Raw genomic sequence first — 115,343 nt, 5'->3', positions numbered from 1 at the left:
CCCGGTGCTGCGCTCGTCGGAAACGGCGTCGTAGAGGAGATCGGGATTGTCCGCCCACCCTTGGAGGCGCTCCAATTCACCCTCTTCCAAGAGATCGAGCTTCGAGAGGATGTTGATCATCGGGACCTGGAAACGGAACTGCGTCGTGGCCGCAAGCATCAATTGGGAGACGAAACCGCCCGCCGTCTTTCCAAGGAACGGATCGATGACGAACGCGATCATGCTGTTGCCCGGCGAGAAGTTCTCGACGATGAACTTCCCCGCTTCGCGAAAGACGAAGAGCTCCGTCTGGCCCGGAGTGTCGACGAACACGTAATCGCTCTTGAAAGTCTCGATCGTCTTCAACACGTCGCCCGCCTGCGCCACCAACAGGTCGGCGGCGACCACCTGGGCGCCGTTCGGACCCAAGCCATACTCGTCCATCACGTCGGAAAGACGGATCCAATCCCGGATGTCGACATCGGGCTCGTACGGAAGCGACTCGGCGCCCGGGTCGAGGTTGACCGTGATGCCGTCGAGCGCGTGTTCCGTCATGTAGCGGCTCGCCGCGTGCGTCAATCGGGATTTGCCGGAGCCGGCCGTGCCGATGAAGTAGACGAAGACGTTCTCCGGCACCTATGCCCCCACCCGTGGCCCTTTCTCCGGCTCAAACTGCAGATCCATGGGAAGAAGTCCGGCCCCTCGCTCCTCGGCGATCAAATGCGGGCCACGCCCCTTAATTCCCTCATGTGTGCCACGCGCCTGTCGACGAGGCTCGTCGTCCCGATGTCGCGCCTTCGCCACAACCCCTCGCCGACGACGCATTGCAGCCCCGCCTCGCACCGCATGTCGGCCTCCTCGATGGAATCCCCGAAGCCGACCATGCCTACTGCACGCGACGTCGTCGTGAACACCTTGCCGCCCGCCTCGTTCACGGCGGCGTAGTAGAGATGTGACCGGGTGGAACGCACGGCCGCCTCGTCGACACGTATCTCCGTGCCGGACGTGACCTTCTCCCCGTACCCCTTCGGGACGAGGTACTTGCAGACCGTGGCAAGGGGCGCATGCCCCACGTGCCTGGTCGTGAGCGAACCGTGGGCGACGGCCTCGAGCGCCTCCAGGTAGCTTCCTCGCATCACGGTCAGGACATTCATCGCCTCGGGGTCGCCGAAGCGCGCGTTCACTTCGATGACCTTGGGGCCGTCGCGAGTCAGCATGAACTGCCCGTATATTGCGCCCTTGTAGGTGCGTCCTTCGTCGCGTAGCGCCGCCACGATGAGCCTCAATGTCTCGAGCGACTCCTCGTATTCCGTGCGCGTCATGAAAGGCAGGAGCCCGTTCACGTCGGAGTACGATCCCATCCCGCCGGTGTTAGGCCCCTTGTCGCCCTCGTAGGCGCGCTTGTGGTCCTGTACGGCAGGATACGGCGCGACGGTCTTTCCATCCGTGAGCGCCATGAGCGTGAACTCCTCGCCTTCGAGCTTCTCCTCGACGACGACCCGCGCCCCACCGATCCTCTGGTCGAGGACCTCCTTCGCGTACGCCGTCGCCTCGTCCGTCGACTGGAAATGGTCCCCGCTCACCCTCACGCCCTTGCCCCCGGTGAGACCGATGGGCTTCACGGCGACCGCGCCGAGGGCGCCAATGAAATCGGCAAGCCCGTCCGCATTCACGAACTCGCGGAACCTCACCGCACCCGGGACACCGTGTTTTTCAAGGAGACGACGACAGAATCCCTTGTCGGTCTCGATCTCGGCCGCGGCCTTGCTCGGCGAGGCGACCCGTATGCCGGCATCTTCCAAGGCGTCCGTGACACCCGACGCAAGAGGGGCCTCGGGACCGGCGACGGCAAGACCCACGTGGTTTCGCTGCGCGACCTCCACGACGAGTTTCGCGTCGCTCTCCTCGCCTTGGTGGAACGTTTCGGCTATCCGGACGATCCCCGGGTTCCGGTTCTTCCCGATGGCGACGAGGTCGGCGCCTGAGCGCACAAGGGCTGCGGCCATCGCGTGTTCCCTACCACCCGCACCTAGAAGCAGGACCTTCATTTGCGCGCCTCCAGAAGTTCACTCACGCGGACCAATGCTGACAATTCGACTCCCTCCTTGGAGAGGTTGGCGACCGCGCCGCTTTCACGGTCGACCACGACGACGCATCTTGAGACCTCGAGGCCAGCGCCCCGTAGGACGTTTGCAGCCTCAAGCGTCGACCCGCCAGTGGTCGTCACGTCCTCCACCAGGAGGACCTTCTTTCCCGGCGAGAAAGGCCCCTCGATGCGGCTTCCGGTGCCGTGCTCCTTCGCCTTCTTCCTGATTATGAGCGATGGAAGCCCGGTGGCAAGGGACACGGCCGTTACTATCGGCACGGCGCCGAGTTCCATCCCCGCGACGTAATCGAAACCGTGCGCCTCGCCAGCGATCTCTACCCCGATCTCGTGGAGTATCTCCGGGTCGCTTGTCGCGAACTTGACGTCGATGTAATACTCACTTTGCTTGCCCGAGGTCAACGTGAATTTCCCGAACTTGACGGCCCCGCATTTGACAAGAAGCGATTTGATGTCCGCCATTACCACGGCACCTCCTTTGACAAGCACCTTTTTTGAGCAAAGCACAAAAAAGTTGCACCAAAAAACCCCGGCTCGCATCTTGATGTCGGGCGCCGGTCGAGCGCACTCCAAGCGGACAGGGCCTGAATCACCACGGCACCTCCTTCCAGCCGAGTTTGTGCCCCAGAGCATTGGTTGCTAGGTGGAACATGGGGGTGAGTATGAGAACGGCGACGACTCCGACTAGGGACAGGTTGCTATTCACCCAATTGAAATCCAGGGCTCCCGCAAAGAGCATCGCCTCGCTTCCAACGTAAAGGAAGACCAATGCACCGAAGACGAAATCGAGTTGATCGGGTCCGAACCACATCGCCCCTCGGTTGATGTTGAGGCGACGCTTCACGAAGGACTTCACGGAATCGCCGAACAAAGCGCCCGTCGAAAGAAGCATGGCCACGAGGATGTAGACGGGTTCGGATCCAAGGTTGGAAAGCCCCCAAGATCCCGGAAACGCCGGCGCGAGGAAGTGCATCACGATGCCTGTGAGTGTTCCCGCCAGGACGCCTATGGCAAGGCCCCGCCAGGTCTTTCCATCCCCAAGGAGGCGCCGCCCATCGGTCCAGCTCCTACCGCCGTCGAGGGGGGGCCCCCCGCCGGCCACGGTGGGCACCATGTTCGCAACGTAAGCGGGGATCATGAGCCAGAGGGCTTGTAGTACAAGAAGTTCCTCACCGGCCACGAAAAGCGAGAACCCCACGGTACTCCTTAAAGTCTTTCTTGGCAAGGGCGTTCAAGGGGCGGTCACGATGACGAGCGACGAGCCGACTTTCAAGGACACGGGCGCGAGGATCAGGCAGTTCGTGGTCGAAAGAGACTGGGCGAAATTCCACTCGCCCCGGGACCTTGCCGTCGGGATCTCCGTCGAAGCCGGCGAATTGTTGGAACATTTCCAGTGGACGCAAGACGCCGGCGAGACCGCGGTCATGGACCCCGAGGTCCGGCGGGCCGTCGCCGAGGAGATCGCAGACGTCGCGATGTACTGTTTCCTCCTTTGCGACCGGCTGGGGCTGAGCCTGCCGCGCATCATCGACGAGAAACTCGAGGTAAACAGGCGCAAGTACCCCGTGGAGAAGGCCCGGGGAAACGCAACAAAACACGACAAGTTGTAAGGCGCAGACGACGAACCGCGCCACCCCCTTCGGCGTGACAACGCATCAGAGCCTTGCTCCTGCCGCGATCGCCGGATGTGACGCCCGGACCTCCTCGAGCCTCGCAAGATCGAGGTCGGCGACGAGCACCTCCGCGCGGCGCTCGCTTTCGTAATGCGAGACGACGCCCCACGGGCCGACCATGAGGGACCGTCCAGCGACGACGAGTCTACGCTCCCGGAGCGCGAAACCTGCCGCTTTGAGGACGAACGCCGCATTGTCGTAGGCCCGCGCGACGTACATCGACTCCCTCGCGCTCCGCGTATGGTCGCGAGGCCGGTTAGGGGACATCACTGGGTTGAGAAGGATGCGAGCGCCCGCCTCGGCGGCCGCGCCGGCGATCGCGGGGAACAGGATGTCAGCGCAGATGACGAAGGCCACGTCTACGCCGCGAAACCGTGCCACGCGCACACTTTTTCCGCCGGTCACACCCCACGCGCGCTCCCGTGGCATAGGCCGGAGTTTTTCCTGGGACAGGACGAGGCGGCCTCGGTCGAAAAGAAGGGCTACGTTTCGAAACCCACGCCCGCTGCGTCGGATCGAGTTCCCTCCTATCCCAACGCCCATTTCCCTCGATAGATCGCGAAGAAAATCGGGGGCCTGCGCGAGACTTTCGAAGTCCGGCCTTCGAGTCGACGCCGCCACCGGCATGAAGAAGTATTCGGGGAAGAGAAGGAGTTCGGCCCCCGACCGCCGGGCCTTGAGTGCGAGCTCCGCGGCCCCTGCAAGACAGAGCTCGGGTGTCGCGGCGTGCTTGGACTGCACGCAAGCTGCTCTCAGGAAGCGACGGGAGGGCGGCACGAAGGTATCAACACGGAAATGGCCGCTCTCGTATGAAAGGAACGTGAGATGGGAGGAACAATAATTGACTGGGTACTAGAGGGGGCGAAAGTGTCCCTCCCATCTACAGCCAAGAGAGGCCTTGACCATAGAAATAGATTCTCGCGAATCCGTAGTTGCAAAACGGAAAATTTCCACCCGCACCCATGTCCGAACGCCTACCCTATGCGTTTTAGCCCCGCTGGATACCTCTTCGAAGCGAGTTCCGCATATTTCTCCTTGTAGAAATCCCAAGTCTTCTTCATCTCGTCCGTGACGTCGGTCAAAACCTTCGCCGGGACACCCACGGCGACTTTCCCGTCCGGGACCTCGCCTCGAACGACGGCACCTTCGCCCACGATCGCCCAATTCCCGACCACCGCGAAGTCCGTGATGATGGCACCCACGCCGATGACCGCGTTGTCCTTGACCATCGCGTTGTGGAGAATCGAGCCATGACCGAGCTGGACACGACTGCCAACGACGGTTTCGCCCCCGTCGCGAGCGTGGATGACGACGTTCTCCTGCACACTCGTCGCATCGCCGATCCGGATCCTCCCGTAATCGGCACGTAACCGCGCACCTACGCCCACGAAACAACGCTCGCCGATAACGACGTCCCCGATGAGGTCGGCGCTTTCAGGAACAAAACTTCCCTTACCTACCTGCGGCCGCTTACCCTCGAACTCGTAGATCGCCATTACAGGCCGTCCGACGCCGATAACCGTTAGAGCGGTTTAACGCTCTCGCTCGAAAAAACGGCAGCCGCGCGTCGAAAGGGTTAAAATAGGGCCCGGGATTGGCCCGGTGCCGGGCGCCTTCTTGGAGACCAAGACGAGAGCCCGAAGCAACGCTCCCGTAGTCTAGTCCGGTCAAGGATCGAGCCCTCTCGAGGCTCTGGCCCGGGTTCAAATCCCGGCGGGAGCACTTAGATACGCCTTCTATCGCCAAAACTATGGAGAAGCAGGCATTATCCCATTTTCAAATTAAATAAACGTGGGAACACGGATTTGCCCGTAGCGGAGGGACGCGGCATGTGGCGGTCATGGCGCCTACGACGCCGGTCGCCTCAGCGTTTCAGACCGCGGCACCGTGATTAGGGGAAACGGCCAAGGAATACCGCCCGTAGGTCCGCCGCGACCCGCGGAGGGAGTCCAGACGGGAACTTCCCGTTTCGGCCCAATCCTAGTAACGTATCCGCGATGATCATGCCCCGCGGTGTGGGACTCAGCGAACTCTGGTAACGAGCACCGGCGGGTTCAAGCTTGCGAGCAACTGTGGCAGACCGGGCCAGCCGTTCGATCGCGCGTTTGAAGGTTTCTGGGCTGGTTTCCCCGGCCGCTTTTCGAAGTTCTTCGTAGCGAACAGGCCGCTTGGCCTGGCGCAGAATGATAAGGATGGTCTTCTCCAGATCGCGGCCCAAGACATCTTCAAAGGCTTGGGCAAGACGTTCAGAGTGAGAAGGCATGGTTTTCACGTTTAGTCACATAGTGTGACTACAGGCAAATGAATGTTTCGCCTTTCCCGCAGGAAGGTTTGACAAGGCATCAAACTGAAGCGCCGTACCCAAGCCGACGGGACGCCGTTGGATCGGGGCCGTAGGCCAACATGGATGGACAGAAAGCCTTTAATACGTCCCTGAATTAAAGGAAAACACTGGATTTAAGAGAATGACTCAGTCCATCTTGTCGGTGACCACACCCGCTGCCTACCGCACGCTTCGCGCAGCGTTGACCACCAGGGAGCCCTTCCGTCAATCCGACTTGGCACAACTGGCCGGTGTCAGCGTGTCACAGGCACACCGCGTCGTGAGATGGCTGGCTGCGCGCCAGCACGTGGAGCGCCTGCCGGACGGGCGCTATCATGTCCGAGGTGCGGCTGCCGTTGTGAACGCGGTCTTTCCCTATCAGCGGACCATGTCCCAGAACCTGGCCGCGAGCGTCACGGTGAGAGCGGGCAAGAAGGACGCCCTCGACGGCCTGGTCCGTGCCGGCGCAATCCTCTGCATGGAGAGCGCTCTCGAGGAATACAGCCAATTCTTCCGGGCTGACCGAGTCTGCGTCTACCATTCGGATCCCGAGCGACTGGTGCTCGATCTCGCGCCCAGCCAAGGCGGAATCCTCCCGGTGCAGATCTATGTCCCCGACATTCCACTCAACGGCGACCTCGATGAGAACCGCCGGACCACCAAGTTCCGCACGATCGTGGACCTCGCGTGCGACGGCCGAGTCTACGCAGCGAAAGAATTGCTCGAAGAACTTTGGGGTGTTGTCATTGACTGACGCACCGCCGCCCGGCTTCGACGCCGAGTACGTGGCAGAAGTCACGACAGAGAGCTACAAGGAACTCAAGAATCTGGCGTTGTGGGCAAAATCGATGGGCCCGGAGTTCTGCGTCATTGGCGGTTGGGCCGCTTGGCAATATCACCGAGGCTTGGGAAGCCGCGACATCGACGTGATCTTCCTCGACTGGCGCATGCTCGACGCCATGCTCCGCGTCTACTACGAGAGGAACGCATACGAGACCTACGGTGGACTGCTGAGTAAGCGTCGCCGCAAACGCGTCGTGGTCGGCGGGAAGACCGTTTTCATCGAGATCGATGCCGCAAGCGTGACCGACAGAGTCCCGTTCAAAGAGGACCGGAACCGCTCGATCCCCTATGCGGAGGTCCAGAAGCACTCGGTCGAATGGGACGTTGGTCCCGCCTCGGTCCGGATACCGGTGCCGGAACTGCTCATCCTCCAAAAGACGAAGGCGTGGAGAGACCGCACGTGGGACCTCGAACACACCGCAGTTGAAGCGATCGACGTCCAGCATCTACGCGGAAAGATCTGGAAGGACGAGTACGACATCCGCGCAATCGCCAAACGGGTCACGGACCCGGGGCGAATGTGGGAAATCGCCGAGCGAAACAAGTGCCGCGACCTCATCGAGGACGCATTCGTGCGAATCGGCATCAGAATCGAGTGACATTTTACTCTCGGCTCCCGAAGTCACACCGGACCGCACCGACCTGTCGTCTCGACCGGACCTCAATCAGTTCTCACAGGCCCAATTCTCGACAAGACCGGCTCACACCGCTTGCGGAAACCGTAGACGTGGTCCAACACATGAGTTACGGGCAAAAAGCATGCTCCAATCCCGGCGGGAGCATAGAGATACGCCTTCTATCGGCAAAATTATGGAGAAACAAGCATTATAGATTTTCTAAATTAAATTAAAGTGGGAACACGGATTTGCCCGCAATGCCGTTGCGAGTCGACGTTCGTCGTTCCACTCGGCTGATCGGCAAGCGCCCGCGGGCTCTGGTGCGCGTTGTGCGTCGGACTCGGGGTCGTGCCATTCGCCAACACGTTGACCATGCACGCGCAGTTGCATTGGTTTCTTTCGGGCGCGCCACCAAGGCAAGGAGAATCGACCACCAGAAGGTGTCGAAAACGTTTGGTGTCGCAAGATGTGGTGCGACCAGGGACGGCACATAGGATGAACCCATCTGGGGCGCCACGTACAACGCAGACGTACTGCGGAGGCGTACTTCGTACAACGTGAGTCGTATATCGTACGTTTATGTCCATTTGACGACTTTAAAATACAAAAGGCTTTATCCGACCGCAATTTACAATCTAATTGGTTGCAAAATGATAGCACCTCGAAGCCTCTCCGTTTCACCCGCACTCCTTCGAAGCGCCTCGCAAGGCACAATCACGTCACTCTCCGTAATCGAGCGCCAGGGTGGGCGATCACGAAACTGGACACGTGTCCTTGCGGACCAACTGGCGCAGCGTGGATTCCTGCAGCGCGTAACCCTTCGCCGGGTCGGCCGCGGGCGCCCGACCATTGGCTACAAGCTCACAAAGCCAGGAATCAAACTCCTCGACGCCCTCGTCGATGCCGAGGTCGCGGATTTCGCACCTGGCAAGGCCGTAGCAGGCCCAATCTGGTCTCTTGCGACGTACGGCTTCCCGTTCGTCGGAAGCAAGGACGCTTTCGTGTTGACCCCCGGCCGTTTCCAGGCGTTAGTCGAAACCGTCGCGCCCCTCTATCTCATGCGTGAGCCCGCACGCGACGCAGACATTCTTTTCCCTCGCCCGGAAGCCCTCGTGATTTGGCTCCTGGAATCCGGCGAAGAGCGATTCGTCCTAATGGCGCCCCTCTTGGCGAGAAAGCAAATCCGAGCCTGGGAGGATTTGTGGAGCCTTGCCGAGGAACGCGGAGTAACGGGCCGACTCGCCTACGTTCTCACGGTCACCGGACAAGCTTCAAAGATCCCCAAAGGCTTTGTTCCAACAGTAGCGCGCGAAACGCTACTCCAGTTTGGGGGAAACACCGAGGACGACGTCGCCACGACACTCAACGTCGCCCAGCCACCCCAACGAAAGCGTTTTGACGAAATGATCGCGCTCTACGGAGACAGCTGAGATTGGTCGACCTCAAATCGGCAACCATGTTGGCGGAATGGCTAAACCGCGTCATCGGTACGCGGGTCCCAGCTCGTACCAGGGGGGTGGCGCACGGCGGCACGTCCCTTACGCTCCAAGGAATAAAGGATTCGACGAAAGACGTGGACTTCGCGTTCCTGGAAAAAGCAGGCTTCGAAGCGGTCCGCGAGGCACTTCGCGACGCTCGTTACAAAATGAAGTTTGACATGCGTCCGATCCCGGAGGAGATCTTCCAAAGATTCGAGAACCCGGGCGAAACAATCGATATCGCAGACATTCGATATCCCACATGGAATTCCTGGAGCATGAAAGGACTGGCGCTGTCGGGCTGCGTCCTCGAAAACCACGGGAATCTAGAACTCCTCCATCCCGACATTCACACGGCCGCCGTCTTCAAGATGTACCCCTGTCGCCCCTCCGACCTCGACGATCTCCGCGATATCATCCGCAAAGGACGACCGTCGTGGGACCGCGTGAAACGAATTGCGCAGGAACAAGACAGATTCGCAGCCGAAAACGAAACCTACTCCGGCGCACTCGTCATTGCCAAGAGACGCGCCAGAGCATTCGCAAGCATTTCCGCTCTGGCAAAAGTCGGCATCCCGGAGGCGGAAGACCTTCTGCCGTGGGTCCGCGACCGATGGACCGCTCTCGGCGTAGGCAAGGCGGCACCGGCCGAACTTCTCGACCTCATCCGAGATGAAGACATGAGCTGGGAAAAAGGTCTGAGCGAGCAAGAAGGTCGCATTGCAGAGGCTCTGGGGATCTCCGTGTCCGAGTAGCTACAGATTGGCAAAAGGAATGCGGTGGTTCGCGCTCCGGGCGATGATCGACCCTCCCGGCGGGGACACGGGCGGTGCTGGCCGTTGAATTTCCGCCCACTTTCCATAAGATGAGTTACGGGCAAGAGTTACGGGCAAGAAGCATGCTACAATCCCGGCGGGAGCACTTAGATACGCCTTCTGTCGCCAAATCTATGGAGGAGCAGGCATTATCTCTTTTTCAAATCAAATTCAGGTGGGAACATGGATTTTGCCCGCAGTGGATGGAGGCAGGTGCTGGGGCACGCGAGATCCGCCACAAGTTCCAAGTACTGGCGAATCCATATAGATATATCGGAACTATCTACCCATGACAGATATTTTTAATATATCTGCACCCACGATCCCTCCCGGTCTTCCGCCCCTTGTCACCCACAGGCTCACGCGCCTGGGACCCGGCTCCGAGGTTGACCGCGAACGGATAAAGGACGTCTGCGGAACGGCTACTTCCGCCAACCAATTCATCCACATGGCGACCCGTCGCGGTCTCTTGGTTCCCACCGCTCACTCCTCCTACCGGGTACCCGGAGAATCAACGGTGAAGCTCTTGGCCCGTCTGGCCAATCCCCTACATCAAAGGTTCGTGTCTTGGGCAACGGAGCTCGAGGAGATCATAGGGCGCGATACCGTTTTCTTGACGCCGCGCATCTGGCGGGACACGGAAATCAACGAGCCCAGGCCGATGCCGATCCTGAAGCTCGGCCCCCGGGTCACCGTGGTGGAAGGTACGCCGCGCCAATGGGAAGCGTTCCAAATGGACTTCGAAGACGCAGAGACCTGGGCTCTCGCCATCAACGGCGTGGAAGAGCGGACGTTCAAGGTCCCCACGGCGAAGGACTCGGCTTTGATCATTCGAGCCGGAATAGGTCTAGGGGAGCCGAAGCTCGCCGCCTTCGGGCAAACCCTCGAAGCGACATTAACCAGAAAACAGTTCGCCGGCCTGCGGCACGAACTCGCATCACTACAACTCCAGATCACGCCAACCGGGACTACGAAGGCCCGGTTAGGACTCGGGCCACCTCATCGACGCCGTCTCCTCGTCCCACGCTGGTATGAGGAACTCACGAGGATACATCTGCCTCACGTGGGTGCACGCCGCATGGATACGCTCGCCGGAGGGACATCGCTTGGCACGTGACACCGCGCCCGTAAGCGCCGCGGGCGCAGAAAAGATCCTCGCGAAGATCGTTGGAGTTCTCCCGGATGGCTGGACACTTATGCCGATCGGGGGGACGCTCATGCCACGGCTGGGTCTCACGACACGCACGGTCACTAAAGATGTTGACCTCGTGGTCCTGGCACTAAGAGACGGAGTCTACGTCGTACCGGAGGTCGAAGCACTCGTGGCCGTGGCGCGACGAGTCGCTCTCTCAGACGATATCCACGTGCGCAAGGACCACGACGTGGTTGAATTCGTCGTGGAGGTCGAGGGCGCACCCGCAAAGGTCGAATTCGTCCGAGGCCGTGGTCCCAAAGGCGGTTATTTCGTACGCAGAAACATCTTGGAAACCGCCGCGAAGCTCGCCAAACGGCATGACCGCATCCTCGACCTTCCACCGGAGGCGTTGGCCTTCCTCAAAGCCTGGGCCGCCCACGACAAGGAAAAACTAGTGCTCAAGGAGAAGGACAAACGCGGATATCATGCCCAGAGGGCCACGCAATTCAGAGCCGACGTCGGCGCAATACTTCACGGGACCTTGGACGCGGGCCACCGGCCCCACGCGGAGATCATTCGGCGACTCTTGGACGCCTGCGGGGCCGAGAGGAGGAAGGCGATCGAGACCATCTTGCAAGACTCTGGATGGCCCGTCTAAGCCTCAACGACTGGTTGATCACTGGACACGCGGCGAACAGCCGACGGGGGACGCCCGTCAAATTTCCATGTTCTCGCCATAAGATGGTTTACGGGCAAAATCGATGCCCCAATCCCGGCGGGAGCATTTTGCTCCGCAAAATGCTCCCGCCTAGCCCCGGCCGAGAGACCGTTGGGGACCGGCCATCGGCCCGGCGGGAGAAATCATTTCGTCCTCCGTCCCCTTATTTCGTACATCTCAACCACTCGGTGGACGAAAACGTTGTAACGAATGCGGGCCAAGACAATGTGCATGGCCCGACCCACGAGGCCGCGCCGCAGATGAGGGGTACTCATGTTGGAACTCGAAAAGGCGATCGTCGAATTGCAGGCCAAATCCATGGAGGAGATTGAGCGGGAGACCGCGATGAAATGGGGTAGCCGGGCCGCGGCGAGTTACACCCTCGTCGGTCGGGAGGTGACCCCTGGAGCGCGCTTCAAGCGTTTCTACGAGGCGGAGAACTTCCGCCAGGAGGCGTTCGAGCATGCGAGCATGGTGGAGGACGATGGGGCGCTACTCCAATCGATCCGCAAGGAGGTCGAGGAGCATAGGTCCGCTGCCTTGACCCGCCTTGGGTCGCACGAGATGGCGGCCACCCGGTGAGGCAAGAGAAAAGAATCGGCGTCGCCAAGAGTGGGCCTTTGGGGCGAAGCGTTTTTTCGCCCTGGCCGCGTTCGTGAGAACGTGAAGAACGAACCCGACGCCCCCCAAGATGTTTCCACGACCCCGCTAGATGCGGATGAGGCGTGGCTTTCTTCCCTCGATTCCGAACGACGCTGGCGCGAACGCGGCTACCTCGGGAATGAGACGCCTCTCTCTAAGGAGGCGCTAGGGCGATTCACCGGGTTGCTGTGGTTTCCGCCGAATCCCTTGCTGCGCTTTCAAGGCGTGAGACTGGCCCGGCGCGGCTCGCCGCCTCACGCGGAGCTTTCTGCCACCGGGGACGATAAAGTGGACTTCCTTGCTATCGGGTCGCTGGGGTTCTCCGTCGCGGGGCGGGCGTATTCGCTCGAGGCCTTCGAACCAGCCCCCGGCGAAGTAGATGAGACTTACATCCTCGTGCCTTTCAGGGATGCAACTAGCGGGACGGAGACCTATGGGGGCGGGCGATACCTCGACCTCGATCCCCGCGCTGATGACCTGTACGAACTCGACTTCAACCGCGCGTACCACCCGTACTGCGTGCACGACGAAGCGTGGTCTTGCACGGTGCCGCCGCCGCAGAACCGCCTGCCTTTCCGCGTCGACGCCGGCGAGAGGCTTTGAGAGGGTTCGCGGGGACTCCGCCGCCTACCAACATTTTTCCCAATGGTCGCCGATAGGGGCCCATGGATCTTCAGCTCGACGGCAAGGTGGCGGCCGTCATGGCCGGGTCGGATGGCATGGGCCGGGCCTGCGCCATCACGTTTGCGCGAGAAGGCGCCCGTGTCGCCTTTTGCGCGCGGGGGAAGGACAAGTTGGCGCTCACGGCAAAGGAGGTCTCGAAGGAACGCGGCGGGGCCCCCTACGCGGTGCAGGCCGACGTCTCGATGGTCGGAGAGCCGGAAAGGTTCGTCAATGAGACCGCCGTCCACTTCGGAGGCCTCGACATCCTTGTCACCAACAAGGGAGGCCCGCCACCAGCTCGATTCGAGACCCTTTCTGACGATGATTGGTCAAAGCACGTGGACCTGCTCCTCATGAGCACCGTCAGGGCGATCCGGGCCGCGGTCCCGGCCATGCGAAAACGCGGCGGCGGATCGATAGTGCTTCTTGAAAGCACGAGCGTCCGGGCGCCCATCGAGAACCTGGTCCTCTCGAATTCCCTTCGCGCGGCGACCGTGAACGTCATGCGGACCCTCGCTTCCGAGCTCGCGCCAGACAACATCCGGTTGAACGCCGTCCTCCCGGGGTATGTCTCCACCGACCGCTCGCTCGAACTGGCCGAAGAGAGATCGAAGCGCCTCGGGATCACGGTCGAGGCGGCGGTCGCCGAGAGGACGCGCCAGATCCCATTGGGCCGCAGCGGCACGCCGGAGGAGATCGCTCATGCGATAGTTTTCCTCGCTTCCCCCCGGGCAAGTTACGTGACGGGGACCACGCTCTTGGTCGACGGCGGTTATTCCCGAGCTCTCTAGGCCGGGGTCATCGGCCGGTTGCGGCGCGGGCCCCAATCAGGCTTAAGAATCTCACATCCATATCCGGGGACGTGGCGACGCCGCTCGCAGTCTACGGTCCCGTGGCGCCCACGTTGCAGACGCAAAAACCGTTGAAGTTCCTCTTCATCGGCGATTGGGGGCTTTCGCTCGACGTGGCGTGGCAGTGCATCCGTGAAGGGCACCAGGCCAAGATGTACATCCACGACGCGGACTGCAAGGACATCGGCGACAACATCGTCGAAAAGAGCGCGAACTGGGAGGAGGACGTCGCGTGGGCGGACGTCATCGTCTTCGAGGACACGGGCTACGGAAAACACCAGGATCGGTTGAGAAAGGAAGGCAAACCCATCGTCGGCGGCTCGGAACTCGGGGACCGCCTGGAGGACGACCGTGACTTCGGCCAACAGACACTGAAGGACCTCGAAGTACCGACGCTCGACTTCCGCGACTTCACGGATTTCGACGAGGCGCGAAAATGGGTCACCGATACACCGGGACGCTACGTCCTCAAACCGAACGGGCCGGCCGCGGACTTCAAGGGCCTCGCATTCGTTTCGAAGCGTCGGGATTCGAGCGACCTCGTGGAGATGATGGACAACCTCCAGGCCAAGTGGCCGAAGAACCTGAAGCCAACTTTCCAACTCCAGAAATTCGCGGCGGGCATCGAGATGGCCGTCGGCGCGTTCTTCAACGGCACCGATTGGGTGCTTCCCTTGGCCGTGAACTTCGAGCATAAGAAGTTCCTCACGGGCGGCCTGGGACCGAACACGGGCGAGATGGGAACGAGCATCATGTGGGAACAGGACCTTGGGAACCGCCTCTTCCAGGCGACACTCGCCAAGGTGAAGCCGCTTCTTGCGGCGGATAATTACCACGGCTTCGTCGACATCAATTGCATCGTGAACGAGCAAGGCGCATGGCCGCTCGAATTCACGTGCCGGCTCGGCTATCCCATCACCCAGATAACCATCGACGCGTTCAGAAGCCCAGTCGGGACGTTTCTCGAGGGGCTGGCCCGAGGCGACGTGACGGGTTTTCGCGTCGGGGGACGGTTCAGCGTCGGGGTCGTCGTCACCGTCCCGCCGTTCCCTTTCGTGAGCAAGCCCGAGTTCGACCGGTACTCGCGCGATCTGCCCGTTTTCGGCGTGACGAAGGACCGGATCGACCACGTGCGCCTCGCGGAAGTGAAGTGGGACGTGAAGAACGACCGCTTCCTCACCGCCAACGAATCCGGATACACGCTCGTCGTCACGGGGACCGGGGACTCCGTGGAGGAGGCGAAGAGGCGCGCGTACGCGGTCCTCGGCGAGCGTTCGGCCGGAGGCATCTACCTTCCGAACATGATGTACCGGACCGACATCGGGGACCGTTGGGTGAACGACGAGCCGAAGCTGCAAGAATGGGGCTATCTGGTCCCCTCAAAGTGACGACATGGCCGCCGACCAGGAGACTTGGAACGCCCGTGTCGCGATGCTCGTCGTCATCGGCCTCTGTTGGAGCGGCGCTTTCACCGCCATCAAGGTGGCTCTTCGCTACGTGGATCCTTTCGACCTCACCGTGCTTCGGTTCTTGGTCGCCGCGCCGGCTCTTCTTGGCGTGCTTTGGTTACGCGGGCTTCCGAAAGTCGAGCGCATCGAATACTACCCGTTCGTCGCCGTGGCGCTCGTCACCGTGCCTGTCTACCATTTCTGCCTCAACTGGGGAGAGACGACGGTCACGGCAGGCGTTGCCGCCCTCATCGTCGCGACGGGTCCCATGTGGACCGCGCTGTTTTCGACCCTGATCCTTCGGGAGGCTTTGACGCCTATCAAAGTCGGTGGCATATTCCTGTCCCTCTTCGGCGTCGTGATGATCGTCGTGGGAAGCGGGGCTGAACTGACAATCACCTACACGCTGGGGGCGTTCGTGGTCTTACTCGCCCCGATGTCGTGGGCATACGCGACGGTCTTGTCGAAACCGCTCGTGATGCGGCACGGCGCGGAACGCGTCACGGCCGCCGCTACATTGGGCGGGACCGTGGTCATCCTTCCCATCCTCCTGACGGGGACGACCGGACGCCTAGGCGGCTTGCAACCTGACGGGGTGGGTGCGATACTGTTTCTCGGGATATTCGCGACCATCGTCGGTTACCTTGGCTTCAACTACGCGTTGAGGCGCCTCACGTCCAGTGAGACGATGAGCTTCGTCTACCTCAACCCGGTGTTCGGGCTCGTGTGGAGCTACCTGCTTCTTTCCGAGGTCCCGACGCCGGTGACCGTGTTGGGCGGGAGCGTCGTCATCTTGGGCATAATCCTCGCGCAACAACGGCTTAAGGTCGGCCCGTCCCGGGTCCTCCCCGCTGAAAGGTGAGAGCCCCCACCGCCTCCCCATCAATCGTCGCGCATCCCGAGGACGGCGGGAAGGCCCGTCAAGTCCCCTTGTGGGAGCCACGCGTCGCCGCGCTCTCGCACCCCAGGGCGCTCCCCCACGACCACGCCGAAACCGGCCTTCCTGAATCCGCAGACGTCTTGCGGTCCGTCGCCCACGAAGGCCGTCTTATCGGGGGTGAATCCGTGGCGGGCGGCAAGTGTCGCCAGGGCGTTCCCCTTGCACATCGAGAACGCCGTGCATCCCGCGTCGCATGGCGGGGGCGCGGGGTTCGTGAAGTCCCCGGTGGCCCGCCCGTCCTTGATCGTCAGCCCCAACGAGATCCAGCCGTCGACGCCAAGGATCGACGCCCACGCGCTCGCGGTCACGTCGTACCCATCGGTGGCGATGAAGCTCCTGACGCCGCGGGACCGTAGAAACGCAATGGCCTCACGCGCCCCGTTGGAGGCTGGGACGGTCCTCACCACCGCCTCGACCTCGTGCCTAGTCCGTCCTTTGAGGAACCTTGCGATCTGGCCCGTGGCCTCGTCCGCTTGCATGTGGTCGGCCCTTCTTGCCTGGAACACCCGTTCGAGTTCGTCGGCGAACCCGAATTCGCGGCCGAGAAAACGTATCGTCCGCCCGCGAAGAAGCGTGTCGTCGAGGTCGAAGACGACCGCCTCGAGAGGCACCGGAAGCGGCCTCAACGGGAAACGCCTCCTTCCGACGGTTCAACGTCTCGCGCCGTTCGCGGGCTTGGCGAGTGCCGACATGCGCTCCGAGAAGTCCGGGACCGCCGAGTAGACGCGAAGGAAATCCGGGAGCTGCTCCCGGTACGGGTCTCGCAGGTACCGTTCGGCGGCGCCTCCGATGATCTTCGAGAACTTCTCGACGAGGAGCTCCTCCGAATGCCTGTCATAGTCGAGTCCGTTAGCGCGCGAATCCACGAAGTACTTTCGCACTGAATCCTGGGCGAGCCTCGTGTAGACGACGGTCACCGTATGTATCGTCGCCTCGGAGATCTCCGCGCCCTCGGTCTCGACGAGGCCGCGAAGGATGGTGGTCGCGACATCGCTCACCATGCGTTGGAGGCCTTCTTCGCGACCCGCTCCCACCGGCTGGTGCTTATGCGAATAGACGCCGAGGTCGACCTGGGAGACCCGTTTTCCGGAGGCGTTCCTGAAGACCTCGGTAAGCAGCGACACCTCGAGTCCCCAGTTGAGGGCGACCCTCAGGTTCTCGGCCAGGTCCGACGTGATGGCGACTTCGCCCGAAAACGGGTACCGGAATCCCCGTAGGTACCCGAGGAACCTCGATCCCGGCGACACCACCTGCGTCAATTCGCCGAGGAACGGCCCCCGCAAGCGACGTCGTGCGCTCGGTTCGTGCTTTGAGGCTGGCGAACCGGAAGTCCGGGGGGCTCCTTTACCTCGGAAAAGTGAAGGCGACGAGTGATCCAAGCGTCGAGGCGATCCTCGAGCACGTGGCCGACATCGTCCTGGAGTTCAACGTGAAGCAGTTGGGGCAGGGGTTCGAGTTCTTCATGACGGTGGAGAAGATCCGCAACGAGCCGCACAAGAGCACGACGCTCTATTACAAGCCGACCAAGTGGGGCCTCCAAAAGGACCCGCGTGGCCGCGTCTAGGCCCGCCGTGAGCCCCGGGGGCCGCTACGACGCGTCCTCGGAGGGCCGGTTCCTCCGCCACCTCGACTCGACGCGTCTAGACCGTGCCGCCCCAAGTGTAGACGATGACACGGATCTCGACCGTGGGCGCGTCGCTGGACGTGTCCTGTTTGATAAGCGCTATCCGCTGCGCCGAGCCCACGACCTGGTCCCGAGGAACGGAAGGCCCGTAGTCGAGGTAGAGGCTGCGGAAACGCCCGTACATCAGCGCGTTGATGAGGAAGTTCTTCGCCTCCGCGGTGCCCATCGTGTGGGGGAAGTATGATCCGAGTAAGACCGTCCCGTTCGAGACCGCGCCGCTGTTGCTCACGGCAAGAAGCGGAGGCGTCCCTGCATCGGTCGTCACGATGACCTTTGTGAAAGTGGTTCCCGGGACGCTGTAGGTCTGGTTGCTGCGACTGTAGTCCCTGTACGATAGCTCGTTCGGAACGATTAGGAGGGGGTGAGAAAGGTCGCTCTGGTCGAAGAACAAAGCGCCGCTGGCGGTCACGATGCTTCCCGTGTAGATGGGATCCAACCATTGTTGGCTCATCGAAGAGCCGCCGAACCCGTAGATCTGGCGCCCCTTGAAGACCCAATCCTTGATGGATTGGCGAAGGAGGCCCTCGGTCGAGGACGCGTTGATGTTCGCCTGCGCGACTTCAGACCCGATGACCAACGCGTCGTAGGCCGTGATGTTGTATTCGAAGTCGTTGTAGTAGTAGGACCGGTAGCCACTTTGCCAGCCAGAGATATTCACGTTGTCGACGAACCAGCCGTTCTTGTCGTTCGCGGCCAAGGCGTCGGAGGTCCAGTGGAACGCGAAGAAGATCTTCTTTCCGGCGAACGGTGTCACGTTGACGCTCGTCGCTTCCCAATTCGTCTTGCTGCCGTTCCGGTACAGCTTGTCGAGAACGACGCTCCATTCTGTCGTGGTGGCCATGCTGCAGGCGGAATCGTCCTTCGTCGAGATATCGCAGGCGAGTAACTGCCCATAGTCGAGCGGGATCCCCGCGACGGCGGGGGCGTCCGACCAATGGACGAACGAGAGGTTCGCGGACGTCGCGTTCGTAAGGTCCACTTGGGGCAGCACCAACCAATCGTTCTCACTTACACCGTAGACCCATTTCGTCGAACCTCCGACCCAATTGCTCGACGTGACGTAGTGTTCGCCCGACGGCACGGTCAACTCGCCCGGCGTGTCCCCGTACACGCTGTTGTTCACGAAGTGCCAGTAGCCGTTGGCCGAACCGGCGACGGACAGGTTGAGGTCGTACGAGTAATAGAGTCCGCCAAGGCGGGGAAGCAAGACGCTACGGAGGTATGTCGCGCTGTCGTTCATCTTGTCGCCGATCGAATCGTAGAGTTCCGTGAGCAGCGTCTTGTTGTGCCTAGTGTTCGTGAACGTGATGGTGAGATTGTCGAGGATACCGCTTTCGTTCTGGGAGGGAGTGCCTTCTGTGTCGCCCGGGAGAACGGTCGTGAGATACTGTCCCACGTAGGCGAGCCTGTAACCGGACATGTTGACGACGTCCGTGACGGATCCGGAGGCGAAACTCGGTTCGGTGCGAAGGTGGAAGTCGCCCGTCTCGAGCCCGAGCCCGGTTCGCGCGTCGGGGTAATCGAGAGCCTCGTTCGAGAGCGACGTGCTGAGGTTGCCATAGACGGTGGAATTGAACTTGTTCAAGTCGAGTAGGTTCAATTCGCCCTGCTCCAGCAGCCCGAGACGTGTCGTGGAATCGGGGGCGAGGTGCCAATCTGCGGGTGTCCCCGGTTCGGTCACGAGTGTATCCACGAGCCGCGTCGCCCGGGCGTTCAAAGCCGTGTTGCTCGTGTCGGTCTGGGCCGTGAGACTCGCGAAGAAGAACGTCAGGATCGTGAAGGCGAGCATGAATATGCCGACCGCTATGAGGAAGCTTACGAGTGTCGACGCCGCCTGCTCGCGGTCGCTGCCTTTCACCATCTGCCTTCTCCTACGACACGGTCACCGGGCAGCGCGCCTCCGCAGCCACGAAGGCCCGCATCTAGCGGTCTTGCCCCCAGCCACCACACACCCGAACCGCGACCGTTTATATTTGTCCTATTGGTGGCGAAATAACCGGCCACCGTATATATCCTAGGCGGTTTGGGGGGCGCCAAGATTCGGACGGCATTGCTATCGCTTGGCTCGAACGGTGCCAGGCGCGCGGATGCTTGGTTCCGGTCGGGACCTAGTTGAAGACCTTGAAGAGGTAAAGCGTCAAACGCGCCTCTATCGTGGCCGCATTCAACGACGGAAGATAGACCGTCACGAGACGCGTCGTGGACCTCACCGTCGCATCGGACGGGATCGGGGGACCGTAATCGATGAAGGCACCGCCGTATGCCTGTACTAGGACATTGTAGACGAGTTTCTTGCCCTCCAGATCGTCCTGAGGCTGCGTGATGATGGCCGGCCTGTAGGTCGTAAGCACGATGGTGCCGTTTCCGAACGAGCCGGGCTCCGAGACCGCGAGGGCATCGTAGGAATCGCTCCCACCGACCGATTGCTGGCGCGTGATCACGTGCGTGAAACGATCCGAGGCCTTAAGCCGCCACGCAGTCCCTTGATCTAGGTACGCGAGGTAGTTCAACTCCTCCGGCCCATGCAAGATCGGGTGCGTGGGATCGGGCACGCTCAAACCGCCGCTCGCCGTCTCGATGGACGTCTCGAAGAGCGGTTGCAGCCATTGCACCGCCTGCGCATCCGAGCCCATTACGGAAAGCGCCCCGCCGGAAAGCACCCAATCGCGGATCGAGAGCTTCGCAGAGGCGGACGTCATCGCGTTCTGGTCGATGTTGCTTCCCACGATGACGAGATTGTACCGCGAGATATTGTTCGCGAAATCGTTGTTCATCACCTCCTTGATGTCCGGGTAGAGGTCGCCGCCATCCACGTAGGACGAATTCTTGAATTCTTCAAGGAGGTCTCTTAGGAGCGACCTTTCGAAGGCCGAGACGGACGTCTCCTCGTACTGCGACGTGTCGCCGGCCGGCTTGAACTCGCCAACGCTCACGTCCGTGACTTCGAGCCTTTCGCTTGCGTTGACCTGCCCGTACTTTATCGTCATGTTGTACCGGCCCGTGACGCCGTCCGGCGTATCCCAGTCGACGCGGTTCTGGCCGTTCTTCTCGACTTCCTCAGAGTAGTGGACCAGCTCCGAGCCGGCCGCGTCGTAGACGTAGATGTCGACGCCCTGGTCGTCGATGAGCACCCCGGTGCCGTTCAACGCGTTATAGGAAAGCCGTGCCTTGTCGTCACTCGACGACCCGTTCTTGTAGTAGGACTTGTCGCTGTCGACCACGAGTGCCGCGATGGAATTGCCGGAGATGCCGCCGCTTGTCATGGTCGAAGTTATCGAGACCGTGAATTGGGCAACGGTCTTCGTCGTGTCGGTGATAGTGACATTCACTATCCTTTGGTTGTCGTCCGACCATTTCCAACCTGTCGTCTTGTAAAGACGCAAGGCCATGCTCTCCGATGCCCCTGCCGAAAGCACCTTCGTGTTCTGGACGTCGACGATGCTGCCTTGTTTCAAGGGCACGTCAAACGTGGTTTGGAAGACCGTGTCCTCGGTGCCGTTGTTCGTGACGGTGACGTTGACGTCGACGAACGTCCCGTGGTCGACCACGGCCGTCGAGTACTGGACGAGATAACCCGTCCCAGCGCTCCCGCCGACTTTTTCGAAGTCGCCGACGTACGCGGCCTTGATGAACGGCAACTTGGCGAAGCGCCCGTCCTTGAGGTTCGTGAAGATCGGGTAGCTTCTAAGATGGAAGTCCTCGTCGACGAGTCCCATCGCGCCGCGCGCCTCCTCGTAGTCGAGAAGGCGGTTCGACGAGTCTTTCGTCAGGTTCGCCTGCCGCAGGTTGTCGAGCTTCCTGTAGTCGAGCTCGGCGGGGGAGCCGCTGCTAGCGAGGCCGAACCGCATCGCGTTATCGGGATCTGAAAGCCAATCGATCGAGCCCGATTGCCCCGAGCCGCCGCTTGAGATGATGAGGTCAAGCGCCCTGTCGGCCTCCGCCTCCAAACGGGTGGCGTCGGCGCCGAGTCCCGGACTCGACGACAGGAAGACCATCATCCCCGCCGTGAGCAGGATGAAGATCGACATCCCTACCATGAAACTCACGACCGACGAGGCGGCGCCTTCGCCGACTCGCCGCGTGCTCAAGCTCCGGTTTCCTTGGCCCGTATTACGCAACACCCCTCGTTCTCTTCGCGCCAAGCTCCCCAGCGAAGCGCACCTCGGCGTCTGTGAAAAGTGCCTTAAAAGGCTATTGCAAAGTGTGCCACCCTGAAACCTCGTGGTTGAGGGCTCCCCGCCATGGGTCTCCCGGGGGCTAACCCTTCTCCCGACAACTTGGGAAACGTGACGGGTCTCGCTCCCCTTTTCCACGACGCAAGGATGAGGCGATCGCTTCGGGAAACGAGTTCGTCGGTCCAAGACGCCCGGGGCTGCGAAAACCCCTGCCCTTCAACGCCCTACCTGGAAGAGGTAGAGGACCAACCTGACCTCGACGAGGGTCCGCGGAAGGCGGATCGGCGTTATCGTCACAAGTCGCGTCGACGCCGATACGGTAGCGTCCGACGGGATCACGGGCCCGTAGTCGATGAAGATGCTCCCACCCGCCCCGTACGCCTGCGCGAGGAAATTGTAGAGGAGTTTCTTCGCCTCAAGGAACTCCTGCGGCGTCATGAGGATGTGCGGCCTCCAACTCGTGAGGATGATGGTCCCGTTCCCAAAAGCCCCCGGTTGCGAAATCGTCAGCGAATCGAACGCGTCGGATCCCCCGACCGATTGTTCCTTCGCGACCACGTGGGTGAAACGATCGGCCGCCTTAAGACGCCACGCGGTCTGGTTGTCGACGTAATTCAGGTAGTTGAGCTCCTCCGGCACATGGAGGATTGGGTTCGTCGGATCTGGAACCCCTATGCCGCCGCTTGCCGTCGCGATGGAGCTGTGGAAAAGCGGTTGGAGCCATTGCACGGCCTGCGCATCACTGCCGAGGACCACGAGGGTGCCACCCCCTAGGACCCAATCGCGGACCGAGTACTTGGCGGCGGCGGACGTCATCGCGTTCTGGTCGACGTTCGACCCCACGACCAAGACGTCATACGTCGACAGGTTGTTCGCAAGATCATTGTTCATGACGTCCTTGATGTCCGGGTAGGCGTCCCCACGATCGACGTACGAATAGTTCTTGAAAGTCTCGACGAGCTCGTAGACGATCACCCGCTCATACACCGATCCACCCGTCTCCTCGTACACGGAATCGTCGCCCGCCGGCCTGAACTCCCCGACGGTAAGGTCCGTGACCTCCATCCGTTCGGACGAGTTCACAGAGTTGTACCGTATCGTCATGTTGTAGCGGTCCTCCACCCCGTCCGGCGTGTCCCAATCCACCTGGTTCTGACCGTTCTTACGTACCTTCTCGTTGAACGTGACGAGCTTCGAACCCGTCGAATTGTAGACTTCGATCGTGACGTCCTGGCCGTCGATGAGGGCACCCGTGCCGCTTTGCGCCGTGAACGCGAGCCGCGCCTTGTCGTCGCTCTGGCTTGCGTCGGTGTAGTAGGACTTGTGCGTGTCAACGACGAGGCTCGCGATTGGATTCCCGGACAGCCCGCCGCTCGCCATGTCGCTGGTGATATTGACGGTGAATTGGGCGACCGTCTTTTGAGTGTCCGTGACCGTCACGTTCACGACCTTTTTCGAGGTGTCTGCCCACGTCCAGCCCGTCGTCTTGAACAAGCGGAGTGTCATCGTCTCCGAGAGGCCGATGGCGACCCGCCCCGTGTTCTGTACGTCCACGATGCTTCCGTCCTTGAGATGGACATCGAACGTGGCTTGGAAGACCGTGGCTTCCGTCCCGTCGTTGGCGACGAGCACGCCGACGTCCACGAACGTGCCGCGGTCCTGGACGGTCGCCACGTAGGGGACGCTGTATGACACCGGACCGCTTCCCACCTTCGCGTAATCGCCGACATACGCGACCTTCAGGTCAGCGATCTTTGTGAACGTCGGATCCCCGAGGCCAGGAAAGACAGGGTAGCTTCTCAAGTGGAAATCCTGCAAGTCAAGGCCTAGTGCGGCCTTCGCCTCCGGGTAGTCGAGGTACTGGTTCGTCGAATTGGCTTGAAGCGCGCCCTTCGACATCGATGAGGCCTTCTTCCCGTCAAGCACACTTGGCCGACCCTCGACCGTGAGCCCGAACCTTGTGACGTTGTCCGGGTCCGATTGCCAGTCCGTAAGGCCGCCCGCGGTGTTCCCGGCCCCGCTCACTATGAGGTCCATGGCGGAAAGCGTCTGGGAATTGAGACCGCTTTTTTCGAGCCGTTCCTCGTTCGGGGACTGCGGGTAGAAGGCGAAGAGGGCGACTATCGCGCCCACGAAGACGAATAGCGCTATCAAGAACCCGATGAGTTGCGACGACCCCGCGTCCCCAAGACGGCGACTTGGCGGCGCCCGAACGCCGCCCAGCTGTCTTGTTGCCCTCGACCCTGACCCTTCCACGGAAGCCGCATGTGCGTTTACCACCTTAAACCCCTTTCGCGCCCCGAGGGTCGGCAGGCCATTGGAGGCCGCACTTACCTCAAGAAGCCCTATCGATACGCCACGCGGCGCGGACACGGGATCAGACAAGGCTCACGACCAGGGTCTCGTCGACACGGGCCGAACGCGACGACATGCTTAGGAAAAGGACCGCGCCCTTGATCCTGCCCCCGAAGTACATGATCCCGTCGTTGACGCCGTCGTACGGCCCTGTGATGTAGGTCCCATTGTAGGCGAACACCTCATACCCCGTCTGCGTCGAGTTGGTGACGTTGAGCTCGCTTTTCGGAGCGATGCTCGAGCCCGTTGCAAGAAGCGCCACGAAATCAAACCCACGTCCTATCTCGACTTTCGCTATCGAATTCGCCGACGAGGACACGGTGCTCTTCAACGTGTCGTTGGTCGTCGTCGAGGTCACGGCGTTGTAGACGACGGCGACGAAGCGTTCCCGGATCTCCCGGTACTCCTTCGAGAGTTGCGAGCTTGCCGAAGGGTTCTGCGCCCGTTTCTCGAGGGCGTTTATCTCCGCGAAGACCATGGCCGCGCCGATGAAGGCGACGACCAAGAGTATCCCCGCAAGGAGCAGGAGCTGCCCGGACTCCGAGTCGCGGCCCCTCATGCTGTCAGACCTACGAAGAACCTGAAAGCCACGTACGCGACCACGACCATGATGAAGGCGTGCTTCATGCCGGCGACGGCCCGGCCTTCGCTCATGACGCCCGCCACAAGGCCTCCACCGAAACCTTGTATGAGCCCCGCGTGGAAGAAGAGCTGGCGGAAGGCGGTCTCGTCGAAGTCCCTGAACGTGATGCTCCCCACCGTCACGCCGGCGGCGCCCTTCACGGCCTTGTGGACTTGCGGGATGAACTGGCTCGTGAGCACAGCCACGACGCCCAGGAAGACGAAGAAGGCGATGTAGATGATCATCACGTAGATCTGCATGCTGTTCGTGCGCTCCTTCACGATGAGTTGGATCTCCCTCGAATCGTTCGCGGCGGCAGTGAGGACGTCGACCACGTTCCCGCCGGCCTTGCTCGCTTGCACGATGAGGGACACGCTTCGCTCGATGAGCGGGGTCTTCACGCGTTTTGCGAACCGTTCGAGTGCCTCCGTGAACGGGACGCCCCATTCGACCTGCGCTGCCATGACGCGGATGTCCGCCGTCAGGGCCCCGTAGTTTCCACGCGCTGCGGTCCGGACGGCCTCGACGAGCGTCATGCCGCTACGTTCGGATTCGGCGAGGTCGCGAAGGAACTCGGGGAACCTCCCGTCGATCGCCCGGATCCGCGCCGCCTCGCGGTTCACGAAAAGCGAGTAGGGCCCGAGGCCGATGAGAAGGGCTGCCACGATGAAGTCGTTCGCGAAGACCGGGGCGAATTGGATCGGCCCTAGGTTACGAAGCACGCCGAATTGGATCAAGAGACCGACGACAAACAGGAGGAACGCCATGACGCCGGAGCCGCCGAGGACGAACAGGCGCTTCGCCTCGTCGGGGGTCAGGCGTTTCTTGCCGATATCCTCCTCCTTCTTCGCTTGTGCGAAGCGAGGATCGACGCGCTTGATCTGGAAGTAGCGCATGAGGGCGAATAGTCCGGCAAACGCTGCCCCTACGAGCGAGACGAGTATGAGGACGTCGTTTCCCACGCCTCCGCCCGGTGCTTTCACCACCCCAAGCCCCGAGAGGACGGTCACGGAGATGAGGAGCATCACCGCGAGGAGAGAGCCTACGTACGTGACCATGAGGTTGCGCTTGATCTCCTCGCGTTTCTCCTCCTTCTCCCGCTCCACGCCTTTGAGGGCGTCTCGCACCATCGAAAGGATTGTCGGCAGGAGCCCCCGGGTCTTCACAAAGAGGGACAGGGCCACGGCGCCGACGCCAAGCACGATCGAGGCGGTGACGACGTTGATCTCGGCGCCGACGGCGATCCCGGAGCCGATGAAGAGGGCGAAGAAGATGAAGGCGAAGGTCGCAATCGAAAGGAGCCACGCGGTCGCCCGGATCCCGGGCGTGTACTCGACGTGTGTCGGGACGCGCGCCCGCACCACACTCACGTATGGAAGGGGAAGGATCGCAAGGCCAATGAAGAGGATGAAGTTGGCCTCGAAAAACCCGAGGAGCTCCCCTATCGGCGTCGGGATCCCGATGCGCTTCAGTATCGAGAAAAGGAGCACGAGGCCGAGCATCGACGACGTGGAGGAGATCACGACCGACGTGATCCCAAGGATGAACCGTCGCATCTTGCGAGCGTCGGCGACGGCCTGCAGTTCGAGGCCCGGGACCTCCCGGGAGACGCCGATCGCGTAGGTCGCAAGCATGATGACGACCATCCCCCCGCCAAGTAGGTAGAGGCCCAGTGCCGTTATGCCGAAGCTGAAATTCGTAGCGACCGCGGCGACGACCAGGATGAAGGCGACGACCGAGAGCCCGAGGATGACCGAGGGGGGGAACCCGGTCTTCTTGATCCTGGGTTCGTGCTCGAACCAGTCGCCGATCTCCCCGACGGTGGGAAGAAGCGCCTTCGCCCGTACGGCGAGGAAGCCTACGATGAGCGCTATCGCCAGGACGAAACCCGCCCGTTCCGGAGGGATGGATTCACCGAGGACGCCCGGCAGGAGCCCGAAACCGGCGACGACCCCGACTAGGGCGAGGAGGATCGCAACGATGCTCGCAACGAGGCCAGTCCTGTCGCGTGCGGCCGTGGCCTCGACGTGGCTCTTGTTGAGTATCCTCACAAGCAGGGCAAGTGCCAGGACGACGGTGAAGGCCGAAAGGATCGCCGTGAAGCGGAGGACGTAGTCTTCGACACCGACACCGGCGAAGAAGCCGAGGCGTGCGAACACCGCGAGCGATTCGATGAGCGCGAGGAAGATGAAGAGGACGTTGAGGGCGAGAGAGATCGCGTTGAGGAGGAATTCGCGCCTGAACCGGTCGCCAAGCGTCTCCGTCCCGTCATCGTCGGGGTCGCGAAGCAGGAACGCGCCCGCTATGAGCATCACCATCGCGGCCGCGAAAAGGGCCGCCGGTGGGCCCTGCGCGTCGCCTACGAGGTTCAGGCCCGCCGCCGCGAACGCTGCGAGTATCGCGAATAGCGTAAGGCCCAGAGTGGCCCCGTTCTTGGTCACTTCACACCTCGGGCGTCATGGTCGAAAGACCGAAGACGAAGCCTGCGTTGACGACCGGGAGCATGAGGTAGACGGCGAGGCTCAACTGGGCCGTGCCCTGGCCCGACAAAGTACCCATGATAGCCATCATGATGATGAGGAACAGGGGGCCGGCGACGGCGGCCGTGACGTACGTCTCCGCCATGAGGCCCATCGTCTCGACGAAAGCCTTCTGCTCCTGGCGGTTCTCCCAAGAATAGCGCTCCGCCTTGGCCGCGAAGTAGGTCTGCAAGTCTCCGCCCGACCCGAAAGTCGTCACGGCACCCTGGAGAACGTCGTTCCAACGGTCGGAGGGGCTTCGTTCGATCCCGCGTTTCATCGCCGTCACGGCGTCTTTGCCGAAAAGAACGAGGTCCGCGTAGATGGAGCCGGCCTCGTCGCAGACCGCCCCGTAGACCTTCTGTTGGGAAAGCGACGCGAAGATCACGTCCACGTTGACGCCCGCAGAGGCCATCGCGCTGATGTAGCTCAGCGCGTAGGGCAGCCTCTGGTCCAGGTTCTTTCCCCGGGTCTTCGCCTTCGAGGATGGCTCACCCACGATGACGACGTACGCGATGAACCCGAAGAGGATGGGTAACACGAGCGCGGCGGCGAGGACCGGCGGGGGAAGCGCGATGCGGATGAGCGGAAGCAGGACGAGCAGCGTGATGAGCGTGAATATCAGGAAGAAGAACGCGACGACGGCGGCAACGACCAACGCGTAAGAGACCAAGACCTCGGCCCTCATCGGGACCCGCCCCTGCTTCATCTGGGTCTGCAGTTTCGCCAGGCGGAAATTCTGGCTCACGTAACCGCCAAGGATCTTGTAGCTTACGCGCTGCACCTCGGTGAGGGACACTTCTTCACCCCTTCTTCTCTGGGGCGCTTGCAGGCCCCGTGGCGGCTTCCGGTGGTGTTGCCTGCGGGGCGGTCTTCGCCTCGACCGCCGGGGCGGCGACGCCTTTCAACGAATCGGGCGAGATCAACGTGACGACCTTGGGTTTGAATGCCGACAGTTCCGCGTCCTCCCGGACGAGCTTCATCGTCTTCTCGGGGTCGCGGTAGTACGACTGGACGATGTACGCGACCTCCTTGTAGTCTTTCAGGTTCTTCCCGACCATCCAATTGATTATCTCCTTGCGCCGAGCGAGTTCCTCGCGCATCTCCTCGGTGCTCATGTTCTTCTCAAGTTGGATCCGTTCCAACACGTACGAGACGCCGGAGTACTCGAACTCGTCCTTCGTTGGGTTCCACTGGAAGACGCCGTTCGTGAGGATCTCACGCGTGTGGGGATCAAGGCCCACGATCTCGACTATCTCCTTCGAGCGGCGCACGCGTTTTCCACCTATCCTCGTCTGGATCTGCACGGAGACGATGTCGAGCGATTCAAGAAGCGAACGGGGGACGTTGATGGGATCGCTTTCCAACCTGTGGATCGCACTTTCGACGCTGTCGGCATGCATCGTGCCGTACGCCGTGTGGCCAGTAGCCATGGCCTGGAAGAGGGCGTACGCCTCTTGGCCACGCACTTCGCCGACGAGGATGTACTCGGGCCTTTGACGTAACGCCGCCTTGAGCAGCGTGAACATGTCGATCTCGCCGATCTGGCGCCCCTTGTCGTCGCGCGGCCCGAAACCGCTTCGCGTCGTACCGGCTATCCAGTTGGGGTGCGGGAGGTTCAACTCCCGCGTGTCCTCGATCGTGACTATCTTCATCTGGGGCGGGATGAAGAGGAGGATCGCGTTCAAAGACGTGGTCTTTCCCGAGGCCGTGCCCCCCGCGTAGATGGCGGACGAGCCGTACTGCACGGCGAGCCACCAGTAGGCGAGGATCTCCGCGCTCATCGTCTTGAACCTGACGAGGTCCGGCGGCGTGAACGGGACGTCGCGGAATTTCCTGATCGTGAAAGTGGACCCGCCAGCCGTGACCTCGTCCGAGAGCGTCGCATTGAGGCGCGATCCGTCGGGTAGCGTCGCATCCAGAAGCGGGTCGGCGATGGAGATGTGCTTGCCGCTACGCTGCGCGAGGCGGATCACGAAGCTGTCGAGCGCTTCCTCCTGGAAGACGACGCTCGTCATGATGCTCTCGTACTTCCGATGGTAGATGAAGAAAGGCACCTTGGGGCCGTCGCAAGAGATGTCCTCGATCTGGGTGTCCCGCATCAAGGGGTCCATCTTGTCGTACCCTTGGAAGTCGCGTATGATGTAGTAGAATATCTTCTCCTTGGAATCGGGCGAGAGCGTGATGGAGTAGTCGTACATTATCTCCTCCACGTTCTTGCGAAGGTACTCCGTGGCGCTCTTCGTGTCGAACTGTGTGTAACCGACCGTTATCATGTCGACGAGGGTCTCGGAGATGAAAGCGAGGATCCGCTTCTCACGCTCGTCGAGCGGCGGTTCGAGGACCTCGTACACCGTCTCGTGCGCCGCGTCGTTGGCCGACACGCGGATGAAGGCGTGCGGGTCGTTCACGGGGTAGACCTCGATGAGGCGAAGGCCCGGCGCCAGGGGGATCTGGTCCGGAAGAGGCACACGCTCGACCACGCTTGCCGGCTCCACGGCCTCTATCTTGGCCTTTTTCTTGGGGGCCTGGGGCTTCGGCTCGGGCATCTTCTTGGCGCCGCCGAAGACGCTTTTCTTCTTCTTTTCCGCCGGGATCGCTTTGTCGGCCATCGTCATCCGCTCTTGACGGTGATTGTCTTCTTGTTCGCACCAGCGTCGAATGCGTACACGACCTTCACGAGTCCGCCTGTCGGCGTCACCTCGCCGCTCACGAAAAGGTTCGATATAGCCTCAAGCCGGAACGTGGTCGAATTCACGCGGATCTTGCCGTCGGTGGTGTTCGCGAAGATCGTCTTGTTGGTGGCGCGGACGTAGTAGTCGCGGCCTTGCACCTCGGGGGCGCGAATCACGGATTCAAACGTGGCGTTCGGGAAATCATTGGAGACCTTCCCGAAAAGCGCGGCCTCCGAGGCCACTTGAACGGCGAATAGGCGTAACTCGCTTGCGTCCGAGAGGTCGCGGCTGGAATCGCGGATCACGTTGAAGGCCTGCATGGAGACGACCAGGATGACGACCGAAAGGGCGAACATCAGGATGAACCCGACCACCTCCGAAACCGCCGCATCCCCCAGCCTCATCAGCCCCTCAACGCCGTTACCACCGAATAAACCACGCGGAAGCGCATTTCGCCCGAGAACTGGTAATACAGGTTCTCATGGTTCATCGTGATCCCATTGACCGGGGCCGTCGCGGCAAGGTCGAGGCGCGTCATCGTGTAGTTGTTGGCCGTGTCGCTCAGGTAATCGTACCACGTCTCCCGGAACGTGGCGTCGCGAAGCACATAGATGCGCACGGACGACACGTTCGACTCGTCGACGAGCGACGTGGTCGAGTAGAGGTTCATCAAGAGCTCCGCCTGGCGGGCCCCGCCGAACGAGGCCGACCCGTTTATCTGGATCAAACGGATGAATGCGCTCTTGGAGGTTCCTCCCGTGCTGTTCGTGTAAGTCCTTACAGGCGGGATGGGCGGCTCGTTGGCTACGACAAGAGAACTGTAGGGGCCGTAGATCACGGCTCCGTTGGTGCTGAAGACGTGGCGCTTCTCCACACCCGATTCCGTCTCATAGTGCGTCGAGCCCACGTCCGTGAGCCACAAGCGGGCGACGGCACCGTCGTCGGAGGCCGTGACGAGCGAATTGTTGTAGAGGTAGATGCGGATGTTCAAGGCGTTCAGCGTGATGGCCGAGCCCGTGGAATTGTAGAGTTGGAGCGTGACGTTCTCACCGTTTGCGAGGGTGAGCGCCGTTGCCGCGCCGCCGCTCGTCGTGTTCACCGTGAGCTCCGTGAACGTGGACCCGATGAAGGTCCACGCCCGGACCTTGAGGGCCGAGGTGAGCGTGTAGCCGTTGTTGTGGAGCGCAAAATACCGGTCTGTGTCGTTGAGGCCGAAGTACGTGAAATTGTAGCCGTTACGAAGATCCGTCGCCACCACCCACCGTCCACCCTGCGTCTGGTCTATGGCGAGCGAGCCCTCGTTCAAGGTGGGCTGCCACTTGAAGGTCGTTTTCCCGGCGGATCCCGCCACGAGTGACTGGAGGCCATCGTCGAGGTCGCGGAACTGGTCCAAAACCGCCCTCGATTCGGCGTTCGCCTTCAATTCTTCGATGGCGGGAAGCCCCCAGGCGATGATCGCCGATATGGCGACGATCGAGATCGCGAGGATGAGGATCGTTCCAACGACGGGGCTCACACCGGAATCCGCGGCGGCGCGCAACGTGCGCTGGTACGACCTGCCCATCATGCTACCGGATCCGCCTGCCTGTCTCCGCTCCTCCAACACCAATCGCCAGGCACTCGCTTCTTAAAAAGTGATATTATAAAAACGCTCCGCAATGCCCGTTTTTTTCCACGGGAAACAACGGAAGCCCGACGCCCGCCTTTTTGACGGCGACCAGGGGAATGACCAGAAAGCGAAAATCACGCTTCCGGCCGCCGCCTGATGGAAAGCTCTGGCCAGCCGGCACGCGTTTTGATCGGGGGCTCGGCGGCCCCAGGAGGCGGATGTATGCTTTTGGAGTTGAGGCCTGCCCTAAAACACGCGTTTAGTGCTTTCGAGCCAGAGCCCCTTGTCGGTCTCTTTGAAGAGGAGAAGCCGCACGGGATCCTTCACGTTGAGCATCTTTGAGATCATGAGGTAAGAGTAGATCCCGAAGCCCTTCTGCTCTATCCCCAATTCGAGAACACCCGACGCGTAGTGCTTGAGTTTGCTCATGAACTGGGGAGAATGGATGCCCTTGATGACGGAAACGAGTTGGATGCCGTCGTTCTCGGTGCCGACGTGGACGAGTTGGCGGAAGAACGCCGCGGCCTCGGCCTCGTTCGAGTCCGTGATGAGGCTGGAGATGGATTCCACGCACAGCCTGTAGGGCGCGCCCTGGCCCGCTCCAAGCGCGTGTTCCAAGATGTGGGAGAACGCTTCTTCGCGGCCGATCGGCTGGGCCTGCAAGGATTCCGGAGACGGGGAACCCTGGGTCTTCGCGTGGGCCCCACCCCCTTTCAAGCCCGCGTACCCGTCGAAAACCTCGACTTTTCCGGGTTCTGTGGCGCCGGCGTCGCGCGCCGCCGTGAGGAGTCGCTCGCTGAAGCCGCGCGCTGGCCTATCGAATTGGTAGAAAATGAGGTGTTCCCCTTCGGCGAGCCCACCGCCAGCGAACTGCTCCGAGAAAAGGCCGACCGCGTTACTGGGGTCGCTTATTAGAAGGATCGTGGTGCCGCGCGGAACGCCGCCGCCGAATTGCGCGTCAAGGCCCGATATGCCGGTAGTAGCTAGTCCCATGCGCCGCCACGAAAACGTGGTCGGACCAAGCTCTTAAAGACTATCGAAAAGGCCCATGTACCCGATGGGAATCGGGAAAAACCGGCTCCTGCGGCAAAGCCCCCTTGGCACGTGCCCTGTCGGCCGGGGGGCGGGTGCCTTGCGGGGACCATGCCAAGGCCGACGCCGTTGGCAAACTCTATTCCCGGCCCCGGGTTGCCCCCATTGTGGAACCGGCGCTCACCAGTCTGGCGATCCTAGTGGGCGTCCTCGCCGGCGTATTATCTGGACTTTTCGGAATCGGCGGTGGCCTCGTGGTCGTTCCGGCGGCCATTTTCCTCTTCGGCACTGGTTTCCACGATGCCAAGGCGGCGAGCCTGATCGTGATCGTCGTCTCCGCTGCGACGAGCCTTTGGAAGCACCGGGGCGCGGGAAACGTCGACCTAAGATTGGGGGCGACCCTCGGCGCGGCCGGCGCCGTCGCCGGACTCGTCGGCGTCTACATAGCCGAGGTCACGCCCGAGTTCTACCTACGCCTCCTGTTTGCTGCTCTCCTGGTGGTGGCGGCGGCCCGGATGAGGGTCCGCATCGAACCTCGACACAACCCGCCGGATGTCCCGCTGACCGTGAGCCTCCCCGTAGGTTTCGTAGCCGGGCTCATGCCTGGGCTTCTTGGCGTCGGTGGCGGGATCGTCGTCGTCCCGGCGTTAGTCTATTACGGCGTCGGGATACATGCGGCCGTCGGAGCGTCCTTGGCGGCGGTCCTCGTGAACGGCGCCACGGCAGGTATCGGACAATTGGCCGTGGGTTTCGACGCCGTGGCCCTCGAGGTCGGCATCCCGATGGCGTTGGGAGCGTTCACGGGAGGCATGCTCGGTGCGAAGACGGGACTCAAGACCGGGTCCAAGAGTCTGTCGGATGCATTCTCAATCCTGCTTCTCCTGGTGGCGGCATCGGTCGCGTACTCGGCCTTCCGGGCGGGCTAGGCCCTGAAGCCGCCGCCACACTTGGACCCTCCACGTCCTTGGCTAACGTTCCCGACGGAAAACTTATTCCCTGTTAGAGAACCTCGCCGCCAGCATACACATGCACCCGTGGCTCAGCCCGGATAGAGCGCTGGCCTTCTAAGCCAGGGGTCGCGGGTTCGAATCCCGCCGGGTGCGTCCGCTATCGGGACTGTTGTGGAGCGAACGCACCCGTCTTGCCGTGGGCAGGACCTGTTGAGACTTCTGCCCACGGCCCGCCGGGTGCGCCCGATGCTGCCGGTGTTGAAAAAGCAAAACGCGCGAAAACCTTGCCGCGGCGCACAAAACTTGATAGGTGGCGCCCCTTTTCCCGCTTGGTAAGATGGACTTCCACCTGACGCCGGAGCAGGAGCTCATCCGCAAGACGGTGCGCGAATTCGCCGAGAAGGAGGTCGCCCCGAAGGCCGCGGCCATCGACCGCGAGAAGCGTTTCCCGACGGAGACGGTGAAGCGCATGGGCGAACTCGGCCTCATGGGCGTCACCGTTGCCGCGGAGTGGGGCGGCGCGGGCCTCGATTCCATTTCCTACGCCATCACAATCGAGGAGCTGTCGCGCGCATGCGCGGCTACCGGGGTCATCTGCTCGGTAAACAACTCGCTCTCCGGTTATCCGCTTGAGGCGTACGGCACACCGGAGCAGAAGCGCAAGTTCCTGACCCCGATGGCGAAAGGGGAGGCTCTCGGCGCTTTTGGTCTTTCGGAGCCGAACGCAGGAAGCGACCCGGCGGCGATGTCGACGACGGCCGTCAAGAAGGGCGACGGGTACGTCCTCAATGGCCAGAAGAACTTCATCACGAACGGCGGGCACGCCGACACCTACATCGTGTTCGCCAAGACCGATGCGGCCGCCAAGCACAAGGGCATCACCGCATTCATCGTGGAGAAGGGTCGTCCCGGCTTCACCTGGTCGAAGCCGGAGGAGAAGATGGGCATCCGCGCCGCGCACTCGGTGCAGCTCTATTTTGACAACTGCGAATTGCCGGCCGATGACCGGCTCGGGGCGGAGGGCGACGGGTTCAAGATCGCGATGAGGACACTCGACGGCGGACGCATCGGGATAGCGTCGCAGGCCGTCGGGATCGCGCAAGCGGCACTGGATGCCTCGATCGCATACTCGCTGCAGCGTAGCCAATTCGGAAGACCCATTGGCAGTTTCCAAGCCGTCCAGTGGCTCATCGCAGACATGGCTGTGGCCGTCGAAGGCGCGCGCCTACTGACTTGGAAGGCGGCCCAGATGAAGGATGCGGGGGAGAAGTTCGGGCCGCTCGCTGCCATGGCGAAACTCTACGCGAGCGAGGTGGCGATGAAGGCGGCGATAAACGCTGTCCAGATACACGGGGGGAACGGTTACACGCGCGATTATCCCGTGGAGCGCCTCATGCGGGACGCGAAGATCACCGAGATCTATGAGGGGACCTCGGAAGTGCAGCGAATGGTGATCGCCGGGAACCTCCTTCGCGCATGATCAGGCCGTCGCCGGAACGCCTTTGGGCATCACGCCTCTCAAATCGACACCCCTTACGGTTCTCAAAGGAACGAAACGCCCGTCGCGATGTCCACCGTGAACGCGATGCTGAAGAACAGGAAATCGAGCATCACTATCGCGTCGTCGCGGCCAAGAAGCCCGGCGAGGGCGGAGATCACGAGCGGGGCGTAGAAGAACGGGTTGAGACCGCCTCCCGCCGCGGCCACGTGCCACCACCCGGAGAGGAAAAGGACGAGCGAGAACGCGAACAGGCCTCGGGCGATGAGTTGCGCCGTCTTGTTCGTCGCGTAGATGTTTGCCATTTCGACCGGGCGGGTATCCCCGCCCCTCTTTAAAAACGATTCTGTCGAACGCGCAGGACGCTACTCGACGCGGGGAAGGCCGCGACCGCTGCGCCGGCGTCGAGGAGGGCGAGGGCGTATTTGCGGACATTGCGTGCCCAATGGAAGGCGACGACCGGCGGGCGTGATCCTCACGACGACGCGAGCGGCAACGGCGAGGGTGGCGGAAGGTCGTCCACACCGGAGACGCGGATGGCGAAGTTCAATGCATGTCCGAAGAGCGGGTGGTCCTCGTTTCCCGCGTAAGTGTAGGCCCTCGAGGGCGGGATGTGGACGACGGCGGTCTCGCCGGGCCGCATCCCGATGAGGCGGTCGTTGAAACCCTTGATGACCGGCACGTACCCGGCGGAACCATAGGGTTCCGGCGGTGTGGTCCCACGCTGGCCGCCGACGTAGACTTTCAGTTCCGTGAAGTTACGTTCATCGCCCAGGTACCCTTTCACGAGGGCGTCGTTCTCATCGATGGCCCGGTCGTTCGTGTAGAACAGGGTGCCGTTGTCATAGAAGCCGGCGGTGTAGACGCGAGCACCTTTTCCTTCTTCGGCTGGGGACCCGGCGTGTTGCACGAGGTCCACGGCAACACTGACTTCCGTCCTGTGGCCCTCGGCGCTCGTCAGCACCAGCGTAAGGTCGTGTCGGGCCAACGCGGCATCCGATCGGGGGCGAAGGGTCATGAGGATCGCCGCGCCGCCGCCCGGACCGACGGTCACGCGCTCCGGTTCGAACGATGGGCGCCACGAGGGACCGACACCGCCGACGCTGAAAGTCTGCGTCTTGTCGAATGTGTTGTTGACGTACAGGACGAAACCTGTGGACCCGCCTGGAAACGCGACGTGGCGGTCGCCAAAAAGCGCGACGTCGGCCGTCGCATGTGGCGGGGCGCTGAGGCAGCCGGGAAGTGCTGCGGCACAGATCACCGCCGTCACGAGCAGGGCGACACGCACGCGTCGGGAGGGGAAAGGGGGTGAAAATATGTATTGGCCGGGTGCCGCGGCCGAAGAGGCCCGGAAGGACGCGGTCGCGAGGTCTCGTGGCCACGGCCTAGGGTCGCCGCGCCTTGGCAAGGTGGTCCATTATCTCGTCACAGGCGGAATGGGGATCGATCTCCCTCTTCACGACCTTTTCAACGACCGAATCGAACGTGCGCCTCACACCAGCGTCGCCGAGGATGGTCATCGCCACTTGGCGCGTCACGAGGGCCAAGAGTTCGTCGCCCATTCTCTCTTTGCGCGCCCGGGCGAGCCTTCCGCCGGTCTTGAGGTGGGCAAGATGGGAATCGATCGCGTCCGCGAGTTCTTTGGTCCCTGTCCCTTTGCTCGCGACCGTGCGGACGATCGGTGGCGTCCAATCGCGCTTCGAGGAGAACTCGAGCATCGCCTGGATCTCCGAGGCGACGCGGTCGGCCCCGTCCATGTCGCTCTTGTTCACGTCGAACACGTCGGCGATCTCCATTAACCCCGCCTTGAGGTTCTGCACATCGTCGCCGAGTCCCGGCACGCAGACTACAACGACCGAGTCGGCAGCCTTGGCGATGTCTACCTCGGCCTGCCCGACCCCGACGGTCTCGATGAGAATGATGTCCTTTCCCATCGCGTCGAGCACGCTGACGCAGTCTCTCGCGGCGCGCGATAACCCCCCAAGTTCGCCGCGGGAGGCGAGGCTCCGGATGAAAACACCGGGGTCGAGGCAGCGCTGGTTCATCCGGATGCGGTCGCCGAGGATCGCTCCGCCGGTGAAGGGGCTCGTGGGGTCGATCGCGACGACGCCGACGGTCCTGCCAGTACTGCGATAGTGCGCGATGAGCTTGTCCACGATCGTCGATTTCCCGGTGCCCGGTGGCCCCGTGACGCCTATCACGTGGGCGTTCCCGGTCCTCTTGTAAAGCATTCTCAAGGCCGCGATACCCCGCGATTCGCCCGCCTCTAGAAGAGACATCAACCGGGCGGTCTTTCGGACGTCACCAGCCTCGACCCCTTCGACGAGTTCCGTCTCTTTCACGCTAGCTCGCCCGGCGCGCGTTCACGCGGAAGAAATCGATGATGGTTTCGATGGTGGTCCCGGGCCCGAAGACCGCCTTGATGCCGCGCTTCTTGAGTTCGGCCGCGTCGTCGTCGGGGATGACGCCGCCGGCGGCCACCATGATGTCCGTGGCCGAGCGTGAGCGCAGGAGTTCGACGACTCGCGGAAGGAGCGTCATGTGCGCTCCGCTCAATATGGAAAGCGCCACCGCGTCGACGTCCTCTTGTATCGCGGCCTCCACGATCTCCTCGGGCGTTTGGCGTAGGCCCGTGTAGATGACCTCCATCCCAGCGTCGCGTAGTGCCCTGGCGATCACCTTCGCACCACGATCGTGCCCGTCGAGGCCAGGTTTTGCGACAAGGACCCGGATCTTTTTCTCCATCAGGTAACCGTTACCAGCAGCCGGAGGCCGCTACTTTAGGCTTTTGTCGCGCCGCGCGTGTGGCTCCATCGTAAGGGGGAGACTTGGGTTGCATGGAAGGCGAACGCTTCTCGACGTCACGCGTGGACCGGCCCCGCTGCTCCAAAGTCCACGCCGTGCATTTTCAAAGGAGCAGCGTCATATCCCGGCAAACCGCATCGCGCCGGTCGTCACGGCTGCGACGACCAGGCTGGCCAATGCAAAACCGGTCAACGAGAAGATGAACACGCGCCAACGGGGCCAACCGAAAAGCCATCCGAGAGCCGCGGCGACGTACGTGCCGAGGAAGAAAGCCGCGATTATCAGCGAAAGCGGCCCAAGCGCCATCACCCGGGGGTGTTCGGCGGCGCGCTTCCTTGCCTCCGTCACAAGGCGCGAGACGGTCTTGGAGGATTCACCGATCTGCAGGAGTTCCTGGACGGCAAGAAGTGCTCCGGAGCCGGCAAGCGCCATCACGACGAGGGTGGTTCGAGGCGAAAGACCCGCACCCGGGCCAAGAGGGTATGAAATGGCACCGACCAGGAATGTCGCGATGATCAGCGGGGCGGAGGCCAAGGGCCCGATGCCCTCTTGGGCCGCGGCGAGCATTGGCGCGGCCGCCCCAAGTAGCGCCAGTGCGGGGACGGCGCGAAAGACCTCGGCTCTCATGTCCCTCCCTGCGTCAGAATATCGCCGGTTCCCGGTACTCGCCGAAGACCTTCACCATGGCCGTACGGATCTCCCCGATCGTGCAGTACGCGCGCGCGGCGTCGAGGATGAACGGGACGAGGTTGGCCTGCGTCTCGCAGGCTCTCGTGAGTTTCTCGAGCGCCTCGTCGACTTTTCGCGCGTCGCGTGTGCGTCTCAATTCGTCGAGCCGCCTTATCTGCTTGGCCTCCAACGCGTCGTCGACCTTGAGCAGGTTCGCCTGCTCCTTGGCGCCCGTTTCTTCCTCCGTGAACTTGTTGACGCCGACGATGACGCGCCGCCCGTCGTCAACGTCCTTTTGGAACCGATACGATGAATCGGCGATCTCGCGCTGGAACCAACCCTTTTCGATGGCGGGGATGACGCCGCCTTGGCCCTTGATGCGTTTGAAGTATTCCCGGGTCTCCGCCTCCATTTCGTTGGTCAGCGCTTCCAAGTAATAGGAGCCGCCCAATGGATCGATGGTATTGGCGACACCGGATTCGTGTGCGAGGATCTGTTGGGTCCTTAGCGCGATCCTGACGGCCTTCTCGGTGGGGAGCGCCAGCGCCTCGTCGAAGGAGTTGGTGTGCAGCGATTGCGTGCCACCCAGTACAGCCGCAAGCGCTTGGATCGTGGTGCGGACGATGTTTATCTCCGGCTGTTGCGCCGTCGCGGAGCATCCCGCGGTCTGCGTGTGGAACCGGAGGAGCCAGGAGCGCGGGTTCGTGGCCTTCGCCTCGTTCTTCATGAAGTCTGCCCAGATGCGGCGGGCGGCGCGGTACTTCGCCACCTCCTCGAAGAGGTCGTTGTGGGCGTTGAAGAAGAACGAAAGGCGCGGCGCGAACTCGTCTACGTCGAGCCCGCGCTCTATCCCCCACCTCACGTACTCCATCCCGTTAGCAAGCGTGAAGGCGAGTTCCTGGACCGCGGTCGATCCCGCCTCCCGGATGTGATAGCCGGATATCGAGACCGTGTTCCATTTCGGGACGTGGATGGACGCGTACTCGAAGATGTCGAGGATGAGCCTCATCGAGGGCTCGGGCGGGAAGATGAACATCTTCTGCGCGATGTACTCCTTCAGGATGTCGTTTTGGATGGTGCCGCCGAGTTTCGAGAACGGGATCCCTTGCTTCTCGGCCGCGGCGAGGTAGAAGCACCATATCATCGCGGCCGGCCCGTTGATCGTCATCGATGTCGTGACCTGGTCGAGGGGGATGCCGCGGAAGAGGTCCTCCATGTCCTTGAGGCTCGATATGGCCACCCCGCATTTTCCGACCTCGCCCCGGCTCATCGGGTGGTCGCTGTCGAAACCGTGGAGCGCAGGAAAATCGAACGCGACCGATAGGCCGGTTTGTCCATGGGCGAGGAGAAACTTGTACCGCTCGTTCGTCTCCTCGGCGGTCCCGAATCCCGCGAACTGCCTCATGGTCCAGAGGCGACCGCGGTACATCGTCGGGTATATGCCGCGCGTGAACGGGTATTGGCCGGGCTGTCCAAGCGTCTTTTCGGGGTCCGATGCGTCGGCGTCGAGCGGCGTGTAGAGTCTTCTTACCGGTCGGCTGCTCGTCGTCACGAACGCTTTTTCGCGTTCAGGAGAGGCGGCGAGGGCCGCCTTGAGCGTCGTCGCTTCCCATTCTTTCAACGCGGCCGCCAATCGCCGGTCCTTAGGCGCGGCTCGCCTCATCGGCGCCTTGACGCTTGGCGGCGTCTTGACGCTCACTGTTCTTTTCGCCGCACGTCCTTTTCCCTGCCCCCTAGGACGCGGGGCGCGGGCCCGAGCGCTTCGGGTCTTGGACTTTGACGCGTGGCGTTTGGCGGTCTTTCTTGGTCGCGCCCCGGCGGCACGCCTTCGCTTCACCGACTTTCCAGGATCCGCCATGGTCTCGCACCAAAATGGGGCCATTCCCCTTATTATGGTTTGGCGCTCCCGTGGAATTGGCCCGTCAGTACAGGTACGGAACGAGGCGCTTCGTCCGCCGGCAGTAGGCGTCGAAGCGCTCGCCGAAGCGTTCTCGAAGCATCGCGTCCTCGACCTCGACGCGGAGGAGAAGCCACAGGAAAACGGGCGCCATCAACGCGAGTCCCGTGAGACTCCCGAACGCGATCGGAAGACCGGGCCAACCAAGGAGGCTTCCGAGGTACATCGGATGGCGCACGAATTTGTAAGGGCCACGCTCGACCAGGTCGTGGTCGGCAACAAGGCGCAACCGGTAGGAGAACAGGCTGCCTAGGGTGTGACGGGCGTACACCCTCACGGCGAGGCCGACCGCGAGAAGGGACGCGCCGACGACCGGCTGTGTCCCCATCGGGGCGACAAGTCCGGCCGCTGACCAATGCAGGCCCGTGGCGACGATAGACGCCGCGAGGGAAAGCAGCGCGACGGGAGTCGCGATGCGGTAGAGTCGACGCAATCGTTGGAGCCCCCCGGGCACGGTAAAGCAAAACGTTTCGAACGCATAACGATTCGGAATAGGACGGAGCGCCACCGAAGAGCCGGACTTTGCCGCGATCCGCGTGGGAGGAGCGATATCCGACCGGGACGTGGATTGAAACCGGAGCGGGTCACTGACCGAGCTTTGCTTTCAATTGGGCCTCGTCGTGGACGAGTTTCTCGATCCGGTGGACAAGGTCCTTGCGACGCGCTTCGAGTTTGTCCCAGCGCGCCTTGTGCTCCTCGGCGGTGAGTTCGCCCTTGGATTTGCGGCGGTCGAGCTCTTCGAGGTTCTTTCGAAGCTCCTTTTGGAGGCCGTGGAGTGTCCGGAGCTTGTTTTCAACGCCTTTCAAGCGAAGACGGGTAAACAGTGTCACGGCTGGTCTCCGATGGGACTACCAGCGTCGAGGGGATTAATCTTTGCGCCTGAATGGAGGCCCGGTGGCGCCTCGGCGCGCACATCGCCCTAAGGCGAAACGGGCCCGGGGGGGCGCCGACGGGGGCGGGGCGGGAATCAGCGGGATACGCCGAGATCCTCGGGGTCGGCGTCGGATTCGTCCACCTCTACCTTCTCGGCCACCAGGTTCGTGCGTTTGATGGCTGCCGAGTCCATGACCTGTTGGCGCACCTCGATGGGCGCGTTCTGTCGCACGGCGAGGGCGATACAGTCGGAGGGGCGGGCGTCGAAGCGGTGGGTCGTCGTCTTCGAGTTCCGCTCGACGTTGATGAAGAGGCTCGCGTAGAACGTGTTCTGAGCCAGTTCCTCGATGACGACGCGTGACACGATCGCGCCGAGTTCGTTCATCACGGCGGAGAAGAGGTCGTGGGTCATCGGCCGCGGCGGCGGGTCGCCGCCTTGCAGCGCTAGCTGGATGTTGAGTGCTTGGGACTGGTCGATGAAGATCGGGAGCACTTTTTCACTGGGCGTGCCGTTCTTCGGGGCAAGGATCACTACGGGTCCTTGCGGTGACATGAGGACGTTCTCTACGGTGACGGATAGCGTCTCGCCGTCCTTTCCTTGGGGCTTCGTCATGCCGCTTCTTACTGCCTTAATCGGGACATGGTATTATGCTTTCCCCAAGAGGAATGGCGAAGACGGGGGAGAGCGCGATCATCGGGAGAGCATCGACCAATCCTGAAAATGAGATAAAATGGCGATAGGCGTCATGCTGGCAATATGCGGGGTTGAAAGGCGGGCGGCGACGTCAACCGGGTAGTTTCACCGAACCGGAACAAATCATTTATAGCCGGTCCCCGCGTCATTCCATCAATGAGGGAGATAATCGAAAGTGAGCTCCGAGGAGCGTCGGTGATCAAGGACTCGGAGAAACTCAAATTCGATTACGTGCCCGAGCGGCTTCCACACAGGGAAGAGGAGATGGGGCAACTCGCCCGCTCATTCCGCTCGCTCATCACCTCGAACGCGCCACAATCAGCGCTCATCACGGGGCCCGTGGGCTCGGGAAAGACCGCTCTCGCCAAACGCTTCGCGGAGGAGTTCAAGAAGCTCGCCTCCGAGCGCGGTGTGCTCGTCGAATGGACGGATGTGAATTGTCGGCGAAGGGCCACCGAATCCGCGTCCCTTCTCAAGATCGTGAGCCACTTCTCCCCGAACTTCCCCGACCGCGGCTTCTCGACGACCGAGATGCTCGACATACTGAAGAAGAACCTCACGAAACGCGGGGCGCGCCTCATCATAATACTCGACGAGGCCGAGATACTCCTTCGAAAATCCGGCCCCGACATCATCTACAGGCTCACACGCTTCACGGAGGACGAGCCGGGAGCGAACTTCAGCGTCTCGCTCATACTCGTGAGCCAGGAGAACCCACGACTCCTCATGGACGAGGCGTCCCGCTCCACTTTCAAGGCATCGAACACGATAACGCTCACGCGCTACACCGCACAGCAGCTTGCGACTATCGTGATGCAGCGCGCCGAACTCGCCTTCCACAAGGGGACGATCGACGAGGATTGCGTCGAACTCGTCGCCGACATCGCGGCCGAGGACGGCGGAAACGCGCGTATGGCCATCGAGATACTCGGGAAAGCCGGCGAACTGGCGGACACGGAAGGCCAACGCACGGTGAGCCCGGAGCACGTGCGCGCGGCGAAGGCGGACACGTACAGCTTCGTCACGGAATCGAAGCTCCTCGAACTCGACCCCCATAAGCGGTTGGTGCTTCTTGGGATCAGCCGCTCGCTTCTTTCCGGCCAGGCGTTCGCCCGCACGAGCGAGGCGGAATCGCGCTACGCGCTCGCCTGCGAGGAGTTCGGCGACAGGGCCAGGGCGCACACGCAGTTCTGGACCTACATCAAGGAACTGGAAGGCGAGGGGCTCATCTCGGCCAAACGCAGCGGCAAAGGGATAACCGGTGCGACGACGCTCATATCGCTACCCGATATCCCTGCTAAAGCGCTCGAAGAGAAACTTCTCGCGATAATCAGGGAAGAGTCTGGGATGGGGCGATAACCTCTTGACCGAACATTAATGGCGAAAGACCGCGCAATAGTACCACAACATGATGAACCCGTTCTGGCCGTTCTCACAACCCGACCCGCGGACTCCGTGGCCCCCGGCGCCCGGCCCGTTCCCGGGAGAGCCCGACGAACCCGAAGACGACCCCGACGATGACTAGGACCTTCGCCCTTGTAAGTGCAGGTGTTTTCCGCGCCCTTCTTCAGAAAAGGTCAAATGGGACAAGACGCTGGGGGGACCCATGAGCACACTTCAGATCGCGACGTTCAGCGGCCGTGTCGGAAACAAGGACAACGCGTTGGCGATAATCGAAGTCGGCGCCGCGAACCGAGAAGCGCTTCTCGGGACGCACGTCGTCTGGACCGACCCCTCCGGCAAGACGATCAGGGGAAAAATCTACAAGGTCCATGGCACGAAAAGCGTCATGGTCCGCTTCGCCAGGGGACTTCCCGGGACGGCGATCGGCACGATGGTCGAATCCAGTACCTCGAAGAAAAACAAGAAATAAGGTGCCGTCGCACCTTACCTGGAGGCGATGCGCGCCCTACGCGGGCCGCAGGGGCATCATTGCGGCTTTCGCTGTCTCAACGCGTCGTGTCTCGACGCGACGCGATGTGATGAGTGCCCGCATTACGTCGGCGCTCTTGAGGCGCCTGCCGCACCCGTCGCAGTTCATGAAGCCGCTTCGGCTGAGCGCGATGAGCTCGACCGAGTTCGGCGCGATGCATCGCGGGCAGTGGAATGCGACGAGCACTGGGACCTTTCCGGAATTCATAGTCATACACTAGAAGGGCCAACGGACACGGTATAAAAAGGTATCTGGTCAAAACGCCATAATCGTACGTTAATGGTTGTCCATTGGGACGCTGCGGAATGCCGCGACCACATGGAAACGCCGCTCTTTGATTATGCCCCTGCCTCCTACGCGGGCGAAGAGTAGTGCCAGAACTCCCAGACATCACGGTCTACGTCGAAGCGCTCGAACGGCGCGTCGTCGGGCGACGAGTCGAAAGCGTCCGGATCGCCAGCCCGTTTCTCGTGCGCACGGTCGAGCCCGCGCCGTCGGCCATGGTCGGTAGGACCATCACGCGCGTCTTCCGACTCGGCAAGCGCATCGTGTTCGCATTCGACGATGGCGTGCACTGCATCATCCACCTGATGATCGCAGGTCGATTCCATTGGAGGAAGACGGGAGCGAAGCTAACGGGAAGGAACACGCTCGCTGGCCTGGACTTCGAGAACGGGACGCTTCTAGTCACCGAAGCGAGTTCCAAGAAAAGGGCGTCGCTCCACATGGTAACAGGCATAGACGCGGCCCTCGCTTTCGCGCCCGCCGGCGTCGAGCCGTTGGAGGCCGATAGAAGCGCCTTCACCGCGGCGCTGCGACGCGAGAACCACACGTTGAAACGCGCGCTCACGGACCCACGTATCTTGAGCGGTGTGGGAAACGCGTACTCGGACGAGATCCTGCACAGGGCGAGATTGTCGCCTGTGAAGCTCACGCAGAGGCTCGAAGACGAGGAGGCCGCCCGTCTCCACGCGGCGACCAGGGAGGTGCTCGTCGAATGGACCGGAAGGCTTCGCAAAGAGGTCGGCGAAGGTTTTCCGGAGAAGGTCACGGCGTTTCGGGACGGGATGGCCGTCCACGGGCGTTACAAGGAGCCGTGCCCGGTCTGCGGCTCGAGCGTGCAGCGAATCGTATCCGGGGAGAACGAAGCGAACTATTGTGCGACATGCCAGACGGGCGGGAAGTTGCTTGCCGACCGGGCCCTCTCACGGCTTCTTCGGGAGGATTGGCCGAAGACCCTCGACGAGATGAATAGACGTTTGAAAAAATAGTGAACGGCGGGATGCCAACGTTGATGCCAAAGGACCGCGGTCCTGGGACGTGGTCGAGGAATCGCCGGAAAGCTCCGAAGATCCGACGACCGCGAATGTTCGGCGGGCAGAGCCGGGCCTAAACGCGGCATGGATCGAGCCCGATGACACGGTGGAGGGCCTCGACGCGAGGCGCAGGGCGCGCCTCACCTCACTTTTCATAATCATGCTCATCCCGCTTGGAGCCGCATCGCTCAGCCTTATGGTCGTGTATCCGACCCATGATTCCTACGAGAGCGCGGTCCAACTCGCCGTTTCCTTTGCGACCGTGGTGCTTCTTGGCGCCCTTTACCCGATTTCTCGCAAGCACGGTTACCAATACGCAGCCTACGCGGCGATCGTGATCACGACGGTTTCGATCTGGACTCTCTGGTACGCCGGCGTGGACGAGGATCCGGCAGACACGACCCTCTACTACCTTATTCTCCCCATCTTCATGAGTGGCATCATCATCGGATCGCGAGCGACCGTGGTGTTCGGCCTCGCGAACATCTTCGCCATCCTGTTCGTGGTCCCTTGGCGCTCTCCGGCCGCCGCCGATTCAACGATGTTTGTGACGCTCTTGTTCTTCGTGGTCGTCATGGCCGCCTTGATGACGGCGGCGGCGAGGACCCGGGAAAGCGACATCCGGGAATTGGAAACCGTGAAAACGGAGCTCGAAGGCGACAAGCGCAAGCTTCGTGAAAAAGAGGAACAACAAAGGCAGATGATCAACAACATCGTCCACGACCTCGGCTCGCCGATAACGCCGATGAAGATCCAACTGGCGCTCGCGGGCCCCGACAGACCCGTCACCGCCAAGACCCTCGATATCCTGCGAAGAAACCTCGCTCAGGTGGAGCGGCTGGTCGCCGATCTGAAGGACCTGTCGCTCATGGAGAGGGGACGGCTCGGGCTCCAGCTTCAAGACGTCGAGATGAAAGCACTTCTTCGGGGCGCGGTGGAGGCGTACGCTCCCGAGGCGCAAAAGCGCGGCGTGAGATTGGAGATGCAGGATGGCGTCGAGGCGCGCGTGGTCGCCGACCCGGGACGCGTGACGCAGATGATTTACAATCTTGTGACGAACGCCCTCAAGTTCACGCCGCGGGGCGGAAACGTCACCCTGACTTTGGAATCCATGGAAGGGACGGTCTCGGTGAAGGTGCGCGATTCCGGGCGCGGATTGACGCCGGATGAGATCGCCCGCTTGTTCAAGCCCTTCAGCCAGGTCCATGACAGGGGAGAGATCCCGGAGCGCGGGACGGGCCTGGGGCTTTTCATCTGCAAAGGGATAGCGGAGGCGCACGGTGGCCGCGTGAGCGTCGAAAGTGAGGGAAGAGGACGGGGCTCCGCCTTCATCGTCACGATTCCCGCGAGTGACGGAAGACCGCCACCAAGATGACGACTTTTGACCATGCACACTTTCACCCACCCCATCGTCTCTGACTTCCCCATGGAAGCCAAGACTCGACCGTGTGGTCCCGCTTCTTCGTCGATGGACTGGTACTTCTTGACGGGCCGACGTGTCATGTGCGTCAAGTTGCGCAGGAACTCGCCCATCACACAGTCCACAACATGGATGGCCAGGTCCTCTGGTGCGACGGCGACCACGGCTTCAATCCGTACAACTTCGCCGAATTGAACCTCGTTCGAGGCCACTCGGCCGACGACGGAGCCGGGCGCGTGCTCGTGAAGCGGTGCATGACGCCTTTCCAATGGGACACCGTGCTCACGAAGCAATTGGGAGCGAGACTTGAGACGACGAAGACCTCACTCGTGCTCGCGCTTCCATACGACAGGCTGTTCTCGACCGACGAATTGAAGGATTGGGAACAGGAGGATTACGTGAAGTACAGCCTCGCACATCTGCGTGGGCTCGCCACGAAGCACAGGGTCCCGATCCTCATCGGGGTCGACATGGCGCGTTTGCGGCTCACGCACCCTGCGCTTGCTACACTTGTCGATGAGGGCGTCGAGAGGCGTTGGACCCTTGGAAAGAGAAGCGCAGGGGAGAACGTCGTCCCGATTCCGGGCGATGCCGGCGAATCGGGTTCGTCGCGGCAGATGGATCTTCTCGGCAATGGATGGTGAAAGCACGATCCTCTGCCACGTCATATCAATGTTTTGTCCCACTTTCACTCCCCCCCGTCCAAGAAGGGTATAGCCCCGTTCAACAGGAGTATATCGTGAGAACATGGGCCAATCGACCCCCACGACGACGATGGCTCTCGACACGTTCGAGGCCCGCTATGACGCGTTCCGCTCGGAGCTGCATCCGAGGGAGCAAAGATGGTTCGACGAACTCGTGGTACGCGCACGACGTCATTCGAACGCGATAAACCGCCGACCGCACCTCGACTTCGAGCGCCCAGTGATGCTCTCGATGCTCCTTGAAGGCATGCGGGAACTCGACGAGACGAGAGCGGAGATCGCAGTGATGAAGATGCAACTGGAGGAGGCCTGTCATGCACTCGCCGAAGCCGGCCTGGTTGTTCGACGCATACCCACACCCACGGCTCTCGAGCTTGGTCATCTGGGTCAAACACGGCTCGAAGACCTTGAAGAGGCTCGTACGGTACCAGCCTGAGTTCGCTGTCCGCGCCGAGGCGGAGCCGCTCGAAACGGCCGAAGACGTCCTGAAGCTGGACGAACGGGTCGAGTCGATGCGGCGCGACGAGACGGCGCTCTGGCTACGAGGCCCCAAGGAACCTGTCCTACGCGTGAGGCCACGGCGGTTCCAGGACACGTTCTCCATAGCGACGAGGCTTCGGAAGGAGACCCACACGAAGGGGTTCCTGTTCTTCGACGTGGACCACCAGGCCGAGAGCAGATGGATGCACTCGCAAGGGCTCTTCTCCATGTGCAGGCTGGACCCCGACCGGCTCATGGAGCGTGGCAGTGACGCGCGTTCGTCGAGTGCGCTTGAGCATGGCCTCGGACTTTACGACGGCGAGGACCGATGGACGTTCGATTATCCGGACCCGGGCCTAAAGACGGTGCGGCTTGAAGTGAAGACCGTGAAAGGAGGGCACGTCCACTCCTTCGAGGACGCCTTGGAGTCGGTGAGGTTCGGCGACGAGGAACTCAAGTGCGCAAAGCCCGGCGACGAGGCTGCAGAACGCGGCGTGCTCCGGGAATTGAACGCACGCATACGTACGCTCGATCCCGACGTGTTGATAACGCGCCACGGCGACCGGTGGGACATCCCGTATCTCTTGCGCCGGATACGTAAGCTCGACTTGGAGCGCGAAGTGCGGTTGGGCCGCGACGAGGATCCGCTTCCCGACAGGCCCGACCAGGAGTCGAAGAGCATCCACACGTACGGACGCTGGCTCTTCAAGACGAACGCGTACTATCTACGCGGCCGTTGGCACGTCGATCTTTCGAAAAAGACCTTGGACTCGGAGGACGACCGGAAGGACCTCCACGGGATAATCTACCTCTCGCGTGTGGCCAACCGCCGGGCGCAGGACGTGAACCGTAACGGCGCAGGCTACGCGCTTCAACAGATGCAGATAGACCTCGCGACAGACTGGGGTGTCGCTCTCCCGTGGAAGCGCAACCTCGCAGAAGACTGGAAGGACGCCGCGACCCTTTGCGCAGTGGATCGCGGCGGACAGATAGTGAACCCGGAGCCGGGAGTCTACAGCGACGTCGTCGCGTGCGATTTCTCGGGCTACTATCCGAGCCTCGTCGTCATGAACAACCTTTCAAGCGACACGATCAACTGTGACTGCTGCAGAGACGATCCGGAGGCGTTCGTCGTGCCGGAACTAGGGATGCGCGTGTGCAAGCGGCACTACGGGCATCAGGCGGAGATACTGAGGAGGTTGTGGGGGCACAGGCGTTACGTCAAGGCGATATTGAAGAGGGCGGAGAGGGAGGGGGTCGTGCCATCAACCACCGCAGACGAGGCTCACGCACCCCCTTTGTGGCCTTCATGACCGCTCACCGCTCCCCCAACTGTTGGCGTCCCCACTCGTGAAACCTCAGGGCCTTCTTCATCGTGGCCGTCGCCTCCGTCTCCTCGAATTCTCTCGCCTCGTACTCAACTACGTTCTTCACGCGGATCACCTCCAAGGCCTTGTCCGCGTGTTCTTCTATGCCCGTGACGGGGATCCGCCGCAATAATTGGGCCGCGTCCCCGTGGTCCTGGGAGCGGGACCGCTCGCCAAGATAGAAAGTCGTCAGGGCGTCCGCCGTGGATATCACGAGGTGCACCGAGAGAAGCCCGACCGAATTCCATTCTTCGCGATCCGCCGAACGCCTTAGGCCCGACGCGAAGTCTTGGGCCTTCCGGAGATAAACGCGAGCCTTACCCTTGTCCAGTCTCTCCGTTCTCAAGCCCTGCTCCCAGGACCAATACCCCCTCGCGGCGGATCGAGGCCACGAGGGGCAGGTCGCGCTTTTGGGAAAGCTCGCGTCGTGTATATACGACGGGCGTGAGGGGGTTGCCGAAAGAATCGGCGACCTCCTTCGCCAGTTCCTCGAGAGTGAGCATGAGCATATTCTTCTCCGACTTGCCATCCACGAGTATGAAGAGGTCTATATCGCTATCCGGCCGCTCCTCGCCACGCGCTACGGAGCCGAAGATAATGGCCGTTTCAACGACGCCGATTGCGCGGAGCTTCTTCGATATCAGCGCGTATAGATCCCCAATCGCCGCTCTTTCTAGACCGAGCACAGGGCCGAGCTTCTTGACGAGGTAGTGACCTTGGCGTAGTCTCCAGAGTTGACTGTGGCCGACGGTGCGGCGCTCCACCAGGCCATGATCCAGGAGCGTGTTGAGGTACTGGATCGTCTTGGAGGCATCCGCTCCCGCCGTGCGCGCAAGTTCGCGGCCGGTGAATTCCTTCGATGGAAACGTGACGAGGACGCGAAAGACGCGGATCGGGAGGCGCCCTCCGATCACCTCTTCGATGACTTTGTGGAAGCGCATTGTGTCGCTGTTTGGCAACATTTGTAGCCTTTTAGCAACATATAAATGTTTCCATGTGGGGTGCCTGGATCAAGTCCACGACCTCTCCGTCGACACCACAAACTGAAACCTCTGCGAGAGCGACCGCAGGCGAAGGTCGCTGCGGAACTCGGCATGCACGTGTGCCGACGCCACTACGGGCACCAGGCGGAGATACTGAGGCGGTTGTGGGGGCATAGGAGGTACGTGAAGGCGATGTTGAGGAGGGCGGAGAGGGAAGGAATCGAAGAACGAGATTAGCCGTAGATCGACTTCCGATGCCCGATGGCAAGCACTGTCACCCGTTCTGCTCCAAAATCCAGTAACGCTAGGATCCGATAATCGCCAACACGGAGCCGGTACTGGGGGCTATCTACGAGTTTCTGAAACGAGCGAGCAGGGTCGGAAGCCACGGACTCCAGCTTGGTCGCGATTCTCCTTTGGGTCTCGCGGTCGAGGCGTTGGAGGTCGCCCCACGCCTTCTTCGTGAGGACGATGGTCCAGGCCATCTACAGGCCCAAACGCTTCTTCGCCTCGCCGAGGGGGATCACGTCGCCTACGGCTGCCTGCATCATGGACTCAAGGACACCGGCGCGGAATCTGTCGGTGTAATGGCCTTCCTCGTCGCCCTCCGGTATGAGGCTCAAGAATTTTTGGAGGATCTCGTCATATGTCTCGCGTGGGCCGGTCTTGAGGCGCGACAGCCGTTCGCGCGTCTTGGCGTCGATTTGGATTGTGGTGATTGCCATATGCTCGCTATATGTATGTGCATAGGTTACCATATAATGGTTGCCGTTGGGCCGTCACCGAAAATGCCTGACACTTTCACCCGCCTCACCCGAAAAGGTTTGATGGACGCCGACTGCCATCTATCGTGACCGTCCCTCGCGACCTCGTCGAGAAGGCCAAGGCCGTGAAATCCGAGCACAAGGCCCTCGGAGTCGTCTGCTTCGGCTACTTCCGCTACCGCAACGCCCGCTTCGGTTGCGCCGAGGTGCACCAGGCGATACAGTGCCTCGGCAGGGCGGGGATGACCCGTAGCCGCGAGATCGCGAACGACGAAGGCTACACCGTCGTCCACACGCTCACCGATTGCGTCTTCATGCACAAGCCAGGGGTGACTCGCGCCGACGCGATGCGCCTTTCGCGGCGGATAACGAACGAGGTGGGTGTACCGATGGACGTGGAGGGAGTGTACAAGTGGCTCGTGCTCCTCCCGTCGAAGACGCACTCCCCATCATATGAAAAGCGATCCGGTGGCCTGCCATCCTACGATCGTGCCGGTGTAGTGGGCGTTCCAAACCGTTACTACGGCAAGTTCGAGGACGGCACCATCAAAGTGCGCGGTATCGAAGTGCAGCGGCACTCGACACCCGAGTGGATCTACAACGTGCAACAGGGGATGCTCGACGTCTTCGCCGAGGCAGACAACGCGGAAGACTTCCTCGCGTGCATACCGCATGCCCTACAAGTGGCCAAGAGGGCGGCCGTATCCATGCGACGGCGCGAAGTCGCCCCCGAGGAGCTCGGCCTCATGCTGCAGACCCGCATGGGGCCCGACGATTACGCAGCGAACACGAACACGAAGGCCGCGTTGAAGGCCCTCAAGGCCGCCGGTGTCGAGCGGAAACCGGGCGAGTACGTGAAATACGTCGTCACGAGAAGACGAGGCCCGTGGAGGGCCCGCGTGATGCCGGTCGAATTGACAAAGCGAGAGTCACAATGGCTTAGCGGCAAGACGCAAGAGTACGATGTGGGCTTCTACGTGAGGCTCCTCGCGCGCTCGGTAGAGACGATGCTCTCCCCGTTCGGCTACGATGAGGAAGCACTATACAGGTGGCTCATGGGCGAAACGCGACGTCCCCGCGGCCCGAAGGCCCGACGTTTCGAGGTGACGCCCGTGAAGTGGATCCGTCCAGACCGCGCCTGACGCACAGCCCTTTTCCACTATTCCAAAAGTTTCGACTGACCGCCCTGCTTTGTCCGCCCGCTCTTCGTCTTTTTGGCCCCGTCGTCGGCGTCCTTTGCCCCGCCGCCTTCCACGTCCTTCCACTCTAGCCCTTTCCCGACCGCTTCCAACGCCTTCGGATCGTCAAACCTAGCGCTTCCCACATCGGCCTTCAGCGGGTAAGCGACGAAGTCGTCGTTACGACCGGGCGACAGACATCCCCGGAGCGTCTTCGCGTCGTTTTTCTCCGGCGAAAGCCACGTGTCGAACATCCCGTCGTCGAGCTGTGCGATGACTCGGTTGTGGATCTTGCCGATGAACTCGTTCGGCTCGACCGTGATGAGTGCGAACGCTCTCTTCGTCTTGTCCTCCCAGTAGTGCCCGACGAGCGCGGGGACCGCCATCGCGGCCCCGTCGGCGCGCTCGATCCTGTACGGTTTTTTCCCATCGCCGAGATCCGCCCATTCAAGGATGTAGCTCACGGGCGCGATACCATGGCTCTTCCCGAACATGCGGCTCCACATCTTGCCCGTCTCGAGCTTGTCGGCCCTTGCGTTGAACGATGTGAATTCCTTGGAGAACCCGAAAACGTGCCGCTCCACGGTGGGCACGCCGTCCTTAAGATACAGAACGGGGCAACCCGTGTGCGGCCGTATTATCGGCCGGTCCGCGTCCTCCCATTCGACCTTGTAGCCGCGTAGCGCGTCGCGCTTGTCGATGTCGGGGCCGCGTAGTCCTATCACTCCTGCCATTGGTCCAGCCTCCTCGTGCGGGCGCCCTTTCCCCCATCCGACTTTGTCGATGGTCTGGTCGTATTGGCTCCGGCTTTGCCCGCCCATGTGACAGCGTCCCCGATCGGCTTTGTCGCGTCCGGATCGTCTCGCCGCTTCCACGCGTCGCTGGCGATGGGCACCATCTCGTACCTGTCATTTGGCGCCTGCACGAGTAACTTCGCAAGGGCCGCGACGTCGTGCTCCGCCGGGCTCATCCACATGTCGCGTTCACGCTTGGTCGAAAGCTCGCATACGAAGCGGTCGTGGATCGTGGCGACGAAGTCGTTCGCGTCGGCGGTGACCTGGACGTGGCAGAGATCGTCGTACTCGTTTCCCGTGCTCGCGAACTTGATGTGCCGACGCGCAACGAGGCCGGGAACCACCATGAGCGCTCCATCGCGGCGCTGTACGCGGTAGGTGGTCTTCGTCTTCTTGTCGGTCTCGACGACGTAGCTTATCGCCGTGAGGCAGTGCGACTTTCCAAAGAGCGACGTCCACGATGGCGACTCCATGAGTTTGTCGTCGCGGGCGTTCGTTATCAATCGGCCTTGGAAACCGGGCATTCCGAACCGCACCTTCTCTATGACGCGCTCGCCGTCGACGACGATCGCAACGGGGGCGAAGTCCGCGTGTCGAAGCAGTGGTTTCGCGACGCGTTCGTCTTCGTCGTACGCCCATCGCGTCCCTCCGAGCGCGTCGATTATCTCCATCTTGGAAGCATCGATGCCTTCGAGGCCGGCCACGAGGAAGAATCCACGTCCCGACATTTCCCGGTTGCGCCGACGCGAAGGCGCGCCGCGAAGGGGGTTTCCCATGCAGTGGCCCAAAGTTCTTCCCATGGTTCGTCAGAACAATTTGGTGTGCCTCACCGGTTCGATCAGGGCCGGTGTGTCGTTTCCCGTGTCGTTCGCGGCCGCGCCGACCGCGTGCGAGTCTAGGACGTCGCCGCCTGGCGCTGCGAGTTCGAGCACCCTTCCCATCCCGGATGATCGGGGATGGAGCCAATCGGCCGCGTCGACTTCCTCGATCACAACGGGCATCCGATCGTGTATTTCAGCCATCTGCCTGGTCGGGGCGCATGTGACGATACTCGCGAGCCACTTGGATTCCGCTCCTCCCCGGCCTTTCGCAAAGACCCCCGCGAGAAGCATGGGGCGACGGTCGCGTCGATGGATGAAGTGTGGGACCTTTCGCTTTCCCTCATTTTTCCACTCATAGAAGCCCTTCACAAGAAAGAGGCAATGGCTCTCCCCGATGAGGCCTCGCCACAGTGGCGAATCCTTCGCGGTCTCGATCTTCGTGTTGAAAACACCGTTTGGCCGCTTCGGGATCGGAAAGCCCCATCGGGCGACATCGACTTTCGAACTTTCACCGATGCCAAGTATCACGGGCAAGTGGCTCGCGGGGGGGACGTTGTACCGGTTCTTTTCGAGGACGTGCCGGACTTCGGGATCGTCCATCACGCGTTCGTCGTACATCCGCACGAGTTCGCCGGTCGCAGCGTCCCAGACCCACACTACGCGTCCGCACAAGAGCGTTCACGCTCCATCGCCAGGCGGTGCTTGGGAACTTGCGCCAAGTCCAAGGGCTTGGAGCATTACGCGACTCACTCCCCGTATGCGATGCGAACCACCTATGCGACGCGACCCCCCATGCGACTCACTTTCCACTCCAGCGAAGTGGTTTTCCCTGCTCGACGAGGTGTTCCATCTCGACGCGACCCGGTCTGAAGATACGTCCATCCACAGGTACCGCCTCCCACTCGTCGTTTTCGGGCGCGTGGAGGAGCTTCATGAACCCCTTCGGTTCGCCGTTGGAAAGCCACGCGTCCATCTCCCGTGAGGAAAGCGTGCAGACCTGACGGTCGTGGTACTCCCCGAAGAAGTCGTTCGGTTCCGTGGTGATCATGGCGGCGCAAAGCCGATCCTCGCCCTTCGCATGCCGCATCCCGCAGATCCCCGGCATCACGATGGGCTTCTTGTCGCGGCGACGGAACCAGTAACTCTCCTTCTTCCCTTCGACCTCGATCATCTCGTAGATGCCGGTGGAGGCCACAAGGCAGTGGCTTTTCCCGAACATGCTGCCCCAGAGCCTGCTTTCGAGGAGTTTGTCGTCCCGCGCATTGCCGATCGGCCGCCCGGCGCCCACGTCGAAGCCCCAACGTGCCCGGACGATCGTTCGGACATCAGGCTTTTGGACGGCGACGGGAAGCGTCGTCGTGAGACGCACGACGGGGTGAGGGATCCACTCGCCATCGTACTCCCAGCGCGGGGCCTTGAGAATGTCTTGCAAGTCGATGTCGGCCGCCGTGAGCCCTATGAGTCCGGCCATGGCCTGGAATGGATGTGGGTTTTAAGAATGGTTTGGAGAGTAGGGGCGCGGACGCCGGATGGTCCGAGAACCGACGCTGACACGTCCTGGGAGTGATGTCGTCACCCTCGCGGAAACGATGCGGCCACGCGCCGCGGAACAGAAGACCTCTCCGACGCTTCTTTGGCCGCTTCCCGGATCGCCTTTCCACGTCTACGGCTGTTGTTCCTGCCCTTGGACCGTGGCAAGGAATGCCGGATCGATCGGGGGCGGGGTGAAGAATGCCTCGGGTCCACGCTCGATCGTCGGGACCTTCAAGACGCTGTGGGCAAGGTCAATGACAAGTGGGTCGTTCACTGCGCTCGGCAGGTAATCCTCACCCGTCGCGGAGAGCTGGAGTTTCAACCCGTGACCGGCCGGGAGTACGACGTCCATCGCCCAGAACTCCATCATCATCGTAAGGGGTTGTCCGGGGACGACCGGCATCATCTCCGTGCCGCCTTGTGCGTAGCGCGCGTCCATGATCGCGTGGCCGAGGTGCATGCCGGTCTCCGCGTCCCGAAGGATAGCGTAGGCCTGCCCGCCGGGTCCCGTCGGAGTGACCGAGAGTTGCAACTGGGTCATTCCGGCGATGCGCAAATCCTTCTCCGCGCTCAATGGCAGGAAATTGTACGTGAGGATGCTCCCGACGCCGGAGGCGAAGTCCTCGGCGCCGTACAGGATATCCTCCCCGGCGTGGCCTTTCGTCGCCGCGGAAAGCCGGTTGTCGAGCCACAAGGCATCCTTCGGCGGATACGTCGCCTCGACGCGCCAAGCCCCTGCGTTGTCTTGCACCTCGGCGCGTAGGACCGGCCTCGCGCCGGGGCCCTTGAGGTAGTAGTCGAACCAGCCCAAGAGGTCCTGCGCCCAATCGAAGCGCACGGACTGGGGGAACGCCTCCTTGCCGCGTCCCGATGGAAGCCCCTTGTGCTCCTGGATGCGGTCGGGGTACATGTGCGCCCATTGGCCGAAGAGACCCTTGACCTCGAGGCCGGCGTCTTGGAGCCTGTAGTAAGTCGGGAACGCCATGTGATTGTCGACGTTCCAGTCCTGGAGGCCGTGGATGAAATAGACCGAGCCCTTGTAGTTCTCGAGGGCGCGCGGAAGGAAACTCCGCTCTTCCCAGTAGTCGTTCGCCATCGCAGCGACATGGTCGCCGGTCGCGTACGCCGCCGCACCTTGGGCGGGACCCGCCACGTAATCCTTGCAAAGCGTCTGGGCGTCCTCCGGGTCGGGTTCCATCGAGCCGGTCGGGTCCATCATGAGCGAATCAGGCCCGCTTGGAAGCTCCGAGTCGATGCCAAATGTCCCGTAGACGACGTTGTGCATGATGGGCCCGCGCGTCTCGGCGCTGCCGTTACGCCACATGAGTTCATGCGCCCCGATGAGGCCGCTGATCGGCACGATGGTCTTGAGGTGGGGGTTGCCGAACGTCGCGGCCTCCCACGGCGTCGACCCGTCGTAGCTTCGTCCGATCAAAGCGACGTTCCCGTTGCTCCACGCCTCGGTCCCGAGGAAATCCACGGCCGCGTCGATGCCGAGTTGCTCGCTTCGGCCCATGAGGTCCATGCAATGGGTGCTTTGGCCGGTGCCGAAGACGGAGACCTGTGCGACCGCGTATCCGTGGGGCACGAAATTGTCCATGAGGAACTTCCCAAGCCGGTGCGCCGGCTCGGTGGCGGGGTCGTCGCCGTCGGAATAGTACGGGCCGACGTCGGCGATGACGGGCACCCGCGTACCGGCCTCCACCTGTGGAAGCCAGACGCCCATGTGGACCCTCGCCATGTCGCCCGCCGCCGCGGCACCCTCTTCGACCGGGAGAGCGACGTCGAGGAAGACGCTTTGGACGGGGAGGATCGAAAAGACGCCGGGCTCGAGCGTGAAACTGTAGTTGGATGCGGCGTTGAACGGCATCACGGTGCGGGCCCGGAGCTCGACCGCGGCGGGCGCAACCACCGTTTCGGCGACCGGCGCCTCCGTCGTAAGGTCTTGTGGGGCGGTCGAGACGCAACCGGAGACCAACAGGAATCCGGCGAGAAGCAACGCTTTGGACGCCGACATCGGCCAATCGACCGCTTCTAGTATTATAGGTCTTATGGTGGACGTGTGTGCCGGGTGGCACCTTCGACGGCTCCTATGCGCGGCCCCGTGAAGGTCGCCGGCACAACGGCGCACCCATCGATGGGCCCTTTGGCGAGCCGAAGCGCCGAGCCTCGTGTCCTCCCGGTCAGGGTTGTGCGACGGCGGCGCCCGCTTCCACGGTGGGCTCCGGAGGCGTGAAGAAGACCTCCGGCGAACGGTCGACCGTCGGGAGCTTCAGGATGCTCGCGGCCGAGTCGACGACGAGCGGGTCGCTTACGTCGCTCGGGAGATAGTCCTCCCCGAACGGCGCCAGGATGAGGACCAGGCCGTGTCCGGCGGGGAGCACGACGTCGAACGCTTCGAACTCCATCTTCGCCGTCAACGGCATGCCAGGCACCACCGGGACCATCTCTTTCCCACCGGCGGCATAGCGAAGGTCCATGATCGCGTGCCCGACGCGTAGGCCCGTCTCCGAGTCCCTGAGTTGAGCGAACACCTGGCCGCCTGGCCCGGAGGGTGTCAGCGTGAGCGAAAGTTGGGCGAGTCCCGCTATCCGCGTGTCCTTGTCAAGCGAGAGGGGAGCGAACTTGTAGCGAAGCGAAATGTCGGTGTCCACCGGGGCGCCTTCCACCTGGCCGGCCGCTCCCGCCAACGTGATCACGTCGGGCCTGTCGCCGTGGAGCTTCTCGCCCGTCGAGAGGGCCAGGTCGATCCACTTCGCGTCTTTTGGCGGGTAGGTCTCCTCGACGCGCCACAACCCGCCGCTGTCTTGCACTTCCGCGACGAGAGCGGGCTTGGGTCCGAGGCCCATGAGATAATAATCGAACCACTCCAACAGGTCCTGTGCCCAATCGAACCTCACGCTCTTCGGGAACGCTTCCTTTCCGTACCCTTCCGGGAGTCCCACGTGTTCGTTGATCCTGTCAGGGTACATGTGCGCCCACTGGCCGTATAGGCCCTTGACGTCGAGTCCGGCGTCGACGAGCTTCTGATGCGTCGGGAACGCCATGTGGGGATCCACGTTCCAATCCTGGAGACCGTGGGTGAGGTAGACGCTTCCCTTGTAGTTCTTGAGCGCGCGGTCGAGGAAGTACCTCTCGACCCAGTAATCGTTCACCTCGGGCGCGACGTTGTCGCCGGTGACGCCTGCGGCCCAGCTCATCGGGCCGCCCGTAAGGTAGTCCTTGCAAAGGACCGCCGTCGCGTCCCCTGCGTCGCCGTCGATCGTGTCGGCCGCATATATGGCATAGAGGAGCCCACTTCCGCCGCGGCTTTCCGAGCTGCCGTTTCGCCACATCAGTTCGTGTTGCCCGATGAGGCCGCTGATCGGCACGATCGTCGCGAGATGGGGATTCCCCGACGCGGCCGCCTCCCATGGAGTCGTCCCGTCGTAACTGCGGCCGATGAGCGCCACCTTGCCATTCGACCAGCCTTGGGTCCCTAGCCACGTGATGGCGGCGTCGATCCCGGCCTGTTCGCTTTTTCCCATGAGGTCCATGCAGTTCGTCGAATCGCCCGTCCCGAAAACACTCACCTGGGCGACGGCGTAGCCGTGGGGCACGAAATTGGTGATGAGGAACTTGCCGAGTCTTGCGGCGGGCTCCGTTGCCACCGTGTCGCCTTCAAGCTGTAGCGGCACATTACCGGAGCTCGCACTGTAGTACGGGCCGACGTCGACGATGACAGGGACTTTGGTCCCGGCCGGCACGTCAGGTAGGAAAACGCCCATGTGGGCCTTCGCCATCCCGGCCGCGGCCTCGACGCCCTCCTCCGGGGGAAGCGAGACGTCTACGCTGACGCTCAAGGCGGGAAGTATGGAGTACTTCCCTGGCGCGACCGTGAAACTCCACGTCCCGTTCGTGATGTATGAGAGCTGTTCGGCGCGCTCGCTCAACTCGGTCGCCTGGGCAACGGCGGGTTCGCTCGGTGCGGCTTGTTCCACAATTGCGGGGGCGTCCGCCGCTGGAGGGGTCTGGACGCAACCGCTGATCATCATCAATGACGCGAGAAGTAGCGCCCGAGCTCCGTTCATAAGGGGGTGGACCCTTTCGCGGCCCATAGGCTTTGTGGTGGGCGCCTTCTCCGGCCACCCTTGGCCGGGTCATTTCGTGACGCGGCGACCACGGCGTGCCGGCACGGCGCCGCGAACCCAAGAGCCTGTGGGCCCGCGACACCCGACGCCGTCTACCCGAAGCTTTCCCGCCTCGCTCAAGCGACCGGTCGCTCGGGCTCCGCCCGGGCAATCGGTCGAAACGCCGCCCCAAACCTAGATATAACGCGCCCTTGATAGTTCGTGTCGAAAACATGCCCACGAACCTTGAACTCGGCAAGCTCCGCCACGGGACCGAACTCCTGAAACGCGGATTCGCCAAGATGCAAAAAGGCGGCGTCGTGATGGACGTCACGAACGCGGAGCAGGCGCGGATCGCCGAGCGCGCCGGGGCGGTGGCCGTGATGGCGCTTGAACGGGTGCCCGCCGACATTCGTGCGGAGGGCGGTGTTGCGCGCATGGCAGACCCGACGAAGGTCGCCGAGATCATCGACGCCGTCTCCATACCGGTCATGGCGAAGGCAAGAATCGGCCACTTCGTCGAAGCGCAGATTCTCCAAGAGCTTGGCGCGGACATGATCGACGAGTCCGAGGTGTTGACGCCCGCGGACCCTTACTACCACATCGACAAGAGGGCTTTCACAGTCCCCTTCGTTTGCGGCGCTCGCACCTTGCCGGAGGCTTGCCGACGCATCTTCGAAGGCGCGGCCATGATCAGGACCAAAGGCGAGGCGGGGACGGGAAACGTCGTCGAGGCCGTAAGGCACCGTCGACAGATCCTTCGCGCGATCACGGAACTGTCGTCCATGGATTCCGTCGCGATCTCGGCGCTCGCAGATACTTACGCCGAAAGCTACGCCCGGCTCTATGTGGAGGTCCAGGGCCTCAACGGCAAGAAGGCCAACGTGAGATCGACGACCCCCGTGTTTTCTGATCTCACGGCCGCGAAGGTCTCCAAGGGTATTCGCGAGGTGCTGGTCGAGATCAAGAGGAAAGGACGGCTGCCGGTCGTGGATTTCGCGGCCGGCGGCATCGCAACGCCCGCCGACGCGGCGCTCATGATGCAGCTTGGTAACGATGGCGTATTCGTCGGTTCCGGGATCTTCAAATCGAGCGACCCCGAGGAGCGCGCCAGGGCCATCGTCGAGGCGACGACGAATCTCGACGACCCGACGGTCCTCTCCAAGGTGTCGCGGGGGCTAGGCGCCGCGATGCCGGGCCAGAACATCGAGAACCTCGCCACGAGACTGCAAGATCGCGGCTGGTGAGGTCGGAGTCTTGGAGCAAAGTCTCGCCGACGCCCCGGTCGCTGCCTCCACTTGCTTTGCGCCGCGATGACGCCGCAGTGACCTTGGCCTTATCGATTCACATGGCGAGCGCGCCACAGGATCAAACGGCACCGTTGACCGCTCGGCGCCGGCGCGCCCTCCTGGCCTCGCGATACGTCACCCACCCATCTCAAATCGACCAATTGCCTTAACCAGTACACTTTTTCTTGACAGATGCCACTCTGTCAGAAAACCTCTTTGAGCCCCAGGTAACTGACTTATGGAGGTCGTTTGGCTGTGGCAGCGACAGGGAAAGGGCGCGGGCAGGCTCGGGGCGGACGACTCTCGATCCTGCTCGTCGACGACGAGCCCGACATACTCGCGAGCCTTAGCGCGCTCATCCAGACGTGGATAGACGGTGCAGAGGTCGCGATCGCCTTGTCCGGCGAAGACGCACTCGCCAGGGCGCGAGGCCGCGACTTCGACGTCCTCCTCACGGATTTCCGCATGCCCGGCATGGACGGCGTGGAACTTGCCGAACGTTTCACGATGGTCTCGCCGAGCACGCGTCGATTGCTACTCAGCGCGTTCAGTGAAAACCAGAAGGTGGAGAAGTCCAAAGGCGAGGGAAAAATCGACGAAGCGCTTTCGAAGCCAGTGGAACCCGCCAAGCTCATCGCAGCGATCATGCGTGCCTCGACGCGTAGCCAAAGCCCGCCATGAGACCGCCAAGCCCAAGGCGTCCACTGCGTCACCCGCGAGGATCGGTGGCCAAGAACACGGAACGGGGGTTCGGCCGATTTCCTCGGCTCAAACGCCTTTTACGCGGCGGTTGCGGATCGTCATCTCGCCCGTGGGCTGGTTCACGTAGCACGATTCGCACACGAAGACCTGGTCCAAGGTCTGTCCCACCATGTACCAAACGCCACTCACGGGTTTGTCGCGACGGCATTCCGTGCATCGTCTGGTCGTTACGTCCATGGCACCACGATCCGCGCACCCGCTTGCCTCACGCAGGCGCCGTAAGCACTAGGCGGGTCATCCGACTTAAACGTGCCCGTCCAAGCGTGGGATCGAACGGCGGTCACACATCATGGGTTCATGCGCATCGTATGACTCCGGCGAGCCGATCACGGCGCAGGGTCCGACATTTGTCCTTGGGTCGTCGATCCGTCGACGCGCCCACGGCCGCGCTCGACGCGGCGTACAAGTCGCCCCGACGCTTCCCAAAGGACACCCGTAACCCCGTTCTTGGCGAGGAGTTGAGCGGTGGCGCCGGCGCGGGGTGCGGGGCCGCAGGAGCTATGTAGCCGGTTGGAGGAACAGGGTGAGATAAGGGGAAGAATAACGGGGGAACATGGAAGATTCTGGGGAAGACGACGAGGCCGCCCGTAACAGGGTGGTCCTCGTGGTCGACGACGAGCACGACATCGTGGAGGGCCTCGCGACCATCCTTCCTCGCTGGATCGATCGCGTGGAGGTCCTCAAGGCATCATCCGGGGAAGAGGGCCTTGAGATCGCCCGAGGACGTAGCATCGACCTCATCATCACCGATTACAGGATGCCCGGGATGAACGGCCTTGAGTTCCTTGAACGGGCGCGCGACGCCGACCTGGACACGGCGACGATCCTCATAACCGCGTTCCCGAACGTCCCTGAGGTCCTGGAAGCGGTCGAGACTGAAAGAATCGGACGCATGTTCACCAAACCGTTCCAGGTGCCGGAACTTATCGAAGCAGTGGTAAGAGATCTGTCCGACGGGCCGGCTTGGGTCGACTGAACGCGACGCCATGGATCGAATGAGTGTGGAGTTCCGGGCCGCGGCGCGTAGAAAGACGATGGGCCGCCACCGGCCGAGGCGGTTCCCAAATTGTTCACTTGACTTGTTCCGCGGCGGCCGACGGCTCGCTTGCGGCGAAACACCGTCACAACCTTGATTAGACCTTCGCGATGATGGTCAGGCGTGAAGATCGCGGTCGTCTCCGTGCAAGGCGCCTTCGCCGAGCATCAGGATGCGGTCCGGGCGGCGGCCAGGACGATCGGTGCGCGCGTCGACGTCTTAGAGGCGCGAAGGCCCGCGGACGTCATCGAAGCGTCCGGCGTCATCATCCCAGGCGGGGAATCCACGACCATATCGAAGCTCATCGATAAGGCCGGCATCCGCGACGTGCTCATCCGACGGGCCAACGAGGAGGACCTTCCCATCATGGGCACTTGCGCGGGCGCGATCCTCCTTGCGAACCGCGGCGACGACCAGGTGAAGCGGACGGACACGAAGCTCTTGGGCCTCATGGATATGGCCGTGGACAGGAACGCGTTCGGCCGGCAGCGGGAGTCGTTCGAGGCGGATGTGCGACTGAAGTTCCTGGCCAAGCCGTTTCGAGCGATCTTCATCCGAGCGCCGGCGATCCTCCAGACTTTCCGCGAGTGCAAGATAGACGGGTTCTACACGGGAGTTCCCATCGTGCGAGGAAGCGCGGCCGACGAATCGGACAAACGAGGAGAGAAAGGGTTCATCGTCGCCGCGAGGGAGAAGAACCGGCTCGCCTTCTGCTTCCACCCGGAATTGACGCGTGACCCGAGGGTCCACGGGCATTTTCTTGAGATCGCGCGTTCGTGGGAAAAACGGTAGGCGGGGCCGCTCCCGCCAAGGGGGTACCTACTTGTACGTATTTGGCGTCCCGCTCGGCAGCCCGGTCCAGAAGGCATGCCATGACGGCGACGTCCTCGCGGGCTCAAACGAGCGCGGCGTCGCAGGCCCATGCCCGAAATCGCTCAAGACGACCAACGACGGGCGAGCGACGTGCGCGCAACCGCGCCTCTTCGATCACGTGTAATGTATGTCGGTCTCTTCCGGCTTCGCCTCTTCCTCGGCCTTCGCCTCGATGATGTCGATTGAGAGGATCATGTGGCTTGGGATGACGCGGATCTTCCCCTTGATGTCCCCGTGCGTCTTGTCCAATTCGATAGCCAGCCCGTCTCCGGAACCCACGGAGACGTAGCCCTTGAACGTCCCGTTGGTGAGCAGGTTCTCGTCACGCGTCCCCGCCGACGTGATGCGGTACTTTGAATCGACCGTCAGATGGATGTCGTGGGCCACGCTACTTCCTCCGTTCCGGGATTTGCGCGACCCTGAGGTCGGCGTCCCCGTCGCCGCCCGTGCGGCCACGCTGCTCCTTTGCAACGAGCTCCTGGAGATGATCCACGGTCTTCCTGTAATTCTCGACCGCGACTTTCACGTGCGCTTCGACGAAGTTCCACGCCTTCGACAGGTTTCCGTAACGGAGGCGGTAACCCTTGCGCGTCTGCTCTTCCCCCTCGCCCTTCAACGAGACCTCCTCCATGATGTCGAAGCTCTTGAGTTTGTTCAAGTGTCTGTAGACCGTCGGGCGCGACGTCTTGAGGACGACCTGCAGTTCGTCGATCGTCCACGCCTTGTCGGGGCGCCGGAGAAGGCAATTCATGAAGAGGCGGTACGGGACCGATTGGCGGACGTTCTCCACTTCCGTCTTCGGGTCGTAGCCCTTGGGCAGGTAGCCGATCTGGTAGAGGAATGTTATCGCCACGGCCTCAGGGTCCCCGATGGGCGTCATCGGAGTGTTGCTCACGACCTCGATCTCGAAAACCATTTGATCCCTCGAGCACTGACCGGCGAAGCGCTTATTAACGTTTTTGTTTGACAATGGAACGCGTTTCCGGCCGCCTGTAACCCGTTTTGCCTTTTCTCCCCCTGCTGGGTTCGAAAAGCTTACCCGTGGGGGGTGGATAACGCGCCTGATGGCCGAGGCTCGTAAGCGCAAGTGCCACCATTGCAAGAAGAACAAGGAGGCGCAAGTCTGGTTCGCCCGCACCGAGAAAGTGAAACGCTTCCTTGGACCGGAAAGACAGTTGCGCGTGCACTGGTGCGCCGAGTGTTTCTATGGGCTCCCGGAGGAAGACCGCAGGCAGTTCTTCGCGGAGCAAGGTTGAAGAGGCAAAGAGTGCTTTCCACATGGGCATGATTATGAGAAGGACGGGCAGCCGCGCGAAGACTGTTGTTGGATGGCGCACGGCGCCCGCGCTCATGATCTTGACCGTTCTTGCTGTTGCTTCCTCGGCCGGGTGCCTCGGAGGCGAGGCGCCCCTATCGGACGCAGGAAAGGGGCAGGACACGACGACCGGCGGCGACGGCACGGAAAGCGCCAACACGGGCGGAACGAACGCCACGGGCGGAGTCGGCGGCAGCGACGGCAATGTCACGGGTGAGGGGGAGAACACGACAAGCGACGCGCCGACCCGCCGCGGACCAATGCAATGGAGGCTAGACGTGCGAAACAACGCGTTCTCCAACGCAAGCCTTACCGTTCAGCGGGGAGACGGCGTCCAATGGACCTTCCGCGACGCGTCGGTTCATACCGTGACCTCAGACGACGGAGGAGCCGAATTCGATTCCGGGCCGCGCTCGTTCGAAGGCGCGTTCAACCACGTCTTCGACAAAGTCGGGTCTTACCCGTACCACTGCAAGATACACACGTCGATGACGGCGAAGATCGTCGTCTTGGAGACGTTCGCGGGAAAGCCGGCATCGGGCTAGGTCCTTCCCCCCTGGAGGCGCGGCGATGTCGCGTCGTTTCGGCCGCGCAAAGACGCGATTTTATGTTACCCACGCGCATTGCGCCGCGTGTGAAGGTCTATACGGGACGTCCCGGCGCCTCGCCCGTCGTTGCCGGGCTTTTTGCCGCCCGCCACCTGATACCCGGTGACAGGATACTCGACGTCGGATGCGGAACCGGTAATGATGCGATAGCGCTCGCCCGCCTGGGCGCACATGTGACCGGCATCGACAACGACCCCCAAGTGCTCCGCGTCGCCCGGGCACGCTCCACCCGATTGGGCCTTACGGCGAACCTCGAATTCCGGGAACTCGACGTCTTGAAGATCGGCGAGGCTTTCAACGGCCGACACTTCTTCGCCATAGTCGATACCCTCCTCTTCAACAACCTGCCGACCGAGAAAGAACTCGATTATGGAAGACAGGCAGCGCAGGTGATAGAACCCGGCGGCCTATGGGTGCTCCAATGGCGCTCATCGAAGGTCGACCACGAGCACCGCGACGGGCCGCCGAGCCCACGACCGTTTCTACGTAAGTGGTTCGATTTCGGGCCGCCCGTGCCGACCCTGCTCGCGGAGCATCCGCGGGGAAGAAGGGACCCGCCGTTCGCACGCGTGGTCGTCTGGGTGGGCGTCCGAAACGACAAGACGGCGCAAGTCCCCACGAGGCGGACGCCCCGGGCCGCGCCTGCCACCGACGCGACGGCGTAGCCGGGTGCCCGCGAGCCTTATTGATCCGCGATGGTGTTTCTTCGCAAGGCCACTTCATCACAAGGCTGGTTCGTGAGAAGGCTGGTCCGCACGAGGCTATTGCTTACCAACACCAATTCTTATGAACGCCAATTCTTCACGAGAATAGTTCCTCGCAAGCCCGCATTCTAGGTAAGTCTAGCTCTTCACGAGGCCTAGGACGATCGTCTCGTCCTCAAGTTCCCACTCCTTGACGTGGCTCCCCTTCGGTTCCTTGGAGAAGGCAAGCTTCGTCGCCCTCGTCTCGGACGCGATGTGATCCGTCCACTTCTTCAACGCCTTCTGCGACTCGGGGGAAACGGCGGCCTCCACCGTGATCTTGTCCTCGACGTTCAAGCCCATCTCCTTTCGCATCTCCTGGATGCGCCTCGTGAGTTCCCGGGACAGCGCCTCGGCCTTGAGCTCGTCGGACACGACGGTGTCCACGTAGACGCTTCCGCCGCGGAAGTCGTTGCCGACCACCTTGTCGGGAAGCGCGGTCGTGAAGGTCACCATCTCGCGCGTGACCTCGAAGGCGCCCTTGCCCTTGCCGAGCTTCGCCTTCCCGTCTTTTTCGAGGGCGGTCTTCAGTTTCTTCCCGTCGGCCTTCTCGATCAGCTCCCGCACGAGAGGCGCGTCCTTCTTGAAAGCGGGCCCGATGACGTTCTTCACAGGCTGCGCCACGACGACGAGGTCCTCCCAGGATTGTCCGACGAACTCCAGCTTCTTTGCGTTCGTCTGGTCGAGCACCGTCGATTCCAGGGAGCGTATCGCGTCCTCCACGTCCTTCGTGCCGGCGACGATTATCTTCGCAACAGGCCAGCGGAGCTTCATCTGCGCTTTCTGGCGGGCGTTCGACGCCGCTTCGACGAGGTCGCGCGTTACGCCCATCCGTGCTTCGAGCGCCTCGTCGCGCATCTTATAGGGCTTCGGCCAATCCGCCATGTGGACGGTCTCGAGGTCGCCCGTTTTCAGGTCCTCGTGCATGGCGTCCGAGATGTGAGGCGCTATCGGCGCCATGAGCTTCGCCGTCGTCATCAACGCATCGTAGAGCGTCCGATAGGCCGCGAGCTTGTCCTTGCTGTCGCCTTCCGCCCAGGTGCGGTCCCTCGTGAGGCGGACGTACCATCGCGAGAGGTCTTCGAGTATGAAGTTGGAAAGTGAGCGCGAGCCCTTGTGGAGTTCGTACGTGTTGAAACCTTCCGTCACCGCCTCGATCGTCGCGTCAAGGCGCGAGTAGAGCCACTTGTCTTCCGCCCGAAGCGCTCGTTTGACGCTCGTGAGCGTCGTCTTTTCCGGGTCGAACCCGTCGAGCGCCATGTACGTCGTCGAGAAGTAGTGGACGTTCCAGAGGATGTTCAACATGCGTTGGACCGTCTTCACGCCCTCGACGTTGAACGCGATGTCTTCCCACGGCGCGGAGACGGAAAGGAAGTAGAAGCGCAACGCGTCCGCCCCGTGCTTGTCAGTCACTTCGCTCGGGAGGATGACGTTCCCGGCGGATTTGTGCATCGGATGCCCCTGCGCGTCGTGCACGAACCCGTGCATGAGGACGCTCTTGTACGGGACCTTGCCAAGGGCCACGACTCCAGCGCCTAGTTGCGAGTAGAACCAGCCTCGCGTCTGGTCGAGCCCCTCGACTATCCAGTCCGCCGGCCACCAGCGCTCGAAGTCCGTGGTCTTTGACGGGTAGGAGAGTTCCCCCCAGCTTGCGACCGCGGAGTCGAACCAGACGTCCAAGACGTCCGGGATGCGGTGCATGGTGTCGCCGCAGTCCTTGCAACTGATGGTGACCTCGTCGATCCATGGGCGATGGATGTCATCGCTCACGTGGAAGTTCGTGGCCCGCTCGCGTAGCTCCTTCCTCGTCGTAAGGACCTCGACGTGGCCTTCACGGCACCTCCAGACCGGGATCGGGATGCCCCAATAGCGCTGCCGGCTGATGCACCAGTCGCGGGCGTTCTCCACCCAGTCCTTCTCGCGCGCCGAGCCCGCCCACTCCGGCGTCCACTTGATGCGATCCACTTCGGAGAGCATCTTCTTCTTGACCTTGGTGACCTCGATGAACCACTGTTTCGTGGCGCGGTAGATTATCGGCGTCTTGCAGCGCCAGCAATGGCCGTAGCTGTGGGTGATCTGCTGTCGATTGAAAAGAAGGCCCGCAGCGTCAAGATCGGCCGCGATCACGTCGTTGACTTCTGAGACGTTCTTCCCCCGGTACACACCCGCCTCGGAAGTGTAGTTTCCGGACTCGTCGACGGGACAGAAGGCGGCGATGGCGTACTTCTCGCCGCTCTCGAAGTCTTCGGCGCCGTGACCGGGCGCCGTGTGGACGAGGCCCGTGTTCTCTTCCGTGACGTAAGCGGCGAGGATGACCTTGTTGTTCCATTTGGACTTGGGCGAGGCGTGGTGCGGGATGCTCTTTGCGAAAGGATGGTCGTATTCGAGTCCTTCAAGCTCCTTTCCGGAGACGTTTCCGACGACGTAGTGGGCCGTGTACTCCTTGTTCTTCGCGAAGTTCGCTTCGACGCAACCTTCAGCAAGGATGATCGTCTCCTCTTTGCCGTCTTTGCGCGTTGCGAGCACTTTCGCGTACGTGAAATCCGGATGTGCTGCGATCGCGCAATTCCCAGGAAGCGTCCACGGTGTCGTGGTCCAGATGAGGAGGAACTCGCCGGGCTTGCCTTTCACGGGGAACTTCACGGTGACGCTCGGGTCCTCGCGGTCCTTGTATTCAAGTTCGGCCGCCGCAAGCGCCGTGGCGCAGCGTCGGCACCAGGGAATAGATCTTTCGGCCTCGTAAAGAAGCCCCCTGTCGTGTGCCTGCTTCAGAGCCCACCACGCGCCCTCCATGTATTCGGGCTTGATCGTCATGTAGGGGTCGTCCCAGTTGAGCCAGACGCCGAGCTTCTTGAACTGGTCGGTCATCGTCTTCAACTGCTTCACCGAATAGTCGCGGCACTTGTTGACGAAGGTCTCGATGCCGAGTTGCTCGATCTCCCTCTTGTTCTTGATGCCGAGCTCCTTTTCGACCTGGACCTCGATGGGGAGCCCGTGCATGTCGTACCCGGCCTGGTCGCGCACGTTGAGCCCGGTCATCGAAAGATGGCGGACGACCGAATCCTTGAGCGTCTTGTTCCAGGCGGTGCCGAGGTGGATGTAACCTGTCGTATAGGGAGGGCCGTCGATGAAGTAGAAGTCCTTCCCTTGCCTGCGGTGGGAACGGGTCAGCTTGTAGGCATCCCGTTTCTTCCAAAGATCCTGGACTTCCGCTTCGAGAAGGACCGGATTATAGGATTTCCTGGCCGGCTTCACCATGGACGATGTTTCCTGGCCGCGGACCCGCCGGCTTCCCCCGGTCCCGGTCCAAATAGGCCCAAAACAGGGTTGTAACCCCCTTTTCATTCTTAAAGCGAGCGGCAGTTCCCGACCCCGGAGGCCACTTGATCGGGTGACGAAGGCGGGGCTTGCCCGGGCGATCCCGGCCGCATCCTGGCACCCGGCATTCGTCGGGGCTTGATTTCATGGAAGTCACGAAAGGAAACGCCGCCACCAGTCGGAAGGACTCACGGGGTCGAAGCGAGAGCAGCGGACCGTGGGAAGACGGAGGGAAAAAAGGGAGCGCCGGACCCGGTATTGGTGTTGCCGAAGAAGGGTCCGGCGGCCTGGTGCTGGAAAGTATCAGTGGACTTCGTCGCCCATCAGAGCCGGGGCGGCGATTTCTGTTTCGACGGGGTGCATCGATGCCGGGCGCACCATGCCGTCGTTCATGCTCGTGAAATAGCGGCCAAGGGCGGCCTCCACCGTGTCGCTGATGCTCTGGCCCTTGAGGACCTTCAGCGTGTGGAGCTTGATGTGGTATTCGACGGGGATCTTTACCTTGATCTCTTTCGCGTCCGCCAGGCTTCGCATCGGATCCTTTTCGGTTTCCATTCGCGTCCCTCTCCAAATCCCAAAGGGGCTTTTGCTTCGCGCCCCGCTTGGGTTAGATTCTATACTATCGACAGTATAAAAAATCTTGTAATGGTCTGGAAACATGTCAACGATGGTCCAGATTCTATACTATGCTTCCCCCGAATATGTTAATACATGATAGTCCAGCCGGTATACTATCGACAGAGCAATAGTCCGTTTTCTATACTATACACCTGTAACCCTGGGGTGCGACGAATAGTATAATAGCGGCCCTGCCGACGGATGGGAACTCATGGGCGACCCGAAAGCGCAACTCATGCGCGGCCTCATAGAGCCGCTGCTTCTTGAGAGCATGGCCAGGGGACCCAAGCACGGTTACGCGTTGATAAAGGAGGTCGAATCCCTCTTCGGCGTCGCTCCGAACAAGAACCAGATCTACCCGCTCCTTTCCCGCCTGGAATCAGAAGGCCTCATTTCCGGCAAAGCCGACAAGGAAGGAAGAGGAAAGACGGAGTTTTCTCTTACCGCCAAGGGCCGGACCCTACTAGACGATTACCGGTCCATGCCGCCGGAGTTCATGCGCCTCGTCGGCGAGCTCTGGGGCGATGGCCTCGCCGAGCGGCAACCCGCGGGCGGGCCATCAGAAGGCGCTCGCAACCCACAGACAATGCCATCCCCAAGCGACCACCTTGTCGTGACCCTCCGGGCAAGGCCAGGCTCCGGCGCCGTGGAAATAACGTTCGAGAACCTGGAGACCGGCGCGAAGGCCTGCGCGTCCTGCAAGGCCGCTGCTGAGGCCCTGCAGTCGGTGCAGAAGCGTTTCTTTGCGTCGTCAGGCGAATGAAGGCGGCCGCGCGGAATCCAAGTCCTAGCCGCGATCGCCTCTTGCCGCCCCCGCCGTTTTCCTCGGGCGTCGCAACGCGCCCGCCGCGCAGGCAATCAAGCAAGTGGGGGGCCGCAGGCCCCCCGTGGCGTGTGCAGGGAGCCAGCCGTGCCGCTTCAACGACATCCTCATCATGCTTAAATACGGCCGGGCAAGTATTCGAGGCCATTCATGAGTGGAATCCCTCTTAGGGCGAGCCGCCGGTCAAGGAAACTCGCGGGCGCCCTCCTCGCGTCCGCCTTCTTCTTCGCGCTCGCCCTCGGCACCATCGTCGGGGCGCAAGAGGAAATCCCGCCCGAGGGCCTCGAATTCGACACGACCGAGGCGAATTGCATCGGCCACCACAGCGCGGAGGATCCGCCGCTTCGGACCACGATGATCGTGGTGCCCGACAGCCTTTCAGCGGTGCCCGCGGGCTCGAATTTCACCTACAATGTCACGGTCGTCAACCCGTGGAAGCACGAGTTGCTCACCCCGAACGCCACGTTGAACCTCACGTTCGCGCCATCGCTTGTGTTCTTGGGGGACAAGTTGCCCTACAATGATGTGAACGAGGAACAGATGGCGCTAAGCGATGAGCGGGGTTTCGAATTCCCTGTGGACGATAACGCCACGGAGATCATCGCCGACCTCGTAGGGGAACCGGGACAGACGGGGACGAATGATTGGACCCTGACCTTGTATTATGGGACCATCGTGCCCGGCGGCGCTCCCGTTGGCGCCGACTTCCCCGGGAACGGATACGACACCCAAGACGCCCTCACCGATGCCTCGATCGAACCGTGGCACGACCAGGTGAGGGTGAACGACACCGCGTTCCTTCAAGGCGCGCGTTCGGTCCCCGAGACGACCGGGTGGATCGCGGCGGTGAGCTTCGACACCGGCCCGCCTGTAGCCGCCGCTAACTTCAAACTCGTCATCGACGTCTTCTACAACGCCTCCAAGAACCCCGAGAAGATCCTCCTTGGGCCGCCGATCCTCAAACCCGGCGAAAGCCACACCTACACGTTCGATCTGCGCGCCGGCCAGGCAAAGGGGCCCGTGAAGCTCGTCTACGGCGCCGTCGGACATCCGCACTACCTACACTCGACACCCCAGGCGGTCGATGACGGCGTCTTCATAAAACAGCACCTCGCCGATTTCGCCGTGGGCGACAGCTTCGCCCAGGGGACGGCCATCGTCGCGACGGGGATCACCCTTGACCCATTGCAGAAAGTGATGCGCGCCTGGGGCCAGGTCACGGGGTTCAGTTCGCTCTTCCTCATCGTGCCCTCGCTCATCCTCGGCGGCACGTTCGGGCAAGCGAGTGTCCGGACGCTGAACAAGGCGATCGGCACGGCGAGACGTCGCGTCCTCTGGCACAATTCCGCCTCGTTCGGCCTCCTTGGAATCGCCATCATCCACACGGTCCTCTTCATCGTCGAATCGTACTACAACTGGACTTTCGGACTCCTATGGGGCGGGCTTGCGACACTTGCCATGGTGGGCCTCGCCATCACCGGCATCATCCAGAAACGCCTCATCGACGATTGGGGCTACAACCAGTGGCGATTCGTGCACTTGTCGCTCGGGATACTGACGGTCTTCTTCTCGCTCGTGCACACGGCGATCGATGGGAGCCACCTGCAGTTCTTGCGAGAGGCCTTTGGGACGACGTCGAGCTAGGTCCTGGGCCTCGCCGCTTTCAGGAACGGGTGCGAAAATCGCGCTGAAGCCTGGTCCCTACGGGCACGGCGACCGCTCATTTCGTCTGCTTCGACGGAAAACGCGTACGAGGCGCCAATCCCTTGGCGTGGCGCTTTCCATCGCGCCAGTCCTGCCACCAGACGGCCGCGTAGTAGCTCACGATCATGAGTACTACAAGGATGACGAGTGAAAGGAGAAGTTCCATCTCCACGGACAGAGCGGAGATGTCCAGGAGATCGAGGGGCCCTGCCACATGGTCCCATTCCGGCTCTTTCTATTTAATGATTCTAACCACGGCGCTGCAACGTCTTCCCGGAGAGGAAATCGTGGCCGTCGCCAGGGGGCGACAGACGCATCGTCGAGAATGGTGGCAAGCATGACCGGGAACGGTTAAGACCCGGCCGCGGCTCCCCACGCTGTGAGCCCCCTCGCACCACACGAACAGCAGCGACTTGGCGCCGCGGAATCGGGCACCCAGGAACTTGTGCTGCTCGACGGCGCCATGGGCACCGAGTTGACGCGCCGCGGCAGTGACACGAGCCTTCCCCTCTGGTCCGCACGCGCCTTGAAGCGGGAACCTGACTTGGTACGTCAGATCCATCGCGACTACGTGGAGGCGGGCGCCGACGTGATCACGACCAACACGTTTCGGACGAAAAGGCGCACACTCGAACGAGCCGGCGGAGACCTTGATTGGCGGGAACTTACGAGCACGGCGGTCGAGCTTGCGAGGAAGGCGGCCTCGGCTCGACGCGGCGTGAAGGTGGCCGGCTCGATCTCGCCCCTTGAGGACTGTTACAGACCCGACCTTTCGCCCGGGGCCGCGTCTTTTGACGAGCACCTGGAGATGGCGCGTCATCTTGCCGACTGCGGGTGCGACCTGCTCCTGGTCGAGACGATGGGGACGCGCGACGAGGCTGTGGCGGCGACAAGGGCCGCGCGGGACACCGGCCTTGAAGTCTGGGTGGGTGTCATGGCAAAGGCGGCGGACTGCCTCTACTCGGGGGAACCCTTGGGAGCCACGGTGCGGGCGTTGGTCGAAGAAGGCCCAAAGGCGATCCTCGTCAACTGCTCGACGCCGGCGGTGACCGACGCGGCTATTGATACGGTGGCAGTTTCCGCGCCAGGGATCCCGCGCGGCGCGTACCCGAATGCCGGCGTCGCTGACGATGTGACGGGATGGCGTAGCGACGCATCCTACACGCCCGAGCGGCTGGCTCTCGACGCGCGGACATGGATCGGACGAGGCGCAACCATCGTGGGCGGGTGCTGTGGGACGACGCCTCCGCACATCAAAGCCGTCGCGAAGCTAAGGGGTAAGTCCCGTTGACCTACGAGGCCCGGCGAACGACCGTCGCCCTCATCCTTGTCCAGATCCTCTTCGGTACCCTCTCGGTCGCTGGCAAGTTCGCGCTGACAAGCGTCTCCCCGATGGTCCTCTCGGCCGTACGGGTGACACTCGCGGCCCTTGTCCTCTACGCGCTGCAGCGTATTATCAGCCGCGAGACGATCCGCTCGTTGGCCGACTACCGGACCGTCTTCGTCTACAGCGTCTTCGGCGTCACACTTAACCAACTCCTGTTTCTGAATGGCCTGGCCCTCACGACGGCGACGAACGCCACGCTTCTCATCACGACCATTCCGGTCATCACGATCATCATCGGCGCGGCCTTGGGGCGGGAGAAGCCCATGCCCGTACGGATCCTCGGAGTCGCCTTCTCGCTCCTCGGCGTCGCGGTGCTCTTAGGGCTCGACCGACTCGACCTCTCGGATCGCTTCCTCGTTGGAAACATCCTTGTGGTCCTCAACAGCGCCTCCTTCGCGTTCTTCCTCGTGATATCGCGAGACCTCCTTTCGCGCTATCAGCCGCTCACCATCGCCGCTTGGACTTTCATCTTCGGCTCGATCTCCATCACGGCGATAGCGGTCCCGGATCTCCTCGTGTGGGACGCGCTTTCCATGCCGACAGACGCGTGGCTTGCCATCCTCTACATCGTCGCCTTCCCCACAGTCACCACGTACTATCTCAACAACTGGGCGTTGAAGCGCGTCAGTTCGTCGCATGTGTCGAGCTTCATCTACCTTCAACCCCTCGTCACGGCGGCCCTCGCCATCTCGTTCCTTGGCGAGACCATCATGCAAGAGACGGTCGTCGGCGGTGCGTTGGTCCTCGCCGGCGTCTTCCTCGCGACGCGCGCCCGCTAGGCGGAAGCGCCGACGGTCGTAGCCTGACCCGTCGCCACGACCATGTCGCGTTCGCAACCATGATATACGCCGATGCCAAGTCGGGGGCGTGAAGCAACCGACACTCGTTGCGCCGTCGATCCTCTCCGCCGATTTTTCAAGACTTGCCGAGGAGCTGGCTCGACTCGGACCCGCAGGCGCAGATTGGGTCCATGTCGACATCATGGACGGCCGTTTCGTCCCGAACATCACGTTCGGCCCACCGGTGGTCGAGAAGATCCGGCCCCACACGCGGCTTCCCTTCGACGTCCACCTCATGATAGAGCAACCGGAACGATTCCTGGCCGATTTCAGACGAGCGGGCGGCGACTCGCTGACCATCCACGCGGAGGCGTGCCCGCACCTTCACAGGACGGTGCAACAAGTGAAAGAAACGGGGGCCAAGGTGGGCGTGGCCTTGAACCCGGCAACACCTCTTTCCACCGTCGAGAACGTGATCGAGGAGATCGACCTCCTCCTAGTGATGACGGTGAACCCGGGTTTCGGCGGCCAGGCCTTCATCAAGTCGATGATACCGAAGATCAAAGCCGCGCGGAGACTGATAGACGATACGGGGAGCAAGGCACGGCTCGAAGTCGATGGGGGCGTAAGCGCCGAGACGGCTCGCGACGTACGGGACGCGGGGGCGGACGTGCTCGTCGCCGGATCCGCGGTTTTCAACCACAAGGGGGCGATGGGGGAAATAATAGAGACGATACGTTCCGGTTGAAGGGACCCTGAGCCAGACCTTTTCTTCAAAAAGGCGTGCCGGCCCGAAGCGCTTCAGCCGCGTATCGAGAGAGGCGTCCCGCCCGACTGCATCGCGACAAAGATGTGCACGGTCTTGCCGCCCTCTGGGGGGTCCGTGGGGAAAGCCACGACGAGTCGTCCGTCGGGCATGAGGTCGGACTCGAAGTAATCGAGGAAATTCCTGTCGTTGGCAAGGCAAAGGCCGCCGCGCGAGCATATGCCGCCGACGTGTATCTTCTCCGCGACGGTGCTCGTCACGATCTTCGGCGAGGATGAACCGACGCCGTCGACGATCGTGGCCATCACGTCCCAAACGCCCACCATGTCGGTGTCGAGCGGCGTGTCGCTCGCGTAATACGTGATTGCCACCCGATCTCCCGCGCCGCCGGTGACCCACGGCTGGATGGCAGACATGCGCGTGCTCACATCAAGCGGCTTCGTCCACGTGGCGCCCCAATCGGCGCTTGAGACGAGGCGCACCTTCGCGGCCGTGCTAGTGACCTTCGCCGGGTCGGGGACGTCCTCGCTCCACGCGTACACCACGTGGCCATCGCCCGTCACGTCGAGCGCCGGCGCCATGAGCGTGCCACTCCAATGAAGTCCCGTCGCGGGCGCCGGGACACGAGCGCCCGTGTCGACGACGTCCCACGTGAGGCCGCCGTCTTGAGTGCGGGCTACGAAAAGGCCGTAGGTGCGCGCCAGTAGGAAGCCGCCAAGGCCCGTCGGGTCCATGGGGACCGTTGCCATGTCCAAGGGTTGCGTGAACGGTATGAACGCTCTTTCGCCCGAAGGCTCGAACTGCACTTGGCCGAGCCAACCGATGTTGTCCCCGAGGTACACGATGCCGGTCCAGGTCTTACCGCCGTCGAAAGTGGAATTGATCGCGACTTGGCGCAACTCGCTTTCCGCGCCGCCCATCCAGGTGACGATGAGGTGGCCATCGCCCGCCGCGGCCATCCATTGCCGATCCGCCCAATGCCCGTCCGGGGTCGCGTTCCCGAGGTACGACCACGTTTCGCCGCGGTCCGCGGACATGAGGACCTTGATGCCTGCGCCGAGGTTGCTCGAATAGACGTTTCCCACGGAATCGATGGCGACTTCGGCGTCGCCGTTGGCGAAGCTCTTGTTGTCGTCCATGAGCCGCCCGTCGGTTCCCTTGTTCAACCGTTTCCAGGTCGATCCCGCGTCGTCGCTTCGGTAGACCAACCCGTGGCGGCACGTCGAACCGGCCGTCGCGTCCGTGACGGCGGGCTCTCCTTGGAGGTCGCAGCCGGGCATCGTAAGGTAGAGCGTCCCGTCGAGTGCCGCGGCGACGCCGGGCTCGCCGCCCGTGGTTTTCAAGACCCTTTTCCCAAGCGCGAACAGGGGCGCCTCGAGTCCCACCGGCTCGGTCGCGCCCGCGAGGGCGTGCGTTGCGCCTTCAACGGGCGGGGGCAGGATGCCGTTCGACGCGGTCGAAGGCGTCGTCGAGACGCAGCCCGATATGACGAGGGACGCGAGGAGAAGGAGGCAGGCGACGGGGTTCTTCACGCGGTGAAGCCTCCGCGGGGCACGATAATGTTTATGGTAACTGCCGTCCCGTGTGCGCCGTTCCTGTCGCGGTGCTCAAAGGAAGCCCTTAAGAGGGCGGCGAATCGATTTTGGGAGCGGACTCCACCGGTGCCGACGTCTTGCCATTCACCTTCCTTGGTTACCACCTGACCACGATCACCCTGAGCTGGCTCATCGGTTTCCTGCCACGTTTCGCGAAGACGTTCGGGGTCCTTCCCGAGCGCCTCGGCCGGGACTGGAACGCCCTGCAGTGCCTAGGGGCCGCGCTCATCGCTTACCCGTTCGTCCGGTTCCTCATCGGGATATACGAGTCGATCCCCCTTCTCCAGGAGTACACGGTCTTGGAGGCGATCCCCGAGGCCGCGCTGTGGCGCACAATCAGTAATCAAGTGATCTATTTCACCCTCGTCCCGCTTCTCGGCGTCATCCTCGTGTCGCGGATGGGGCGACGGGCAAGGGCCTTGGAGCCTGGAACCGCGCACCCGCTCGTCGACGCGCTGAAGGACGCCGGCTCGGCGCCGCGCGTCGGCCTCCGGGAGGACGTCTCCGCGGGGCTGTCGCTCCTCATCCTCGTGCTACTTCTCTACCTCGGCGGCACTTTCATCCTCTACACGTTCCTCGGAAGCGTCCTGGTCACCGGTGATGAGAGTCGCGTCTTCCTGAACGTCACGCCACCCATCCTGCTTGGACTCTCGATAATGGCAGGCGTCTCCGAGGAGTTCCTTTTCAGGGGCGTATTGATGACGATGCTTCGGGCTCGCTTCGGCCTGATCGCGGCCGTCATCGGGCAGGCGGTCTTCTTCGGGTTCGTCCACGCGGGCTATGGGAACTGGGCGCACGTCGTCGGCCCCGCGATCTTCGGGCTCATGATGACGGTGGTCGCGATGCGCTACGGCCTCGCCGCGGCGATCGTGATACACGCAGGCATCGACGTCTTCTTCTTCAGCCTCTCGCTTCTCGAACTGGAGCCTGCGTACATCGTCCTCGCCGCGGCCGTCGCGGTGGCGGCGCTCATCGTCGGGATAGCGACACGGTTCGAGGCCGCCATCGAGCTAGCGCGGTGGCTCTTCGGCGAGAAGGATGGGTCAAAAACGGCCACCTGACGGCGTAGTTCCCGTGGGCGGGGCCTGAAAGGGTGTTACGCCAACCATTCGGGCTTCATTTCGTTGCCGCCGGAGTAACGCTCCTGCGTGGAGACGTACTCGGAGTACTCCATGATCTGGGTCAGGAGCTTTCGTTCCATCCGCATTGGAAATTTCAGAACCACTTCAACGTAGCGCGTGTTGAGCATCGGCATCCCATCTTGCGCCGGAAAGGCGGCATCTGACCGTCCATCCCGCGCTGTGGATTCGATGTGCGCGGTTGCTATTTAATCATTCTTTTTTGGTCGGGTCCTCGCGACAGGCTGGGTCGTCCGCCCCGCCATTCCCGCTCCACAAGCGCGTCGAAAGATTCGGCGAGCTTCGCGGTGATGGGCCCCGGTGCAAAGGCCCCTACAACGTCCCCGTCAAGCCTTGCCACTGGAACTACGCCTATGACCGCGTTTGTGAGAAACAACTCATCGGCGCCGCGCAAGGCCTCGGGCCGCATCTCCCCCTCGTCGACCTTCACGCCACACGCCTTCGCGGTCTCGATGATGGCCTCGCGGGTGATCCCCGGCAACACGTCCGACTCCACTCCGGGCGTGCTGACGCGCCCCTCGCGCACCACGAACACGTTGGTGAAAGAACCTTCCGCCACCATCCCCGCCCCATTCAACATGATGGCCTCGTAAGCGTGCCGAAGGCTCGCCTCGCGCCTCGCGGTGACGAGCGGTTGGGCGCTAGTGGATTTGATCTGCGGCCTTCCCGGGTATGGGTTGACCCTTCGCACGGTCGAGGTGATGCAGTCGATGCCGGCTCGGCGATCCGGGGATGCACCGGCCGGTGACACCTCGATGACGACGTGGGCCCCCATGCCGGCGAGGGGGACAAGCCCGCGCCCCTCGCCGGGCCGAAGCAACGTGAGACGCACCACGGAATCCTGCCCCTTGGTCTCCCGCTCGATGAAGCGCGCGGTGCGGTCCAAGTGCTGGCTCATCGGTTGGGCCTCTAACCCCAAGAACGCCGCAGCCTCCTCGAGCCTCCTAAGATGCCGATTCAACCTGAAGACCCGCCCTTCACGCGTCTTGAAGGTCTCGTAGACGGCGTCGCCATAGTAGAGGCCGCGGTTCAAGAGCGGCAGGCTCGCGGCCTTGGCCTCGGAACCGTCGACGAAGACGCGGCTCACAAGGTCGCCCCCAACGCCGAAAGCGACGCTCGCGCCTTCGCCATCGATTCGTCGTACTCGCGCCGCGCCTCAGAATCGGCGACTATCCCCGCCCCCGCCTGGACGAAGGCCGCTCCGTCTTTGAGAAGTACCGAACGGATGAGGATGTTGAGGTCGATGTCCCCCGTGAGCGAGAAATAACCCATGGCGCCCGTGTAGGGGCCGCGTCTCGTCGGCTCCAACGAGTCGATGACCTCCATCGCGCGTATCTTCGGGGCGCCGGTGATGGTCCCGCCCGGGAACATCGCCCGCAGGACGCCGGCCACGTCGACATCGCGCCGTTTGCGAGCGACCACCGAACTCACGATGTGGCTCACGTGGCTGTACTGCTCCACCGCCATGAAGTCCTCCACGCGGACGGAACCGAATTGTGCGATGCGGCCCAGGTCGTTTCGTTCAAGGTCCACGAGCATCACGTGCTCGGCCCTTTCCTTTGGGGAGGCGAGGAGTTCCCCCACGAGGCCCGCATCCTTCTCCTGGTCCTCGCCCCGAGGCCTGGTGCCCGCGATCGGCCTCGTCTCCAACCGGTCGCCTTCGAGCTTAAGAAGCCTCTCCGGCGATGCGGAGACGATAGCCTGGTCGCTTGATTCAAAGACGCCTGCGAACGATGAGGGGTTCAACGCGGCGAGGCGGTCAAAGAGCGTCAAGGGGTCGCCTTCGGCCTGCGATTCGAAGCGCACCGAGAGGTTCGCTTGGAATATCTCGCCCTCACGTATCCTGTCTTGGGCCTTGAGCACCATGTCCTCGAAGCCTTTGCGGGAAAGATTCGGCTTGGCGCCCGCCCCGGCGGCAAACCGCCCCGTCTCGCCGCGAAGCGCCAACCTCGCAAGGGCGCCTTCGAGACGCTCCTCCTTCGGCTTGGTCGAGAACCCCGGAAGGTCGGCGGCGCACACCGTGACCGTGTGCGATAGGCGGTCGATGGTGGCCGTCGCGTCGAAAAGATGGAGGTCGAGCCAGGGTGTCCTGAGGTCGTCTCGCGCCCCGTTGCCGACCCGTTCCAGACTACGCGCGAAGTCGTAGGATATGATGCCGGCAAACCCCGCGGGAAAGGGCACGCCCGGGACCGGCGCAAGCGTCGTCTTGCCTACGGTTCCCGCAAGAAACGCGAGCGCGTCCGCAAAGGAATGCTTTCCGCCCTCGGTCTCGAGTCTCGCCCCGCCCGAGTCGGCCTTGAGGGTCAAGACCGGGTCGAAGCCGATTATCGAGTAACGCGACCTGTCGCCGACCAGTGCGCTGTCGAGAAAGATCGATGCCGCGCCCGAACCGCGTAGGCACGCGTAGGCGTCCGACGTGGAGCGACGCCACGGCAGGGTCTTTGCGGCGACGTCTCCGCGCCTTTTCACTTGGACGGTATCAGCCGCAACTTGCCTCATGGGGATGATGGGCAACCCCCCTCCCCGGCATAAGATTTGGGGGCGCCGAGACCCGGCTGTCCGGATGGGAGACATGCCGCCATCGCGAAGAAGTCAGGGTCCCCGGTCGCCACGACGCTAACGAGGATACATCTCGACGCGTACCGATCCATGCCAGGAAGCCGCTCGTGGGGCGATCCGGGAGCGCGTCTCGACCTATACCATCACGAGGTCGCCATGCCGATGGGCTCTCATCTCGGCCGATTCCGGCTTATGTGGCCGCGCGTGGGCACCGTTTTCCGGTGCATTGTTCGCGACCGGCGCCGGGGCGTTCGGTGCGGGTCCTGGCGCGGGGGCAGTAGCGGGGCCCTCAGGGGGCGGCGTCGGCCCGGTATCGACCAATAACCGATCGATTTCCTGCGCCTCGACGGCAATCGTCGGGGCCTCTGAAAACGCAAGGGGTGGAGCGGCGGTCGCTGGCAAAGCGGCCGTCTCGGCTTCCCTCTTGAGGGCCAATCCTTTCTCGACCTCGGAAAGCCAGTTGAGCCATGGGGATTCGTGCCTTCCCCCGACCTCGAGTACACGGGTCGTGGGGTCGTTGCCTCCAGATTCGGGTGTTCCCGCCTCGCACCCGACGAGCCACATATCGGGGCTCGGCTTTGGGTGGATCCGGAGCTCGGTGTCGAACCCGGATAGGAGTTCGAACGCAGATGGGAAACCCGGTTCGGCAGGAGGGCTCAACGGGGCCGGGGGATCGATCGCGACGCGCCCAAGCAGGTGTACGTTGAACGCGAGTGCCCAATTCTTCTCGTCCTGGCTGAACTCATCGGCGTAGACGAAGGCGGCGACGTTGAGGTCGATCGCCATGAGGTGGGTGAGCATTATGGTCGAGAATTGGGCGTGCCCGTTGTCGAAGTTGACGACGGCGCTCGTCTCCGATTCCGCAAGGAGGGCTGGCGTGTAGGACGTGCCAGAGGCGCCGGTCAAGGTCGGCGCGGCCTTCACCTTGTATCCTTTCAACTCCAAGTTCGAGGTAATCTTGTCAATAAGCACGGTGCATCCCACTCCAACATTCAGGAGTAGAGATAATAAGTGTGTCGTTTTGGCGCTGGGCCCGGAAGGAGGAAGCGGACGAACGCAAGTGAGTCCGCGAAAACGACGGCTGTCTCAGCGGCCGGAGCTAAGCGGACGAACGCTAGTGAGTCCGCGAAAACGACGGCCGTCTCAGCGGCCGAGGGTGGACAGAACTGACGCCAATAGTTATCGGATACGCCCGGGTTCCCAGGAGGGATGCAGCGTCCGTGGGCGGTTCGGCGCCTGTGCATCGACCTCGTCTCTCCGAGAGAGGGGCCCCAAGCGTAACGGCGCGGGCAAAAGATCGCGTCCGATACTTGTCCACTATTTCGTGGTCATGTCCGCTAACCGATAACACATGGAACTGACGCTAGTGGGTTCTGGCCATGATGAAATCCGCGACGCTGTGTAGCGCCATGAGGGACCCGGCCCCGTCGTTACGCGGTAGCGCAGAAAGCGCCCTCTTCGCTTTCGAGACGAGGGAGCGCGCGCGTTGTTGGGCGTACTCGATCGAGCCCGCGTCCTGAAGGATCTCGCTGGCGGTCGCCACGTCGGCCATCGTCGTCTCGTCCTCTGGTTTGTTCAGGATCTCGATCAAGACATCGCGCTTGGGCGAGTTTTCTACGCCATGGGCAACGATGAGCGTCCTCTTGCCCGTCCGGATGTCCCCGCCAAGCGGTTTCCCGAGGGTCTTGGGGTCGGCAGTGAGGTCCAGGACGTCATCGCGGATCTGGAACGCCATCCCGAGGGGGGCGCCGAATTCCGCAATCGCGTCCACCTGTTCGCGGGAGCCGCCGCCGATGACCGCGCCCGCCTTTAGGCTGAATTCGAGGAGCACCCCCGTCTTCAGGCGGATCATCTCCATGTACTCGTCGACCGTCACGTCGTCGCGGCTCGTGAACATCAGGTCCATGGTCTGCCCTTGGGCGAGCATCAGGCTCGTGTCGGCGCCCATGGCGAGGATGCGCGCCGCGACGTCGGCGGAGACCCCGGCCTCGACGCTGTCGCGCGACATCAACCGCATCGCCAGCGCGAATAGGCCGTCTCCCACCGTGATGGCGACCGGGTCGCCCCAAATCGCGCCAACGGTCGGCCGCGCGCGCCTCGTAAGGCTTCGGTCGCAGACGTCGTCATGGACAAGCGTGAACGTGTGGAGGAACTCGATGCCGGCCGCCGTCGGAAGCGCCTTCTTCAAGTCGCCGCCGACCGTCTCGCAGGCGAGCAGGCAAAGAAGCGGCCTCACCCGTTTTCCCCCCGCCTCAAGAACGTGCCTTATCGGGGCGTAGACGGCGAAACTGGGCCTTATGCGGTTCTTGCTGTAGCGAAGGTATTCGCGCATGCCGCGCGCAAAATTCGCGGGTTCGAGGCCAGCAAGGACGCGTTCGATCTCGTCATTGACGAGGCGGCTCCGTTCGGCCATCGTGGCCGATACCTCCGCCTCCTTGGCTGAGGGGGCCGGTGACTCCATCGCCGGGCTCATGTTCCCCGAATCCATCGGCACGTGAAATACCTTCACCTGGAACTTTTCCAAAGTTCCATCAAACGTGGGGGTCCGCGACCAGGCGTCGCGGACCCCCGTGGCGCCGATCCTTGCTTTCGCCGCGGCTTCTCTCCCGCCACGGGACCAGAAGCCCTGACCAAACACCTTAAATCGGATGTTGTCCCGTCTGGGCTCGAAAATGTCGGATAAGAGTGGGGGCGCGCGGAAAGCAAACCAAGTACGCCTGCTCCAAGCCGCAGGCGACATCCGATCGATGAGGATCCGCGGCGCAACTGCCATCGCCCGCCACGCCGTCCTACCCCTTCTTCGATGGTCGCGCTCTTATGGTGCCGAGGACGCGAATTATCGCCGGCGTCTCGTAGGCTTTGCGGACCTCTTGGAGGCCACGCGACCGACGGGTGTCCCGCTTCATAATGCGATGGAACTTGCGCGGACCGCATCAAGGCGCGGCGGCAAACGCGGGGCGGAGGCGGCGTGCCAGACGTTTCTCGAATGGTCCAACACGGCACGCACGGAAATCGCGGCGCTTGCCGCTGGACTCATCCGCCGTCGCTCGACGGTCTTGACGCACTGCAATAGCCAGGCGGCGATCGGTGCGATAATCGAGGCCCATCGGATGGGCCGAGAGGTCGAGGCGATCGCCACGGAGACACGGCCGTGGCGCCAGGGCCTCCTCACGGTCCGAGCGCTGGCAAAGGCCAGGGTCCCCGTGAGGCTCATCGTCGATTCGGCGGTGGCACATTTCCTTCCCGAGGTGGATGTCGTGATGGTGGGGGCTGACGCGGTGGCACGTAACGGGGACGTAGTGAACAAGATCGGCACACGCCTCATCGCGCACGCCGCGAAAAGGGAGAAGGTGCCGCTTTACGTCTGCTGCGAGACGTTCAAGATGGATTTCCGGGCGGCGACCGGACGGGCCATAGAGATCGAAGAACGGGCGGCGACCGAGATCGTCCGTCCAGGGAGGATAGTGGATGTCGAGGTCCGTAATCCCGTCTTCGACGTGACGCCTGCGGCGTTGGTGGGCGCCTACGTCACCGAGCGGGGAGTGGTCGGCGGGCGGGGCGTCCACAGACTGGCGAAGGCGGCGTTCGACGCGGCCGCCGGATAGACGACGGTCTGGGAATCAGGAAGACTCCTGTTCGGGGCCGTCATATTGACGCCGATGCAACTAGAGGGTTCCGAAAATGTTTAAGACCCCCTATGTGGGCTCAAGGTGTGGAATCGGGCCAAGGCCCATTGGAGGTAGAAAGAGATGAAGGCAAGAACCGTAACCCTGTTGACCGTCCTGGGAATGATCGCGCTCGTGGCACCGGTGCAAGCCGGCGACCCGCACACTGAATGCAGCGGAGGCGGAAACGATGCCGCCATCCTTTCGGCCGCTGGCCGTTACGTCGTCTCTGGCGGAAACAACCAGAACGCTGCGCTGCCCTCGCTCTACGAGGAGTCCAACGGCCAACCGATGCTCCAAAAGACGGCGCGGCACTGCATCGACTACGACGAGGACGACAACGTCGTGGCCGAGTACGACCTCTACGGGCCCGACGCGAAGAAACTCTAGGGTCATACAGCTTCTTTCTACGGGCGCGTGCGACGCGCCCGTTGACATTTTCCCCATTGTCTTTTCACCCCCGGGGGTGGCAGCAACTTCTCCCCGTCGAGACATCGCACCCATTAAGTCCCGGCACGGGAACCCTTGCACGCTGGAGCCCGAAAGGGTGTTGCCCATGAGAAAGACGCTATTGATCGGAGGCCTGGTCCTTGTGGCCGGGATAGGCTTGAGCTCATTGTCGAATGCATCGCAGGGAATCGAGTGTTCCGGTGGAGCAAGCGAAGGTGCCCTCGGTTTGGCTGGGTATTACCTGGTCACCGGCGGCGCGAACCGCGGCCTATGGAAGGAAGGTAACTCCCAGCCTGGCCTGCAGTCGAGCGCTCGCCACTGCGTCGACCTTGACTCGGGCGACGCCTGGGACCAGTATTCGGCCGATGGCAAGGTCCTGGCGCTACCGTGATGGCCTGAAACGCTTCATTACGCCCTCCTCTATACCCCGCCGGATGGGATTGCGCCCATCCGTGCGTCGGGCTATTCTTTTGACGACCTTTGCGCCCGAGCCACGCTTTTTTTGTCATAATGACAAGTCTGAAATAGGGCGTTTCCGTTTGCGCCTCTATGCTTGACGACAAGGATGCCCTTATTCTTCGAGAGCTCCGCAAGAACGCCAAGATGACGACTAAGCAGATCGCGGAGAACACGGGCATCCCGCGCACCACCGTCCACGACCGCATCGGCAAGATGGAGGTCGCCGGCATCGTCAGGAAATACACGGTCATCCCGAGTTACGAATCTATCGGCGAAGCGACGACCGCGTTCGTCTTCATCAGCTACGACCAAGCCCAGCGGGTGGACCAACGGGTCCTGGCAACGCAGGTCGCATCGGTCCCGGGAGTCTACGAGGTGCACCTCATTTCCGGGGATTGGGACCTCATCGTGAAGGTCCGCGGCAAGGACGTCGAATCGATCGGCAACCTCGTGATGGAGAAACTGCGCGCCCTGGAGGGCATCCAGAAGACGCTCACCTCCACCGTCTTCAAGACCATCAAGGAAGAGGTCTGATCACGGGGAGCAGCCAGCTGCGACCTCGTCCGTGCCACCGTCTTCGTGGTTGCCACATCCGGGGGACTAGCCGCCGAACGATTCTCTGATCACCTATCAGAACCGTTCCCTGGTCACCTAGCGATACGCTTACTGCCGACGTGAACCACGTCATCGTTAAATACCGCGTCGACGAATCAGCCCCGAATGGCGGTCCGGGAGAGAATCGCCGAGAAGATGGCCGGCGAGATAACGCTGAGCCACGAACCCGGGGCCACGATACGAAAGTGGCGGGAGATCTTCGGCATTTCGCAGACCGACCTGGCGCAGACGCTCGGCGTCTCCCCGTCCGTGATCTCGGATTACGAGTCCGGCCGCCGCAAGAGTCCGGGGACGATGACGGTACAGCGAATCGTGAACGCCCTTCTCGACCTTGACGGCCGACGCGGCAACGTGGTGCTCAGGAACTATTCCTCGATGCTCGAGACGAACGAGGCCATCATCGACATCCGCGAACTCTTCGTCCCGGTCTCCGTGGACAAGTTCGTCGAAGCCGTCGATGGGGAAGTGCTGGTGCCCGACGAACGCGGGAAACGCGAACTCAAAGGGTACACCATAATCGACTCGGTGAAGGCGATAACGAGCCTCACAAGCTTCGAGTACATGAAGATCTACGGGTGGTCGAGCGAGCGGGCCCTCATCTTCACGGGTATCACCTACGGCAGGTCGCCCATGGTGGCGATCCGCGTGCACCCGATGAAACCCAGCCTCATCTGCTACCATCGCCCGGAGCGCGTCGACGAGCTTGCAGTGAGGCTTGCCCGCACCGAATCCATCCCCCTTGTGGTGACACGGATGGACATCGACAAGATGGTGGAGAGGCTGAGGCTTCTCTAAGGGGACGAAGAACGGGAACCGCACACGCACTTTGCACCTTGACATTCCATAAAGAGGAGGAAACAACTTGGCAGGAATCGTAAGCTATGGCGCGATGATACCGCGTTACAGGATAAAGGCCGAAGAGATCGCCCGCGTCTGGGGCGAAGACCCAGACTCGATAAAAAGCGGACTCAACGTCCACGAGAAAAGCGTTGCCAGCCCAGACGAGGACACGATCACTTTGAGCGTCGAGGCGGCGCGTATCGCCATGCGCCGTGGGCACGTCGACCCAAAGAAGATCGGCGCAATATTCGTCGGAAGCGAATCGCACCCTTACGCGGTGAAACCGTCCGCGACGATCGTCACCGAGGCCATCGGCGCCTCGCCGTATCTTACGGCGGGGGACTTCGAGTTCGCCTGCAAGGCCGGCACCGTGGGCATGCAAAGCGTCATGGGCATGTGCGGCTCCGGCATGATAGAGTACGGGCTCGCGATCGGCGCCGACACGAGCCAAGGCGCTCCCGGCGACGCCCTCGAATACTCGGCCTCCGCGGGTGCCGCCGCCTTCGTCATCGGCAACACCAACGTCGCAGCCGAGATAAACGACACGTGTTCCTACACGACGGACACCCCTGATTTCTGGCGCCGCGAAGGACAGAAGTACCCGACGCACGGCGGCCGCTTCACCGGCGAGCCATCCTACTTCAAGCACGTGATAGCCGCATCGGAGCGTCTGATGCAGCGCGTCAAGATGCGACCGGAGGACTACGATTACGCGGTCTTGCACCAACCCAACGGGAAGTTCCCCGTGAGAGCGGCGAAGAAACTCGGCTTCAAGGACGAACAGATGAAGACCGGCCTCTTGACGCCCGTCGTCGGGAACACATATTCAGGCGCGGCTCTCCTCGGACTCTGCTCCATCCTCGACGAGGCAGCGCCTGGTGATCGCGTGTTCATGTGCGCGTACGGCTCCGGCGCCGGGGCCGACGCGTTCGACCTAGAGGTCAAGGACGAGATCAAGAACGTGCGCGGCTACGGCCCGACGATCCAGGAGCTCATCAGGAACAAGGAGTACATCGACTACGCCGTGTATGCGAAGTTCCGCAAGAAGATCCACCGGGGGGCGGCCGCATGATCCGCGACTCTCCCGGGTCGATGCGCAGGGGCATAGGCCCCGTGGCGCCGCCGAAGGCGGCCGGCTCTTCGGGGCCGAAGGCGCCCCCGGCCGCCTTCCCAACACGGAGGTGTTCGTAGTGCGTGACGTCGCCGTCATCGGTGTAGCGCAGACGCGTTTTGGCGAGCTTTGGGAGAAATCGTTCCGCCAACTCGTGACAGAGGCGGGACTCAAGGCCGCGCAGGACGCGAAGATCGCGGGCGACGACATCGAGGCCGTCTACGTGGGCTCGATGTCCGCAGGGCGTCTCATCGGCCAGGAGCACGTGGGGCCACTCGTCGTCGACGAGGCGGGTCTTTCAAGGAACAACATACCGGCGACGCGCATCGAGGCCGCCGACGCCTCGGGCGGGGCGGCGCTACGCTGCGGGTACCTCGCGATCGCGAGCGGAGCGCACGATGTGGTGGTCGTCGGCGGCGTGGAGAAGATGACCGACGTAATCGACGCCCAGGCGACCGACACGATGGCGACGGCGGCCGACCAGGAATGGGAGGCGTTCTTCGGTGCCACGTTCACGTCGCTTTACGCCATGATGGCCAAAGCGCACATGCATGAGTACGGGACGACGCGCGAGCAACTCGCGGCCGTGGCCGTGAAGAACCATCAGCACGGAGCTTTGAACCCGAACGCGGCGTACCCGTTCGAGATAACGAAGGAAGCGGTGATGAAGTCCACCATGATCGCCGACCCGTTGCGGCTTCTTGACTGTTCGGCAAACGGCGACGGAGCGGCAGCGGTCATCCTCGCAACCAAGGAGAAGGCGGCGCAGTACGGGGCGAAACCGGTCTTCATCCGGGCCTCATCGCAGGCGTCGGATTTCCTGGCGCTTCACGACCGCCGCAGCCTCAGCGAACTAGCGGCGACCAAGGTCGCTGGTGCGAGGGCCTTCAAGCAAGCGGGCCTAAGACCGGAGGACATCGACGTGGCCGAGGTGCACGACTCGTACACGATCGGCGAGGTCATGGCCATCGAGGACCTTGGCTTCTTCAAGAAAGGAGAAGGCGGCATGGCCGCGGAGAAGGGACTCACGCACATCAAGGGCCAACTCCCGGTGAACCCTGGAGGCGGGCTCAAAGCACGCGGCCATCCAGTGGGGGCGACGGGTGTCGCTCAGGCGGTCGAACTGGTGCAACAACTGCGCGGGACCGCGGACAAGCGGCAGGTGAAAGACGCGAAAGTGGGCCTCGCGCATAACGTCGGCGGCTCCGGCGGGACGGCCGTCGTCCACATCCTGGAGCGTGGGTTCTAGATGCAGGCCCCGCGTTTTTGGAGGGCGTTGAACCAGCGTTACAACCTCATCGGGGTGCGCTGCGAGCGGTGCGGCGACGCGATCTTCCCCGCGCGATCCTTGTGTCCTAAGTGCAGGCACCTCTCGGTCGGCAAGCTCAAGGAGGAGCAGTTCGCAGGCGACGGGGAGGTGGTCTCCTTCACCACCGTCCACACTGCGCCGGCGGGCTTCGAGCTCCAAACGCCGTACGTGCTTGCCATCGTGAAACTCACCGAAGGGCCGAAGCTCACGACACAGATCGTGGACTGCAAACCAGACGACGTCAAGATCGGGATGAAGGTGCACAAGGTCTTCAGGCGTGTTGCGGAAGACGGTGAAGCGGGCGTCATCCATTACGGGTACAAGTTCAGCCCCGTGAGGAATGTGTACCGCGAGTAGGTCTCGCAAGCCCAACGCCTAGAATAGCCGTTGTCGTGCCAACCTCGGCTGGGAAGCCGCGCCTGCGGGAAGCCCATCCAAGTCGCCACGTGCGGCGGTCCCGGGCCGTGGCCCGAACGGGCAAGGAATGGGGTCGCGAACGGGTAGGCCCATCGCGCGCCGGCCTCACACTTGAACCAACGCTCCAAAAACCTTAAGGCGACCTTCCTGTCATTTGCCGCCATGGCCAAGTCGATAGCGCCACTGATGCTTGCCACCGTGCTGATCTCCACGAGCTTCGCCGGTTGCCTCGAGAACCTCCCGGACGACCTCCCGTTCTTCTCGTCTTCCGAGGAGGCGAGCCTGAAGACGCTTTACGGCCTCGCCGAGCGCGAGGCGAGGGCTTGGAGGTCCGCGGCGGTATTGATTTCGGCCGCGGCCTACGAGTTCTCTCCATCCGCCTACGCCGAGATGTCTTCCAACGCGGACGAGTCGGAAGACGACGCCGATTCCATGAGAGCCTTGATAGGCCCTGATCCGAATATCGGCAACGGCAAGGGCGTCGCGTGGCTCGTCGAATTCAAGGACCCCGAAACGAGGGATACCCTTGGCATCGTGATCGCGGCGAAGAACAAGACGGTGATCATACGCGAGGAATCAAAGGCCGACGAGGACGACGACTCCAACGTGCGCGCGCTCGCCTGGAAACTCGACAGCGACGACGCCGCCCGCACGGCGCATGGGAACAAGTCGTTCGAAGAACCCGCGGCGAAACTCTCGGACCCGCAGTACGTCGTCGGCCTCGGTTCGGCCGATATGTACGGAGGGGAGGATGACGGCGAGGACAAGTGGGTCCTGTGGGCATGGGACGCGTCAAAGGACGAAGACAACGGCGCCGGGGTCATCGCCGTCGTCAACGCGGAGACCGGTGACGTCGTGTTCGCCGGCCCGTTCCCTGGTTTTGGGAACTGGGGCGGGAGCGGTTGGAACTCGTCCTGGAGCGAGGAGTGGGGAAACGAAAGCGGGTCCTGGGGCAACTGGAGCCAAGGCTGGGGCAATTGGACCGGGAAGTGGCCGGCCTACGGCAATTCAACGACGACCTATGACAAGCGCCACGAGGGAAACCTCACGCTCGCGGCGGCAGAAGCGAGTCACGAGTTCCCCGTCGCGGAAAGCGACCGATGGGGCGAGATCGGTATCTGCTGGGGCCAGAAAGTGCCCGGAGCCGCCATCGAGGTCGAAGTCAAGGACCCCGACGGAAGCATCGTAGGTACCTTGAACTCGGATGCTCGGGGACCCTCGCAATCGACTCTCCCACTTCCGCTAGACGGCTCCTCCCCCGGCGACTATATAATCACGATTCGCCTCGCCGAAGGACCGGGGAACATCGCGTCCGATTACAGGGTGCGGATCGTGCTCAGGACAAGCGCCAACTACATGCCCCCGGAGGCCGCGAACCCCTTCGGAAGCACCCAGTTCACGAATTGCTAAGGGGCCGCCAGCGGGGGTCGAGATGGATCGCGTTCGACCCAGAGGAAAAACCGTGGCCCGGTCGAGCCGCGCCATCCGCCGTCGTCGACGTGGTGGGAAGGCCTCGTCCCGGGTGGACGTCGCGCGAATCGAAGGCGGGGCGAAATCTCCGCTGCAAGCCGAAGCGGTAAGGGGCCGGAGAAGACCTGTTCAAGACCGGCCCCGGTTCGGTCACCCGTCGTGCAACAAGTCCCTAATATGCTCCACGACGAGTCGGAGGTAGAAAGGTCGTGTTGCACCTGAGCGAAAAAACCTTGAGAAGCCTGAAAGCAATCAGCGCCGTGATGGCGATAATCGCGAACTACCCGACGCACGTGAATGGTGCTTACATCACGAGCGACGACGAGATCGAGATGACGTCGGCCGCTTCGTTCATGTCAACGCAGGGCGCCGCTGAAGCGGAAGCGTAGACGATCAACCCCTCCCCCCAACCTAGCCTCCAGGCCCCTTATCGACCTGGAGGCACCCTTCACCTCACCACCCCTTCACGTCCCAGCGTCGTCCCATGCGGTGGTCGAACGGCCGTCGATGGGCCCGAATGACAAAAACGATAAATAGCGAGTTGCCGCCGTTCAGGCGGAGAGGATCATGACGCGAAAACCGGCCTTGGCGACGATTCTCATGACGCTCGGAATCACGCTTGCCGGCTGCGTGTCGCAAGGCCCGGACCCCGCGCCTTCGATCGCGGACCTCGGCGAGGCGTTACCCCCCATCGACTTCGACGACCTCTTCGAACTCAAGCACAACCACTCCGACCCCGACGAGCACCAGTGGCAGACTTCGTCCATGCACCTCATCGCTCATCACGCGCTCGGCGATGTCCCCGGCGTCGCCCGGGGAAGCTACGGTGAGATGGATGTGTACAAGAACCTCGCGGCGATCGCGACGTTGGGCGAGGCAGGCGAACTCGCGGGCATCGTTCTGATGGACATCACGACCGCGTACGAGCCGAAGCTCCTTTCCTTCACCCCGGTCTACCACATGCCGCGCCTCGCGGACCTCAAATTCTCCGACGACGGGAAGTACGTGTTCGCGGCGACGCAACGCTACACCACGAACGCGAATCTCCAAGACCCGACCTCGGCGCAGCGAAAGGTCCCGCAGCCGAACCAGTCGACGGCGATGGACGACACGGAGCGCGCCCAATGGATCGCCGCAAACGGTATCCAGGTGTACGACGCCGCCGATCCTACCAAACCGCTTCCGCTTCTCGCATGGACCTACCAGGAGTACGGCGTCCACATGCTTTCTTACAAGCGCATCGCGGGACGCGAGTACCTCTTCAGCGTCGGAAGCACGATACTGGTCTACGAGTTCCTGCGGGACTCGCCTGCCGGAGAGAGCATCCGCCTCGTTTCGCAGTACAACGCGCAAGACAGCGACGGCGTGATGACGATCGTCGGAAACGACATGAGCAGTCCGTTCACCTACTACAACGACGTGCGTCTTGGCCTTCGCCCGCACGACATGACGGTGCAAGACGACCCATTGACGGGAAAGCCCGTGATGTACGTCTCCTATTGGGACTGGGGCGCTTGCGCCGTGGACGTTTCGGACCCGCAAGTCCCCGTGGAGCTAGGCTGCTGGCAAGGGGAGGGCGCCGTGCATTACACTGGTAACATCCACACCGCCATGGCGACCCTCGTAGCCGGGAAGCGTTACATCGTCGCAATCCCCGAACTCATCGACAACTCGATCCCGAGCGTCTTCGTGATGGATGCCACCGATTATTCATCGATGAAGCTCGCCGCCGAATGGGTCGCTCCGGGGATACGCGGCGCGGACGGCATCCGGTTCTCGACACACAACTTCCAACTCATCGGCTCCAAGATGTACCTCGCCTTCTACCACGCCGGAGTCTGGGTGCTCGACCTCGCCCAGATCTTGTCGCACGACTCGGGCCATTCGGGTGTGAAAAGCGACGGCATCCTCGGGATCTACCAGAAGACGGAGCCCACGAAGATGTTCAACCAACCGGTCCCCGCGGGGACGAACCCCGACTTCTGGGAGGTCGTCGTCACGAACGGCTTCATCCACGCGATCGACATCCCAACGGGGCTTTACGTGCTTCACTACGTCGAGGACCCGACGGGAGACGCAAGTTACAAGAGCTTCGCATGATAAGGCGGAGGGTGCCACGTGGGATTCACGATCCTCGTCTGCTTTGAAACGGCCGCAAAGGAACGTTTCCTCATGGCGCGCCATCGCGATCGCGGCTGGGAACTGCCCGGCGGTCGATTGCGCGCGGGCGAGGACGCCGTTATTGGAGCGCTACGCGAATTCGAGGAGGAGATCGGCCACTCGCTCCACGAGGCAACGCTTGCCCTGACGCAGAAACGACCGAACGGGATCTGCCACGTCGTCACCGGCCTCATGGGACCGCCGATCCCCGGTTACGCGCGCTCGGCGCATGAGAAAATCGCCGAATGGCGGTTCGTTACGCGACTCGGGGACTTGTCGCCGCTGGCGTTTCCGGAGGACCCGTACGCGGAGATCGAGGCGGTATTAGGCGCGCGGTTGCTCTAGTTCGACGTCGCCATCTTGATTCCTCAAGGCTTCTCGCCCGGCACGCCGGCGGCCTTCTTCAATGCCTCTTGCGCCCGCTTCGCCCTCTGCTTCGTCGTGAATCCCGTGACGCGTTCGAGGAACGTGTTGAATCTCTTGATCGTCTCGCCGGCGACCTCGGTGGAGGCGCTCTTGTCGCTCACCGTGTCGACGACCAATGTCTTCGCGTCTTTCATCTGTACGCTTATGCTCGATAGAGCGCCGTATTTCGTCACGTAGGCGTCCCCCCGTTTTTCGCACGCCCCGAAGACCTCCGTCATGAGTGAGGACAACTGCTCGCCTTCGATCTTCTTCGACTGGCCCCGCTTCAGTTCATACTCCCTCATCAGAACGTCTCCGTCGGAACCTGCTTAAACCTAGGGTGCGTAAAAGATTATCGCTATTATGATACTGGGACTTTGCGACCGGTGCGGGGCGCCGGCGGTCGAGACGTGCCGGGTGTGCGGTGCCAAAGTGTGTCCCGTGCACGCGGGCAGAGCGGGTGTTTGCGGCCAGTGCGCGAGGGGCCGCCCGGCCCCGTAGTTTTCCTTCGATCGAGCGGAGCACATCACACGGCGGATCACACGGCGCATGACACGGAGTCCACGACGGGCCACAATGATCGACAAGGTGGGCAAGAGAGCGAAGGTCTCACCGTCCGACGCGTCACGGAGGCTTCCGAGAGCTTTGCCCTTGCAGGTTTCCCGACCCGCTATTGCGTCTTCTCGACGGGCGCGTTACGCAACCAGTCGATATCCGGAAGATAGAGGTCGCGGATATCGGTGAGGCCGAGTTTCAACATGGCGAGACGCTCAAGCCCAAGGCCCCACGCGAGTACGGGCGCCTTGCACCCGATCGGCCTCGTGACCTCCGGGCGGAATATCCCGGCCCCGCCGAGCTCAAGCCATTTTCCACGGAATCGGACATCCACTTCGAGGCTCGGCTCGGTGTACGGGAAATAACCGGGCCGCACGCGCACCTCTTCGAACCCCATTTGGTTTTGGAAGAACTCGCGTAAGAGTCCAATGAGTTCGCGAAGGTTCGCGCCCTCCTCCATGACGATGCCCTCCACTTGGTGGAACTCTGGAAGGTGCGTTGCGTCCATGGCTTCCTTCCTGAAAACGCGCCCGATCGCGAACGCCTTCACGGGCGGTTCATTGTGTTTTGCAAGGTGGCTGATCGTGTCCACCGTCGTGTGGGTCCGGAGGATCATGCGCGAGCCCTCGGCCTCGCTCCACTTGTAGCCCCAACCCGTCGAGTCGACGCCCTTGCCGCTCTCGTGGACGCCTTTCACGCGGTCGAGGAGCTTGCGGTCCTTGATGGCGCTTTTCGCGGGGTTTGAAAGGTAGAACGTGTCCTGCATCTCGCGCGCCGGGTGGTCTTGCGGCACAAAGAGGACATCCATGTCCCAAAAGCAGGACCGCACGAATGGCCCGCCGATCTCCGTAAAGCCCATCGAGAGGAAGATGCGGCGAATGTCGTCCACGATGCGTCTCATCGGATGGGTCTTGCCGCCGTACACCGGTGGCGCGAAGGAGGCGACGTCGTAAGCACGGATGCTCGCGGTCTTCCAAGCGCCGCTCTGGATGAGTTCGGGCGTGATCTGGCTCACTGTCTCCTGTAGGTCGATGCCGGCCTCCACCATAGCGCGGCCCTTATCGGTGAGCTCGAAGCGCCAAGCCGTCTCCTCTTTCTTCTTGAGGATGTTCTGGCGGCCGAGAAGAAGATTCACCCCTCGAGAATCGAGATCTGACTCCGGGACGCCCTCGGGCGCGGCGGCAAGCATCGTCATCACCTTCTCATCGGGCGTAATAATGATCTCGGCTCCGGGACGCGTGCGAACCATGGTCTCGACGCCGTCTTTGGTGATTTCCGCAAGACCTTTCCGTTTTAGCCAACCGACCGCGATCGGAATCTCTTCCGGCAATATTTTTCGATCCGGCCCGTCATTCAACGTGAGAATCGCCACGGCCTTGAGGAGGACGGTGCCCCCGTTTTTTTCCAGGAGCCGGAACAGCCGCCGCTCCGGAAGCCGGTTCACCAGTTCGCGGCCTTCATCTGTCAATCTGTAGGAGACGTTGAACTTCTCGTCCCATTTGAGAAGCCCCTTCGCGCGAAGCCACGAAGCGCCGTTCATGACCTCGACGAGTTCGGTGAGGCCTGAGACTTTGAGGAGCTCCTGTGGACTCGTGGGGCCCAGCTTGTGAAGAGCGACCAAGACCCGCTTCTCCTGGTTCGAGAGTTCAATGGAGTTCAATCCGACTTCACCATCCGTGCGACCGCGCCTTCGCTCTCCTTCACGGCCGAGGCCTGCCGGGAAAGGAACTCGACGGTGCGCGTCGCCGCTATCCCTTTGCACTCGCCGCAGAGCCTCTTTCCGGTCTTGCACATGTCCCATTTTTCCTTGAGGTCAGAATCGTCCGGCGAGAGGTGGAAGAGGTACATCTCGTAGATGACGCATCTTTCGGCCTCGCCGCCGAGTCTGCGCTGGATCTCCGCCGTCTCACGCCCGCCCGTCTTTGCGCCCTTGATCTTTTTCTCGCCCGACAAGGCGGCCTCGCGTAGCGCCATGTGGGTCTCTGGCTTCGAGGAGGACATCTTGCCCCCTGTGAGGCCCGACATGAACGAGTGGTAAGTCGATGCGGGCGGGATGAAGCCGTAGCCGCCCAACGTGACCTCGAGCTTGGAGAGTGCCGCGTCGAGTTCGATGGATTGGCCCGGTCGGTGGCTTGGAAGCTCGATTAGACCGTAGGCCGCGTTCACCTTCACGTGCTTCTCGTCGAACCCGAGAGGAAGTATGGCCTCCTTGCGGACGTGCTCCAAGATCGTCTCCACTTTCTTGACACGCGCGTCGTCACCGCTAGCACCTTCCGCGCGGTGCATGGCCCTTCGTTCCCCTTGGCCGGGCCCACCCGGGATCATCTTGAAGATCGAATCCACCGCCGCCGCGTTCTGTGCGCTCGCAAGCGACACGAAACCGCCTTTGTCCTTCACGCCGATCTTGAAGAACCGCACCGATGAGGCGAGGTCCCGCGTGAGCCGTATGTGCGGGTCCTGATCCACGCCCACCGGGACGACCACGGGCCGCGGGCCGCCGTACTCGGGCAATTGGACGTGGAGGATGTCGCCCACTTGGACGAGGGGGCTCTGTACGTGACCGAGGTTGGTCTCACCCGTGAAGCCGTAGATGGCCTCCATCGTGCTCCAGTTCACGTTCTTGCCGAGCTTCCACGCGAGGTCTTTTACCGCCGCGCGTTTGCTCTGGAAATAGATCTGGCAGGTGGCCTTGCGTCCATCGACTTGGACCTCGGGCTTCAAGCCGAGTCCTGCATAGTTCTCGATGTACTCCTTCAGGGCGAGCCGTTCAGTCTCTTCAAGCGAAAGCCCGCGCGTCGAATATGCCTCGATGTCGGCGACCGTTATGAAGACGTCCGCGCCCAGGCTCTGGTAGTACATCACCTGGTCGATGACCATCTTGTGCCCGAAATGCATCGGGCCCGAAGGCATGAGGCCGGTCAAGACGGCCCAAGGCTCTTCGCGTTCTATCGCGCGAAACACGCTATCGAACCCGCGGTGGCCGAAGATGATGTTGCGCGTGATGATGGGAGGCGGAGACGGCAATCCTCGATCCTTTGCGAGCCGTTCGAGGCGCTCGGCGTAGTCGAACGCGGATATCCCGAACTCGTCGCGTAGGCGTGCATAATCGGCGAACTGGGTGCTTGACCACGGGTCGATGCGCATTGGTGCGCGGGCTACGGCGGAGGGCGCTAATTAAACCGCCCTTTTCACGGCGCCCACGTCGCCGCACCAGCCCCATGGCCCTAAATCCAACAAAACTATCCTGATTTCAGGTGACCGTGCCAATCCCCGATCAGGGCCGCCCATCTGGAGAATTGGACCGGCCGCAAACCTCAAGATGGGCCGCGCCTGTGTCCGCGCAAGTTACAGGTGCTTATATATTAGTGGCGCATTTGCCAAAATCGCGTATAAAAATGGAGGGTATAGACGTGAGTAAGACACACCGTAGCCTGCAGCATGCCCCTCGCCCGCCGACACGAGTGCTCTTCTTGGCGCTTGCTATAGTCTTCGTTGCCGCCCTACTCACGGCCGACACCGCGTCTGCCAACCACGCCGGATCGACCGCAGACGCCAGTCTCGACCGAGACAGCTTTATCCTTGGCGGCGCTCCGCGCCAATTCAACATAACGGTAAAACCGGGAACCGTCGGCGGTGCAGACGCCCCCGTGCGCCAAGTGGACTTCACTCCGCCTACGAGCGGCGGTACGAAGTGCGACGTCGACTCCTCGTTCGTGCAACCGCCCACCGGGTGGCTAAACAACTCAGACCCCCCGACGGGTACCATTCCCGAATCTCAGAATGCGGCCCGCTGGTCCTTCGTGGTTGATCCATTGACCAACCCTGGAGGGAGCCTCCCCGCCGCCGGACTCGTGTTCAAGCTCGGGCTGGCCGCCTGCAACATGGCGACCGACGCCGACACTGCTTGGGGCGTCACCACCTACGTCACGAACACCTCATCACCGCCTGCCGACAGTTTTGTTGTGCCTGCTGCCAGCTCCCCGAAGGTCGCCGTGAGGAACCTTGTCGTCACCGCGCCCCCAATCACGGTCTCCGGACCAACCGGATACATCTTGACACCGACCAGTTTCTACGCGGACGCACCCACGGCGGGTCCCGTGTCCCTCTCAATCACCGTCCAAGTCCCCGCCACGGGTTCGAAGAACCTCAGTTCGGTTACGCTAGTCGCTCCATCGGGCGGCTCCGGGTACACGTTTAGTACGGCAGATGGAGCGCCGACCGGTTGGACGGTTTCGGCGAACCAGAACCAGATAACTTGGACGGCAACCGCCCCGGCATCTTACTTTGTTCCCGGCGCGGCGGCGACGATGTTTACGGCGCGGGTCTCCCAGGCCCCTGCAACGCAGGACTCAGCACCGTCTGACGCGTTCTCGTTCACATATGCATGGGCCTTCAAACCGGCAGCATCGTCCGACTGGACCACGACGGGGAATGCCGGAGCCAACCCACTAACCCGCAAAGTCCTCGAGGTCACTTCCTTCACCATCACGGACCCCTCGTCCTGTTCTTCCTCTTGCAAGGCGACCGCGGACCAGGACAACCTCGGCTACCGCGTGACGGTGAAGAGCCATGCGACGAGCGATATCGCTGTCACTGGCGCCGTGACGTCGAGCGGAGGCCTCGACTCGATAACGGCCGTGGGCTCCGCGACGCAAACGATCAGCGCCGCCCAATCGAAGAACTACGATTTCGATGTCGATTATTCAGCGTCCACCTCCGACCGGACGATGGGAGCTTCGGCGACGGCCACAGGTGCAAGCGTCTCGGCCACCAGCATCAGCGTGGACATCCAGACGGCGCCGACGATAGCGGGGCCCGCGAGCGGCCGCACCGTCATCGTCACTTCGGCCGACACGTTCGTGAGTTCCGGGACGGGCTCGACCAACACGCTGGATGTGCGGGTGAACCTCAGGAACACAGGGGAAGCGACGGCATCGACGTTGGCGCTAGACCTCGCCGCCACGAAGGTGCTCCTCGATGGCATCGACGATGCCGCCCACAACAAGCGCACGTCCTTCACCCTTGATTCGGGTTCCTGCGCGTCGACGGTCGCGGGGGGCGCAAGCGCCACGTGCACTCTTCGGGTCGTGCTCGACTCGAACCACGTGCCCGACCAGGGTGCTTACACGTTCGTGGTCCCGATAACGGCGCGCGACTCCAACAAGGCCGCGGGTGACACGAGTGGAGCCATCTCGGCGACGCTTACCGAGACGAACACCGTGCTCGCGGTGGACAACACGGCGCCGATCATCAGCCCACCTGTCATCACCCCGCATCCTCGCGGCGGCGAGGTGGATCTCCGGGTGAGCGGGACCGACCGTTACTTCATCAATGCAAGTGTGACGGACGCCGAGGGGAACCTCGCTGGGAACCCGTTCGTAGAGATCACGGGGCCGCTTCCGGCAACGACCGTTTTCACGACCCTTGCCATGGCGCCGAACGGCACCGCCAACAGCTTCTCGGGGACGTTTTCGCTCGGGAGCACGTTCGGCACCTTCCGTTATCAGGTGAAGGCGCAGGACAAGGCGGCGAACGTCCGGGCGAACCCCTCGACGGCGTCGAGCACGTTCGTCGACGACGGGACGACCCACACGTTCCAGTTCAAGGACACGACCGCACCGACCCAGAGCGCGGTCACCGTCACGCAGGTCGGGGTCGCCAGCGGGACCGCGTTCCAAGCCGGCAAGACGTTGACGTTCTCCGTCGACGCGAATGACAATTTCAAGATCACGCCAGGTAACGGCGTGAAGCTCGTCATCACGGGCCCAGGCGCTCCGTGCGCCTCGGCGGAGAAGTTCATGAGCCTTCAAGGCAACTCTGCGAACGGCCTCGGGACTTACACGACCGAATTCCTCTGTACGAAGGAGGGCGCGTTCACTTTCCGGGTAACGGTCACCGACCAAGCGGGTAACGGCGTCACGACCGACCCTGCGCGGACTTTCAGCCTTGAGGACACGTCGGGGCCGAACGTCGCCTCGGCGTTCATCTTCGGCCGCGGAGACGCCTCGACGGCGATCACCAACCCCGGGTTCGAGTCAGCGCTAACGGGTTGGACGACGTCGACGGGGACCGGCACGTACACGGCCGACACGACGATCATGAAACGGGGCGCAACGAGCGCCAAGGGCGTGGAGACGACCGAGACGAGCCTCGGGCGATTGACGCAGGACGTAACGAGCAAGCTCGCCATCGGGGCCCCGTACAACCTAAGCGGTTGGATAAAGACCGCAGGCGTCTCAGGAAGCGGCGGTTTCTCGATCGAGCTTCTCTACGTGGACTCGACGGGGGCCACCGTGGCGAACGGCGTCGTTTCGAAGGTCGGGCCCGTCACTTCCACGACGGAGTGGACCTACTACCAGACTTCCGCGTTCGTCCTCCCCTCCGTGCCGACGGGAGCGACTAAGCTCGTGATCGCCCTCGATTTCGAGGATTCGAAGGGCACAGCATGGGCCGACGATGTCGCGGTCTTTCCCGCCGGTGGGCGCTTCCACGTGAAGGGCGACTCGGACGTGTCGCTTGCGTTCAACGTGACGGTGAGCGACCCGATAGGCGTCGACAAGACGAAGGTGTTCCTCCAATTCATCAACGCAAGCGACTCGTCGGTCCACGAGCGTCCGATGGCGTTCGACAAGGAGCTTTTCGACGCGTCGGGGCTCATGAACTTCACGAACGTCACCAACTTCGCCGGCTTCCAGGAGCTGAACTACACGATCCGCGTGCGCGCCACGGACACGGCCGGGCGCGAATCGCTCGTCGATTTCAACAGCGACGAGACCACCATCGTATTCGACAGGACGTTGCCGACGGTGAGCGTCATCACGGTCACGGATCCCGCCACGTTCACGAAGAACTGCGTCGAGGCGACATTGAGCCTCGCGGAGGCGAACTGCAGGGCGACGGCGAAGGTGACGGCGAGCGACGCGAGACCGTTCTCGGTCCAGATCAACTACACGGCGACACTTCCGGACGGGACCGTGTTCAAGGGCGCTAGCGCGGCGCAGAAGGGCGCGGCCGCAGAAAGCAAGGAGTTCACGTTCACGGACATCGTCCTCATCCACAACGCCCAGTACGCGTTGCAAGCGCACGTCGAGGACCTTGCAGGGAACGTGAGGCTTTCGAACACGCGCGACATCATCGTGGGCGCGTACGCTCCCGTCTTCAAGGAGAAGTTCCTGTCGAAGACGCATTCCAGCGCGAGCGTCCAGACGATCGACGTCGTCATCTTCAACAAGAGCACACTCACGACCCCCGACGAGTTCGACCTCAGCGTCACGACCACCAATGGAGGCGTGAACATGCCGAACCGCCAGACGGGCGGGACGACGACTAGCCAATGGACGAACGGCGGAAGCCAACTCTTCGACGCGGCCGGTTCACCGCTCACGTCGCCGAACTTCAGGACCGCGTCGGTGGCGGCGGGCTCTTCCATCCTCGTGAAATTCAAGGCCTCGATCCCCTCCGGGGCGCGCGTCGGGGACTTCGTGACCTTCAACCTCGTCGCGGCGTCGAAGAACCAACCGTTCCACTCGCACAACATGACAATCCTCGTGGGACTCCATAGCAACAGGCTCGAACTCTACCCGGACGGCCCTTGCAAGATCGGCACGACGACGCTTGCGAGCCTCTGCCGTGAGACCGATTGGCTTTCCGAATCGAGGCAGCAAGGCTTGAACGAGACCGTGGGCGTCTCGCTCCTTCCGGGCGAGGCGAAGACCGTCAATTTCACGCTGGTCAACCTCGGTACTTTGAACGACACGATCTCGCTCGACAAGAATCCGATAAGCGTCTTCAACACGACGACGAACGCGTGGACGGTGTCGTTCTCGAGCAACCATTCTTCATTCGTCTCCGGCACGCCTGCGCGCGTGACACTTCGGCCGTTGGAGGTCGCGAACGTGACCGTGACCATCGGGGCCCCGGGAAACCAGGTCAATGGCGCGGGGGCGACCATCACGCTCAATGCCACGAGCAACGCAACCACCCCCGCTTACAACCTCACGAACATATCGGCGACCCTCAAGTTCAACAGCCTGACCTTCTCTTCGCTCCAATTCATCAAGTCCGCAAGCGCATATGATGGCCAGAACGCGCTCACGCTCGATTTCATAGCGGACCTTGGGACGTCGGGCGTCTTCATCGACACGAAGGTCAATGTCACGGGCCCCGGCGTCACGGCGAGTTACGTCATGACGCGCTCCGGCGGCGGAGCGAAGACGACGGGGACCTATGTCGCGACCGTCCCCGCGTGGACCGGCGTCGGGTTCTTCCAGTGGCAGATCTACGCTTCGAACAGCCTCGGTGAGTCCGACGTCTCGACGCCGCCACGGAACTTCACGATCCTTGAGTCCCCGAACCAGAAGCCGGTCATCACTGGGGCCACGGCCTCCGGGACGACGCTTGGCGCGAACATCGTTGCGAACGTGAGCTATTCGGCGGCCGCCTTCATCCCGTTGACCGCGAGCGTTTCGGACAACTTCTACGTGAACGCCGTCTTCATCGACGTCTTCAAGGGAGCCGAGCGCAAGGTCAACGCGAGCGCGTCGGCCCCTGCCGCCGCAAAGCAGGCGGGAGCGTGGACGTACAGCTTCCAGATGCCGGCGGCCTCGTCGGAGGCGTTCGGGAACTACACGTTCAACGTGACGGCGTTCGATGCGAACAACAACAGCGCCACGTTGGGCCCGTTCAACTTCACGATAGGCGACTTCGCAGGGCCCGATATCGCAACGCCCCGGCTTTCGACGACGGCGGCGAACGCAAGCGGCACGCCCCAAGTGGAGGTCGGCACACCGCTCACGTTCACCGTCCTGGTCACGGACAACGCCGGGATAGAGAACATCGACACCGTGTTCGTCAACGTCAGTTTCCCGAACGCGACGTCGACGCTCTACGCCATGAACCGCACGTCGACGAACGCGACGGACAAGAACTGGTCCGCGACGGCGTCGTTCACGGCTTCGGGCGTGCACACGTACAGCATCCTTGCCACCGACAAGGCCGGTCGGTCGAACCTTCTTGGTTTCTTCGCGTTCGTTGTCGGGACGAGCCTCGCGCCGCAGATCCAAGTGGTCTCGCCCGCCTTGTCCGTTGGTGCCACGAGCTGGAAGACGGGCGACGACGGCAAGCGTTGGACGAACCTCACCGCGACGATCGAGGCCAACGCGCTCGACTCGTCGATCGCGGCGAGCGGCGTCACGATGAAAGTGAACGGCGCCGTCGTCGGGGCCACCAAGGCCGCGACGGCGGGCGGCGTCAATGCCAGGTACACGGCCACGTTCGCGGATGGCGACACGGTCACCGTGGAAGTGGTAGCGGTCGATACGACGAACGCCCAGAGCAACGTGTCGTTCCAGTTCAAGGTGGACGGCTCCGCGCCGGAGGCGCCGGTGGAGAGCTTCGACGGCGCTTCAGACATCGCCGGGGAACCATCTATCGCCATCTCGCCTACGACCGGCATCACCCTGTCCACTCCGACGGACGCGGGGTCCGGCGTGAAAGGCGTCCATTGGCGGGCGACCCTTGGAGGGGCGAGCGCGGGGGCCTTCAACGCCTACGCGGACGCCTTCACGGTCGGGGCGTCCGGGCAGGATGGCGTCTACCTCATCGAGTTCTATGCCGTGGACCATGCGGGAAACCGCGGGGCGACGACGAACGTCTCCGTGATGGTCGACGCGACGCCGCCGACCGTCTCCCACTTGCCGACCGGGCGTGTGGTGAACGTGACGGCTGAGGACGCTCTCACAGGTATCGACGAGGTCGTTGCGTCATACATACTGAACGCGACGGGGCTTCCAAAGACGTTGGCGCTCACGAAGGTGGCCGGTTCAGACTCGTACACGGGCGAATTCACGGACCTCCTGGTGAACGGCGCTTCGGTGAGCTACACTATCCGCGCAACTGACGGCGTGGGTAACGTCAAGGCGCTCCAGAACGGAACGCAACCGTTCCTCATCGGAGGCACGGCGAAGGCCCCGACGGTGCGGATAGTGACGCCGAAGAACGGCGCGACCGTGAACGAGACTGGCGACATCGCGTGGACCGCGCAGCACGAGTCGGGCCAGAGCGTGAAAGTCGACGTCACATACGAAAAGCAGGGGCAGTCCCCGGTCGCGATCGCGTCCAACAGGAGCGGCGATGGCAGTGTCACCTGGGAAGTCGACCAACTCACCGATGGCGTGTACCTCATCCGTGTGACGGGTACGCTAGGGCAGCTTAGTTCCAGCGTCGTCCACACCGTGACCTTGAAGAAAGCCGGTGTGGTGGGAAGCGTCAACGTTCCGCAGACGGCGGTGCGTCAGGGAAGCGTGATCCCCATCACGGCGCCGGTCTTCAGCCCGGCCAAGCCCGTGGCAAGCGTTGAGGCGGTCATCAAGGTCGCGGGCAAGGTCGTCGCCACGGTCCCGATGAGGGACGACGGACTTCTGGGAGACCAGAAGGCGGGCGACGGCCTCTACTCCGCGACGTATACGCCCGGCTCTGCGGGCGGCTACACGGTCGACGTCGTCGTCAACTACAACGATGGCTCGAAGGACACTGCGGCGAACGCGGCGAGTTTCACGGTGAAGGGCGCGGGGCTCATCCCCGACGAGTTCATAGGCGGCGTTACAACGCTCGGCGTCATCGCCCTCATGGCCGTGGCGCTCGGGGGTTACGCGGCGTTCGTGAGGTGGAAGCAATGAGCGAGCTCGAAGCCTCCATGGGAGGCGACGGAAGATGACGGGGCAAGGCGGGAAGGTGAGCGCCGACGCCCTCGTGTCCCGGATGAAGACGTGGGACAACGTCGACCGCCGCGATTGGGCGATCCGCGGTCTTGTAGCCGCGGTGGCCGTCTTTCTCCTCGGCGCCATCGGTGCTGCAGGCCTTGGGCGCGAAGGGGGCACGGCCGTGCTCATCGCCACGATCCTTGAGGTCGTCGTGCTGTTGTTCTTGGCGGCGCTGGTGTACTTCGGCGTCATGAGCGAGCGGACGGCGCCGAAGGCCGCGGCGGCGGGCGCCGCCGCGACCGGCGCAGGTGTGGCACCGCCCGTCGCATCATCGGTCATAACGCTTCGCTGCGGGACGTGCGATACGATGTTCGACGTGGAAGACACGGGATCGCGACCGTTGAAGCACGTCTGCCCCGGTTGCGGCACCGAGGGTGAGATAACGTCAGAGATGCTTGGCGAAGTGCCCACCTCGGCAGGTGTTGCGGCCGAGGGCGAGCCGCATGAGAAGACTGTGAAGCGCCTGAGGGTCCGATGCCGGACCTGTGCCACGGTCTTCACGCTGGAGGACAATGGCACGAGGCCGCTCAAACAGCCCTGCCCAGGCTGCAAGACCATGACGGTGCTCAAGTAATACTTTCGGCGACCATGCGCGGATAAGGCACATCCACAGGGTCCGCGATCCTCGTTCTGGCCGTGGGGGTGAGACCCTGTCATCGGCCCGCGGCACGCTAATCGTCATACTACTCATAGGCCAGCTTGTCCCTCCCGTCTCCGGCGACGAGTCGACAACGCGACAATCCTTCGATGTGGCGGTCGAGGTGCCCGACCACCCTACCTACGTGAACCTCACGTCCGACACCGTCAACGCGGCGAACAAGACCAAGTACGCCGGCCAAGAACTCACGACGCGTGTGACGGTCGAGGACGGGAACGGCCTTTCAGGGCTTCGACTGACGTTCACTTACCGGCGGCACGGGGCCGGTCTTCCCGGGGGCGTCGTCGACGTGGAGCGACGCGAGATCGACGACATCGGGCGCGCTCTTTTGCCAAACGCGACGAGCGCACAGTTCGAAGACGCGTTCATCCTTTCCCCACTCGCTGCGGGAAACTACAGCGTCACAGCGAGTGTGAACACGACAAGCGTCACGCGGACTTTCCGCATCCTTGACTCACGACCCTTTGCGAAGCCCATCACCGCCCTGGATGTCGTGGCGACGGAGAACGGGATCGAGGCGCATGGTCTCTTGGAGGTCGGGGACAAGAACTTCGGCACGGGCCCCCTCGACTCCGCCGGGGTCCCGGGGCTTCCGGACATCATTGCCCGCCTCTATCGTGGGTCCAACCAGGTCAATGCCTCGATGTGGACGACGGCGGCTATCGCCCGATCAGGCGAACACGCACCTTTCTCGAATTTGTCCCTTGCGACCGAGCCTACGACAAGCACCCGGTTCGTCACGGTCAAAGAGAACGGCACGGGGTTCGCGCTCATCCCCTTCGAACTACAGCTCTCTCCTGGACTCGCCTCCGGGACGTACCGGCTATCGATCTACGAGACCGACCCTACGGGGGCCGCGGGCAACCTCCTTACCTCCGTGGACCTAGTCGTCCCCGACGCCGGCGCGCGTCTTGACGCCAGCATCGACACCCGACTGTTCCCACCCGGTGGGACGCTGAACGTCACCATCTCGCTCCCCGAGGATGCGGCGTCCGTCGAATGGGCGATCTCGGACGTGCGGGACGCGGGGTTCGGCCTATCTGGAGCCGAAGAGGCAACGACGCTTCGCGCCGCGGGCGGGAGGCTGACGCTCGAGGCCCCGCCGTTCCTATCCGAGACTCGAACCCTGGAGTTACGACTCTCGTCCATTTCGTCGAACGGGACGCGCTCACTTACCTGGCAGACGGAGATTGCCGTCGCCGACTCGCCATTGTCCAGCGCCGTGGAATGGCATGTTGATTCGAAGCGGCGCGAAGGCAGCGAATTCCAACTGGCGAACCTCACGACCCACATGGTGGATGCGACGGTCGTCTTGAAAGACGACAACTGGGAGGCCCCGGACGAGGCGAGGGGAAGCAGGTTCGAGGTCGCGGTGGTGGACTGGGAGGGACGGGGGAGGGCGTGGCCGGTCACCATGGCGGCGAACAGTTCTGCGGGGTCGACGAGCGTCGCGCTAAACCTCACCGTCCCCGCAAACGAGGAGGGCGGTCGCTACGAGGTCCGTTTCACATTGGCGGGCTCGCTCACAGCCACCGGGCACATCCGTCTCGGCGCCTGGGTCTCGCTCGAAGCCAACCGGACGAGGATGCACGCGAGGACCGGCGATGATAGGCCGACGCGCCTCACCGTAGACGTCCCCCTGACGCTTGGAGGGGGACTCGCGGATAGGCGCCTGGAGATCACTTTGAGCGGCAACGATTCCTCGGCTGGATTCCAGATCGAGCGCGTCAACGGGACCGCGCAACTTGTCGACTCTTCCGGCGAGAGACTCACGGTCGGAGCCCTCGCAGGGGGGCGGGCAACGCTTGCCCTGCCGCAGTACATCGATGGTGAGATCGTGTTGAGTATCGACGTAGACACCGGCCGGCCCTTGAAGCCGGGAACGTCGAGGTTCACGCTCACCCTGGAGGTGACCGTTTGACGCTTCGAAGCGGAGTCCTTTCGACGCTCCTCGTCTTTGCGTCGCTCCTCATGCCGCTTGGCCATGGGCTCGGCGTCGTAGAACCGCCGGGGGTCCCCTCCTACGCGGGGACCCGTGCGGTCTTCGACGCCTTGGTGGAAGTGGACCCCTCGGACGGGGACGAACTGGAGGTATGCACGGACGCGCATTCAAGCCGGATGGTCGACGCGTCGCTCAAACCCCACGCGCGTTCAAGATGGAGCGACGAGAAGCGCCTTTCGAACGCGGCGGCGTGCACTCGTTTCCCGGTCACCCACGACGAAAAGGGCGCGACGTGGAACGGCATCGATGGCATCTACGACCTCCGCCTATCGTTTCGCGTCCTCTCGGATTGCGCGGAACAGCCGGAAACGGTGACCGTTCGTTCTGGCGATGAGGCGCTCGAGACCGGTCTCATGTTCTCCCTCAAGGCCCAGTGCCTCGGCGCCCCGGTGTGGGTCACCACCGCTCGCCCGCTCGGTGATGGCCGCATCGCGTTGACCTTCGGGGCGGCGCCCGTGGCGGGCGCGAGTTACACGGTGATGGCAGGGGAGAGGACGTGGCCCTTACGCCCTCCTGGCGGAACGATCACGATTCCGGCGCTAGGACCCCACGACGTCGTCGAGGCCCGCGTCAGCTTCAAGGACGGGTATTCATTCCGGACGCCTCTTTACGACCAGAGCAATCTATCCCCCGCAAACGATGAAAATGGCGCTCAAAAGGCCAAGAGCGCCCCCGCCCCCGTGCCAGGTCCATCGGGCTTGACAGTGCTTGTCGCGGTTGCGCTACTTGCGGTCGTCTCAAGGAGAAAACCACGACGATACGCTTAATACGGGCACGGCTTTATCGCGAATCGTGGGGTCATGTACAGAGCCGTAGTGCGCGTTGGACTGAAGAAAGGCGTGACTGATCCCGAGGGCAAGAACACCAAGAAAGCGCTGGAACTGCTCGGGTTTCCGGGACTCAAGGCGGTGAGGGCGGAGAAACTCTACGCGATCGAGTTGGACGCGCCCGACGAGGCGGCTGCGAAGCAGTCCGCGGACGAGATGTGCCGCAAACTGCTCACAAACCCCGTCATCCACAATTACACGATCACCATCGAGCGGGTGCCGTGATGCCCGCTCCGCGGGCCATAATCGCCGAGCCCGCCGTCTACGAGATAGCGATCCGGGACGCAACGGACGCGGAGTTGGCCGACATCTCCAAGAAGACTTTCATCGGCCTCTCAAAGGACGAGATGTTGCAAGTCCAAAGGCACTTCAAGGCCGCGGGGCGCGAACCGACAGACATCGAGCTCGAAGCGCTCGGGCAGGCGTGGTCGGAGCACTGCTGCTACAAGAGTTCGAGGTCTGTCCTGAAGCGCCACGTCTACGGGATACACGAGGAGAAGATAATAGCGCGTGAGGACGCCGGCGTCCTCCCGTTCGACAAGGATTGGGCCTACGCCGTCAAGATGGAAAGCCACAACCACCCGTCGGCGATCGAGCCGTACGGTGGTGCCTCGACCGGCGTCGGGGGGATCCTTCGCGACATAACCTGCATGGGGGCGCAACCCATAGCACTGGTCGACCCCCTGTTCTTCGGACCGCCGGACATCGCCTTCGAGAAGCTTCCGAAGGGCGTGAAACACCCGCGCTACCTCTTCGGCGGGGTCGTCGGCGGGATCCGTGACTACGGGAACCGTGTCGGTATACCGACCGTCGCGGGGTCCGTTTATTTCCACGAAGGCTACCTCACCAACTGCCTTGTGAACGCCGGCTGCATCGGCATCCTTCGACGCAAGAAGTTGGTCCACTCATGGGTCAAGGCCGTGGGGGACAACTACGTCCTCATCGGGGGGCGCACGGGCCGCGACGGGATACACGGCGTCACCTTCGCAAGCGCCGACCTCCACGAGGAATCCGAATCGGAATCGCGCGGCGCCGTACAGCTAGGAGACCCAATAACGAAGGAACCGGTCATCCACGTGTGCCTCGAGGCGACGGAACGCGGCCTCCTCCAAGGCATGAAGGACCTCGGCGGCGGAGGCCTTTCCTGTGTCGCCGGGGAGATGGCGCGCGATGCCGGCCTCGGCGCAGCCATCGAACTCGACAAGGTGCTCCTCAAGGAGGCGGACATGCGTCCTTGGGAAGTGTGGGTCTCCGAAAGCCAAGAGCGGATGATGCTTGTCGTCACCGACCGCGACCTCCCTGAGGTCTTGGCGATATGCGAGAAGTGGGACGTGGAGGCGTCGGTCGTCGGCAAGGTGATCCCGGAAAAACGGGTGCGCGTCACATGGCGCGGAGCGAAGATCTTCGACATGGACTCAGAGTTCCTTTACGAAGGGCCGGTGTATGAACGCCCGATACGGGCCCCGGCGCGCCCGGAGATCGAAAGCCCTCCAAAAGCGAGGCCCGACTACTCTTCCGTCTTGCTCAAGCTCCTCGCTGCCCCGAACATCGCATCGCGCGAGGCAGTGGTCCGGATGTACGACCACGAGGTCCGCGCCGCGACCACGATCAAGCCGCTCCAGGGGAAGATGGGAAGCTACACGCATGGGGATGCGACGGTGCTGAAGCCCCTTCGGAAGTCTTGGAGGGGACTCGCGCTCACGACCGACGTGAACCCGGCCGTGTGCAAGGTCGACCCCTATTGGGGCGCCGCCGGTGCCTGCGACGAGGTCGCGCGGAACCTTGCGAGCGTCGGAGCGCGCCTCGACAGCCTCATCGATTGCCTCAACTTCGGGAACCCCGAGCTGCCCGAGCGGATGTGGGAGATCAACGAATCCGCGAAGGGCCTTGGCGACTTCGCGAGAAGCTTCGGCGTGCCGCTTGCGTCCGGGAACGTCTCGCTTTACAACGAGGGCCCCCTGGGCCCTATCCCGCCGACGCCTTCGATGCTCGGCGCAGGGATCGTCCGCGACATCCGAAAGTGCGTGACGAGCGACTTGAAGAAGAGCGGTTCGCCGCTGTTTCTCGTGGGGGTCACCAAGAACGAGATGGGCGGGTCGGAGTACCACCGCCTCGCCGGGGGCGCGTCGAGCACCGCGCCCCGAGTCGACTTCGACCTGTCAAGGAGGGCGAGCGAGGCCGTGGTCACCGCCATCGAGAAGCGCCTCGTCAGGGCAGCGCACGATGTGAGCCTCGGCGGCATCGCCGTGACGCTTGCCGAGATGGGCTTCGGCGGCGACCTCGGAGCGAAGGTCGCACTCGACGGCGATCTTTCGCCCGACGTGGCGCTCTTTTCGGAATCCAACACGCGTTGGGTCCTTGAGGCCCGATCCCTAAAGGACCTTGAGACGCACTTCAAGAAAGCGAAGGTCCCCGTCTCCCGGATCGGGGCGACCGGGGGAAAGACCCTCCAGTTCAAGGTCGCCGGAAAGAAGCGGGCGAGTGTAAGCCTTGCCGACGCCCGCTCGAAGTGGGAGAAGGGTCTTGTGAAGGCGGTGGGCTGGTGAGGCGAAAGGACGTCAAGGTGGCGATCCTTCGAATGGAGGGGACGAACAGCGAGGACGAGACCTTCGCCGCGTTCGAGGACCTTGGCGCCTCCCCCGAGTTCGTGCATCTCAATCAACTCACCTCGAAGCGCCTTCGGGACGAGGATATGCGAAGACTCGCCGACTACCATGCATTGTTCGTCCCGGGCGGCTTTTCCGCCGGCGACTACATACGCGCGGGAGCCATCTTCGCGGCAAGGATGCGTAGCGCCCTGGGGGCCGACATCGAGCGGTTCGTGGCCGACGGCAAACCCATCGGTGGCGTCTGTAACGGATTCCAGGTACTCGTCGAATTGGGCCTCCTGCCGGCCATCGAGTCGCATTTCGCCCCCGTTCCCGAGGCGGTCCTCCACATCAACGATTCGGCGCACTACGAGTGCAGGCCTGTCCTTTTGAAGCATGAATCCCGCGGGACGTGCGCGTTCACGCGAGGCATCAAACGGGGAAAGGTCCTGAAGATCATCTCGGCGCATGGCGAGGGAAAGCTCCTCATGCCGCGCGAGAAAACCGCGAGATTGCTGCGGTCCCTGGCGGATCATGACCAGATCGTCTTTCGCTACGTCGATGAGGACGGCAGGTATGCCGGCTACCCGTGGAATCCCAACGGGGCGCCGATGAACATCGCCGGCCTCTCTAACCGCGAAGGCAACGTCTTCGGGATGATGCCGCACCCGGAGCGCTCGTTCTACAAGTGGATGGACCCCAATTGGACGAGGACCGGGAAGGCAGAGGGCCCGGGCGACGGGCAGGCCGTGTTCGAGTCGGTGCTCCGCTACGCGGAAAAGAACCTTTAACGCCGACCCTTCCCGACAAGAACATTAATGGCCTTGCCGCAAGCTTTCATGGTCGAGACGATGACAAGACCGGGACTCCTCGCACTTCTTGCCTTTGGAGTCCTTTCCGCCGGGTGCGTCTCCCTGCCGCAAGGACCAGGCGCACCGGACGGCGACTCGCCGGATGTGCCTCGCGTCGATGTCGGCGACGTATTGTCCTTCCTTCCGCCCGTCGACCTCCAAGGCATCGGTTACGAACCCGGGATCGCCGCCGATTCCAAGGGCAACCTTTTCTACACCGCCCACAAAGACCTCGAACGGCCCGATAGTTGGCCCTACCCGGGCTCCTGGTTCGCCGTGAGCCGCGACCAGGGAAAGACCTGGGTGGAACCCGATTCACCGGGGGCGGCCCACACGCTCTACGTGGGCGACGAGGGCGACATCGCGATAGACGGGCGGGATTGGATCTACTTCGAAGACACGTATCTTGCCGACGGGCACTTCCACGTATGGAGCGACGGCGGGCGTAAATGGGAATACAGCCTCCCGGCCCACCGTTCGAGCCAAGCGGACGACCGACCGTGGCTTTTCGCGCAAGGAAACGGAATCGTCCATTATCTCGGGAACAACGGTGCGAGTGTGCCGGGCGAACGCTACATCTACTATCGTTCAGCGGACGGCGGACTCACGTGGACGCCCGGGACGGGGCTTCCCTCCATCGGTTGGGCGCACGGCGAAGCGGAACGGAACGGCGATTACGCGTACATGGCGCAATACTCGACGGCGGGTGCTGGCGCCGCGACCGACGTCATCATGCTCGTGAGCGCCGACCAGGGCGCAACGTGGGGGAAACCCTCGACCGCCGCCCACTATGACAGCGTGCTGCGCTACCCCATAGTCGCGGTCGGAGGCGACAGAGCCGCGTACGTGATGGCCGAGGTCGGCGACGGCGACTCGGTGGAGAAAGGCACGCGCGTCTCGGTGTCGAAGTCAAGCGACCATGGGGCGACATGGACGACGACCGATGTCTCACCCTTCACCGGTTACCTCGACTACTTCACGGGAAGCGCCGGGCCTGACGGTTCATTGGGGCTCGCCTTCTATGGAACGAAGGACCTTCCCGTGAGCGACAAGAGCGAGTGGCGCCTCTACGCGGGCGTGGTAAGGCCTGGTGCCGACGTGTCCTCCGTAGATTTCACGCTAGCGACGCCCGGTGTCCTCTACGCGGGGAGAGACTTGCAGGCCCTTCATGACTTCTTCGAGGTCGCAATGACGCCGGACGGTGCGATGAACATCGCATATCAGAGGAACACGAAGGCGACGGACGCCCAGGCATCGCAGGCCGGCGACATGAGGCACCTGATGTTCGTGAGAAGCGCCTGAAGCCGCCTAACCAGGTTTATAGACCGAGAGCGGCTAGACGGCTACCGGCAATGCCTGGACGACTCGAAAAGGACCGCATCATCGTCTCGCCCGAACCGGAGGCCAATAGCCTATACAACAAGGGCGGGTTCGGAACGCCTCTCAAAGGGGGTTCACTCGAGTTGACGCTGCTCGAGGCGCAGTTCCTCACCGAATCGGGAAGGCTCGAGATCCTGGAGAACGACGGCGACATCGGCGAGTCGAGGCTTTTTTCCGTCGGTTCCCAGCTCGAACGCGACTACGAGGCCCGGTACATGGTCTACCGCGACCTTCGAAAACGCGGGTTCCTCGTGAAGGAGGCCGAGGACGGGACCTTCCATCTCTACCCACGCGGGGGATTTCCCGGGAAGACCGCCAGCGATTCGGTCGTCCTGCCTTTCTCCGAACGTGGGAACTTCGAGCCGGCGTACCTCGTCGAAGTCGCGACCAAATGCGCCGAATGGGCGAAGACCGTGGTGGTCGCCATCGTGGACGAGGAGGGTGACGTGACCTTCTACGACGTGGACACGATGGAACCGGAGGGGAAAGTGGGGGCGCCCTCCAAGGTCGGGGCCGGGACGATACGGCTCCTCGCGGACCGCGCAATGCTCTGGGACGAAGGACTCGCTGTCCTGCTCCATGGCGACCCGTTCTTCGGAAAGACCGTCGGCAAGGGGCTGCAGATCTCAATGTTGGAGGCCCTCTTCCTCCACGAGACGCTAGCACTCGAGATCGTCGATTCATCGGAAGACAAGGTCACAAGAGCGCGTTTTCTCGAGATCGCCCGCGCCATCCAACCGGATTTCGAACTGCGCTACGCCACTTACAAGGATCTCCGCGGCCGCGGCCTCATCGTCAAGACAGGTTACAAGTACGGGAGCCACTTCCGCGTTTACCGGTCCGACGCTAGAAAAGGCCACGCGCCGTACCTGATCCATGCGCTCCCCGCGGGATTCTCGAGACCCTGGCCGGAAGTCTCCGGCATCATCCGTGTCGCGCACTCCGTCAAGAAACAGATACTTTTCCACAGCGGCGGCAAGTACCTGCGCTTCCGCCGGACGCGCCTTTGACCTGGCGACATGGCGAGGCGAACGTGGAGACGCCGCCACCGCGCCGTTCATGAGACGGACATACGACAAGAAGAGATGCGGGACCGCAAGGCATATCTGGGGGTGCCCGACCAATGGATGGTACTATGCTGCGGCAGATACTGCTGCTCCTTGCAGGCCTGTTCGCGTTCGTAGGCCTTACCGTCCTTGCCACGACACCAGAGGCGGTGGCGGCGGAGAACCTATCGAGGAACGCGCTGCTCTTCCTAGGCTTCGTGGCATTGGCGGTCGGGGTCCCCGTCGCGTTGAACCTCTACGCCCACCATCGGCTTCCGAAGGGGACGGGCTTTCCCGCGGTCGTGAAGGACAACACGCGCCTCGAGATCGCCGTGCTCCTGATGTTCGGAAGCGTCGCGCTCATCGCGAGCCTCCCACTGCAGGGTGCGAGCCCTCCAGCGTTCTTCCTCGCGATCGCCATCGGCACGGTCGGAGTGGCCATAGCGTCGCTTGAGCACCTGTGGGGCTACTTCGTCGGCGCGGACGTGAAGCGACGGCCCAAACGAAAGACCCATTGACGGGGCGCGACACGCGCTCGCGGGGTGGCCATGACGGGACACGGCTTGGGACGGGGCACCGAGCGTCTTCGACGCCACGTACGCGAAACGACCCTTTACCACGGCAGGAAAGTGCACGACCGAAGCCATCGATGAAGCATCCACGATCCATCAAGGAGCGCCGTCGCCCGAAACGTTGGCGGACGTGATCGCCGC

113 protein-coding genes and 2 tRNA genes (2 of these 115 only partly in view) are annotated in these 115,343 nt (G+C 62.5%); 62 read left to right on the top strand and 53 right to left on the bottom strand.

Annotated elements, in window-relative coordinates; genetic code table 11:
* From HY556_07110 to HY556_07095, 4 genes are all read right to left on the bottom strand, one after another.
* A protein-coding gene (locus tag HY556_07110) for an ATP/GTP-binding protein (protein MBI4393548.1) crosses the window boundary here: on the bottom strand, nt 1-615 show its 5' portion. The gene continues 162 nt to the left of window position 1, outside the view; 615 of the gene's 777 nt are visible here — the first part of the coding sequence; it begins with the start codon at nt 613-615; its stop codon lies off the left edge, out of view.
* A gap of 80 nt (nt 616-695) precedes the next feature.
* Nucleotides 696-2,027 (bottom strand): phosphoribosylamine--glycine ligase, encoded by a 1,332-nt coding sequence (gene purD, locus HY556_07105; GenBank protein ID MBI4393547.1) that lies wholly within the window; start codon nt 2,025-2,027, stop codon nt 696-698.
* Nucleotides 2,024-2,545, bottom strand: a complete 522-nt coding sequence (locus HY556_07100) for an orotate phosphoribosyltransferase (GenBank protein MBI4393546.1) — start codon at nt 2,543-2,545, stop codon at nt 2,024-2,026. Before HY556_07100 ends, purD begins: the two co-directional genes overlap by 4 nt.
* Before the next feature lie 127 nt (nt 2,546-2,672).
* Nucleotides 2,673-3,221, bottom strand: coding sequence for a CDP-2,3-bis-(O-geranylgeranyl)-sn-glycerol synthase (locus HY556_07095; protein ID MBI4393545.1), 549 nt, complete (start codon nt 3,219-3,221; stop codon nt 2,673-2,675).
* Between the two features lie 109 nt (nt 3,222-3,330).
* Here HY556_07095 and HY556_07090 point away from each other — a divergent pair, with 109 nt between their 5' ends.
* Entirely contained in the window at nt 3,331-3,693 is a 363-nt protein-coding gene (locus HY556_07090; protein MBI4393544.1) for a nucleotide pyrophosphohydrolase, read from the top strand.
* 45 nt (nt 3,694-3,738) lie between these two features.
* Here HY556_07090 and HY556_07085 read toward each other — a convergent pair whose 3' ends face one another.
* On the bottom strand, nt 3,739-4,497 hold the full coding sequence (locus HY556_07085) for a carbon-nitrogen hydrolase family protein (protein ID MBI4393543.1): 759 nt from the start codon (nt 4,495-4,497) through the stop codon (nt 3,739-3,741).
* Nucleotides 4,498-4,730: 233 nt separating this feature from the next.
* Nucleotides 4,731-5,252, bottom strand: a complete 522-nt coding sequence (locus tag HY556_07080; protein ID MBI4393542.1) for a gamma carbonic anhydrase family protein — start codon at nt 5,250-5,252, stop codon at nt 4,731-4,733.
* A 151-nt stretch (nt 5,253-5,403) separates the two neighbouring features.
* On the opposite strand from HY556_07080, the gene HY556_07075 reads away from it, so the two are divergent.
* Nucleotides 5,404-5,478 (top strand) — tRNA-Glu (locus tag HY556_07075).
* Nucleotides 5,479-5,647: 169 nt separating this feature from the next.
* Here HY556_07075 and HY556_07070 read toward each other — a convergent pair.
* On the bottom strand, nt 5,648-6,028 hold the full coding sequence (locus HY556_07070) for a hypothetical protein (protein MBI4393541.1): 381 nt from the start codon (nt 6,026-6,028) through the stop codon (nt 5,648-5,650).
* Nucleotides 6,029-6,242: 214 nt separating this feature from the next.
* Between HY556_07070 and HY556_07065 the strand changes: the two genes are divergently transcribed.
* The 11 genes from HY556_07065 to HY556_07015 all read left to right on the top strand — a co-directional run bounded on the left by HY556_07065 (nt 6,243) and on the right by HY556_07015 (nt 16,151).
* Complete coding sequence (locus HY556_07065) at nt 6,243-6,833, top strand: hypothetical protein (GenBank protein MBI4393540.1); 591 nt, start codon at nt 6,243-6,245, stop codon at nt 6,831-6,833.
* The gene (locus HY556_07060; GenBank protein ID MBI4393539.1) at nt 6,817-7,521 is read left to right on the top strand and encodes a hypothetical protein; all 705 of its coding nucleotides are present in this window, start codon (nt 6,817-6,819) and stop codon (nt 7,519-7,521) included. The genes HY556_07065 and HY556_07060 overlap by 17 nt, the downstream gene beginning before the upstream one ends.
* Nucleotides 7,522-8,189: 668 nt before the next feature.
* Nucleotides 8,190-8,969, top strand: coding sequence for a hypothetical protein (locus HY556_07055; GenBank protein MBI4393538.1), 780 nt, complete (start codon nt 8,190-8,192; stop codon nt 8,967-8,969).
* A 143-nt stretch (nt 8,970-9,112) separates the two neighbouring features.
* Nucleotides 9,113-9,772 (top strand): hypothetical protein, encoded by a 660-nt coding sequence (locus HY556_07050; GenBank protein MBI4393537.1) that lies wholly within the window; start codon nt 9,113-9,115, stop codon nt 9,770-9,772.
* A 577-nt stretch (nt 9,773-10,349) separates the two neighbouring features.
* A complete protein-coding gene (locus HY556_07045; protein ID MBI4393536.1) occupies nt 10,350-10,949 on the top strand; it encodes a hypothetical protein in 600 nt (199 codons plus the stop codon).
* Nucleotides 10,939-11,625, top strand: coding sequence for a hypothetical protein (locus HY556_07040; GenBank protein MBI4393535.1), 687 nt, complete (start codon nt 10,939-10,941; stop codon nt 11,623-11,625). The genes HY556_07045 and HY556_07040 overlap by 11 nt, the downstream gene beginning before the upstream one ends.
* Nucleotides 11,626-11,958: 333 nt before the next feature.
* A complete protein-coding gene (locus tag HY556_07035) occupies nt 11,959-12,267 on the top strand; it encodes a hypothetical protein (GenBank protein ID MBI4393534.1) in 309 nt (102 codons plus the stop codon).
* 81 nt (nt 12,268-12,348) lie between these two features.
* Entirely contained in the window at nt 12,349-12,930 is a 582-nt protein-coding gene (locus HY556_07030) for a DUF1684 domain-containing protein (protein ID MBI4393533.1), read from the top strand.
* 62 nt (nt 12,931-12,992) lie between these two features.
* Nucleotides 12,993-13,781: an SDR family oxidoreductase gene (locus tag HY556_07025; GenBank protein ID MBI4393532.1), complete on the top strand. Its 789-nt coding sequence runs from the start codon at nt 12,993-12,995 to the stop codon at nt 13,779-13,781.
* A gap of 71 nt (nt 13,782-13,852) precedes the next feature.
* On the top strand, nt 13,853-15,229 hold the full coding sequence (locus HY556_07020) for a phosphoribosylamine--glycine ligase (protein ID MBI4393531.1): 1,377 nt from the start codon (nt 13,853-13,855) through the stop codon (nt 15,227-15,229).
* A 4-nt stretch (nt 15,230-15,233) separates the two neighbouring features.
* Nucleotides 15,234-16,151, top strand: a complete 918-nt coding sequence (locus HY556_07015) for an EamA family transporter (GenBank protein MBI4393530.1) — start codon at nt 15,234-15,236, stop codon at nt 16,149-16,151.
* 20 nt (nt 16,152-16,171) lie between these two features.
* Here HY556_07015 and HY556_07010 read toward each other — a convergent pair whose 3' ends face one another.
* Nucleotides 16,172-16,855, bottom strand: a complete 684-nt coding sequence (locus HY556_07010; protein ID MBI4393529.1) for an HAD family phosphatase — start codon at nt 16,853-16,855, stop codon at nt 16,172-16,174.
* A 24-nt stretch (nt 16,856-16,879) separates the two neighbouring features.
* Nucleotides 16,880-17,512, bottom strand: a complete 633-nt coding sequence (locus tag HY556_07005; protein ID MBI4393528.1) for a hypothetical protein — start codon at nt 17,510-17,512, stop codon at nt 16,880-16,882.
* 8 nt (nt 17,513-17,520) lie between these two features.
* On the opposite strand from HY556_07005, the gene HY556_07000 reads away from it, so the two are divergent.
* Nucleotides 17,521-17,793, top strand: coding sequence for a hypothetical protein (locus HY556_07000; GenBank protein MBI4393527.1), 273 nt, complete (start codon nt 17,521-17,523; stop codon nt 17,791-17,793).
* A 76-nt stretch (nt 17,794-17,869) separates the two neighbouring features.
* Here HY556_07000 and HY556_06995 read toward each other — a convergent pair whose 3' ends face one another.
* The 10 genes from HY556_06995 to HY556_06950 form a co-directional block, all read right to left on the bottom strand.
* On the bottom strand, nt 17,870-19,774 hold the full coding sequence (locus tag HY556_06995; GenBank protein MBI4393526.1) for a choice-of-anchor J domain-containing protein: 1,905 nt from the start codon (nt 19,772-19,774) through the stop codon (nt 17,870-17,872).
* Nucleotides 19,775-20,021: 247 nt separating this feature from the next.
* Nucleotides 20,022-22,001 (bottom strand): hypothetical protein, encoded by a 1,980-nt coding sequence (locus HY556_06990; protein ID MBI4393525.1) that lies wholly within the window; start codon nt 21,999-22,001, stop codon nt 20,022-20,024.
* A gap of 303 nt (nt 22,002-22,304) precedes the next feature.
* Nucleotides 22,305-24,344: a hypothetical protein gene (locus HY556_06985; GenBank protein MBI4393524.1), complete on the bottom strand. Its 2,040-nt coding sequence runs from the start codon at nt 24,342-24,344 to the stop codon at nt 22,305-22,307.
* A gap of 121 nt (nt 24,345-24,465) precedes the next feature.
* Nucleotides 24,466-25,002, bottom strand: a complete 537-nt coding sequence (locus HY556_06980; GenBank protein ID MBI4393523.1) for a hypothetical protein — start codon at nt 25,000-25,002, stop codon at nt 24,466-24,468.
* A complete protein-coding gene (locus HY556_06975) occupies nt 24,999-27,506 on the bottom strand; it encodes a type II secretion system F family protein (protein ID MBI4393522.1) in 2,508 nt (835 codons plus the stop codon). Before HY556_06975 ends, HY556_06980 begins: the two co-directional genes overlap by 4 nt.
* 1 nt (nt 27,507) lies before the next feature.
* The gene (locus HY556_06970; GenBank protein MBI4393521.1) at nt 27,508-28,383 is read right to left on the bottom strand and encodes a type II secretion system F family protein; all 876 of its coding nucleotides are present in this window, start codon (nt 28,381-28,383) and stop codon (nt 27,508-27,510) included.
* Between the two features lie 4 nt (nt 28,384-28,387).
* Nucleotides 28,388-30,196: a type II/IV secretion system ATPase subunit gene (locus tag HY556_06965; GenBank protein ID MBI4393520.1), complete on the bottom strand. Its 1,809-nt coding sequence runs from the start codon at nt 30,194-30,196 to the stop codon at nt 28,388-28,390.
* Between the two features lie 2 nt (nt 30,197-30,198).
* On the bottom strand, nt 30,199-30,663 hold the full coding sequence (locus HY556_06960; protein MBI4393519.1) for a hypothetical protein: 465 nt from the start codon (nt 30,661-30,663) through the stop codon (nt 30,199-30,201).
* On the bottom strand, nt 30,663-31,862 hold the full coding sequence (locus HY556_06955) for a hypothetical protein (protein ID MBI4393518.1): 1,200 nt from the start codon (nt 31,860-31,862) through the stop codon (nt 30,663-30,665). Before HY556_06955 ends, HY556_06960 begins: the two co-directional genes overlap by 1 nt.
* Before the next feature lie 252 nt (nt 31,863-32,114).
* The gene (locus HY556_06950) at nt 32,115-32,861 is read right to left on the bottom strand and encodes a hypothetical protein (protein MBI4393517.1); all 747 of its coding nucleotides are present in this window, start codon (nt 32,859-32,861) and stop codon (nt 32,115-32,117) included.
* A gap of 206 nt (nt 32,862-33,067) precedes the next feature.
* On the opposite strand from HY556_06950, the gene HY556_06945 reads away from it, so the two are divergent.
* The 3 genes from HY556_06945 to HY556_06935 all read left to right on the top strand — a co-directional run bounded on the left by HY556_06945 (nt 33,068) and on the right by HY556_06935 (nt 35,330).
* Nucleotides 33,068-33,826, top strand: a complete 759-nt coding sequence (locus tag HY556_06945) for a sulfite exporter TauE/SafE family protein (GenBank protein MBI4393516.1) — start codon at nt 33,068-33,070, stop codon at nt 33,824-33,826.
* Between the two features lie 102 nt (nt 33,827-33,928).
* Nucleotides 33,929-34,003 (top strand) — tRNA-Arg (locus HY556_06940).
* Nucleotides 34,004-34,187: 184 nt separating this feature from the next.
* On the top strand, nt 34,188-35,330 hold the full coding sequence (locus tag HY556_06935) for an acyl-CoA dehydrogenase (protein MBI4393515.1): 1,143 nt from the start codon (nt 34,188-34,190) through the stop codon (nt 35,328-35,330).
* A gap of 62 nt (nt 35,331-35,392) precedes the next feature.
* Here HY556_06935 and HY556_06930 read toward each other — a convergent pair whose 3' ends face one another.
* The 9 genes from HY556_06930 to HY556_06890 form a co-directional block, all read right to left on the bottom strand.
* A complete protein-coding gene (locus tag HY556_06930) occupies nt 35,393-35,653 on the bottom strand; it encodes a hypothetical protein (GenBank protein ID MBI4393514.1) in 261 nt (86 codons plus the stop codon).
* Nucleotides 35,654-35,823: 170 nt separating this feature from the next.
* Nucleotides 35,824-36,636 (bottom strand): FKBP-type peptidyl-prolyl cis-trans isomerase, encoded by an 813-nt coding sequence (locus HY556_06925; GenBank protein ID MBI4393513.1) that lies wholly within the window; start codon nt 36,634-36,636, stop codon nt 35,824-35,826.
* A 97-nt stretch (nt 36,637-36,733) separates the two neighbouring features.
* The gene (gene meaB / locus HY556_06920) at nt 36,734-37,627 is read right to left on the bottom strand and encodes a methylmalonyl Co-A mutase-associated GTPase MeaB (GenBank protein MBI4393512.1); all 894 of its coding nucleotides are present in this window, start codon (nt 37,625-37,627) and stop codon (nt 36,734-36,736) included.
* 64 nt (nt 37,628-37,691) lie between these two features.
* Complete coding sequence (locus HY556_06915) at nt 37,692-38,093, bottom strand: cobalamin B12-binding domain-containing protein (protein MBI4393511.1); 402 nt, start codon at nt 38,091-38,093, stop codon at nt 37,692-37,694.
* A gap of 177 nt (nt 38,094-38,270) precedes the next feature.
* On the bottom strand, nt 38,271-38,780 hold the full coding sequence (locus HY556_06910) for a hypothetical protein (GenBank protein MBI4393510.1): 510 nt from the start codon (nt 38,778-38,780) through the stop codon (nt 38,271-38,273).
* Between the two features lie 13 nt (nt 38,781-38,793).
* On the bottom strand, nt 38,794-40,485 hold the full coding sequence (locus HY556_06905) for a methylmalonyl-CoA mutase family protein (protein MBI4393509.1): 1,692 nt from the start codon (nt 40,483-40,485) through the stop codon (nt 38,794-38,796).
* Between the two features lie 259 nt (nt 40,486-40,744).
* Nucleotides 40,745-41,233 (bottom strand): isoprenylcysteine carboxylmethyltransferase family protein, encoded by a 489-nt coding sequence (locus HY556_06900; GenBank protein ID MBI4393508.1) that lies wholly within the window; start codon nt 41,231-41,233, stop codon nt 40,745-40,747.
* 130 nt (nt 41,234-41,363) lie between these two features.
* Complete coding sequence (locus tag HY556_06895) at nt 41,364-41,585, bottom strand: hypothetical protein (protein ID MBI4393507.1); 222 nt, start codon at nt 41,583-41,585, stop codon at nt 41,364-41,366.
* A 161-nt stretch (nt 41,586-41,746) separates the two neighbouring features.
* On the bottom strand, nt 41,747-42,205 hold the full coding sequence (locus tag HY556_06890) for a bifunctional nuclease family protein (GenBank protein MBI4393506.1): 459 nt from the start codon (nt 42,203-42,205) through the stop codon (nt 41,747-41,749).
* Between the two features lie 297 nt (nt 42,206-42,502).
* On the opposite strand from HY556_06890, the gene HY556_06885 reads away from it, so the two are divergent.
* Nucleotides 42,503-43,705 (top strand): AAA family ATPase, encoded by a 1,203-nt coding sequence (locus tag HY556_06885; protein ID MBI4393505.1) that lies wholly within the window; start codon nt 42,503-42,505, stop codon nt 43,703-43,705.
* Between the two features lie 247 nt (nt 43,706-43,952).
* The gene (locus HY556_06880; GenBank protein ID MBI4393504.1) at nt 43,953-44,219 is read left to right on the top strand and encodes a 50S ribosomal protein L35ae; all 267 of its coding nucleotides are present in this window, start codon (nt 43,953-43,955) and stop codon (nt 44,217-44,219) included.
* 36 nt (nt 44,220-44,255) lie between these two features.
* Here HY556_06880 and HY556_06875 read toward each other — a convergent pair whose 3' ends face one another.
* Entirely contained in the window at nt 44,256-44,492 is a 237-nt protein-coding gene (locus tag HY556_06875; GenBank protein MBI4393503.1) for a hypothetical protein, read from the bottom strand.
* Nucleotides 44,493-44,650: 158 nt separating this feature from the next.
* Between HY556_06875 and HY556_06870 the strand changes: the two genes are divergently transcribed.
* From HY556_06870 to HY556_06850, 5 genes are all read left to right on the top strand, one after another.
* Nucleotides 44,651-45,550 carry a formamidopyrimidine-DNA glycosylase gene (locus HY556_06870; protein MBI4393502.1) on the top strand — a complete coding sequence of 300 codons (900 nt, stop codon included), beginning with the start codon at nt 44,651-44,653 and terminating at the stop codon, nt 45,548-45,550.
* A 49-nt stretch (nt 45,551-45,599) separates the two neighbouring features.
* A complete protein-coding gene (locus HY556_06865; GenBank protein MBI4393501.1) occupies nt 45,600-46,970 on the top strand; it encodes a HAMP domain-containing histidine kinase in 1,371 nt (456 codons plus the stop codon).
* 71 nt (nt 46,971-47,041) lie between these two features.
* Nucleotides 47,042-47,659 (top strand): hypothetical protein, encoded by a 618-nt coding sequence (locus HY556_06860; GenBank protein ID MBI4393500.1) that lies wholly within the window; start codon nt 47,042-47,044, stop codon nt 47,657-47,659.
* Nucleotides 47,660-47,762: 103 nt separating this feature from the next.
* Nucleotides 47,763-48,155, top strand: coding sequence for a hypothetical protein (locus HY556_06855; protein MBI4393499.1), 393 nt, complete (start codon nt 47,763-47,765; stop codon nt 48,153-48,155).
* A complete protein-coding gene (locus HY556_06850; protein ID MBI4393498.1) occupies nt 48,127-49,512 on the top strand; it encodes a hypothetical protein in 1,386 nt (461 codons plus the stop codon). Before HY556_06855 ends, HY556_06850 begins: the two co-directional genes overlap by 29 nt.
* A 4-nt stretch (nt 49,513-49,516) precedes the next feature.
* Here the strand turns inward: HY556_06850 and HY556_06845 are convergent, their stop codons facing one another.
* The 4 genes from HY556_06845 to HY556_06830 form a co-directional block, all read right to left on the bottom strand.
* Nucleotides 49,517-49,789, bottom strand: a complete 273-nt coding sequence (locus HY556_06845) for a hypothetical protein (GenBank protein ID MBI4393497.1) — start codon at nt 49,787-49,789, stop codon at nt 49,517-49,519.
* Nucleotides 49,790-49,883: 94 nt separating this feature from the next.
* Nucleotides 49,884-50,528: a nucleotidyltransferase domain-containing protein gene (locus HY556_06840; protein MBI4393496.1), complete on the bottom strand. Its 645-nt coding sequence runs from the start codon at nt 50,526-50,528 to the stop codon at nt 49,884-49,886.
* A 254-nt stretch (nt 50,529-50,782) separates the two neighbouring features.
* Complete coding sequence (locus HY556_06835) at nt 50,783-51,034, bottom strand: type II toxin-antitoxin system RelE/ParE family toxin (GenBank protein ID MBI4393495.1); 252 nt, start codon at nt 51,032-51,034, stop codon at nt 50,783-50,785.
* Entirely contained in the window at nt 51,035-51,274 is a 240-nt protein-coding gene (locus tag HY556_06830) for a hypothetical protein (GenBank protein MBI4393494.1), read from the bottom strand.
* A 125-nt stretch (nt 51,275-51,399) separates the two neighbouring features.
* Here HY556_06830 and HY556_06825 point away from each other — a divergent pair, with 125 nt between their 5' ends.
* Nucleotides 51,400-52,455, top strand: a complete 1,056-nt coding sequence (locus HY556_06825; GenBank protein ID MBI4393493.1) for a hypothetical protein — start codon at nt 51,400-51,402, stop codon at nt 52,453-52,455.
* A gap of 17 nt (nt 52,456-52,472) precedes the next feature.
* Here HY556_06825 and HY556_06820 read toward each other — a convergent pair whose 3' ends face one another.
* The 6 genes from HY556_06820 to HY556_06795 form a co-directional block, all read right to left on the bottom strand.
* Complete coding sequence (locus tag HY556_06820; GenBank protein MBI4393492.1) at nt 52,473-53,225, bottom strand: SOS response-associated peptidase family protein; 753 nt, start codon at nt 53,223-53,225, stop codon at nt 52,473-52,475.
* Entirely contained in the window at nt 53,213-53,989 is a 777-nt protein-coding gene (locus tag HY556_06815) for an SOS response-associated peptidase family protein (protein MBI4393491.1), read from the bottom strand. The genes HY556_06820 and HY556_06815 overlap by 13 nt, the downstream gene beginning before the upstream one ends.
* Before the next feature lie 102 nt (nt 53,990-54,091).
* The gene (locus HY556_06810) at nt 54,092-54,763 is read right to left on the bottom strand and encodes an SOS response-associated peptidase (GenBank protein MBI4393490.1); all 672 of its coding nucleotides are present in this window, start codon (nt 54,761-54,763) and stop codon (nt 54,092-54,094) included.
* Nucleotides 54,764-54,905: 142 nt separating this feature from the next.
* The gene (locus HY556_06805; protein ID MBI4393489.1) at nt 54,906-55,577 is read right to left on the bottom strand and encodes an SOS response-associated peptidase family protein; all 672 of its coding nucleotides are present in this window, start codon (nt 55,575-55,577) and stop codon (nt 54,906-54,908) included.
* Nucleotides 55,578-55,769: 192 nt separating this feature from the next.
* Nucleotides 55,770-57,656, bottom strand: coding sequence for a CocE/NonD family hydrolase (locus HY556_06800; GenBank protein MBI4393488.1), 1,887 nt, complete (start codon nt 57,654-57,656; stop codon nt 55,770-55,772).
* A gap of 166 nt (nt 57,657-57,822) precedes the next feature.
* A complete protein-coding gene (locus HY556_06795) occupies nt 57,823-59,709 on the bottom strand; it encodes a CocE/NonD family hydrolase (protein ID MBI4393487.1) in 1,887 nt (628 codons plus the stop codon).
* A gap of 272 nt (nt 59,710-59,981) precedes the next feature.
* On the opposite strand from HY556_06795, the gene pdxS reads away from it, so the two are divergent.
* A complete protein-coding gene (gene pdxS / locus HY556_06790) occupies nt 59,982-60,995 on the top strand; it encodes a pyridoxal 5'-phosphate synthase lyase subunit PdxS (GenBank protein ID MBI4393486.1) in 1,014 nt (337 codons plus the stop codon).
* A 297-nt stretch (nt 60,996-61,292) separates the two neighbouring features.
* Nucleotides 61,293-61,718, top strand: a complete 426-nt coding sequence (locus HY556_06785; protein MBI4393485.1) for a response regulator — start codon at nt 61,293-61,295, stop codon at nt 61,716-61,718.
* Nucleotides 61,719-61,805: 87 nt separating this feature from the next.
* On the opposite strand, the gene HY556_06780 is transcribed toward HY556_06785, so the two are convergent.
* Nucleotides 61,806-61,976: a hypothetical protein gene (locus HY556_06780; protein ID MBI4393484.1), complete on the bottom strand. Its 171-nt coding sequence runs from the start codon at nt 61,974-61,976 to the stop codon at nt 61,806-61,808.
* A gap of 376 nt (nt 61,977-62,352) precedes the next feature.
* On the opposite strand from HY556_06780, the gene HY556_06775 reads away from it, so the two are divergent.
* The 3 genes from HY556_06775 to HY556_06765 all read left to right on the top strand — a co-directional run bounded on the left by HY556_06775 (nt 62,353) and on the right by HY556_06765 (nt 63,832).
* Nucleotides 62,353-62,775 (top strand): response regulator, encoded by a 423-nt coding sequence (locus HY556_06775; GenBank protein ID MBI4393483.1) that lies wholly within the window; start codon nt 62,353-62,355, stop codon nt 62,773-62,775.
* Between the two features lie 183 nt (nt 62,776-62,958).
* Nucleotides 62,959-63,627 carry a pyridoxal 5'-phosphate synthase glutaminase subunit PdxT gene (pdxT, locus tag HY556_06770; protein MBI4393482.1) on the top strand — a complete coding sequence of 223 codons (669 nt, stop codon included), beginning with the start codon at nt 62,959-62,961 and terminating at the stop codon, nt 63,625-63,627.
* A 31-nt stretch (nt 63,628-63,658) separates the two neighbouring features.
* Nucleotides 63,659-63,832 (top strand): hypothetical protein, encoded by a 174-nt coding sequence (locus HY556_06765; GenBank protein ID MBI4393481.1) that lies wholly within the window; start codon nt 63,659-63,661, stop codon nt 63,830-63,832.
* Here HY556_06765 and HY556_06760 read toward each other — a convergent pair.
* Nucleotides 63,823-64,095: a hypothetical protein gene (locus HY556_06760; protein ID MBI4393480.1), complete on the bottom strand. Its 273-nt coding sequence runs from the start codon at nt 64,093-64,095 to the stop codon at nt 63,823-63,825. The genes HY556_06765 and HY556_06760 overlap by 10 nt on opposite strands.
* A 1-nt stretch (nt 64,096) precedes the next feature.
* Entirely contained in the window at nt 64,097-64,624 is a 528-nt protein-coding gene (locus tag HY556_06755) for a helix-turn-helix transcriptional regulator (GenBank protein ID MBI4393479.1), read from the bottom strand.
* A gap of 148 nt (nt 64,625-64,772) precedes the next feature.
* On the opposite strand from HY556_06755, the gene HY556_06750 reads away from it, so the two are divergent.
* The 3 genes from HY556_06750 (at nt 64,773) to HY556_06740 (ending at nt 66,296) form a co-directional block, all read left to right on the top strand.
* A complete protein-coding gene (locus tag HY556_06750; protein ID MBI4393478.1) occupies nt 64,773-64,964 on the top strand; it encodes a hypothetical protein in 192 nt (63 codons plus the stop codon).
* Nucleotides 64,965-64,992: 28 nt separating this feature from the next.
* Nucleotides 64,993-65,568, top strand: a complete 576-nt coding sequence (locus HY556_06745) for a hypothetical protein (GenBank protein MBI4393477.1) — start codon at nt 64,993-64,995, stop codon at nt 65,566-65,568.
* Nucleotides 65,569-65,630: 62 nt separating this feature from the next.
* Entirely contained in the window at nt 65,631-66,296 is a 666-nt protein-coding gene (locus HY556_06740; GenBank protein ID MBI4393476.1) for a class I SAM-dependent methyltransferase, read from the top strand.
* Between the two features lie 177 nt (nt 66,297-66,473).
* Here the strand turns inward: HY556_06740 and HY556_06735 are convergent, their stop codons facing one another.
* Both HY556_06735 and HY556_06730 read right to left on the bottom strand, forming a co-directional pair.
* Nucleotides 66,474-69,632 carry an isoleucine--tRNA ligase gene (locus HY556_06735; GenBank protein ID MBI4393475.1) on the bottom strand — a complete coding sequence of 1,053 codons (3,159 nt, stop codon included), beginning with the start codon at nt 69,630-69,632 and terminating at the stop codon, nt 66,474-66,476.
* A 363-nt stretch (nt 69,633-69,995) separates the two neighbouring features.
* Complete coding sequence (locus HY556_06730; protein MBI4393474.1) at nt 69,996-70,247, bottom strand: hypothetical protein; 252 nt, start codon at nt 70,245-70,247, stop codon at nt 69,996-69,998.
* A gap of 274 nt (nt 70,248-70,521) precedes the next feature.
* Here HY556_06730 and HY556_06725 point away from each other — a divergent pair, with 274 nt between their 5' ends.
* The gene (locus tag HY556_06725; protein MBI4393473.1) at nt 70,522-71,073 is read left to right on the top strand and encodes a PadR family transcriptional regulator; all 552 of its coding nucleotides are present in this window, start codon (nt 70,522-70,524) and stop codon (nt 71,071-71,073) included.
* 210 nt (nt 71,074-71,283) lie between these two features.
* Nucleotides 71,284-72,777, top strand: coding sequence for a ferric reductase-like transmembrane domain-containing protein (locus HY556_06720; GenBank protein ID MBI4393472.1), 1,494 nt, complete (start codon nt 71,284-71,286; stop codon nt 72,775-72,777).
* A 76-nt stretch (nt 72,778-72,853) separates the two neighbouring features.
* Here the strand turns inward: HY556_06720 and HY556_06715 are convergent, their stop codons facing one another.
* On the bottom strand, nt 72,854-73,051 hold the full coding sequence (locus HY556_06715) for a hypothetical protein (GenBank protein MBI4393471.1): 198 nt from the start codon (nt 73,049-73,051) through the stop codon (nt 72,854-72,856).
* A gap of 249 nt (nt 73,052-73,300) precedes the next feature.
* Between HY556_06715 and HY556_06710 the strand changes: the two genes are divergently transcribed.
* The 3 genes from HY556_06710 to HY556_06700 all read left to right on the top strand — a co-directional run bounded on the left by HY556_06710 (nt 73,301) and on the right by HY556_06700 (nt 75,751).
* Nucleotides 73,301-74,128 (top strand): homocysteine S-methyltransferase family protein, encoded by an 828-nt coding sequence (locus HY556_06710; protein ID MBI4393470.1) that lies wholly within the window; start codon nt 73,301-73,303, stop codon nt 74,126-74,128.
* Entirely contained in the window at nt 74,125-75,003 is an 879-nt protein-coding gene (locus HY556_06705; protein ID MBI4393469.1) for a DMT family transporter, read from the top strand. Before HY556_06710 ends, HY556_06705 begins: the two co-directional genes overlap by 4 nt.
* 88 nt (nt 75,004-75,091) lie before the next feature.
* Nucleotides 75,092-75,751: a ribulose-phosphate 3-epimerase gene (locus HY556_06700; GenBank protein MBI4393468.1), complete on the top strand. Its 660-nt coding sequence runs from the start codon at nt 75,092-75,094 to the stop codon at nt 75,749-75,751.
* Between the two features lie 53 nt (nt 75,752-75,804).
* On the opposite strand, the gene HY556_06695 is transcribed toward HY556_06700, so the two are convergent.
* Nucleotides 75,805-77,301, bottom strand: coding sequence for a hypothetical protein (locus HY556_06695; protein ID MBI4393467.1), 1,497 nt, complete (start codon nt 77,299-77,301; stop codon nt 75,805-75,807).
* Between the two features lie 110 nt (nt 77,302-77,411).
* Between HY556_06695 and HY556_06690 the strand changes: the two genes are divergently transcribed.
* Complete coding sequence (locus HY556_06690) at nt 77,412-78,425, top strand: CPBP family intramembrane metalloprotease (GenBank protein ID MBI4393466.1); 1,014 nt, start codon at nt 77,412-77,414, stop codon at nt 78,423-78,425.
* A gap of 262 nt (nt 78,426-78,687) precedes the next feature.
* On the opposite strand, the gene HY556_06685 is transcribed toward HY556_06690, so the two are convergent.
* The 4 genes from HY556_06685 to HY556_06670 form a co-directional block, all read right to left on the bottom strand.
* Nucleotides 78,688-79,590: an aminotransferase class IV family protein gene (locus HY556_06685; protein ID MBI4393465.1), complete on the bottom strand. Its 903-nt coding sequence runs from the start codon at nt 79,588-79,590 to the stop codon at nt 78,688-78,690.
* Nucleotides 79,587-81,002 carry an anthranilate synthase component I family protein gene (locus HY556_06680; GenBank protein MBI4393464.1) on the bottom strand — a complete coding sequence of 472 codons (1,416 nt, stop codon included), beginning with the start codon at nt 81,000-81,002 and terminating at the stop codon, nt 79,587-79,589. Before HY556_06680 ends, HY556_06685 begins: the two co-directional genes overlap by 4 nt.
* Nucleotides 81,003-81,197: 195 nt before the next feature.
* Entirely contained in the window at nt 81,198-82,034 is an 837-nt protein-coding gene (locus HY556_06675) for a hypothetical protein (GenBank protein ID MBI4393463.1), read from the bottom strand.
* Nucleotides 82,035-82,425: 391 nt separating this feature from the next.
* Nucleotides 82,426-83,556, bottom strand: a complete 1,131-nt coding sequence (locus tag HY556_06670; GenBank protein MBI4393462.1) for a polyprenyl synthetase family protein — start codon at nt 83,554-83,556, stop codon at nt 82,426-82,428.
* A gap of 178 nt (nt 83,557-83,734) precedes the next feature.
* Between HY556_06670 and HY556_06665 the strand changes: the two genes are divergently transcribed.
* The 12 genes from HY556_06665 to HY556_06610 all read left to right on the top strand — a co-directional run bounded on the left by HY556_06665 (nt 83,735) and on the right by HY556_06610 (nt 93,903).
* Nucleotides 83,735-84,667, top strand: a complete 933-nt coding sequence (locus tag HY556_06665; protein MBI4393461.1) for an S-methyl-5-thioribose-1-phosphate isomerase — start codon at nt 83,735-83,737, stop codon at nt 84,665-84,667.
* Nucleotides 84,668-84,811: 144 nt separating this feature from the next.
* Nucleotides 84,812-85,117, top strand: coding sequence for a hypothetical protein (locus tag HY556_06660; protein MBI4393460.1), 306 nt, complete (start codon nt 84,812-84,814; stop codon nt 85,115-85,117).
* Nucleotides 85,118-85,283: 166 nt separating this feature from the next.
* Complete coding sequence (locus HY556_06655; GenBank protein MBI4393459.1) at nt 85,284-85,568, top strand: hypothetical protein; 285 nt, start codon at nt 85,284-85,286, stop codon at nt 85,566-85,568.
* A gap of 158 nt (nt 85,569-85,726) precedes the next feature.
* Entirely contained in the window at nt 85,727-86,170 is a 444-nt protein-coding gene (locus tag HY556_06650; GenBank protein ID MBI4393458.1) for an Lrp/AsnC family transcriptional regulator, read from the top strand.
* Nucleotides 86,171-86,356: 186 nt separating this feature from the next.
* Nucleotides 86,357-87,046: a helix-turn-helix domain-containing protein gene (locus HY556_06645; protein ID MBI4393457.1), complete on the top strand. Its 690-nt coding sequence runs from the start codon at nt 86,357-86,359 to the stop codon at nt 87,044-87,046.
* A gap of 67 nt (nt 87,047-87,113) precedes the next feature.
* Nucleotides 87,114-88,163 carry a hydroxymethylglutaryl-CoA synthase gene (locus HY556_06640; GenBank protein MBI4393456.1) on the top strand — a complete coding sequence of 350 codons (1,050 nt, stop codon included), beginning with the start codon at nt 87,114-87,116 and terminating at the stop codon, nt 88,161-88,163.
* Nucleotides 88,164-88,281: 118 nt separating this feature from the next.
* A complete protein-coding gene (locus HY556_06635; protein MBI4393455.1) occupies nt 88,282-89,451 on the top strand; it encodes a thiolase domain-containing protein in 1,170 nt (389 codons plus the stop codon).
* Nucleotides 89,452-89,868 (top strand): Zn-ribbon domain-containing OB-fold protein, encoded by a 417-nt coding sequence (locus tag HY556_06630; GenBank protein ID MBI4393454.1) that lies wholly within the window; start codon nt 89,452-89,454, stop codon nt 89,866-89,868. It abuts the gene before it with no gap.
* A gap of 222 nt (nt 89,869-90,090) precedes the next feature.
* Nucleotides 90,091-91,338 (top strand): hypothetical protein, encoded by a 1,248-nt coding sequence (locus HY556_06625; GenBank protein MBI4393453.1) that lies wholly within the window; start codon nt 90,091-90,093, stop codon nt 91,336-91,338.
* A gap of 269 nt (nt 91,339-91,607) precedes the next feature.
* Nucleotides 91,608-91,787 (top strand): hypothetical protein, encoded by a 180-nt coding sequence (locus tag HY556_06620; GenBank protein MBI4393452.1) that lies wholly within the window; start codon nt 91,608-91,610, stop codon nt 91,785-91,787.
* Nucleotides 91,788-91,965: 178 nt separating this feature from the next.
* Complete coding sequence (locus tag HY556_06615; protein MBI4393451.1) at nt 91,966-93,498, top strand: hypothetical protein; 1,533 nt, start codon at nt 91,966-91,968, stop codon at nt 93,496-93,498.
* Between the two features lie 72 nt (nt 93,499-93,570).
* The gene (locus HY556_06610; GenBank protein MBI4393450.1) at nt 93,571-93,903 is read left to right on the top strand and encodes an NUDIX domain-containing protein; all 333 of its coding nucleotides are present in this window, start codon (nt 93,571-93,573) and stop codon (nt 93,901-93,903) included.
* Between the two features lie 23 nt (nt 93,904-93,926).
* Here the strand turns inward: HY556_06610 and HY556_06605 are convergent, their stop codons facing one another.
* The 3 genes from HY556_06605 to HY556_06595 form a co-directional block, all read right to left on the bottom strand.
* Nucleotides 93,927-94,268 carry a DUF5611 family protein gene (locus HY556_06605; protein MBI4393449.1) on the bottom strand — a complete coding sequence of 114 codons (342 nt, stop codon included), beginning with the start codon at nt 94,266-94,268 and terminating at the stop codon, nt 93,927-93,929.
* Nucleotides 94,269-94,633: 365 nt separating this feature from the next.
* Nucleotides 94,634-96,169 carry a phenylalanine--tRNA ligase subunit alpha gene (locus HY556_06600; GenBank protein MBI4393448.1) on the bottom strand — a complete coding sequence of 512 codons (1,536 nt, stop codon included), beginning with the start codon at nt 96,167-96,169 and terminating at the stop codon, nt 94,634-94,636.
* 5 nt (nt 96,170-96,174) lie between these two features.
* Complete coding sequence (locus HY556_06595) at nt 96,175-97,662, bottom strand: tryptophan--tRNA ligase (protein ID MBI4393447.1); 1,488 nt, start codon at nt 97,660-97,662, stop codon at nt 96,175-96,177.
* A gap of 266 nt (nt 97,663-97,928) precedes the next feature.
* Between HY556_06595 and HY556_06590 the strand changes: the two genes are divergently transcribed.
* The 11 genes from HY556_06590 to HY556_06540 all read left to right on the top strand — a co-directional run.
* Entirely contained in the window at nt 97,929-105,194 is a 7,266-nt protein-coding gene (locus tag HY556_06590; protein MBI4393446.1) for a hypothetical protein, read from the top strand.
* Nucleotides 105,195-105,228: 34 nt separating this feature from the next.
* Nucleotides 105,229-105,852, top strand: a complete 624-nt coding sequence (locus tag HY556_06585) for a hypothetical protein (protein ID MBI4393445.1) — start codon at nt 105,229-105,231, stop codon at nt 105,850-105,852.
* A gap of 187 nt (nt 105,853-106,039) precedes the next feature.
* Nucleotides 106,040-107,857 (top strand): hypothetical protein, encoded by a 1,818-nt coding sequence (locus tag HY556_06580; protein ID MBI4393444.1) that lies wholly within the window; start codon nt 106,040-106,042, stop codon nt 107,855-107,857.
* The gene (locus tag HY556_06575; protein ID MBI4393443.1) at nt 107,854-108,705 is read left to right on the top strand and encodes a hypothetical protein; all 852 of its coding nucleotides are present in this window, start codon (nt 107,854-107,856) and stop codon (nt 108,703-108,705) included. The genes HY556_06580 and HY556_06575 overlap by 4 nt, the downstream gene beginning before the upstream one ends.
* Nucleotides 108,706-108,738: 33 nt before the next feature.
* Nucleotides 108,739-108,990, top strand: a complete 252-nt coding sequence (purS, locus tag HY556_06570; GenBank protein MBI4393442.1) for a phosphoribosylformylglycinamidine synthase subunit PurS — start codon at nt 108,739-108,741, stop codon at nt 108,988-108,990.
* The gene (gene purL / locus HY556_06565) at nt 108,990-111,311 is read left to right on the top strand and encodes a phosphoribosylformylglycinamidine synthase subunit PurL (GenBank protein ID MBI4393441.1); all 2,322 of its coding nucleotides are present in this window, start codon (nt 108,990-108,992) and stop codon (nt 111,309-111,311) included. Before purS ends, purL begins: the two co-directional genes overlap by 1 nt.
* Nucleotides 111,308-112,144, top strand: coding sequence for a phosphoribosylformylglycinamidine synthase subunit PurQ (gene purQ / locus HY556_06560; GenBank protein MBI4393440.1), 837 nt, complete (start codon nt 111,308-111,310; stop codon nt 112,142-112,144). Before purL ends, purQ begins: the two co-directional genes overlap by 4 nt.
* Before the next feature lie 27 nt (nt 112,145-112,171).
* Nucleotides 112,172-113,506 carry an exo-alpha-sialidase gene (locus HY556_06555; protein ID MBI4393439.1) on the top strand — a complete coding sequence of 445 codons (1,335 nt, stop codon included), beginning with the start codon at nt 112,172-112,174 and terminating at the stop codon, nt 113,504-113,506.
* 50 nt (nt 113,507-113,556) lie between these two features.
* Nucleotides 113,557-114,594: a tRNA-intron lyase gene (endA, locus tag HY556_06550; protein ID MBI4393438.1), complete on the top strand. Its 1,038-nt coding sequence runs from the start codon at nt 113,557-113,559 to the stop codon at nt 114,592-114,594.
* Between the two features lie 113 nt (nt 114,595-114,707).
* Complete coding sequence (locus HY556_06545) at nt 114,708-115,148, top strand: hypothetical protein (protein MBI4393437.1); 441 nt, start codon at nt 114,708-114,710, stop codon at nt 115,146-115,148.
* Between the two features lie 175 nt (nt 115,149-115,323).
* Nucleotides 115,324-115,343, top strand: the start of a protein-coding gene (locus HY556_06540) for a hypothetical protein (GenBank protein ID MBI4393436.1). 274 nt of this gene lie beyond the right edge of the window; the window shows 20 of its 294 coding nt (coding positions 1-20); its start codon is at nt 115,324-115,326; its stop codon lies off the right edge, out of view.

The organism is Euryarchaeota archaeon (assembly GCA_016207515.1).
Classification (GTDB): Archaea; Thermoplasmatota; SW-10-69-26; order JACQPN01; family JACQPN01; genus JACQPN01.
Note: the sequence above shows the minus strand (reverse complement) of the source record. Positions and strands in the feature narration are given on the sequence as shown.

Bases quoted from the DNA above. Each gene is read 5' to 3' on its own strand.
- HY556_06905 (MBI4393509.1), bottom strand. From the start codon at position 40,485: ATGAGGCGAGCCGCGCCTAAGGACCGGCGATTGGCGGCCGCGTTGAAA.
- HY556_06880 (MBI4393504.1), top strand. From the start codon at position 43,953: ATGAGCACACTTCAGATCGCGACGTTCAGCGGCCGTGTCGGAAACAAG.
- HY556_06835 (MBI4393495.1), bottom strand. From the start codon at position 51,034: ATGGCCTGGACCATCGTCCTCACGAAGAAGGCGTGGGGCGACCTCCAA.
- purD (MBI4393547.1), bottom strand. From the start codon at position 2,027: ATGAAGGTCCTGCTTCTAGGTGCGGGTGGTAGGGAACACGCGATGGCC.
- HY556_06665 (MBI4393461.1), top strand. From the start codon at position 83,735: ATGTCGGATAAGAGTGGGGGCGCGCGGAAAGCAAACCAAGTACGCCTG.
- HY556_06820 (MBI4393492.1), bottom strand. From the start codon at position 53,225: ATGGCAGGAGTGATAGGACTACGCGGCCCCGACATCGACAAGCGCGAC.
- HY556_06680 (MBI4393464.1), bottom strand. From the start codon at position 81,002: ATGAGGCAAGTTGCGGCTGATACCGTCCAAGTGAAAAGGCGCGGAGAC.
- HY556_06645 (MBI4393457.1), top strand. From the start codon at position 86,357: ATGGCGGTCCGGGAGAGAATCGCCGAGAAGATGGCCGGCGAGATAACG.
- HY556_06740 (MBI4393476.1), top strand. From the start codon at position 65,631: ATGTTACCCACGCGCATTGCGCCGCGTGTGAAGGTCTATACGGGACGT.
- HY556_06890 (MBI4393506.1), bottom strand. From the start codon at position 42,205: ATGTCACCGCAAGGACCCGTAGTGATCCTTGCCCCGAAGAACGGCACG.
- HY556_07095 (MBI4393545.1), bottom strand. From the start codon at position 3,221: ATGATCCCCGCTTACGTTGCGAACATGGTGCCCACCGTGGCCGGCGGG.
- HY556_06615 (MBI4393451.1), top strand. From the start codon at position 91,966: ATGACGCGAAAACCGGCCTTGGCGACGATTCTCATGACGCTCGGAATC.
- endA (MBI4393438.1), top strand. From the start codon at position 113,557: ATGCCTGGACGACTCGAAAAGGACCGCATCATCGTCTCGCCCGAACCG.
- HY556_06795 (MBI4393487.1), bottom strand. From the start codon at position 59,709: ATGAACGGAGCTCGGGCGCTACTTCTCGCGTCATTGATGATGATCAGC.
- HY556_06745 (MBI4393477.1), top strand. From the start codon at position 64,993: ATGATTATGAGAAGGACGGGCAGCCGCGCGAAGACTGTTGTTGGATGG.
- HY556_06555 (MBI4393439.1), top strand. From the start codon at position 112,172: ATGGCCTTGCCGCAAGCTTTCATGGTCGAGACGATGACAAGACCGGGA.
- meaB (MBI4393512.1), bottom strand. From the start codon at position 37,627: ATGTCTCTTCTAGAGGCGGGCGAATCGCGGGGTATCGCGGCCTTGAGA.
- HY556_06545 (MBI4393437.1), top strand. From the start codon at position 114,708: ATGGATGGTACTATGCTGCGGCAGATACTGCTGCTCCTTGCAGGCCTG.
- HY556_06960 (MBI4393519.1), bottom strand. From the start codon at position 30,663: ATGAGGCTGGGGGATGCGGCGGTTTCGGAGGTGGTCGGGTTCATCCTG.
- HY556_06585 (MBI4393445.1), top strand. From the start codon at position 105,229: ATGACGGGGCAAGGCGGGAAGGTGAGCGCCGACGCCCTCGTGTCCCGG.
- HY556_07090 (MBI4393544.1), top strand. From the start codon at position 3,331: ATGACGAGCGACGAGCCGACTTTCAAGGACACGGGCGCGAGGATCAGG.
- HY556_06625 (MBI4393453.1), top strand. From the start codon at position 90,091: ATGGCCAAGTCGATAGCGCCACTGATGCTTGCCACCGTGCTGATCTCC.
- HY556_07100 (MBI4393546.1), bottom strand. From the start codon at position 2,545: ATGGCGGACATCAAATCGCTTCTTGTCAAATGCGGGGCCGTCAAGTTC.
- HY556_06655 (MBI4393459.1), top strand. From the start codon at position 85,284: ATGAGAAAGACGCTATTGATCGGAGGCCTGGTCCTTGTGGCCGGGATA.
- HY556_07055 (MBI4393538.1), top strand. From the start codon at position 8,190: ATGATAGCACCTCGAAGCCTCTCCGTTTCACCCGCACTCCTTCGAAGC.
- HY556_06995 (MBI4393526.1), bottom strand. From the start codon at position 19,774: ATGGTGAAAGGCAGCGACCGCGAGCAGGCGGCGTCGACACTCGTAAGC.
- HY556_07015 (MBI4393530.1), top strand. From the start codon at position 15,234: ATGGCCGCCGACCAGGAGACTTGGAACGCCCGTGTCGCGATGCTCGTC.
- HY556_07080 (MBI4393542.1), bottom strand. From the start codon at position 5,252: ATGGCGATCTACGAGTTCGAGGGTAAGCGGCCGCAGGTAGGTAAGGGA.
- purL (MBI4393441.1), top strand. From the start codon at position 108,990: ATGCCCGCTCCGCGGGCCATAATCGCCGAGCCCGCCGTCTACGAGATA.
- HY556_06950 (MBI4393517.1), bottom strand. From the start codon at position 32,861: ATGGGACTAGCTACTACCGGCATATCGGGCCTTGACGCGCAATTCGGC.
- purS (MBI4393442.1), top strand. From the start codon at position 108,739: ATGTACAGAGCCGTAGTGCGCGTTGGACTGAAGAAAGGCGTGACTGAT.
- HY556_06605 (MBI4393449.1), bottom strand. From the start codon at position 94,268: ATGAGGGAGTATGAACTGAAGCGGGGCCAGTCGAAGAAGATCGAAGGC.
- HY556_06875 (MBI4393503.1), bottom strand. From the start codon at position 44,492: ATGACTATGAATTCCGGAAAGGTCCCAGTGCTCGTCGCATTCCACTGC.
- HY556_06980 (MBI4393523.1), bottom strand. From the start codon at position 25,002: ATGAGGGGCCGCGACTCGGAGTCCGGGCAGCTCCTGCTCCTTGCGGGG.
- HY556_06915 (MBI4393511.1), bottom strand. From the start codon at position 38,093: ATGGAGAAAAAGATCCGGGTCCTTGTCGCAAAACCTGGCCTCGACGGG.
- HY556_07025 (MBI4393532.1), top strand. From the start codon at position 12,993: ATGGATCTTCAGCTCGACGGCAAGGTGGCGGCCGTCATGGCCGGGTCG.
- HY556_06885 (MBI4393505.1), top strand. From the start codon at position 42,503: ATGAGGGAGATAATCGAAAGTGAGCTCCGAGGAGCGTCGGTGATCAAG.
- HY556_06780 (MBI4393484.1), bottom strand. From the start codon at position 61,976: ATGGACGTAACGACCAGACGATGCACGGAATGCCGTCGCGACAAACCC.
- HY556_06755 (MBI4393479.1), bottom strand. From the start codon at position 64,624: ATGGTTTTCGAGATCGAGGTCGTGAGCAACACTCCGATGACGCCCATC.
- HY556_06735 (MBI4393475.1), bottom strand. From the start codon at position 69,632: ATGGTGAAGCCGGCCAGGAAATCCTATAATCCGGTCCTTCTCGAAGCG.
- HY556_06855 (MBI4393499.1), top strand. From the start codon at position 47,763: ATGGGCCAATCGACCCCCACGACGACGATGGCTCTCGACACGTTCGAG.
- HY556_06725 (MBI4393473.1), top strand. From the start codon at position 70,522: ATGGGCGACCCGAAAGCGCAACTCATGCGCGGCCTCATAGAGCCGCTG.
- HY556_06805 (MBI4393489.1), bottom strand. From the start codon at position 55,577: ATGGCCGGACTCATAGGGCTCACGGCGGCCGACATCGACTTGCAAGAC.
- pdxS (MBI4393486.1), top strand. From the start codon at position 59,982: ATGCCCACGAACCTTGAACTCGGCAAGCTCCGCCACGGGACCGAACTC.
- HY556_06935 (MBI4393515.1), top strand. From the start codon at position 34,188: ATGGACTTCCACCTGACGCCGGAGCAGGAGCTCATCCGCAAGACGGTG.
- HY556_06720 (MBI4393472.1), top strand. From the start codon at position 71,284: ATGAGTGGAATCCCTCTTAGGGCGAGCCGCCGGTCAAGGAAACTCGCG.
- HY556_06840 (MBI4393496.1), bottom strand. From the start codon at position 50,528: ATGTTGCCAAACAGCGACACAATGCGCTTCCACAAAGTCATCGAAGAG.
- HY556_06630 (MBI4393454.1), top strand. From the start codon at position 89,452: ATGCAGGCCCCGCGTTTTTGGAGGGCGTTGAACCAGCGTTACAACCTC.
- HY556_06730 (MBI4393474.1), bottom strand. From the start codon at position 70,247: ATGGAAACCGAAAAGGATCCGATGCGAAGCCTGGCGGACGCGAAAGAG.
- HY556_06650 (MBI4393458.1), top strand. From the start codon at position 85,727: ATGCTTGACGACAAGGATGCCCTTATTCTTCGAGAGCTCCGCAAGAAC.
- HY556_06800 (MBI4393488.1), bottom strand. From the start codon at position 57,656: ATGTCGGCGTCCAAAGCGTTGCTTCTCGCCGGATTCCTGTTGGTCTCC.
- HY556_06775 (MBI4393483.1), top strand. From the start codon at position 62,353: ATGGAAGATTCTGGGGAAGACGACGAGGCCGCCCGTAACAGGGTGGTC.
- HY556_06910 (MBI4393510.1), bottom strand. From the start codon at position 38,780: ATGAGAGCCGAGGTCTTTCGCGCCGTCCCCGCACTGGCGCTACTTGGG.
- HY556_07035 (MBI4393534.1), top strand. From the start codon at position 11,959: ATGTTGGAACTCGAAAAGGCGATCGTCGAATTGCAGGCCAAATCCATG.
- HY556_06750 (MBI4393478.1), top strand. From the start codon at position 64,773: ATGGCCGAGGCTCGTAAGCGCAAGTGCCACCATTGCAAGAAGAACAAG.
- HY556_06660 (MBI4393460.1), top strand. From the start codon at position 84,812: ATGAAGGCAAGAACCGTAACCCTGTTGACCGTCCTGGGAATGATCGCG.
- HY556_06830 (MBI4393494.1), bottom strand. From the start codon at position 51,274: ATGGCAATCACCACAATCCAAATCGACGCCAAGACGCGCGAACGGCTG.
- HY556_06930 (MBI4393514.1), bottom strand. From the start codon at position 35,653: ATGGCAAACATCTACGCGACGAACAAGACGGCGCAACTCATCGCCCGA.
- HY556_06610 (MBI4393450.1), top strand. From the start codon at position 93,571: ATGGCGCGCCATCGCGATCGCGGCTGGGAACTGCCCGGCGGTCGATTG.
- HY556_06595 (MBI4393447.1), bottom strand. From the start codon at position 97,662: ATGCGCATCGACCCGTGGTCAAGCACCCAGTTCGCCGATTATGCACGC.
- HY556_06965 (MBI4393520.1), bottom strand. From the start codon at position 30,196: ATGGCCGACAAAGCGATCCCGGCGGAAAAGAAGAAGAAAAGCGTCTTC.
- HY556_06710 (MBI4393470.1), top strand. From the start codon at position 73,301: ATGGGCACCGAGTTGACGCGCCGCGGCAGTGACACGAGCCTTCCCCTC.